Raw genomic sequence first — 105,856 nt, forward strand, 5'->3', positions numbered from 1 at the left:
CGGCGTCCGAGGCGACCTTCAGCGCCGCCCGGGCTTCGCCGAGGCGGCCCAGCAGCTCCTCTAGCGCCGCCTTGGTCTGCAGGGCCCGCAGGCCCGGCGTATTGGGCGAGGAGATGTTGGCGGTGAAGTAGTCCGACAGGCCCCACAGACGGGTCAGGCCGTCGACATAATCCTGGATGCGGTCGCCCGCGTCCTTGTTGGCCCCGATATTGGCGCCGACGACGCCCGGCTTGCCCTGGCGGGCCGACAGGCGGCGAGCGAAGGGATCCAGACCGCCATTGTTGAAGCCCATGCGGTTGATCACCGCCTGGTCTTCGCTGAGGCGGAACAGGCGCGGGCGCGGATTGCCGGACTGGGCCAGGGGCGTGACCGTGCCCGCCTCCACGAAGCCGAAACCGGCGGCCAGCATGGCGTCCGGCGCCTCGGCGTTCTTGTCGAAGCCGGCGGCCAGGCCCACGCAGTTGGGCAGCTCCAGGCCCGCGATCCTCACCGCCAGGATCGGGTCGTCCGGCCCGCTATCGCGCGGCCCCAGGCCCAGCTTCAGACCCTGGATCGCGAAGCCGTGCGCGTCCTCCGGATCAAAGACGTGCAAGGCGCGGGCGGCGAGATCATGAAAACTCATGGGGTAAGGTCGCCCAGCTGCGGCACGCCGTCGGCGTCCAGTTCGAGCTCGGCCTGGCTCAGGACTTCGCTGACCAGCAGCGGCCGGTAGAGGTGCGGGAACAACGCCCCGCCGCGCGAAGCCTCCCACTTGAGGTCCTCGCCCAGCGCTTCGGTCTCGACGCCCAGAAGGACGAGATCCGCCTGGCCCTTGAACCACTTGGCCGCGGTTTCCTGGGCCTGGTCGGCGGCCGACAGGTGGATGAAGCCATCGGCGAGATCGACGGCCGAGCCCTCGAACTGACCAGCGGCTTGGGCGGCCTCCCACTCGGCGCGGGGCAGGATCTTGTAGATCAGGGTCATTCGCCGCCGGCTCCGCCGTTCTCGTTCGCGTACAACAGATGCTCCAGCACCGGCGGCCCGTCGCCGGTCCCCATGGGGGGCATCTTGAAGACCACGATCGTCGAGGTCGGGAAGCGGCCGCGCAGCTTGTTGGTCTGGATCGGCGAGGCGCCGCCCTGCAGGGCCAGGCGCAAGGCCAGTTCGTGCATGCCGGGATTGTGACCGACCACCATCACGGTGGCGGCCGTGTCGCCGTCGTCCTCGATCGCCTGGACGATCTCCTCGGGATCGGCGTGATAGAGGTCGCGGAGGTGCTCGACCCGGGCCTTGGGGAAACTGGCGGCCACCTGCTCGGCCGTCTCCCGCGTGCGGCGCGCCGAGGAAACCAGCAGGACATCGGGCGAAAAACCCAGCGCCGCCAGGGCCTTGCCCATGACGGCGGCGTCGGCCCGGCCGCTCGGCGCCAAGGCGCGTTCGAAGTCGCCGCCGGTCGCGGCGTGCCGTTCGGCCTTGCCGTGGCGCATCAGGATCAGTCGCTCCATGGCGTCCTCCATAGCGGTCCGTCGCCTTGTCAGGAAGCGGGCGGTTGACACCTTCTTCGCCAAGCGCTCCAAGGCGCACATGGCTGCGCTCGATCTGGTCACGCTCGCCGATGGGGGAACCTGGCGATTTCCCGCCAACGAACCCCTGCGGCTCGATTCCGGCGGGGTGATCGAGGGGCTGGAGATCGGCTACCAGACCTACGGGACGCTGAACGCCGACAAGTCCAATGCCGTCCTGATCTGCCACGCCCTGACCGGCGACCAGTTCGTCGCCTCGCCGCATCCGACCACGGGCAAGCCCGGCTGGTGGCTGCGGCTGATCGGCCCCGGCAGGCCGCTGGACCCGGAACGCCACTTCATCATCTGCTCGAACGTCATCGGCGGCTGCATGGGCTCGACCGGCCCGGCCTCGATCAATCCGGCCACCGGCAAGCCCTACGGCCTGTCGTTCCCGGTGATCACCATCCCCGACATGGTCCGCGCCCAGGCGATGCTGGTGAAGGCGCTTGGGATCGAGACCCTGTTCGCCGTCATCGGCGGCTCGATGGGCGGCATGCAGGCCCAGCAGTGGGCGGTCGACTATCCCGAGCGGCTGTTCAGCGCCGTGGTCCTGGCCTCGGCCTCGCGCCACTCGGCCCAGAACATCGCGTTCCACGAGGTGGGCCGCCAAGCGATCATGGCCGATCCGGACTGGCGTGGCGGCGCCTATGCCGACCATGGCGTGCAGCCCGGCAAGGGCCTGGCCGTGGCGCGGATGGCCGCGCACATCACCTATCTGTCCGAGCCCGCCCTGCAGCGGAAGTTCGGCCGCGAGCTGAAGCGCGACGGCCTGTCGTGGGGCTTCGACGCCGATTTCCAGGTCGAGAGCTATCTGCGCCACCAGGGAGCCAGCTTCGTCGATCGGTTCGACGCCAACAGCTACCTCTACATCACCCGGGCGACCGACTATTTCGACATCGCCGCCGGCCATGGCGGGGTGTTGGCCAAGGCCTTCACCCGGGCCCGTGACGTGCGGTTCTGCGTGCTCAGCTTCACCAGCGACTGGCTGTATCCGACGGCCGAGAGCCGCCACCTCGTGCGCGCCCTGACGGCCGCCGGGGCTCGCGCCGCCTTCGTCGAGATCGAGAGCGACAAGGGCCACGACGCCTTCCTGCTGGACGAGCCGGTGATGGACGCGGCCCTGGCGGGCTTCCTGAGCTCGGCCGAGCGCGACCGGGGGCTGACGTGACCCAAGCCGCCATCCGCGAGGACTTCCGCGAGATCCTGCGCCTGGTGCGCCCCGGCTCGCGCGTGCTGGACGTCGGCTGCGGCGAGGGCGCGCTGCTGGACCTGTTGACCCACGAGAAGCAGGTCGATGGGCGCGGCCTTGAGCTCAGCGCCAGCGGCGTCGCCGCCTGCATGGCCCGCGGCCTGTCGGTGGTGCAGGGCGACGCCGACCAGGACCTCGATCACTTTCCCGACCGCAGTTTCGACTACGCGGTGCTGTCCCAGACCCTGCAGGCGACGCGCAATCCGCGCCATGTGCTGGACGAGCTGCTCCGCATCGCCGACCGGGCCATCGTCTCGTTCCCGAACTTCGGCCACTGGCGCGTGCGCTGGTCGCTGCTCAGCCGGGGCCGGATGCCCGAGACCAAGGCCCTGCCGCTGCCCTGGTGGTCGACGCCGAACATCCACCTCTGCACCCTGGCCGATTTCATGGCCCTGACGGCGGACCTCAATCTGCGGGTCGACGCCAGCGCCGCCTTCGCCGGCAAGGGCGCCGCGCGGTCGATGGACCCCGCGAGCGCCTTGGAAAATTGGCGGTCCGAGACCTGCCTCTTCATGCTCAGCCGCAACAGCGCGCCGCCAACAAGGGAACTTCCGCCCGGTTCGGGCGATCTCTTCGACGGATGAATAAGCTTCGTCTGATGACCTATAACGTCCACCGCTGCGTGGGCACGGACCGCGCCCTCGATGTCGAGCGCGTGGCGGAGGTCATCGCGTCCCAGAGGCCGGACGTCGTGGCCCTGCAGGAACTGGACGTCCGCCGGGCCCGCACCAAGGGCGTCGACCAGGCCCACCGTCTCGCCGAACTGCTGAAGATGAGCTTCCACTTCCATCCGGCCATGACCGTGGAAGAGGAACTCTACGGCGACGCCATCCTGACCGCCCTGCCCGAGCGTCGGATCAAGGCCAAGGGCCTGCCGCTCTATCGCCGGGTGCCCGGCCTGGAACCGCGCGGGGCGCTGTGGGTCGAGGTCGAGGTCGGCGGGACCAAGGTCCAGATCATCAACACCCACCTTGGCTTGGTGCCCCAGGAACAGAAACGCCAGGCGGCGGCCCTGCTAGGGCCCGACTGGATGGGCGCCGACGGCTGGGTCGCACCCGGCGTGGTGCTGGGCGACTTCAACGCCACGCCCTATTCGGCGACCTATCGGATGTTGAGGACGGCCCTGCGCGACGCCCAGGCCCCGACCCCGGCCTGGCCCAGGCCCGCGACCGCCACCTTCCCGTCCAGCTTCCCGTTCATGCGCATCGACCACGTCTTCCTGACCAAGGGTCTGGAGACGCGCGGCGTCAGCTCGCCCTACGACGCGACGGCGAGGGTCGCCTCGGATCACCTGCCGCTGGTGGTCGAGCTGGAGATCATGGCTGAAGGCGCTCCGGCGGCTCCGGCGGAGGCTCGGTAAGCCGGGCGATGTCCTGGCGCAGACGCTTGCGACGCCCCCACGGGCGCCAGGCGTCGTCGGGCGCGATGGCGTCGCCCAGGCTCCAGTCGGCGATGAATTTCTGCACCGGGCTGAGATAGCGCACCGGCACGGGCTGAAGCCGGCGCGGCGGGCCGCCCCTGACGTCCAGGGCATGGATCGCCGCCGCGAGGCCGCCCTCGTGCTCCATGGCGTCCAGCACATCGGTGGTCGAGCGGTCGATGAAGTGACCGACCAGACGCGCCAGGAATACGCGGATCGTCTCGCGTTCCCGATCCTCGCGCGCCTCGAAGGCCAGGTCGCACTCACTGTCCAGGCCGATCGAGCGGTTGTTGAGGTTGGCAGAACCGATCCGCAGCAGCCAGTCGTCCATGATCGCCACCTTGGAGTGGACGATGATCGGCGCGCCCTTGGGCGTGTGGGCCGAGAAGGCCGAGAAGCGCTTGTGGACGTCGACCTCGCGCAGCCGGTTGATCGCCGCCGTGCGGGCGCTGTCCATGGTCATCTGGTCGAAATAGCTGGGACTGCGGGCCGGGCCGATCGTCACCACCTCGGGGCCGTCGGGCTCGGCCAATCGCTCGGCCAGGGCTTCGACGATGATCGGCGAGGTCAGGTATTGGTTCTCCAGATAGATCAGACGCCGGGCCCGCCGAATGGCCGAGAGGTGCAGCAGCAGGCACTCGGTGATCTCGGGACGCCCCTGCCACTCGGCCGAGGTGCGGGCCACGGCGATCGGCATCCGCCGCAGGTCGGGCGTCAGGGTCTCGGGCCAGGGCGTTTCGTCGGGGCGTTCGGGGCGCTCGATGGGATCGCCGCCCGAAGCCTTCCAGCGATCCATGAAAAGATCGGCCATCGCCTCGCCCGCCCGGCCGTCGACCAGCATCGAGACCTCGTGGCGGGGCGGATAGTGGCGGCCGGTCGGCAGGCGGCGCAGCGGGTTGTTGTCCAGATGCCGGGTGTCATCCCAGCGGTCGACCCCGATATCGCCACCGCTGACGAAGGCGCTGACGCCGTCGACGATCACCGCCTTCTGGTGATGGCAGGCGCTGGCCGGCAGGGTCGCGTCCAGCCGGTACTTGACGCGCGAGCCCGCGAAGAAGGCCGCGCCGCGATGCGGGCCGAACAGCTGCGAGGCGGCGATCGGGAACGGCATGTCCCAGGTCAGCACCCGGACGTCCAAGGCCGGGTTCAGCGCCGCCTGCCGCCGCAGGATCAGACCGATGCGGTCGGCGTGGGTCGGGTCGCGGCTCCTGCGCACCCGGTCGGGATCGAGGCGGGTCAGGGGGTCGAACACCCAGGCCAGAATCCAGATCGACTTCTTGGCCGACAGAATCAGCGGCTTGAGGGCGTCGAACGCCTCGTCGTTGTCGATGAACAGGGCCACCCGGTCGGCGGGCTCGACCCGCCAGCAGTTGTATCCGGGTTGAAAGACGGAACCGCGCTCGACCATGTCCACCCTAACGCCGCGAGTCATCGAACAACGCGCGGAGTCGTTTTATGGCTCCGCTTGAGCGTGGCGTCTCGTGAACTTCAGGGAAAAGCGGACTAGCCCGCGATCGCCGCGGCGTCGCGTTCGCCGGTGCGGATCCGCAGGGCCTGTTCCAGGTCCATGACGAAGACCTTGCCGTCGCCGATCTTGCCGGTGTTGGCGGTGCGCTGCAGGGCCTCGATCACCGGCTCGAGCACGTCGGTCGGCACGGCGATCTCCAGCTTGACCTTCGGCAGCAGCTTCACCTCGTATTCGGCGCCGCGATAGACCTCGGTCTTGCCCTTCTGCCGGCCGTAGCCGCGCACCTCGGTGACGGTCAACCCGGACGCGCCCGCCTCTGTGACCGCTTCGAGCACGGCGTCGAGGCGGCTCGGCTTAATCACGGCGACGATCATCTTCATGGCGCGGCTCCCAGGAGCGAACGGTTGTTGCGATTCCAAGCTAGGCGTCCAAGCGCTTCGCTCCAAGTAAGATCAGACTTCCCGAACGCTCGGCGCCTGATGAACGGGCGCCTTTTGAACAGGAAGGGGCCGCCCGCCCGTGTGGCGTGCGGGCGTCGGCCCCGCCGGACTGGGCAGCAGAACGCCCGGCGCGAAGACCCTGGCGCGGGCGCGATGGCCGCGCGGCTTGACCGCGAAGGTCTGCTTGATGGCCTCCATCAGGATCACCCCGGCGAAGCGCGGCCATAGCCGCGCGCCCACCTGTTCGAAACCCTCGGCCCAACTGGCCATGGCCCCGAGCGGCGGGACATAGAGAGCGCGGGTCCAGCCAGCCGGTTCCAGACCCGCCTCGCGGATCAGGCTCTCCAGCTGGCTACGGCTGTACGGGCGGCCATGACCGAAGGGCGTCGTCTCCGCCCCGGTCCAGACGCCGTCGCGCGACGAGACCGCCACGATCAGCCGACCCGTCGGCGCCATCACCCGGCCGATCTCGGCCAGCAGGGCGGCCGGATCGTCGGCCTCCTCCAGGGCGTGCACGGCCAGCACCCGGTCGAACATGGCGTTGGGCAGCGGCAGGGCGGTCTCTTCGACGAGGCACGCCTGGTTCTTGCCGCCGTGCGGCCAGACCTCGACGCCCTGCTGGGCGGGCATGGCGGCCACGACACGGCGAGCCTTGGCCCGGGCGGCGTCGAGGAAAGGCGTGGCGTAGCCGACGCCGAGGACGTCCAGGTCCCGGGTGTCGCCCCAGGCCTCCTCGACCTTGCGCGTCAGCATGGTCCTCGCCGCGCGGCCCAGGGGGGCGGCGTAGAAGGCTCTCAAGTCCAGCACGTCGCGGCGCATTGAGTCTCCAGGGCGTAGAGGCCATCCTTGTATTCGCGCTGGCGTCGGCGCGATAGAGCAAGCGCCCATGGCCCTTACCGTTCACCAGTTTCCGTGCCTGTCCGACAACTACGGCTTCCTCATTCGGGACGAGGCCACGGGCAAGGTCGCCACCATCGACACGCCGGACTCTGAAGCCATCCTGGTCGAACTGGACAAGCTGGGCTGGTCGCTGGACCTGATCCTCAACACCCATTGGCACCCCGACCACGCCGGCGGCAACGACGCCCTGAAGAAGGCGACCGGCGCGACCATCACCGGTCCGGCCGAAGTGACTCGCATCGCTCCGCTGGACCGCGTGGTGCGCGGCGGCGATGTGGCGATGCTGGGCGAGACGCGGTTCGAGGTCATCGACGTCGGCGGCCACACCCTGGGCCACATCGCCTATCACGACGCCGCCGATCACATCGCCTTCGTCGGCGACACCCTGTTCGCCCTGGGCTGCGGCCGCCTGTTCGAGGGCACGCCCGAGCAGATGTGGGCTTCGCTCAGCCGCGTGACCGACCTGCCGGATGACACGACGATCTACTGCGCCCACGAATACACGGCCTCGAACGCTCGCTTCGCCCTGTCGGTTGATAGCGATCCGGCCTTGCTGGCCCGTGCGGAAGCCGTGTTCGCCGCCCGGGAGCGCGGCGAGGCCACGGTGCCCACCACCATCGCGGCCGAGAAGGCCACCAACCCGTTCCTGCGCGCCCCGCTGCTACGGCCGAACGCCGCCTCGCCCGCCGAGGCCTTCGCCGAGATCCGGGCCGCCAAGGACAGCTTCCGGGGATGAGCATCGGCATGACCGGCATCGCGGGCGATCTGGGCGCCAAGGAGATCGTCCGGATGCTGGAGCTGCAGCCGCATCCCGAGGGCGGCTGGTATCGCCAGACCTTCCAGGACGAACCTGGCCCGGACGGCCGCGCGGCCTCGACCTGCATCTACTACCTGCTGGAAGCCGAGCAGATGTCGGCCTGGCACCGCGTCGACGCCGTCGAGACCTGGCACTGGTACGCCGGCGCGCCGATCTCGATCACCCTGTCGCCGCCCGACGGCCAGGGCGCGACCGCCTATGTGCTGGGTCCGGACCTGCGCGCCGGCTGCCGCCCTCAGGTGATCGTGCCGACCTCGTGGTGGCAGACCGCCGTCAGCCTGGGCGCCTGGACCCTGGTCGGCTGCACCGTGGCGCCGGGATTCCGGTTCGAGGGTTTCGAGATGGCCCCGGCCGATTGGAGCCCTTCCAGGGGCTGACCCGCGTCAACCTGCCGCAGGTCCCCAATGAGGGTACCCATAGTGGGCAACTAGGTCGCATGGCGTCGTTACATGAGCCATGCAATCCTTTTCACGTCGTTTATAGCGTCGCCCTGGGAACGAAGTCACCTATGTCTGATGAGTACGCTAACGCTCGCGCGGCCACTCGCTACGCGACCGACTATATCCTTCGCTGGGTCGAGATCGCTAACGAAGTCCACGGTTCGGACCTACTCTACGCCCTGGTTTTCACCACCCTCTGGGCCGGCAACTGCTCGCACCTCCGCGGCGGCCTGTACGCCGAGATCGACGAGGTTCCGCCGGATCACGAGCGCCGTCCGCTGACCGTCCGCCAGGTCGCCGACTCGCTGGGCCTGCCCTACGAGACCGTGCGTCGCCGCTTCGTCGAGATGCTGGAAAAGGGCATGGCCCAACGCATCGGCCGCGAGGGTTTCATCGTGCCGCAGTCGGCTCTGGCTCGCCCCGAGGTGCTGCACGGCCTGAAGCGCTCGCACATCAGCCTCACCCGCTTCCTCAAGGAACTGAAGACCATCGGCGTCGAAGCGGCGTAGCGTCGCCACGCGCGACTAGACGCTGCTGCCGCGCACAACCAGCTCGACCGGGGCCAGGGTCGAGGGCGTGTCCTCGCCGGCCATGCGGCGGAACAGAAGATCGACCATCGCCCGCGCGCCGAACGCCAGGTCCTGACGGACGGTGGTCAGCGGCGGTGCGCTGTGGCGGGCCATGACGATGTCATCGAAGCCGACCACCGCCACGTCGCCGGGCACGGTCTTCCCGACCTCGCCCAGGGCGCTGACCGCCGCCAGGGCGATGACGTCCGAGAAAGCGAAGGCCGCGTCAAAGGGGACGCCCGTCGTCAGGAACGCGGCGACCGCCTGCTGCGCGTCGTCCATCGTATAGGGCGCGGCGACCACCAGGGCCGGGTCGAACGCGATCCCGACCTCGGCCAAGCCTTTCTTGTAGCCCTCGAACCGCTGGGCGGCCTCGGGCGCGTCCGTCGCCCCCAGGAAGGCGATACGCCGGCGTCCGCCGGCGACGAGATGGGCGACGGCCAGGCGGCCGCCCTCGACATTGTCGCTGCCGACCGCGCAGTAGCGCTGGCCGGGCAGCCGCGCGCCCCAGACCACCATGGGCCTGTAGGTGTCGGCGACGGTGTTCAGCGCCTGGTGCTGGTTGCTCTGGCCGATCAGGACGAGGCCGTCGGCGCGATGCGACTGGATGATCCGGTCCAGCCAGCCGGTCTCGGTGACGATCACCTTGTTCAGCAGGACCGAGTAGTTGCGGCGGGTGATCTCGTCGGCCAGCCGTCCGACCATCTCGAGGAAGAACGGGTCCGAGATCAGCTGACCAGCCTCGTGGGCCAGGGGAATGATGACACCAATAGTGTCGGTCTTGCGCAGGCGCAGGGACCGGGCCGACTGGTTGACGACATAGCCATGGGTCTGGGCGATCTCGACGATCTGGTCGCGCAGGGTCTTGGGGATCAGCGGATTGCCGGCCAGGGCGCGCGACACCGTCGAGATCGACACTCCCGCCATCCGGGCGATGTCGGCCATCTTCAGCCGCCCGCGTTCGGGGGCCTCGGCGAGCTCGGGGTTATCCATGGACGAACAATAGAACCTTGCGGACGCGCGAAAAGCCTCGCCAGCGTCGCATGACGCGAGGTTGAGCTCGCGAGATGGCGCCATCAAGGTCGTGACAGGCGGGCACTGCTATGGCGGCCGGGTAAACGGCCGCTGAGCGCTTATGGTTACGCTTGAAGGCCGCCGTTCGCTAGCGGTTGATGACCTTGATGATCCGCTTGGACGACGGGCGTCCGGCCAGGCCTTGGCCCGGCGCATAGGTGATGATCAGCGAGCCTTCCTTCATCTGCGCCCCGGGCTTGCGGCCCTCGGCCAGCAGGACCCGCGCGATCTTGGCCAGCACGGACCGATCACCCTTGCGCGCGGTGCGCTCGAAAGCCTCGGCCGTCAGGGCGGCGGAGTCGGCGATCAGCACCGAGGTCTCGGGACGGGCGTCCTGAACGGTGGCGAACACGATGTCACGCTGCGCCGCGCGGCTGGCGCGCGCGGTGGCCAGGGCTACCCGTTGGAACAGGGCGGCGATCGACAGCATGGGCGGCGGCTGGATCGACGAGGCCCGGCCGGAGAGCGCCGCCGCCGCGCCCATCGGGGCGTCGTCGGTGAACAGGATCATCCCGCCAAGCTTGGTCACCCGCAGGACGGGCTCGCCGAGGTCGTTGCGATAGATGACGTCGCCGCGCGAGGCCGGCTGGGCCGACAGCACCCAGATCTCGGCGCTGTTGTCGAATTTCATCAGCGGCTGCGGCGCGGCCTGGTCGAAAATGAAGGTGCCGCCGGTTTCGGAAGCATATCGCGCCACGGGTGGAGCTGCGACCCGGCGCGCCTCCGCCTGGCCCTTGTGACCAAGCAGGGCGTCCCGCAACGAATGCGGTAGCTGCTGGGCGTTCGCCGACGCCGCCATGACCATCAGAGCCACGATGGTCAGGGTCGAGCGCGCCCCCCAATCGCCAAGCTCCGCCTTCCAGAATTTCATGCGATCCGTACTGCCCGCCGACTGGGGCGAATCTTGGACGCCTTAACGTCCAAACCCCGAAGCCGGGCGCATGAGGCCAAACAGCAACAGTCGCCGTCAAGTCTCGGCTTCGGGGAGATCGGATCTGGTCCTGAGAGGACCTCGATCAGGCCATGTATTGGCCGCCGTTCAGGCTGAGCGTAGCGCCGGTCACGAAGCCGGCGCGCTCACCCGACAGGAACGAGACCATGTCGGCGATCTCCTCGCCCTTGCCGAGGCGGCCGACCGGGATGGCGGCGACGATCTGGGCCAGGACGTTTTCCGGCACCGCCGCCACCATCTCGGTGTCGATATAGCCGGGGCAGATCACATTGACCGTCACGCCCTTCCTGGCGTTCTCGAGCGCCAGCGCCTTGGTGAAGCCGATCAGACCGGCCTTGGCGGCGGAATAGTTGGTCTGGCCCATCTGGCCCTTCTGGCCGTTGATCGAGCTGATGTTGACGATCCGGCCCCAGCTACGCTCGCGCATGCCTTCGATCACCGGGCGGGTCATGTTGAAGGCCGAGTCCATATTGACCCGGATCACTTCGGACCACTGCTCGTAGGTCATCTTGTGCAGCATGCCGTCACGGGTGATGCCGGCGTTGTTGACCAGGATGTCGATGGGACCCAGCTCGGCCTCCACCTTCTTCACCGCCGCCGCGCAGTCCTCGAAGACCCCCACATTGCCCTTCACGACCATCACGCCCAGTTCCTTGGCGCAGGCGGCCGCGGCCTCCTCGTTGCCGGAATAGCCGGCCGCCACCTTGTGGCCGTCGGCGATCAGCCGCTCGCAGATGGCTCGACCGATCCCGCGGGTGCCGCCGGTCACGAACGCAACTCTCGTCATATGTCTCTCCCGATCGCTCTTCTTCTTGGGTCGTCTTGTTCGTCGCCCGCGATCCGCGCGCCCAAGCCAAAGGCTGGAAGCGCGCGGTCACGGCTAGGGTTGCGCCGTCTCTTGAGTTCAGACCGCTTCGACGCACATGGCAACGCCCATGCCGCCGCCGACGCACAGCGTGGCCAGGCCCTTCTTGGCGCCCGAACGCTTCATCTCGTGCAGCAGGGTGGTCAGGATCCGCGCGCCCGAGGCGCCGATCGGGTGGCCGATGGCGATGGCGCCGCCGTTCACATTGACCTTGGCCGGGTCGAGGCCCAGCTCGCGGACCACGCACAGCGACTGGGCGGCGAAGGCCTCGTTGCTCTCGACCAGGTCGAGATCGGAGACCGACCAGCCGGCCCGCTCCAGCGCCTTCTTCGAGGCCGGGACCGGACCCGTGCCCATGATCTCGGGCTCGACGCCGGCATTGGCCCACGAGGCGATGCGGGCCAGGGGCTTGAGACCGCGCTTGGCGGCCTCGTCGGCGCTCATCAGCACCAGAGCGGCGGCGCCGTCATTGAGGCCCGAAGCGTTGGCGGCGGTGACCGAGCCTTCCTTGTTGAAGACCGGCTTGAGGCCCGAAATGCCTTCCAGCGTCGCGCCGTGACGAATGAACTCGTCCTTGTCGACGATGGTGTCGCCCTTGCGGCCCTTGATGGTGACCGCGACGATTTCCTCGTCGAACTTGCCGCCCTTCTGAGCCGCCTCGGCCTTGTTCTGGCTGGCGACGGCGAACTTGTCCTGGTCCTCGCGGGTGATCTGCCAGCGGTTGGCGATGTTCTCGGCCGTCTGGCCCATGTGGTAGCCGTGGAAGGCGTCCCACAGGCCGTCCTTGATCATGGTGTCGACGAACTGCAGGTCGCCCATCTTCTGGCCGCCACGCAGGTTCTGGGCGTGAGGCGCCTGGCTCATGCTCTCCTGGCCCCCGGCCACGACAATCTTGGCCGAACCGTCGGCGATCTGCTGGGCCCCCAGCGCCACGGCGCGCAGGCCCGAGCCGCACAGCTGGTTGAGGCTCCAGGCAGGGCTCTCGACCGGGATACCGGCCTTCACCGCGGCCTGACGGGCCGGGCCCTGGCCGGCGGCGGCCTGCAGCACCTGGCCCAGGATCACTTCGTCGACCTCGGCCGGCGTGATCCCGGCGCGGGAAACCGCCGCCTCGATGGCGAGCTTGCCGAGTTCGGAGGCGGGCAAGCTGGACAGCGCCCCGTTGAACGAGCCCACCGGTGTGCGGGCGGCGGAAACGATGACGATGTCGCTCATACGATAGCTCCCGTGACGATCTGACGTGACGCCTTCGCAAGTGCGGCGTCCGTTATTTTGCAGTGCAGCATCAGCATGCACATCCGAACCGCGTTCGTCCACGGACACATTTTCATGGCTTGGCGACAGCTCCAAGTCATCTGACCACTGGCGCCATGCCTTTGCATTAGCGATAGTGCGGTGCGAGAAGCGGACGTAACCGCTATCCTAGGGAACGAAATGTCCGAGAACCCTGCAAAAGGCGAAACGGCCGCCGGAGGCGAAAAGTCCACCGGCCAGCGCGTTATCATCAAGAAATACGCCAACCGTCGCCTCTACAACACAGCGTCTTCCTCGTACGTCACCCTCGAACACCTGTCGGACATGGTGAAGGAGGGCGTGGACTTCGTCGTCTATGACGCCAAGACCAATGACGACATCACGCGTTCGGTCCTGACCCAGATCATCTTCGAAGAGGAAAATCGCGGCGGCGGCCAGAACCTGCTGCCGATCCAGTTCCTCCGCCAGTTGATCGGCTTCTACGGCAACTCGATGCAGGCCTTCCTGCCGTCGTACCTGGAGATGTCGCTGGAGAGCTTCTCCAAGCAGCAGGAGCGCCTGCGCGGCCAGCTGTCGACCTTGGCCCCGGGCAAGATGCCGGGCATGGACGTCTACGGCGAGCAGATCCGCCAGAACATGGCTCTGTTCGATCGCGCCATGAAGATGTTCTCGCCGTTCGCCTATGTGCGCCCGGAAGACGCCGCGGCCGCCGCCCAGGCCGAGCCGCCGCCGGCTCAGGCTCCAGCCGCCGCGCCGGCCGGCGACGATTCCCTGGCCGATCTGAAGCGCCAGATGGAGGCGATGCAGGAGCAACTCGCCAAGCTGGCCAACAAGCCTTAACCAAACCGGTCCAGCCGTTCTTAACCGTCTCGCTCGTAGGGTTCTTCACCATGAGCGACCCGATCGATCCCATTCGACGTCCCGGTCCCGCGCGCCGAGCCTTGCCGGCGCCGCGGAGGAACGATCCTCATGAGACCGAGGACGAGACCGTGTACGTGGTCGAGGACGACCAGCCCGCGCCGGCTCCGCCGCCGCGCCGCGACGGCTTTGCCGCCTTCGCCGCCCAGGTTCTGGGCCAGCCCGGCCAGAAGCGCGGCCTGCGCGGTGGGCAGGAAGTGCTCGACACGGCCAGATCGACCTATCTCGGCACGGAATATTCCGGCGAAGCCGACCGCCGTCCCAAGGCGGGCCTGCTGAAGAAGACCAACATCTAGCGCTTCAGGCGGGCCAGCTCGGCCTCCAGGACCGCGACCCGCGCCTCCAGCGCCGCGAGGCGCTGGCCGTCGCTGACCGGTGGCGGCCGTATCCCGGCGCGCGAGGCCGCCTCGGCGACCGGAACACCCAAAAGCTCCGCGAAAGCAGAGACTTCCTTCATCGACAGCTCACGCTGATCCTTGAAGGCTAGGGCCAGCTCGGCCTCCGTCAGACCCGCCGCGGCCGCCAGAACCTCGCGCGTCAGGCCGCGCTCGGCGAGGCGTTGGTCATACCAGGGGGCGTCGAAGAACAACGCCATCAGCGGAACCGGGCGATGTGGCGCGAGTCTTGCTTGATCGAACGTGAGTTCATCCGCGAGACCGTCATGTCCGTCGTCATCCGCTTCTTCGACATCGCCGTCGTCGCCCTGATCTTCACGGCCCTGACCTGATTCCAGGGCCTTACGCGCTCTCCAGCAGCATCATCGTGCCCTGACCGCCGTCGGCGCAGATGCTGACGACGGCCCGCTCGCCCTTCGGACGGGCAGCCAGCGCCTTCACCGCCTGGCTGAGGATCCGCGCGCCGGTCGCCCCGAACGGGTGGCCGAGGGCCAGGCTGCCGCCGTGCGGGTTCATGCGATCGCGCGGGAATTCTCCGAGCGACGCCGAAACCCCGGCTTTCTCCGCCAGGAACTTGGCGCTTTCCCAGGCGGCGATATGCGACAGCACCTGGGCCGCGAAGGCCTCGTGAATCTCCCATAGCGACACATCGGCATAGGTCATGCCGTTGCGAGCCAGCAGACGCGGCACGCCATAGGCCGGAGCCATCAGCAGACCCTCGTGCTTCAGGTCGATCGAGGTGACCTCGTGGTCGACGATCCGCACTCTCGGGACCTCGGACGGCAGGCGGCCCATGCCCGCCTCGGACCCGACCCAGATCGCCGCCGCCCCGTCGGTCAGGGGCGAGGAATTGCCGGCCGTCAGCGTGCCCTTGCCGCTGGTCTTGTCGAAGGCCGGACCCAGCTTGGCCAGCTTCTCCAGCGTCGAATCCTTGCGCGGAATGGTGTCGCGCTTGGCGCCGCCGATCGGAATGACCAGGTCGTCGAAGAAGCCGCTCTCCCAGCCCCTCACCGCGCCCTGGTGGCTGGCGAAGGCGATGGCGTCCTGGTCGGCGCGCGACAGGTTCCAGTCCTTGGCGGTGATCTCGGTGTGCTCGCCCATCGACAGGCCCGTGACCCGGTTGGCGACCTTGGGAATGAAGAGCCTGACGTCCTTCAGGTTCAGCGCGCTCAGCGTGTCGAGCCGCTGGCCCGCCGTTTTCGCGCCCTGGAACTTGCGGATCCAGTCCGAGAGGGCGACCGACAGGCCGATCTGCACCCGGCTCATGCTCTCGACCCCGCCGACCAGGGCGAGGTCGCGGCCCCGCCCGTCGATCATTCCGGCCGCCTGGATCGCGCCGATCATGCTGGTCGAGCAGGCCATCACCGTCGAGAAGGCCGGAATGGTCGGGTCGGCGCCGGCGTCCAACAGCACCTCGCGGGCGATGTTGCTCCAGGTCAGGTTCGGGATGACCGTCCCCCAGACCGCGAAGTCCGGCCGAGCTCCCTTTTCCAGCATCGCCTTGACCACCGGAACCGATAGCTCGATCGCGTCATACGAGGCCAACGGCCCATCGACCTTGGCGAACGGCGTGCGGACCCCGGCGGCCAACCACACCGACGAGGACGGGGCGGAAGCCTTGGAAACGGTCGATTTGGCGGCGGGCATGGACGTGAACTCCGAAGACACGGCAAGCTCGGCCTATATGGGGTTTCACCAGGCTTCTTGTCGAATATCACCATGACCTGGCGCAACTTCGCCCTCCGGTCCGCTCCTTAGGCGCGCGACCCTATTTGCACGCGGGCGCGCGGGGGATTAATCGGCAGGCATGAGCACCGATCAAGACCTCGACACCCAAGCGCTCGACACCAAGAAGGCCCGCGCCCGGACCTGGTTCGAAAGCCTGCGCGACCAGATCTGCGCCGCGTTCGAGCGCCTGGAGGACGAGGCCCCGGCCGACCTCTATCCGGGCCAGCCCGGCCGCTTCGAGAGGAAGCCCTGGGACCGTCCGGCCGGCGGCGGCGGCGTCATGGGCATGATGCACGGCCGGCTGTTCGAGAAGGTCGGCGTCCATGTCTCGACGGTGCACGGGACCTTCACGCCAGAAATGGCCAAGACCGTGCCCGGCGCGGCCGAGGATCCCCGGTTCTTCGCCACGGGCGTCAGCCTGATCGCGCACATGACCAATCCGCGCGTGCCGGCCGTGCACATGAACACCCGCTTCATCGCCACGACCAAGAGCTGGTTCGGCGGCGGCGGCGACCTGACGCCCCTGCTCGGCTACCAGCGCAGCCAGGACTTCCCGGACGCGATCGACTTCCACGCCGCCTACCAGCGCGCCTGCGACAAGTACGATCCGGCCTGGCACGCCAAGTACAAGGCCTGGTGCGACGAGTACTTCTTCCTGCCCCACAGGAACGAGCCGCGCGGCGTCGGCGGCATCTTCTACGACCATCACGACAGCGGTGACTGGGAGCGGGACTTCGCCTTCACCCAGGACGTCGGCCGGGCGTTCCTGGAGGTCTATCCCGACCTCGTCCGCCGCCGCATGGGCGAGGCCTGGACGGCCGACGAACGCGAGCAGCAGCTGGTTCAGCGCGGCCGCTACGTCGAGTTCAACCTGCTCTACGACCGCGGCACGATGTTCGGCCTGAAGACCGGCGGCAATGTCGAGTCGATCCTCAGCTCGATGCCGCCGACGGTGAAGTGGCCCTAGGGATCAGCTAGGCCTTCGGGCACTTGGCTCCGGTGTCGATCCACGCCTTGATCAGCTCGCCGAACTGAGCCTGCGTGCCGGGCGCGGCGGCGCGGCCCGCGCCGGGGTTCCAGGCCCAGCCGACCAAGTGATCCTGGGCCATGTGGTGGTGCAGCTCGGCCATCGACTTGCCGCCATTGGTCGCCGGGTTCTTGATCTGGCCGCAGATCGCGCCCAGCGACTTGCCCTGCCAGGCCATCTCGGCCGGGGCCAGGGCCCATTTCGGATCGCCGGGGATGCTCTTGATGTCCTGACCCCAGGTCGGGACGTTGGCCGGGCCATGGCACGAGAAGCACGGCATGCCGGCCGGACCGTGGCCGCTGTCGCCGGCCACCATCGGCGGATTGTGCGGGCGCAGGCCGTTCCCCTGCGTCGGGGCGCGCTGAACCGGGTGGCAGTTCATGCAGCGCGGGCTCTGGATCACCTTGCCCGCTTCCTGGAACAGGGCGACCGAGCGCGCGGCCGGATCCGCGATCGACTGGAAGCTGGCGGCGGTTTTCAGCGCGACCGGCGCCGACTTGGCGGTCTCAGGGGCGGCCTGGACGCTGGCGACGACCGCGCCGGCGGCGGCCAAGGTTCCGGCCAGGATCACGCCAGTCACGAAACGGGTTGGGGCGATACGCATGGGCGTTCCTCGGGAAAGTCCCGACAGGAACGCTTCAGCTTGATCCTAGGTTTCCTGGCCCGTCTCCTGAGCCAGGAACCGGCCGATCCATTGCGCCATCCGCGCGCGGTCGTTCTCGGCGCTCAGGCTGGCGATCGCCGCATCGGCCTGTTCGTCGGTGAAGCGGGTTCCGCGCCGCGCCTCGATCAGCGCCTTGGCATAGGCCGGGGTGAATTCCGGGTGGAACTGCATCGAGATGGCCTTGGCGTCGTCATAGGCCAGGACGCCATAGGGCGTGAACGCGCTGCCCGCCAGGACCCGCGCCCCGGAGGGCAGCTCCACCACCTGGTCCTGGTGCGAGCCCGGCACGGCCACATGGCCGGCGTCGTCCATCCAGGGCTCGCGCTCGGAAACCGCATAGGCCTGCAGGCCCACGCCCCAGCCCTTGTCGGACTTGATGACCTTGCCGCCGAACGCCTCGGCCATGATCTGGTGGCCGAAACACACCCCGACCAGCGGCGTCTCGCCCTTGGCCTGGCGCAGGAAGGCCTTCAGCGGCTCGATCCACGGCAGCGGGTCATAGACCCCGGCCGCGGATCCCGTGATGAGATAGGCGTCGTTCTCGTCCGGATCGGCCGGCAGCTCGCCCTTCTGGACGTCGTAGACGCGGTAGCTGTGTTCGGGTCCCAGCAGATCCTCGAACATCGCGGCATAGCTGCCGTATGTCTCCGCGAGGTCGCCCGGCGGATTGCCGGTCTCGAGCAGGCCGATCTTCAAGACACGCCTCCGAACAACAGCAGCACGGGCACCTAGTAGACCATCCCCTGGGCGACGGCCTTCAGGCGTTCGATAGCGCTGAACTTGTCCTCGATGAAGTCCTGGTCAATCCACCAGAGCTCGACCTCGCGCCTCACCTCTCCGACCAGCGGCCCCTTGGGCACGCCCGCCTTCATGATCTCCTCGCCCGACAGCGGGAAGGCCGGCGGCGTCCAGGTTTCGGCCAGGGCCAGCAGGGCCCGCCACTGCGGCGCGGTCGAGGCGCGGCCCGAGCCGGCCCAGGCCAGCTTGATCCGGTCGCAGAAGGCGCTGACGCCCAGGCCGTAGACGGCGCGGCGGGCCTCGCGCGGGCTCATCCACGAGACGACACGCGGATTCTTGCCGACCGCCTCGACGATCCGGTCACGGTGGTTGTTCGGCAGGCGCAGGCGTTCGGCCACCTGCTCGGCGACCTTGGTGTCGTCCGGGATCAGGGCGGCCAGGCGCAGGACCGGGTCGTTCTCGAACAATTGCTCGGTCTCGATGGCGACCAGGGACTCGAAGCGGGCCAGCGACTTCACCGACGGCAGGATCGAGGACAGCACGCTGGTGGCGGCCATCAGGCGGAAGGCCGGGCGCGGATCGTCCGCGGCCAGCATCTTCATCAGCTCCTTCTGGGTGCGCTCGGCGGCGCGGCCCGAGACCATGCCCTTCAGCGCCTTGCAGGCGGCCAGGGCCTTCTGGTCGGCCTCGCCCTTGCCGTACCAGGCCTGGAACCGGAAGAAGCGCAGGATGCGCAGATAGTCCTCGCGGATGCGGGTCATCGGATCGCCGACGAACACCACCTTGCCGTCGCGGGCGTCTTTGACGCCGTGACCCGTCGGATCGTAGAGCCGGCCCTCGATGTCGGCATAGAGGGCGTTGAAGCGGAAGTCGCGACGCTCGGCGTCCTGGACCCAGTCCTGGGTGAAGGCCACCACCGCCCGGCGGCCGTCGGTCGAGACGTCCTTGCGCAGGGTGGTGATCTCATAGGGCTTGCCGCCCGACAGCGCCGTGATGGTGCCGTGGTCGACGCCGGTCGGGATGGCGCGCAGGCCGGCCTGCTCCAGGGCCTCGATGATCAGGTCGGGCGTCAGGGTGGTGGCGATGTCGATGTCGTCGATCGGCTTGCCCATCAGGGTGTTGCGCACGCAGCCGCCGACGAAGCGGGCGCAGCCTTCGCGGCCACGCGCTTCCAAGGCGGCGATCACCGCCTTGGTCTCCGGAAGCGTCATCCACGGCGCGGGGCCGATCGATCCAGTGCTCAAAACGCCCGACTCCAGAACCCAACTCATCAAGGGGCGACATAGTTAGGATAGATGACGCCCGCGTCACCAGTCACGAAACACCCTATTCGGAGGGTTGCGAGCCGACTTCGTCGTAAAGCGCCTCGTAAAGCGACCGCAGCATCCCCGCCGTCGCGCCCCAGATGAAGCGGTCGTTCCAGGGCATGGCGTAGAAATGCCGACGCTCCCCGGCCGGGGTCTCGCGATGCTGACGCTGGTGATTGACCGGATCCATCAGGAACTCGAACGGCGTCTCGAAGACGTCGGCCACTTCCTCGGGGCTGGCCACGAAGGTCGCCTTCGGGTCGATGAAGCCGACCACCGGCGTGACGTGGAAGCCCGTCACCGTCTGGTAGCCGTGCAGCAGGCCCGCGACCGTGACCAAGGCCGGATCCAGCGCCACCTCTTCCTGGGCCTCGCGCAAGGCCGTGCCCCAGGGCGTCTCGCCCGGATCGCAGCGGCCGCCGGGGAAGGCGATCTGGCCCGTATGGCTGCGCAGGGTGTCGGAGCGGCGGGTCAGGAGCACTGTCAGGCCGTCCTCGTGCTCGACCAGCCCGACCAGCACGGCGGCCGGACGCAGGGCGTGCGGATTGTCAGCCCTCAGGCCCGGATTGAGGTCGAAGTCCGACTTCTTGGGATTGGCCAGGCTGGGATCGTAGTCCGAGATCGGATGCAGGCGGCTGGTGATCCAGGCGCGGCGCTCTTCGCGCTTCAAGTCCGTGGGCGTCATGCCAAGGTCGCCCCGGGCGGAGCGATCGGGAAGAAGGCGCCGTTCGAGGTCACGCCCCAGACGCCATCCGCCTCCGTCGCCATCTCGGCCAGTTCGTAGAACACAGGGCGCGCGATCAACGCCTCCAGGCCCCGACGGACATGGACATAGGGGCGCGGCTCACCGGTTTCCGGATCGATCTCGACACGGATCCTGTTCTCCGGACCCGCCGCGACCGTGTCGCCGACATTAGTCTGGAAGATCAGCGCCTCACCCTCACGGTCGACGCGGGTGGCGATGAAGGGCGCGTCCTCGACGGTGATCTTCATCTTCTCGACCGGCGTGACCAGGTGATAGCCGTCCGGATCGAGGCGCAGCACGGTCGAGAACAGGCGCACCAGGGCCTCACGGCCGATCGGCGTACCCTCGTGGAACCAGACTCCGTCCTTGCGGATGCGGATGTCGATCTCGCCGCAGTGGGCCGGGTTCCACAGATGCACCGGCGGCAGGCCGCGCTCGCCCGCCACCTTGGCGGCCTGGGCTACGCCTTCCAGTCCGGGTTTGGGCGCGTCGGTCATCATTGATCAGTTAGGCCGTTGGGCCCGCTGGCTCAAGCGAGAGCCGGCTCAAGCGCGCGGATCGATCGCCACGAGACCCGACAGGCCCTCGTCCCCAGCCGCCTTCAACGGCAGCAGCAGCACGCGGCGCTGATCCACCGGACCCGGCATGACGACGCCAGCCGTATGGGCGTTGGTGAAGCCGACCCGTCCGAAATAGGGGCCATCGCCGACCAGCAGCACCGCGCGCCAGCCGGCGGCGCGAGCGGCTTCGCAGGCGGCCTCGACCAGGGCCTGGCCCAGGCCCGCGCTGCGCTCGTTGGAATCCACCGCCAGCGGCCCCAGGAACGCCACCGGCTCGCCGCCGATCGTCACTGGCCACATGCGCACGCAGCCGACCGGCGCGCCGGCGCGCATGGAGACGAACGAGCAGTCATGCAGCAGGGTGTTGCCCTCGCGCAGGCGCTCGGACGACTTGGCGAAGCGGCCCGGGCCGAACGCCCGGTCGATCAGGGCGGTGACAGCGGCCTCCATCGCCGGGGTCTCGTGGACCAGCGGCGGATAGGCGGGCTCGGGAAGGGTCTTGGGAACAGAGGTCATCGGCCTTCGGGAAATGCGAAAGAACGTCGGGGGCTCCCGACGCGAAGGCGCGGGAGGGCGTCAGATCGTGGCGCGTTCGCGCGTCATTCGTCGCAGGCGTCGCATCGCCCAAACCTCCAAAGGATGGGCGCGCTGTAGGGCCAAGCCTTTCTCAGGTCAATAACGTTGCGGTGCGGCAGGAGCGCCCTATGTTGCGACCCAATGTCCGAGCCCGCCGAAGACCCCGCCCCCGACACCTCTACCCGCGCCCTGTTGCGGGAACGTGACTTCCTCCTCTTCTGGGCGGCGCGGTTCGTCTCCACCCTGGGCGTGCAGATCCAGTCGGTGGCCCTGGGCTGGCAGGTCTACGCCATCGCCCGCCTGACCCGCTCGGTCGGGGAATCGGCCTTCCTGGTCAGCATGATCGGCCTGGCGCAGTTCCTGCCGCTGTTCCTGCTGACCCTGATCGCCGGCGAGACGGCCGACCGCCGGACCCGCAAGCTGATCGTCGCCACCACCCTGGCCCTCGACGCGGTCAGCGCCGCCGTCCTGCTGACCCTGGCCCTGATGGGTTCGCATCAGCTGTGGCCGATCTTCGCGATCTCGGTGCTGTTCGGCGCCAGCCGCGCCTTCCTCTCGCCCGCCAGCAGCGCCATGGGGCCGATGCTGGTGCCGCGCCCGCTGCTGCCGCGCGCCATCGCCTGGCAGTCGCTGTCCTGGCAGGCCGGTTCGATCGTCGGCCCGGCCATCGGCGGCCTGCTGCTGATCCATTCCCCCGGCCTGGCCTTCGGCGCCGCGTTTGTCCTCTACCTCTCGGCGGCCCTCTTGGCCCTGTCGATCCGCAAGCCGACCAGGCCCGAAACCCAGCCCGGTTCACGCGTCGAGCTGATCAAGGAGGGCCTGTCCTACGTCTGGAACAACAAGATCGTCTTCGGCTCGATCTCGCTCGACCTGTTCGCCGTGATCCTGGGCGGCGCCACGGCGCTGCTGCCGGTGTTCGCCAAGGATGTGCTGCACATCGGGCCCGGAGGCTTTGGCCTGCTGCGCGCCGCGCCGGCGATCGGGGCGACCGTGGTCGGGATCTACCTGGCCAGCAGCCCGATCCGCCGCCACGCCGGCCGCATCATGTTCGCGGGTGTCGCGGTATTCGGCCTGGCCACGGTGGTGTTCGGCCTGTCGAAGCTGGTCTGGCTGTCGGTCGTGGCCTTGGCCGTCCTCGGCGGCGCCGACATGCTGTCGGTCTATGTCCGCCAGACCCTGGTCCAGATCGTCACGCCCGACGCGATGCGCGGCCGCGTCGCCGCGGTCTCGGGCGTGTTCATCAGCGCCTCCAACGAGCTGGGCGAGGTCGAGAGCGGCGCGGCGGCCTGGCTGCTGGGACCCATCGGCGCGGCGGTGTTCGGCGGGGTCGGGGCCATGGCCGTGACGGCGCTCTGGGCCTTCCTGTTCCCGGACCTGCGCAAGGCCGACCGGCTGGAGTAGTGCGTCCTTCGAGGCTCGGCTTCGCCTCGCACCTCAGGATGAGGAACGCTGTACTGAATTCCTCATCCTGAGGCGCCCGCTCCTAAGCGGGCCTCGAAGGACGCAGGGCCTCAAGAACCCGCCAGCTTGCGGATCCCATCACCCGTCAGCCGGCGGATCAGCCACTGGTCCATCGAGGCCGCCCCCAGGCTGTCATAGAAGGCGATCGACGGCGCGTTCCAGTCCAGGACCGACCACTCCAGGCGGCCGAGGTTCTCGTCGACGCAGCGCTTGGCCAGATTGGCCAGCAGCGCCTTGCCCGCCCCCGAGCCGCGCGCCGACGGCCGGACGAACAGGTCCTCCAGCCAGATCCCGTGCCGGCCGACGAAGGTCGAGTAGTTGTAGAACCACAGGGAGAAGCCCACCGGTTCGCCGTTGACCTCGGCGATATCGGCGAAGGCGCGCGGATTGTCGCCAAACAAGGCGGCGGCCGTGTCGGCCTCCGTTGCCTGGACCGTATCCAGCAGCTTCTCATAGTCGGCCAGATCGAGGATGAACTGGTGGATCAGCCCCGCGTCGGCGGGCGTGGCGGAGCGGATGGAAACGGGCATGGCGGTCTCTGCGGACTATCGGGACTTCGTTCTGGAACAGCTGGCGCCCCTGGGCCAGGTCAGCGCGCGCCGGATGTTCGGCGGAGTCGGCCTCTATGCGAATGGCCTGTTCTTCGCCCTGATCGACGACGACGTTCTCTACCTGAAGGGTGATGACGCGTTGAGGCCGGAGTTCGAGGCCGCCGGCTCGCACGCCTTCGACCCGTTCGGCGAAGGCAAGCCGATGGCCTACTGGTCCGCGCCGGCCGAGGCCCTGGACGACCAGGACATCCTGCTAGAGTGGTCGCGGAAATCGCTGGAGGTGGCGGCCCGCAAGGGGGCGGCGAAGAAGAAGCGGTAGCCCCGTGCGTCCTTCGAGGCTCGGCTTCGCCTCACACCTCAGGATGAGGGACGCAGTACAGCCTTCCTCATCCTGAGGTGCGCGCTCGTGAGCGCGCCTCGAAGGACGCAGGGCGTCACCCGATCTTCACCCCCGGCGGCGGCTGGCTGCTCTCGGGCACGAAGAAGTCCGGCATCAGGGTCGCGGCCGGATCGACCCTGTACCGGTCGAAGTCGCGGACGCCCTCGCCGTAGAGGAACGTATCGTCGATCAGGAAATTGCCGCTGAATTCCCGCGACGGCTTGTTGAAGATCGCATGGGCCGCGTCGGCCATGATCTCGACCGTACGGCATTGGCGCAGGCCCTCCTCGCCGGTCAGGGCGAACTGGATGGCGGCGGTGGCGATGCCGGTACGCGGCCAAAGGGCGTTGAAGGCGATCCCGTCGGACTTGAACTCCTCGGCCATGCCGAGCACGCACATCGACATGCCGAACTTGGCCATGGTGTAGGCCACGTGCGAGCCGAACCAGCGCGGCGACATGTCCAGCGGCGGCGACAGCATCAGGACGTGCGGGTTCTCGGCCCTCTTCAGGTGCGGGATGCAGGCCTTCGAGGTCAGGAACGTGCCGCGTGTGTTCACCTGATGCATCAGGTCGTAGCGCTTCATGTCGGTGGACAGGGTTCCGGTCAGCGAGATGGCTGAGGCGTTGTTCACGCAGATGTCGATGCCGCCGAACTGGGCCACCGCCTTGTCGACCGCCTCCTGGACACTGGCCCCCTCCCGCACGTCGACGACCAGCGGCAGGGCCTGGCCTCCCGCCGCTTCGATCTCGGCTGCGGCGCTGAAGATGGTGCCGGGCAGCTTGGGATGGGCCTCGGCCGTCTTGGCGGCGATGACGATATTGGCCCCGTCGCGCGCGGCGCGCAGGGCGATGGCCAGGCCGATGCCGCGCGAGGCGCCGGTGACGAATAGCGTTTTACCCTTGAGGCTCATGCCGGTTCTCCACGCGCTTTGATCAGGCCAATGCCGGCGCAGACAAAGGCGGCGATGAAGCTCATCTTCGCCACGTGCGCGACGGGACCGTGATCCTTCAGTGCGACGCCGACAAGGCCGATCACGAGCGCCGCGATCCAGAGGCCGGCGGAGATCCGGAAAACCTTGGCCCGTAGCAGGTCCAGGCTCCAGATCACCATGCCGATCGACCAGACGCTGGAGGCGATCATGTACGAGGCCTCGCCGAAGATCTGGGCTGACGAAGTCCGGACCAGCATCACGCCCAGCACGGCCAGGGCGAAGCCGACAAGCCCCAGTACGCCAGCCGTGCGACGGCTCGCCGACCAGACGCCCAGCATGCCGAACAGCAACAGCAGGTCGATGATCACGTAAACGAGGTGCGGCCACGGCTGGACGAGGCGCGGATAGATCAGGAACGGAGCGACGATGTCGATGGCCGCGCCGATGATCGTGGCGAGCCCCGCGAGACGCAGGACGGAACGACCCCGCATCAGGCGCCGGCTCCGGTCGTCTTCACCGACAGCTCCCACAGACGGTCGGCCGCCTCGGGGTCGAGCGCGTGGGGCATGACGCCGTTCCAGGGACGCTCCTGGCTCCACGGGACGGCCTGGTTGCAGTCCTCCAGATAGAGCCCGCCCACGCCCTCCAGCTCATCGCCGACGGCGGCCCAGACGCTGGTGGCCGCGCCCTGCTCGGTGGTCTTGAAGCCCTCGCGCGGCTTGTCGTTCTCGTCCAGCCAGCCCATGGCCCGCTGCTCGTCCAGGCTCATGTGTCGCTGCAGCGGGGTCATGATGCCGCCGGGCATGACGGCGTTGGCGCGCACGCCCTGGTCTTTGAAGCGCTTGTCGAAGCCGACCGCGAACAGGCTGTTGGCGGTCTTGGCCTGACCGTAGCTCTCCCACTTGTCGTAGGGCCGCTCGTTGTAGTTCGGGTCGTCGAAATTCACGCCCGAACGGCGGTGGCCGATCGAGGACAGCGACACCAGCCGCGAGATCTTGCCGGAAGCCTTGGCGCCGGCGACCAGGTTGGGAGCCAGCAGCGCCGACAGCAGGAAATGACCGAAGTGGTTGGTGCCGATCTGCATCTCGAGACCATCGGCCGTGCGGGCCAGCGGACAGGCCATGACGCCGGCGTTGTTGATCAGAAGATTGATCGGCCGGTCGCCCCAGACGTGGGCGAAGTGGCGGATCGAATCGAAGCTGGAGAGGTCGAGCATGGCGAAGCTGACCCGCTTCATTCCGACGCCGAGATTGATCTCGTTGGCGATCTCCTCGCCGAGCTCCGGCTTGCGGGCGGCGATGATCACCTCCGCGCCGGCCTCGGCCAAGGCGCGCGCCGTCTCGACGCCGATGCCGGTGGCCGCGCCCGTGACGATGGCGACCTTGCCCGACAGGTCATGGCCGGCGACGACCTCGCGCGCCGTCGACTTCGCCCCGAAGGGCGAGGTTATGCGATCGCTCATGATGTTCCTCCCTCGTAGTCTTCTTGTCCGGAACGCTACAGCTGGATGGCGAGAATTCCCAAGGCGATGGCCAGGCACAGCGGGCCGTAGGCGCGGCGATTGAGCCGCCAGAACGGCGTGCCCTCGGCATAGCGGAAGGCGGCGGGGACATAGGTCGCCACGCCTCGCCCGGCGAAGACCGCGAACAGGGCCCAACGCGCGACCCTCAGCCAGGGCTCGAACGGCGTCGGCGGAAAGATCGTCGCCAGGACGAGACCGCCGCCGACCGCCAGGGCCAGGGCGACCGCGGCGCTGGCCGCCAGGCTCGGCGCCTTCATGCCGCGCGTGCGGCCCACGACGCGCTCGACCATCGAGGTCTCGTCATGCCCCGGCCAACGTCCGCCGAAACCCCAATAGAGGTGGACGGCCGCCAGGACGAACAGGACCCCGGCGATCAGCAGAGCCGCCAGCACGGCTTAGCCGACCTTGCTGAAGTCGGGCGCGCGACGCTCGGCGAAGGCCATGAAGGCCTCGCGGGCCTCGGCGGTCTGCAGACGGGCGGCGAACTCGGCGCCCTCGGTGTCCATCAGGGCGGCGATCTTCTCGGCGTCGCGCATCAGGCGCTTGGTGACGGTCAGGGCGCCCAGGGGGCGCGTGGCCAACTGGTCGGCGGCGGCGCGGGCGCGGGCGCGCAGGTCGCCGAGCTCGACCGAGCCGTTGGCGATGCCCCAGGCCACCGCCGTGCCGCCGTCAATGGCTTCGCCCAGGGCGAACATGGCGTAGGCGCGGGCGTGGCCGATACGGGCCGGCAACAGCCAGCTGGAGGCGGCCTCCGGCACCAGGGCCAGATTGACGAAAGGGACGGTCAGGCGCGCGTCCGGCGTCACGAACACCAGATCGCAGTGCAGCAGCATGGTCGTGCCCACGCCCACGGCCTGGCCCTGAACGGCCGCGACCAGCGGCCGGGTCGCGTTGGCCAGGGCCTTGAGGAACCGGCCCACGTGGCGTTCGCCCGTGAAGGCGCCGGTGGCCTGGGCGGCGAAATCCTGCAGGTCGTTGCCGGCCGTGAAGCTGTCGCCGTCGGCCTGGAAGACCACGACGCGGATCGCCGGGTCGTTCTCGGCCGCTTCCAGGCTGTCGGCCAGCACGCCGTACATGGCGTTGGACAGGGCGTTCTTCTTCTCCGGTCGCGCCATGGTGAGGGTCATCACGCCGGCGTCGATCTCGACCTTGATGTGGTCGGTCATTGGGGATCTCCCTTGGGCAACTTGGTCTGCAGGCTGGAGAGCCAGCGCGCGACCACGCAAATCTCGTCGTCCGTGAAACCCTCGGTCAGGTGGGCGTTGATGCCGTCGAGGCCCGCCTTCGCGTGCTCGCGGGCGGCGCGGCCCTTGTCGGTCAGGTGCAGGCGCATGGCCCGGCCATCCTTGGGGTCGGCGCGACGCTCGACCAGCTCGGTCTTGGTCATGCGGTCGATCAGGCCGGTCATGGCCGAGGGCGCCAGGTCCAGGGCGTCGGCGGCCTCGCCGATCAGCGCCCCGTCCTTGTCGCCGAGATAGAACAGCACGCCCGACTGGGCTGCGGTCAGCCCGCCCTTGGCGGCCATCTTGCCTTCGATCCAGCGCTGGACGCGCCGATGGCCGGCGTTGAGCAGGAAGATGAGGCGGCGGTCGGCGGGCACGGACATGTTAGCCAGCCTATATTTCACATGCGAAATGTCAAACGGCCGTTTTTAGGCTTGGCTAAAATTAATCGGCGCTGGAAATCGCCGCGTACCAGGCCACGCCCTCGCCATCGAGTTCACGCCGCACGCGACCCCGGCCGATCAGGCAATTGAGGTGCGCCAACGCCTCGCCCGTGGCCATGCCCAGAAGGTCAGCGCCGATCTGCCGGGCGAACAAGGCCCCGAAAGTGTCGACCACCCGCTTGGGCTCGGCCAGCTTCTTTTCCAGGCGCGCGAGCCCTCGCTCGTGCCCAGAGATCAGGCCGTCGATCCGGGTGTGCAGCCCCTCGAACGGATCGTTGTGGGCCGGCAGCACGATCACCTCGTCGGGCACGGTCGCCTTCACCTTGGCCAACGACCGCAGCCAGTCGCTCAACGGATCGGCGTCCGGCTCGGTCGGGAACACCGAGACGTTCGACGAGATGCGCGGCAGCACCTGATCGCCGGAGATCAGCAGGTTCAGTTCCGGGCACCACAGGCAGGCATGGTCCGGCGAGTGCCCCTGCCCCGTCACCACCCGCCAGGTCTTGCCGCCGATCTCGAAATCCTCGCCGTCCGACAGCCGGCGATAGCTGTCTGGCAGGGCGTAGATCGCCTTGCCGAAGCCCCCGAAGCGGGCCTTGTAGTTCTCGATGGCGTCCTCGTCCCAGCCGGCGGCGTGGAAGAACTTCACCCCGTCCTCGGGCGCCTCGCGGCCGGTGTCGGCCACCAGCATGCGGCACTGGAAGTATTCCAGCCGGGTCATCCAGAGCCGGCAGTCGAACTTGCGCGTCATCCAGCCAGCCAGGCCGACATGGTCGGGATGAAGGTGCGTGCAGATCACCCGGGTGATCGGCTTGCCGCCGAGGGCGCCGGCGAAGGCGTTGCGCCACGCCTGGCTGGTCTCGCGGGTCTGAACGCCCGTGTCGACCACGGCCCAGCCCTCGCCGTCGGCGATCGCCCAGACATTGATGAACTGCAGCGAGCCGCCCAGCGGCATCCGCAGCCAGAGGACGCCCGGCGCGACCTCGACCGCCTCGCCCGAGCCCGGCTCCGGCGCGGTCTCGAACGGGTAGACCAGCCGTCCCTTTTTCGGCTCGCCCACCGCTTCGTCTTCGAATCCGTCGCGCATTCCGTTTCCCTCAGGCCCCGTTCAACCGGCGCTCGCCCTTGATTTGACCCATTTTTTGCGTCCAGACCCAGTCATCATCGCGCCCAGGTCGGACGGTATCTTGACCCCTGATGCAAGCACGCGCTTATGTCCGCGCGAGGAAATCCACCCAGGAGATATGACCCATGAGGCCTTTTGCGATCGGACTGACGGCCGCACTCGCGCTCGCCATTCTGACCCCTGCCGCTGTCATTTCGGCGCAGAAGGAAGAGAAGGGCAAGCCCGCCGTCGACGCCAAGGCGCGCGAAACGGGTATGAAGGAAGCCCCGGCGCTCATCCAAGCCAGCGGCGCGGGCTGCACGGTTTCGGACGCTCGCTTCATCGGCGAGGACAAGAAGGCCGCCGCTCGCTACTACGAAGTCGCCTGTAACGAGGGCATGGGCTTCGCGCTCATCGCCAAGAAGGACGTGGCGCCGCAGGTCTTCACCTGCCTCGAGTCGAGCACGCCGCTGGCCGACGGCAAGAAGGGCGGCCTCGCCTGCGTCCTGCCGGGCAACGCCAATTCGAACGCGGCCCTGGTCCCGTTCGTCAAAAAGGGCGGCGTGACCTGCGACGTCGAGAACGCGCGCGCCATCGGCTCCGGCGCCAAGAACTCGTACTTCGAAGTCGCCTGTAAGGGCGGCGCCGGCTACGTGGTCCAGACCGTCGCCCCGATGAACCTCAACGGCGACGTCACCGTGAACAGCTGCCTGCTGTACGAAGAAGGCGGCAATGTCAGCTGCAAGCTGACCAACCGCGAAACCCAGCTGCAGGTGGTCAACACGCTGAACGTCGCGGCCGCCGCGGCGGGCACCAAGTGCGACATCAAGGACAAGCGCTACGTCCTCAGCACCAAGAACGACAACTACTACGAAGTCGCGTGCCAGGACGGTAAGGGCTACGTCTACCAGCAGACGGCGGCCACCAGCGCCTTCGCCCGCGTCATCCCCTGCGCCCAGGCCGGCTTCGTCGGCGGCGGCTGCACCCTGACCGACGCCGTGGCCGCTCTGACCGAGCAGGCCGGCTTCTACACCAAGCTCGCCGCCAAGGCCGGCTTCCCCTGCGACGTCGAGAAGTACGGCATGCTGCCGACCAACGACCCGAAGAAGGAAATCGTCGAGCTGAAGTGCAAGAACAGCGACGTCGGCGCCATCGCCGTATTCACCGCCACCGGCGGCACGGTCTATGACTGCCTCACGTCCGAGATGAACGGCTTCCGCTGCAGCTTCACCAAGAAGGACACGCAGTACGCCCGCCTGACCAAGGATCTGGTCGGCTTCAACAAGGCCTCGTGCCAGGTTTCGGACGCCCGCATCATCGGCTCGACCGACACCGAGGGCTTCGTCGAAGTCGCCTGCTCGGACGGCCTGCCGGGTTGGGTCCTGGGCTATCCGGTTGGCGTCGCCAAGCCGGCCGCCAAGGAGTTCCTGTCCTGCGCCCAGGCCAAGGGCATCGGCGGCGGCTGCAAGCTGGCGACCAACAAGGTCAAGGGCTGATCCAGCCTGACACCTGAATGAAGAAGCCCGCCGGGAGCGATCCCGGCGGGCTTTTTTATTACCCCATCGCCGCTTCGATCAGGCGTGGGCCGGGCGCCGCCATGGCCCGGGCGAAGGCGTCGTCGAACGACTCCGCGGTTTCGACGCGCTCGGCGGCCATGCCCATGCCTTGCGCCACCTGAACCCAATCGATGCGCGGGTCGCCGAGGTCCAACAGCCTCGAGGCCGCCGGACCCGGATTGCCGGCGCCCGTGCGCCCCAGCTCGATGCCGAGGATCCGATAGGCGTGGTTGGCGAAGACCACGACGGTGACGTCCAGCTTCTCGCGGACGATCGTCCAGAGCCCCTGCACCGTGTACATGCCCGCGCCGTCGCCGGTCAGGGCCAGGACCTTGCGGTCAGGACACGCCACGGCCGCGCCGATGGCCAGCGGGATGCCCTGGCCGATCGCGCCGCCGGTCAGGGAGAGCCACTCGTGGGCCCGCGCCGCGCGGGTCTGGGTGAAGATCGGCAGGCCGGCGGTCACCGCGTCATCCGAGATGACGGTGTCGGCCGGCATGTGTCGCGCCACCGCGGCGCCGATGGCCCAGGCGTCGAGGCGACCGGCCGGAGCGTCGGGCGCGGCATACGCTTCGACCGCACCCGCCGCCGGCGCGCCCAAGGCGTCGGCCAGGGCGTTCAGCGCCGCCGCGGCGTCGACCTCGCGTCCGCACAGGCTCTCGACCGAGCAGCCTTCGGGGACCAGCACGCTGGGTCGATCGGGATAGGCGAAGAAGGCGACCGGGCGCTGGGTCGAGACCAGCACCATCAGGTCGACGCCCTCCAGGTCCTTCAGGGCCAGTTCGCCGAAATAGGGCAGCTTGTCGGGACGGAACCGGCCCTCGCCCCGCGACTGGCGGGCGGTGAAGGTGTCGGTCAGCACGCGGACGCCATGGGCGGCCAGACGCCCGGCGGCGGCCAGGGCGGCCTCGCCACAGGCGCCGGCACCCAGCAGCAGCACGGGCTTCCTGGCGAAGCCCAGGGCCTTGGCCACGGTGTCGATCGCGGTCTTGTCGGGCTGGGCGAAAGGCGGTGGCGTCACGACGGGCCCCTTCACGGTCGCCTCGTTCCAGGCGGCGTCGGCGGGCAGGATGAGACAGGCGTTGCCGCCGGGCGTTCCGTAGCTGGCGACGATGGCCTCGGCGGCCAGCGGCCCGACACTGTCGGCGCACTCGGCCGACTTGACCCACAGCGCGTTGGGCGCGGCCATGGCGGCGATGTCGCTGTTCAGCGGCGCGTCGAAGCCGCGGTGATAGGTGGCGTGGTCGCCGACGACATTTACGATGGGGGTGTACGCCCTCCGGGCGTTGTGCAGATTGGCGGCCCCGTTGGCGTAGCCGGGCCCCAGGTGCAGCAGGGTGCAGGCGGGCTTGCCGGTCATGCGGCCATAGCCGTCGGCCGCGCCGGTCGCGACGCCCTCGAACAGGCAGAGCACCGAGCGCATGCGTGGCTCGCGGTCCAGGGCCGAGACGAACTGCATCTCGCTGGTGCCCGGATTGGCGAAGCAGGCGGTGACGCCGTTGTCGGCCAAGGTGGTGATCAGGGCGTCCGCGCCGTTCATGGTCTTCTCCGTACCGCTATGCCCTTTCCTACCGACATTTCGGGAGAGCCCTCAACACGATTGCGTCGAAGCGGGTCGCTGTCGCAGTCTGTCCGGCAAAATCGGGGGAAAACGTTCCATGCAGGGAATGAGCGCGGCCGCGCGGTGGACACTGATCGCGTCGGTGATCGCCGGCGTTAGCTATGTGGCGACCTGGAAGCTCGACTTGCCGCCCGGGATCGAGACGGTCTGGAAAGGCGCCGGCGTCGTGCTGCTGGCGGTCCACGCGGCGCTGCGAGCTCGGAGCCTCGACGGCTGGCTGCTGGTCGCGGTGATGGCGCTCGGCGCGGGCGGCGATGTTCTGCTTGAGACCCACGGCCTGATGATCGGCGCGGTGTCGTTCATCCTGGGCCACATGGTCGCCACCGCGCTTTATCTGAACCATCGCAAGCCGGGCTCCCTCGTCCCGCTGGCGCTGATCCCGGTCGTGGTCGGGATCTCCTACTTGCTGCCGCACGACCGTGGCGGCGCCCCGGGGGTCGCGCTCTACAGTCTGTTCCTCGCCGTCATGGCCGCCACGGCGCTGATGAGCCGCTTCCCGCTGAAGACGGTCGGCGTAGGAGCGCTGATGTTCGTGGTCTCGGACCTCCTGATCTTCGGCCGCCTGGGGCCGCTGCCCGACAACCTGATCGTCGGTCTGGGCGTCTGGGGGCTCTACTATTTCGGCCAGATGCTGATCTGTCTGGGGGTAGCCAAGGCGCTCGAACCTAAAACCGCATGACCCCTTCGTCCGGCGCCTCGGCGAACAGGCGCTCCAGCTCCCGGGGCCGTCGGTCGCGGGCCATGGCCTGGTTGATATAGCCCTTGTCGGTCAGCTCGCCGCTGGCCGCGTCGGGCGCGCCGTCCAGGATCAGGGCGCGGGCGATCCGGCCGCCGCCTTTGGCCGTCGCATTCAGGCGCGTCAGCCCCTCGACGACCGCCGCCTTTACCGCCTCGGCGTCGCCCAGCCGTTCCGCGGCCTTGGCGTCGAGGAACAGCATCAGGCCGACACCCGCCTGCCCCTCGCCGCAGACCACCGCGTCGGAGACCACCCCGCCGATCGCCGACACCGCCGCCACCCGCAGGGCCCCGGCCGCCACGAAGGTGCCGCTGGCCAGCTTGAAGTTCTCGACCAGGCGACCGTCGAACACGAGGCCCGCCGCCGGGTCCTCCGGGTCGGCCAGCCGGGCGGCGTCGCCCAGCCGGTAGAAGCCCTCCTCGTCAAAGGCCTGCTCGGTGGCTTCAGGCTGGTCCAGATAGCCGGGCGAGACCTGGGGTCCCTTCACCCGGATCTCGAACTTGCCGCCATCGCCCGCCGGCACGAGCTTCACCGAAGTGCCCGGCGTCGGCAGGCCGACCATGCCCGAGCGGGCGTTCAGCCAGTGGATGTTGCAGGCGGTCGGGCCGGTCTCGGTCGCGCCATAGCCGGCCGCGAAGGTGATCCGCTGGCCGATCGTCCGCACCGCCACGGCCTGGACCCGATCCAGGATCGACTGGGCCATTGAGGCGCCGCCGTACTGCAGCACCCGGACCTTCTCGAAGAACTTCGCCGCCAGGGCCTCGTCGCGCTCCAGCTCGCCGACGAACATCGCCCAGCCCGCCGGGACCATGTTGTGATAGGTCGGGGCCACTTCGCGCAGGTTGCGAACGGTCTCGGCGAAACGGCCAGCCACCGGCTGGCCAGCGTCAATGAACAATGTCCCGCCCCGGTGCAGCACCATGTGCAGTATGGCGTTGGCGCCCAGGCTGTGGCTCCAAGGCGCGGAATTGACCAGCACCGGCGGCTCGGGATCGGCGTAGCAGGCTTCGATCTGGGCAGCGTTCAGCGCGATGTTGGCATGGGTGCAGACCACCGCCTTGGGCCGTCCCGTCGAGCCCGAGGTCAGCAGCAGCTTGGCGACGTCATCGGGCCGGGCGAGCGGCGCGAGCGGCGCGCTCTTCAGAAGCTCTTCGAAGGCGATATCGCCCGGCCGGGCATTGCGGCTCGCCACGACCGGCAGCCCCACCAGGAACGGCGCGGCCAGGGCGTCGGCGAAGGCCTCGGCGTCATCGGCATAGACGACGGCGGGCTTCAGGCGCTCGACTGCGTGCTGCAGGCGCGTCAGGTCCGCGCCCTTCAGGCCGTACTGCGGCGAGACCGGCGCGGCCGGCGCGCCCAGGCTCATGGCGGCATAGGCGATCAGGGCGTGGTCGATACCGTTGCGGGCCAGGATCAGCAGCGGCTGGCCGCGCGCGAGACCCAGGCCCGCGAGCCCGCCGGCCAGCGCCTCGACCCGCGTCTTGGCCTCGGCGTAGCTCACCGTCCGCCAATCGTCGCCCTGCTCCCCATTGGTCCGCTCCGCCAGCCAGACCCGATCCGGCGCCTCGACAGCCCACCGCGCCAGCGGCTCGGTCGTGGTCCGCACGGCGTCCGAATAGGGCATGGGATTGCGCAGGATCAGCGTGTCGCCGCGCCGCTCGACCTCCAGCGCGCGGGGCGCGTAGCGGGCGTCGCGAAAGGGGGCGGTGTTGGGGGTCGATCCGTCCATCGCCCCTTATCCCGCGCCGCCAACGCTTGTTCAATCCGTCGCGAGCGCCGCGCGACGACGTTGCAGCCACATCCGCTCGGCCGGGCCGGGATCGAGGGCCAAGGCCAGATCGTAGGCCTCGCCCGCTTCGCCCGCCCTGCCCAGCCGCGCCAGGAAATCGGCCCGCGCGGCGTGATAGGGCCCGAAGTCCTTGAAGGTCGTCGGATCGAGCCGCTCGATCTCGGCCAGGGCGGCGGCCGGTCCCGCGACCTCGGCCAGGGCGACGGCGCGGTTCAACCGCACCACCGCGTCGCCGCGATAGGTCAGTAGGGCGTCGTACAGCGCCAGGACCTCTGGCCACGGCGCGGGTTCGTCCAGGCCGCGCCGCGCGCACCAGACGGCGTGGATCGCCGCCTGCACTTGCCGGGGGCCGGGCCGCCCCAGCTTGGCGGCCCGATGCAGCAGGATCTCGGCTTCGTCGATCAGCGACCGCCGCCAGAGGCTGGGATCCTGTTCCGACAGCGGAACCATCGCCCCACCCTCGTCCAGGCGTCCCGGCCGTCGGGCCTCGGCGTAACGGACCAGGGCCGCCAGCCCCAGACACTCGGGCTCGCGCGGCAGCAGCTCGACCAGGGTCGCGGTCAAATCCAGCATCTCGCGGGCATAGCCGGCATGGGCCCCGGCCCCAGCCGCGTCCTCATGGGCCTTGGCGTAGGCGACTTCGAGCGTCGAGAGCACCGCGCCCAGGCGCTCCGGCCAGGCTTCGGGGCCTGGGACCTCGAAGCCCACCCCGGCCTCGGCGATCTTGCGTTTGGCCCGCACCAGGCGCTGGGCCAGGGTCGGCTCGCTGACCAGGAAGGCGCGGGCGATCTCGGGGGTGGTCAGGCCGCAGACCAGGCGCAGGGTCAGGGCGGCGCGGACCTCGGGCGCCACGGCGGGGTGACAGCACACGAAGATCAGCCGCAGCCGCTCGTCGGGGATCAGGCGATCGTCGCTGGCCATCAGCTCCTCCGCCGAGGGTTCGGGCGCGGGCGGGTCGGGGACCAGACGCTGGCGGGTGCGGCGACGTCGGACAGCGTCCAGGGCCGACCGACGAGCCACGGCGTAAAGCCAGGCGGCCGGATCGCGAGGGGCGCCGTCCTTGGGCCAAACCGCCGCCGCCCGCGCGCAGGCCTCGGCGAAGGCGTCCTCGGCCAGGTCCAGGTCGCGGAACTGGGCGGCCAGGGCGGCGATCACTCGCCCCCCAGCCTCCCGCGCCGCCCGGTCGAGGAGCGCGTCCGTCACCCCTGGTCAGCCCTCATCGATCATCGGCCGGACCTCGATCGAGCCGTCGCCGGCCAGCGGCAGCTTGCGGGCCCAGGCCAGGGCCGCGTCGAGATCCTCGGCCTCGATCAGGTAGAAGCCGCCCAACTGCTCCTTGGACTCGGCGAATGGACCGTCGTGCAGGCCGTACTGGCCGCGGCTCTTGCGCACCGTGGTGGCGGTGTCGGCGGTCTTCAGGCCGGCCCCGCCCCGCAGGACGCCCTTGGTCGCCAACTCGCCGGCGAAGGCCTGGTGGGCCTCGATGATGGCCTTCCAGGCGCGGCCGTCCTCGTCGCGATACTGGGCTTCGTCCTCATAGATCAGCAGAGCGTATTGCATGGCTTCGATCCTCTTTCGGTCACGCCAGGGCGAGGTCGCCCTGGCTTCCGGACGAGAGACGCGCCGGCCGGACCGGGTTCGACAAAGTCCGTCGCGATTTTTTACATCGCCGGCCGCACCTCGACCTTGCCGCCGGGGGTCAGGGGGACCTTGCGCGCCCAGTCGAGCGCCGCGTCGATGTCAGCGACATCGATCAGGTAGTAACCGCCCAGCTGTTCCTTGGTCTCGGCGAACGGGCCGTCGTGGACGCTGTGGCCGTCATCTTCCTTGAAGAGGGTCCTGGCGGTCGCCACAGGCTGCAGCCGCGCGGCGCTCCAGGTCACGTTCTGGGCGCCGAATTCGGCCTGAAGCTGGGCATGGCCGGCCATGATCTCCGGGATCTTCCCGGCCGCCGCGGCCTTCGCGAATTCGGCTTCGACGCCATAGATCAGCAGCAGGTACTTCATCGCCATCTCCTCGAAACACGGCGCCCATCGCGCCGTCTGGCGGAGAGACGCGCGACCTTGGCCGGAATCGACAGGGGCTGGCAAAAAGTTTTCGGCGGCCAGATCAGCCCGCCAGGGTCTCCAGGAACCGCACCGGCTCGCCGCGCCCTTCGGCGACGATCTCGTCGTCCCGCATGACCACGATCCCGCGCACGATGGTCGCCATCGGCCAGGCCTTGGCTTCGAAACCGTCGAACGGAGTCCAGCCCGAGCGGGTGGCCATCCAGTCGTGGGTGATGGTCCGCTTGGCCTTCATGTCGACGATGGTGAAGTCGGCGTCGAAGCCCTCGGCGATGCGGCCCTTGTCGGCCAGGCCGAACACGCGGTTCACGCCATGGCTGGTCAGGTCGACGAAGCGCTCCAGGGAAAGCCTGCCATCGACCACGTGGGTCAGCATGATCGGCACCAGGGTCTGGACGCCGGGCATGCCCGAGGGCGAGGCCGGATAGGGCCGGGCCTTCTCCTCGCGGGTGTGGGGGGCGTGGTCGCTGCCCAGCACGTCGGCGATGCCGGCCTCGATGCCGCGCCAGACGCCAGCCACGTGGTCGGCCGAGCGGATCGGCGGGTTCATCTGGGCGAAGCCCTTCAGGCGCTCATAGGCCTCGGGCGCGACCAGGGTCAGGTGCTGGGGCGTGACCTCGACCGAGGCGACGTCCTTGTTCTGGGCCAGGAAGTCGATCTCTTCCTTGGTCGTCACGTGCAGGACGTGGATGCGCTTGCCGAGGTTCTTGGCGATGCGGACCAGGCGGTGGGTCGACTGCAGGGCGGCCTGGGCGTCGCGCACCTCGGGGTGGCTGGTCCAGTCGCCGGGACGGGCGAGGTGGCGGCGCTCGGCCAGGCGGTATTCGTCCTCGGAGTGGAAGGCCGCGCGGCGGTTGACGTGGCGCAGCACGTTCTCGACGCCCTCGTCGTCCTGCACCAGCAGCGAGCCGGTCGAGGCGCCCATGAACACCTTGATGCCGCAGCAGCCGGGCAGGCGCTCCAGCTCGCCCAGAAAGGTCGCGTTCTCGTGGGTGCCACCGACATAGAAGGCGTGGTCGGTGTGCATCCGGTTCTTGGCGCGCGACAGCTTGTCGGCCAGGGCGTCGGGGTCGGTGGTGGTCGGCTCGGTGTTGGGCATCTCGAACACGGCGACCACGCCGCCCAGGGCCGCGCCGCGCGAGCCGCTTTCGAGGTCCTCTTTCCACTCCAGGCCCGGCTCACGGAAGTGGACCTGGCTGTCGATCACGCCCGGCAGGACGGTAAGGCCCGTGGCGTCGAACACCTCGCCCGCCGAAGCCTGGGAGAGATCGCCGATCGCGACGATCTTGCCGTTGCGCACACCGATGTCGGCGAAGCCGCGTCCCGCGTGATTGACCACTTCGCCGCCGCGCACGATCAGGTCGAAGGTCTGGGTCATGGCGCGGCTCCTGCGTGGGTTTGAGGCGGTCTAGGAGCCCTGATCCAACCCCGCAACAACTATCCGCTCATCCCGGCGAAAGCCGGGGTCCCCCGGGGGCTCGGGCCGATCAGCCGTGCGAACCGGTTCCGCTCAGCTTCGGTCCCCGCTTTCGCGGCGAGGGGCGGCGGAGGGGGACGGCGTCTTCGAGTTCGCGGTCTTCAGCGAGAACCATCTCGACCGCGTCTTCCTGAGGCGAGACCTCCACCACCGCTTCGGCGGCGGGCTCGGGCGTGGCCTCTTCGGTCGGCGGCGCGGCCTCGGCGGCGGCGGCTTCATCGGCGAGGATCGCCTCGACCACGACTTCCTGCGGCGAGACCTCGGCCTCCGCCACGGTGCGGGCCAGCAAGGCCTTGGCGGCGCGCAGGACCGTCGCCACCGGCAGGTCGCTCATGTGGCGGATAGCCTGGGAAAGATCCGGGTCGATGGCCAGGAACTGGTCGAAGGTGCGCGGCCCCCGCACGGCCACGGTCTTGTCGCCCCAGGGGCCATAGCGACGCTCGTCGGAGGGACCGAACAGGCCGATCGTCGGCGTCCCGGCGGCGGCGGCGATGTGCATCAGGCCGGAGTCGTTGCCGATGAACAGCCGCGCCCGCTTCAGGCAGGCATAGGCGGTGAGAAGGTCGACCTTGCCGGTCAGGTCGATGCAGCGGCCTCGCGCCGAGGCCATGCGCAGCTCTTCGACCATCCGGGTGTCGTCGGGACCGCCCAGGATCAGCAGCCGCCCGCCGGCCATCGGGCCGTCCTTGTCCAGCAGCTGAGCCGCCGTCTGGGCGAAGCGCTCGATCGGCCAGACCTTGCCCACCCAATTCGAGGCCGGGCCCATGGCCAGGATCGGCCCGCCCTCACCCAGCAGCTCGTCGGCCAGCGCCTGGACGTCCGGGGTGATGTAGAGATGCGGCGCGGGCGGATCGCCCTCGAGCTTCAGGGTCCGGGCGGCGTCGACAACCTTGTGGATCACCTCGCCCGTCGATTTCTTCCAGATCGCCCGCTTGTCGCGGCGCAGGAAGAGGGCCGTGGCCGAGCCCCGCAGGTCGACGACCAGGCTCCACTTCTTGTGACGCACCTGGCGCCAGAGCTTGAACCAGTGGCCCTTCCCCTTGCCCTTGTCCTTCTCCATCACGATCACGCGGTCCAGGCCCGGCACATGGGCGAACAGCGGCGCGGCCAGGGGGCCGGCGACGATGGTGAAGCGTGCGTTGGGGATCTGGTCGGCCAGCATTTTGATCAGGCCGGACGACAGCACCGCATCACCGATGCGTGTGGCCGTGATGAAGAGAATCGGGAAGGCCCGCTGTGTCATCGGTGCATGTATAGGACGGTCAGTGAGTCGGCGCATCCCACGTTAACGGTTGAGCTTTCGCCTTTTCGGGTACTGGCGCCCGCGACGCCTCGGCGCCACATCTGCAGGCATGAGTTCGCCCAAAACCGCCCGCCTGTCTTCCCGCGCCGTGATCGCCGTCTCCGATCCGGACTGGCGGAACTTCCTGCAGGGCCTGCTGACCCAGGACGTCGAGACGTTGGCGCCGGGCGAGCTGCGCTTTTCGGGCCTGCTGAACCCGCAAGGCAAGCTGCTCTACGATCTGTTTGTCGCGGGAACACAGGATGGCGCCCTGCTGGACGTGGCCGCCGAGCATCGCGCCGCGATCCTCACGCGCCTGACCATGTATCGCCTGCGGGCCAAGGTGGAGCTGACCGCCAGCGACCTGCCGGTCTTCGCCGTGTTCGGCGGCGAGGCGGCTGGTGACGGTCTCTACGTCGACCCGCGCCTGCCAGGCCTGGGCGCGCGGGCCTATGGCGAGCGCGAGGCCTCCGCCGATGAGGAGGCCTACGAGGGCCATCGCCTGGCCCTCGGCGTGCCCGGCCCAGACGACTGGGGCAGCGAGGCGAACTATCCGATCGAGGCCGACTTCGACCTGATGGCCGGCATCGACTTCAAGAAGGGCTGCTTCGTCGGCCAGGAAACGACCAGCCGCATGAAGCGGCGCGGCGTGATCAAGAACCGCATGCTGCCGATCGCCTTCGACGGTCCGCCGCCCGCCTTCGGAACCGAGGTGCTGGCCGGAACCCTGCGCGCCGGTGAAGTGCTGAGCGGCCGCGATGGCCGGGCCATGGCCCTCCTGCGCCTCGATCGTATCGAGGGCGCCGACCTGACCGTGAATGACCGTCCGGTGCGCGTCGAGCGACCGGACTGGCTGCCGCGAACCTGAGATTGCGGCGCGCCCCGAACCGGGGCACATCCTTCGGCAAACGTCGGTCTTCGAAAGTGGGAGCCGATCCAGAGTTTAGGGGCAATTCAAATGAACCGTCGTGAGATCCTGGGCGCGAGCGCCGCACTGGCCGCCACCGCCTTCGCCGGACCCGTGCTGGCCGCCGACGCCGACCGCTTCACCGTCGAGGTGCGCGGCAAGGGGCCGGACGTGATCCTAATCCCTGGCCTGTCGTCGTCGCGCGAGATCTGGGAAGGGACCGCCAAGGCGCTGGAAGGCCGCTATCGCGTCCACCTCGTCCAGGTCGCGGGCTTCGCCGGCGCGCCGACGGCCGGTAACGCCGAGGGCAAGGTCGCCGCGGGCGTGGCCGAGGGCCTAGCGGGCTACATCCAGGCCAAGGGCCTGAAGAAGCCCGCGGTGATCGGCCACTCAATGGGCGGCACCATGGGCATGATGCTGGCGGCCCGGCATCCCGACCTGGTCGGCAAGCTGATGGTCGTCGACATGTTCCCGAACCTGGCCACGGCCTTCTTCGGCCCGAGCGCGACGCCCGACGCCATCGCCAAGAACGCCGCCATGTTCCGCCAGACGATCGAGAGCGCGCCGCAGGAGCAGTTCGTCGCCCAGCAGACCCAGACCATCAACGGCATGGTGCTGACCGAGGGCGCGCGGAAGGCCATCGTCGACCACTCGCTGACCAGCGACCGCAAGGTGGCCGGCCGCTCGATGGAGGAGTTGCTGACCACCGACCTGTCGCCGGAGCTTTCGAAGATCACCGCCCCGACGACGGTTCTGTGGGCCTGGAACAAGGCCAGCCCGGCACCGGCCGCCATGTTCGGCAGCTGGTACCAGGCCGCCTATGCGCCGCTGAAGGGCGCCAAGGTCGTCCGTATCGACGACAGCGCCCACTTCATCATGATCGATCAGCCGACCAGGTTCATGGCCGAGGTCGACACCTTCCTGGCCGGCTGAGGTTAGGCTCTAACTAGCGGCAGCTGCCGTAGCGGTCCGGGGACGCGCCCGGGCCGCCGCGCCAGCCGGGAGGATTCTCCCAGTTGGTGCCGGGGCCGCCGCGCGGGCCGGGCGGGTTGTTGTCGTTGTCGAACCAGCACTTGGCGCGCGGATTCCACCAGCCGAAGCGCGGATGGTAGTAGCCGTAGGCGCGGTTGTAATAGTAGCCGTCGCGATAGCGGAACTCGACGCGCTTGCCGTGCCAGCGGTAGTAGCGCCGATCGGGCGAAGCGCCCGGACCGCCCCGCCAGCCTGGCGGGTTCTCCCAATTTGTGCCGGGCCCGCCGCGCCGACCGGGCGGGTTGTCGTCGCGGTCGTGGCGCTGGGCCAGGGCTGGCGTGACGGCCATGGCGGTCGTCGCCAGGGCCAGCATGGCCAGGTTCTTGAGGCGCTTCATTCGGCGTCTCCTTCCGTGGTTTCGATCCCTCTGGCGTCTTGAACGCATAAGCGGCCGATCGGGTGTCCACCCCGTCGATGTTCCTGGAAAGTTCTGGCCAGCTCGCGATCTTCTGCTAGCTTCGCCGCATGACCGAGATCACCCGCTGCACCTGGAAAGGCATGAACGGCGACCCGTTCTACGAGGCCTATCATGACCACGAATGGGGCGTGCCCGAGTGGGAGTCCCGCGCCCTCTGGGAGAAGCTCGTCCTGGACGGCTTCCAGGCCGGGCTGTCGTGGATCACCATCCTCCGCAAGCGCGAGGCCTTCCGCGCCGCCTTCGCCGACTTCGACCCCGAAAAGGTCGCCCGCTTCGACGAGAACGATAGAGCGCGGCTGATGGCCGACGCCGGCATCATCCGCTCCAACGGCAAGATCGACGCGGCCATCTCGGGCGCGCGGATCTATCTGGACATGCGCGAACGCGGCGAGGACTTCGGCAAATTCCTCTGGGACATGGTCGGCGGCGCGCCGATCCAGAACCAGTGGCGGGCGGGCGAGGTCCCGGCCCAGACGCCCTTGGCGGTCGACATGGCCAAGGCCCTGAAGGCCAAGGGCTTCAAGTTCTGCGGCCCGGTGATCGTCTATGCCTTCATGCAGGCGACCGGACTGGTCAACGATCACCTGGTGACGTGCTTTCGGCACGAGGAATGTAAGGCGATGGGGGAACGGGCTTGAGGGTGAAGCATGGCTTCGAAACGACCCCGCCCATAACGGGCGCGCGCCAATCTGCGCTTTTGCGCTCCGCTGGGCGTTGATTGGAGATGACCCTGACCGACGCCCAACGAAACGCTCTCGAAAACCTGGAACGCAAACGCCAGGGCAACGAGGTTCCCTACATCAACATCTCCAGCGCCCGCGCCCTGACCGATCTTGGCCTGGCGGAGCGAAAGGCTCAGGGCTGGGAAATTACATCCTCAGGGTCGGCGCTGCTGCGTATGGATGTAAAATCCAAATCATAAGGAGGCGAGTTTCAGATTATTTCGCCAAGTTCATTTCTAGTTTTATCTTATATTTTCACCATCGCCCGTCTCTACAATTTCATTTTTCAAAAATTACTTTTTGCCATCTATTGAATATTTGGAACTTCGTAGCCACCTAGGGCTTCTGGGAAGAGTACGCCTCTCCCCTAGGAACCCCACAAAATGCGAATTCAAACCCTGGTCGCCGGCGTCTGCGCCGCGGCCTTCATCCCCACCTTCGCGCTCGCCCAGCAGACCTGCGAGCAGCGGCAGAGCACCCGCGTCGTCGGAACGCTCGCCGGAGCCGGCATCGGCGCCCTCGCGGGCAGCGCGGTGGCGGGCCACGGCAACCGCAATGAAGGCGCCGTGATCGGCGGCCTCGCGGGCGCGCTGATCGGCAATCAAGCGACCAAGGGCCAGGCCAGCTGCGCCCGCGCCTACGGCTTCTACGACAACCAAGGCGCCTGGCACCCCGCGACCGTCGCCCGAGCCGACGCCACCGGCTATTTCGACCGTAACGGCGACTGGGTCGACGGCGCGCCGCGCGGCTACTACGGCGGTGACGGGCGCTGGGTCCAGGCGAGCACGGACGCCTCGACCAGCGGCTACTACGCCAACAACCTCTGGGTCCCGGCCTCGGCTGGCGGCTACTACACCCAGGACGGCCGGTGGATGACCGCCGCCTCGGGCTATTATGATCAGTCCGGTCGCTGGGTCGCGGGTCCCGCGACGGGCCGCTACAACGCCGATGGCCGCTGGATGGCCGGTCAGGCGAGCGGTCGACGGGACGCCAACGGCGCCTGGGTCTCCGATCCCCAACCGGGCTATTATGACAACGGCCGCTGGATCCGTGGCGAGGCCGTCGGCTACTACGACGCCCGCGGCCAATGGATCGCCACGGACGGACGCTCGCGGCAGGTCAACACCCCGGACACGAACCGCAGGCAGGGGCAAGGCGCGCTCAGCATCGACGAGCGCCAGGCCCAACTGGCCGCGCGGATCCAACGCGGCGCGGACAATGGCCGGCTGACCCGAACCGAAGCCAGCCAGGCCCGCCGGACCCTCGTCGCGATCGAGCGCCAGGAACGATCGCTGCGCACGCGTCAGGGCTATCTCGGCCCCCGTGGCCAGGCGATCATCACGGCCAGGCTCGACGGGCTGAGCGAAACGCTCCGTGCGGACTTGCGCGACAACTACTGAGTCTATCGATCGTGAGCCTGCGGCCGACCGCCGTGGGCTCACGATCCGCGCTTCACTTGAAACGTCCGCGCCTGCCGCCCTTTAGGAAACCCTATGATCTGGCTCTTCGAACTTTCCGTCGCCCTGCTCGTGGTGGCGGTCTTGATGACGCCGCTTTGCAAGCTGTTCGCGCCCGCCTGGGCCGGAATGGAGCCCCAGCGCGCCAAACGGCCGCCGGTCGCCCACGAGCGCCACGAAGCTCAAGACTGACGCCGCCGGGCCTAAGGCCCGCGCTGGCTGACCCGCACCCAGTCGACCTCCATCGTCACTGGCGGCGCCGCCTCGTCCACGCCCTTGGCGTTCGCGCCCTCGGGCCAGCGGCCGCCGAAGGCCAGGTTGAGGATCAGGTGGAACGGCTTGTCGAACGGCGCGGCGCCCACGGCCCTGTCGGCGCGCTTCCAGTCCGTTGACTTGGCGCTGGCATAGGGTCGGCCGTCGACGGACCAGGTGATCGCCTCCGACGTCCACTCCACCGCATAGACATGGAAGCCGTCCGGCGAAGCTGGCATCGGGATGCTGTTGCTGACCTGCTTGTGCGCGCCGGTCGCGTCGCCGGCGAAGTGGATGGTGCCGAACACCCGGTTCTCGCGCCCTCCCACGCAGCCCTCACACGGCGCGCCCAGGTTCACCGTCTCCAGGATGTCGATCTCACCCGACTTGGGCCAGCCGCCATAGGCGTCGGTCTCGGGCATCATCCAGATCGCCGGCCAGACGCCTTGCCCCCCGGGAACCCGAGCCCGCGCCTCGATCCGGCCATAGCGCCAGCTGGCCTTGCCCTTGGTCAGGATCTTGCCCGACGCATAGTCGCCGGTCTTCATCGGCCCGACCGGCCCGGCCCAGGGATTGGCCAGGCCCGTGGTCTTGCGCTTGATCGTCGTCAGCCGCAGCACGCCATCCTTCACCGAGACGACGTCGGGGCTGTCGCTGTAGCACTGCCGCTCGTCATTGCCCCCGCCGCCACAGTCGACTGCGTAGCGCCACTTGGAGAGATCCAGGCGCTCGCCGTCGAACTCGTCGGACCACACCAGTTTCCACGAATCTTCAGCATGGCTCGGCGCGCCGAACGACAAGGCAGCGGCAAGGGTCAGGGCGGCGAACGGATGAAATGAAGCCATGCGCGCGAGCCTAGATCGGGCCGCGCCACATTCCCATCCTCCGCGAACCGGCCTAAACACCGACCCATGCCGCCCGGACCCGACATGATGCTGGAGCTGGCCTGCGGACCGGGACCGGTCTGCGGGGTGGACGAGGCTGGGCGCGGGCCGTGGGCTGGGCCGGTCAGCGCCGGGGCGGTGATCCTGGATCCCGACCGCGTGCCCAAGGGCCTGAACGACTCCAAGAAGCTCTCCGCCAAGGCCCGCGCGGCCCTCGAGGAAGAGATTAAGGCGGTCGCGATCTCGTGGTGCGTCGGCATGGCCTCGATCGAGGAAATCGCCGAGCTCAACATCCTGCACGCCGCGGGCCTGGCCATGTGCCGGGCGATCGAGGGCCTGTCGGTGACGCCGGCCATCGCGCTGGTCGACGGCAACTACCGCTTCAAGCTGCCCTGCCCGATCAAGACCGTGGTCAAGGGCGACAGCCTGTCCTGCTCGATCGCCGCCGCCTCGATCCTGGCCAAGGAAGCCCGCGACCGGATCATGGTCGAGATGGACACGGTCTATCCCGGCTACGGCTTCGCGGGACACAAGGGTTATCACGCCCGGGTGCACGTCGAGGGGCTGATCAAGCTGGGCCCTTCGCCCATTCATCGCCTGGGCTGGGCCCCGGTGAAGGCGGCCCTGGCGGGCGAACTGAACCTCGAACTGCCCTTCGAGGACGCGGCCGAATAGCGTTTACGTCTCGCTAACCATCTCTCTACACACGGCATTTACCAGCAAGACTCATGATTCCGTTCTCTTTCTTAGGGACGCGGGATCATGAAGTTCGGGCCGGAAACCATCATCCTGGGTGATTGCATCGAGCAGATGAACGCCCTGCCGGAGAAGTCGGTCGATCTGATCTTCGCCGATCCGCCCTATAATCTGCAGCTGGGCGGCGACCTGCTGCGCCCGGACAATTCCAAGGTCGACGCGGTCGACGACCACTGGGACCAGTTCGAGAGCTTCGCCGCCTACGACAAATTCACTCGCGAGTGGCTGAAGGCCGCCCGCCGCGTCCTGAAGGACGACGGCGCGATCTGGGTGATCGGCAGCTATCACAACATCTTCCGCGTCGGCGTGGCCGTGCAGGACCTGGGCTTCTGGATCCTCAACGACATCGTCTGGCGCAAGTCCAACCCGATGCCCAACTTCAAGGGCACCCGCTTCGCCAACGCTCACGAGACCCTGATCTGGGCCTCCAAGAGCCAGAACGCCAAGCGCTACACCTTCAACTACGACGCCCTGAAGATGGCCAATGACGAAGTGCAGATGCGCTCGGACTGGACCATTCCGCTGTGCACCGGCGAGGAGCGCATCAAGGGCGCCGACGGTAACAAGGCCCACCCGACCCAGAAGCCGGAAGCCCTGCTCTATCGGGTGATCCTGTCGACGACCAAGCCGGGCGACGTGATCCTGGATCCGTTCTTCGGCGTCGGCACCACCGGCGCGGCCGCCAAGCGCCTGGGCCGCAGCTTCATCGGCATCGAGCGCGAGGCTGAATATCTCGAACACGCCAAGGCCCGGATCGCCAAGGTCGTGCCGATCGCGCCCGAGGACCTCGACGTCATGGGCTCCAAGCGTTCCGAGCCGCGCGTGCCGTTCGGCACCATCGTCGAGTCGGGCCTGCTGAGCCCCGGCGACACGCTTTACTGCTCGAAGGGCGCTCACGCCGCCAAGGTCCGCCCCGACGGCTCGATCACGGTCGGCGATCTCTCGGGCTCGATCCACAAGATCGGCGCCCTGGTGCAATCGGCCCCGGCCTGCAACGGCTGGACCTATTGGCACTTCAAGACCGACGCGGGCCTGGCCCCCATCGACGTGCTCCGCGCACAAGTCCGCGCGGGGATGAACTAGGAAACACCGCCTGTGGGGTGAGGCGTCGGCGTAGATCGACGGCCGGGGAAGCGTTGTGGGACGCGTCGCTCGGTTGATCCGCTTAGGACGGATCGCCTTCCCGCTGGGGTTTCCTAGCGATACTGAGCGACGTATTCCTCGTGCATGCAGAGCGCCATTCGATCAAAAAGGTCGTAAAAATACTCCCTTAGAGACTCGACCTCCATACGAAGTCTAACAAGACCAATATTGCCTATATCCACTTGGATAGAAGAACCATCTATATTCTTCGAGTATCGAAAAGCTACCGCCCGCGGATCTATCTGACCAATCTCAGCAGCGCGATCCAGATCGCAGCCATTGGTATATGAAATTTCCTCAGGGAGATGAGCTCCCGTCTCGCGAAAAATTTCGACAAGTAGATTTATGTTATGCCCCACGCCCTTGGGGAGAACACGCCCGGCGCATTCAATGTGATACTTAAGCGCGACCTCAATTCCGTGTCGTAGGTTAAATAGGGCTGGCAGTATCAAGCGCGATGCACTCCGATCTGAAGCGACACACTCTCGAAGCAGTATTGCGCTTGCCTCTAGATATCCGTCCCACACCAAATCATCTCTAGACACGCTCGCCGGTGGAAACTGCGTGGATGGCTCCCCATCCATTGGCGGAGCAATCATCCGCCACTCATGGCTCCGAAGAAGGAGCGCCTGAAACGCCTCCTCATCCTCTTCCGTCAGGCTCATTGAAGTGCTCGCATCTGGGAGGAGTCCTACTCGCGAACTCTACCCAATCGTATCACTACAGTAGACGCTTCGCAGCCAGCGCGGCCTTGAGGAAGACGCTGGGCAGAGCGCCCAGGCCTTCGCGTGGCGTCCAGACGAAGTCGCCGTCGTTGGCCCCCTCCGCCGCGAACACCCGCAGAGTCAGCGAGAAGTGCGTGAAGACGTGCTCGACCGCGCCCAGGTCGCGCCAGGCGGCGGACACGGGCGCGGCCACGACCGCCTCGGCGTCGCTGAACGGCGTTGACCGCCAGTCGCTGGTCGGCAGGCCCAGCATCCCGCCCAGCAGGCCCTTCGGCGGCCGGCGGACCAGGGCGATGTCGTTTCCGCGCGTCAGGACATAGGCCACGCCATGGCGGCGCGGGCGGTCGGCCTTCTTGGTCTTCCTGGGATAGGTCTCCGGCGCGCCCGTCTTGAACGCCGCGCACCATTTTGAAATCGGACAGCGGTCGCACAGGGGCGACTTCGGCTTGCAGACCGTCGCGCCCAGATCCATCAGCGCCTGGGCCCAGTCGCCGGGGCGATCCTCGGTGACCAGCTCGCCGGCCAGGGCCTTTAGCGCCGGCTTGGCGTCCGGAAGCGGCGTCTCGACGGCGAACAGCCGCGCCATCACGCGCTCGACATTGCCGTCGACGACATTGGCCGCCCGATCGAAGGCGATCGCGGCGACGGCGGCGGCGGTATAGGCCCCGACCCCCGGCAGGGCGCGTAGACCTTCCTCGGTGTCCGGAAAGACGCCGCCGTGTCCGCCGGCCACCGCCCGCGCGCAGGCCAGGAGGTTGCGGGCGCGGGCGTAGTAGCCGAGCCCCGCCCAGGCGGCCATCAGGTCGCCGTCCTCGACGGCGGCGAGGTCCGACACGGTCGGCCAACGCTGGGTGAAGCTCAGGAAATAGGGCGTGGCGTGCGGCACGGTGGTCTGCTGCAGCATCACCTCCGACAGCCAGACCCTGTAGGGATCGCCGCGCACGCCAGCGCGGCGGTCGGCGGGTCCCACGCGCCAGGCGAGGTCGCGAGCCTGGCGGTCGTACCAGGACAGCAGGGCCGACCGGAGCGCGTCCCGGAAATGAGAAGGGCTGGCTTTCATCGTCCCTCGCCTACCGCGAACGACGGGCGCCGTGCTAGCCTTGCCGCATGATCCGCCGCCCCTTGCCCACGCCGGAAGAAGCCCTCGCGATCCTGCGCAGCAAGCGCACGCGGCCCCAGCGCCGCCCGCCGCCGCCTGCCGGCAAGAACCTGGCGCCGCTGCTCAAGGAGCTGGAAGAGCGCTTTGGCAAGGGCCCCGCCGTCCTGCAGTCCCGCTGGCGCGAGATCGTCGGCGACACCCTGGCGCGCCGCACCGAGCCGGTCCGGATCATCAAGGGGCGCAACGGCGAAGGCGGAGCGCTGGAGCTGCGCGTCGACGGGCCGGTGGCGTCGCTGATCCAGCATCAGGCGCCGCAGATCACCGCCCGCCTCGACATGCTGCTGGGCAAGGGCGTGGTGACCCGCCTGCGCATCGTCCAGGGCCCGGTGAAGGCGGCGGCCGCGCCGATCGCCCAACGCCCGCGCCGCAAGCCGCCGCTGGACGCGGCGCTGGAGAAGCAGCTGGCCGACAGCTTGGCCGAACAGCCCGACGGCGGCCTGAAGGACGCCCTGATGAAACTGGGCCGCGGCGTCCTGCGGGAACAGCGCTAGCACGCGATCTCCGCCATGATCCGATTGACAACCCCACCCTGATCGCGCTGTTGCAAAGGCCTTATCCGCGCCCTTTTCGCGCGGCCTAAGAATCGCGCTTAACTCCACTGTTCTGGCATCAAGGAAGATCGTCCATGCGTCCGCTGTCCCGCCGGCTCCTGACCGCCGTCGCCCTCACCGCTTCGCTGGGCGCGCTGGCCGCCTGCGGTCCCTCGGGGACCAAGGTCACGGCCGACGACATGACCATGGGCAACCCCGCCGCCAAGATCACGGTGATCGAGTACGCCTCGGTCGCCTGCCCGCACTGCGCCGTGTGGAACGAAGAGGTCTTCCCGGCTTTCAAGGCCAAGTACATCGACACCGGCAAGGTCAACTATGTCTCGCGCGAGGCCCTGACGGGCGAGCCGCGCCTGGCCAACGCCGGCGCCATGCTGGCCCGCTGCGCCGGCAAGGATAAGTACTTCCAGGTGACCGACGCCATCTACCAGGCCCAGGCGCGCATCTTCCAGACCGGCGACATTCGCGGCGAGCTGCTGACCATCGCCCAGGCGGCCGGCATGAGCGAAGAGCAGTTCAACACCTGCCTCAGCGATGAGAACGCCGCCAAGTCGGCCGAACGCATCCAGAAGCTGATGGAGGCCGACAAGATCCAGGGCACCCCGACCTTCATCGTCAACGGCAAGAAGGTCGGCAACGAGGAAGGCGGCGAGCGCAGCCTGGCCGAGCTGGACGCCGCCATCGCGGAAGCTTCGAAGTAATGACGCTGGATCGGCGCGCGCTGATCGCTTCGGGCCTCGCTCTGGCGGCGTGCCCCGCTGTCGCGCGCGCCAAGCCGATGCCGGCCCTGCCCGGCGACATGGTGCTGGGCTCGCCCAAGGCGCCGGTGCAGTTCGTGGTCTATGCCTCGGCCAGCTGTCCGCACTGCGCCCATTGGTGGACGACGGACCTGCCGCAGATCCGCAAGGCCTATATCGACACCGGCAAGGTGCGGCTGGTCTTCCGCGAATTCCTGACCCCGCCCGACGAGTTCGCCGCCGCCGGCTTCCTGCTAGCGCGCCGGGTTCCCGGCAAGTACTTCGAAGTGCTGACCACCATCTTCCAGCGCCAGGAAGCCATCTATCAGAGTGAAGCGCTCTTCGAGGGCCTGCAGGCGGTCGGCAAGCAGTACGGCCTGACCGACGCCCAGTTCAGCGCCGCGCTTTCCGACAAGGCGGCGCTGGAGGCCGTCAATGCCCGCCACCGCCGAGCGGTCTACGAGGAACAAGTCGAGAGCACCCCAACCTTCTTCGTCAACGGCGCGCCCTATGAAGGCGAGACGGATGTCGCTCGTCTCTCCAAGGCCTTCGCCGCCGCGGCGAAGGGCTGAGGACGAGGGGGACCGCCTCGTGCAGTTCCAGCGCCTCCGCCTCACGGGCTTCAAGTCCTTCGTCGAGCCGACCGAATTCCGGATCGAGCCGGGGCTGACGGGCATTGTCGGGCCGAACGGCTGCGGCAAGTCCAACCTGCTGGAAGCCCTGCGCTGGGTCATGGGCGCCAATTCCGCCAAGGCCATGCGGGCCGGCGGCATGGACGACGTGATCTTCGCCGGCAGCGGCGCCCGCCCGCCGCGCAACCACGCCGACGTCACCCTGACCATCGACAATTCCGACCGCACGGCGCCGGCCCAGTTCAATGACGACCCCGTACTGGAGGTCGTCCGCCGCATCGATCGGGGCGAGGGCTCGACCTACAAGATCAACGGCCGCGAGGTGCGGGCCCGCGATGTCCAGTTGCTGTTCGCCGACGCCTCGACCGGCGCCAACTCGCCGGCCCTGGTCCGCCAGGGCCAGATCAGCGAGCTGATCGGCGCCAAGCCGCAGAACCGCCGCCGCATCCTTGAAGAGGCCGCCGGGGTCTCGGGCCTGCACACCCGCCGGCACGAGGCCGAGCTGCGCCTGCGCGCGGCCGAGAGCAACCTCGCCCGCCTGGAAGACGTGGCCCGCGAGCTGGAGACGGCCCTGAACAGGCTGCGTCGCGAGGCTCGCCAGGCCGAAAAGTACAAGCGGTTGTCGTCCGAGATCCGCGCCGTGCAAGGCGCCGTGCTCTACACCCGCTGGACCGAGGCGCGCGACACCTTGGAGCGCACCCAGAAGGACGCCACCGAGTCGGCGCGCCTGGTCGAGGACACCGCCCGCGCCAGCGCCGCGGCCCAGGTCGCGATCACCGAGGCCGAGACCGCCATGCCGCCACTGCGCGAGGAGGCGACCATCGCCCAGGCGGTCCTGGGTCAGCTGGCCATCCAGAAGGACCGGGCCGAGCGCGAGGCCGAGGCCGCCGCCGCCGAGTTCGAGCGCCTGGCCAACGATCTCGCCCGCATCGACGACGATCGCGCCCGCGAGGACCAGGCCAGGGACGACGCCGCCGCCGCGCTTGGCCGGATCGACGCCGAGCTGGAGGAGGTCCGCGCCCTGGTCGCCGCCGCACCGGAGCGGGGTCCGGAGCTGGCCGCCGCCGCCAAGACCGCCGAGGAAGCCCGCGCCGCCGCCGAGGCCGCCGTCGAGCAACTGGCCGCTCGCGTCGCCGCCGAGGAGGCCCAGTCGCGCGCCGCCGCCGCTCGCCTCTCGGAAGCCGACGCCCGCGCCAGCCGCACCAACCGCGCCCTCGACCAGGCCAGGACCGAACGGGCCGCCGTGGGACCGGAGATCGACCCGGCCGCCGCCGACGCCCGCCAGCGCTTCGCCAATGCCGAAGCCGCCCTGGCCGCGGCCCGCGCCGCGCTGGAGGACGCCGAGGCCGAGCGCGCCAAGGCCGCCGAGCAGGAAGCCCAGGCCCGCCAGCTGGCCCGAAATGTCGAGGACCAGCTGGGTCGCCTGCGCACGGAAGCTCGAGGTCTGGCCCAACTGACCGCGCCCCGCACCAAGAGCGGCCATGCCCCCGCCCTAGACAGCGTCGCGCCCGACAAGGGCTATGGCGCGGCCCTGGCGGCGGCGCTGGGCGACGATCTCGATGCGGCGCTCGATTCCAAGGCCCTCTCCTACTGGGGCGGCGCCGAGGCCCCCGCCCCCGCGTGGCCCGAGGGCGCCGAGCCCCTGGCTCCGCTGGTCAAGGCTCCGCCGGCCCTGGCCGCTCGCCTCTCACACGTGGCCGTCGTGGCCCGCGCCGATGGCGACCGCCTGCAGAAGGACCTGAAGCCCGGCGCGCGCCTGGTTTCGAAGGAAGGCGACCTCTGGCGCTGGGACGGCTTCGTCGCTCGCGCCGACGCGCCCAAGCCCGCCGCCGTCCGGCTGGAGCAGCGCACCCGCCTGTCCGAGGTCGAGGCCGAGATCGACATCATGGCGCCCCGCGCCGAGGCCACGACCGCCGCCCTGAAGACCGCCGCCGATCGCCTGCGCGCCGCCGAAGACCTCCTGCGCGACAAGCGTCGCGGCCCGCCCGACGCCGAGCGCCTGTTGACCGGCGCGCGCGACGCCGTCGCCAAGTTCGAACGCGAGCAGGCGCTCCGGGCCGCTCGCGCCCAGTCCCTGGATGACACCATCGCCCGCTTCGAGGCCGAGAAGGCCGAGGCCGACGAGGCCCTGGCGGTCGCGCGCGAGGCCCACGCCGCCGCCCAGACCTCGGGCGACCTGCAGCCGCAACTCGCCGAGGCCCGTCAGGCCTCCGCACAGGCGCGCGAGGCGGCCAGCGCCGCCCGCACCGCCCTGGATGTCGAGACCCGCGAACGCGCCGGCCGCCAGCGTCGCCTGGAGAGCCTGGAGCGCGACCGCGCCGACTGGGCCAAGCGCGCCGAGACCGCCGGCAAGCGCACCCAATCGCTGGAAGCCGACCGGGTAAAGGCCGCCGCCGCCCTGGAGGCCGCCCGCGAGGCGCCGGCCGCGCTGAAGGAAAAGCTGCTCGTCCTGCTGGACGAGTTCGCCGCCGCCGAGGCGCGCCGGGCCAAGGCCAGCGACGCTCTGGAGACCGCCGAGACCACCCGCATCAACGCCGATCGCGCCGCCCGGGCCGCCGAGCAGGCCGCCGGCGAGGCCCGCGAGAAGCGCGCCGCCCTGGTCGCCCACCTGGACGGCGCTCGCCAGCGCTTCGCAGAGGTCGCCTCGGCCGTCCGCGAACAGGCCCGCATGGAGCCCGAGGAGCTGGGCCGCCACGTCGCCGGCGAGGCCGTGGCCGTCCCGAAAGACGCCGCCGGGGTCGAGGCCCACCTGTTCGCCCTGGAACGCGAGCGCGACGCGATCGGCCCGGTCAACCTGCGCGCCGAGGAAGAGGCCCAGGAGTATGCCGGGCGCCTGGAGACCATGCGCACCGAACGCGCCGACCTGTCGGGCGCGGTGACCAAGCTGCGGGCGGGCATCGAGGAGTTGAACGCCGAGGGGCGCGAACGGCTCTTGGCCGCCTTCGACGTGATCAACGCCAACTTCCAGACGCTCTTCCAGGCCCTGTTCGGCGGCGGTCAGGCCGAGCTGAAGCTGATCGAGAGCGACGACCCGCTGGAAGCCGGCCTCGAGATCTTCGCCTGCCCGCCCGGCAAGCGGATGGCCAGCATGAGCCTGATGAGCGGCGGCGAGCAGGCCCTGACCGCCAGCGCCCTGATCTTCGGCGTCTTCCTGGCCAATCCGGCCCCGATCTGCGTGCTGGACGAAGTCGACGCGCCCTTGGACGACGCCAATGTCGACCGCTACTGCAACATGCTGGACGAGATGCGCCGACGAACCCAGACCCGCTTCATCGCCATCACCCACAACCCGGTGACCATGAGCCGGATGGACCGCCTGTTCGGCGTGACCATGGCCGAGCGGGGCGTGAGCCAGTTGGTCAGCGTGGACCTGAGCACGGCCGAGAAGCTGGTGGCGGCCTAGCCTAGAACCCGATCGCCTGCCGCAGCGGGTTCGCGGGGTCCGCCAGCAGCTTCACCGCCATGGCGCACGAGATCACCACCAGCAGCGGCCGGATCAGCCTGGGCCCGAAGCGCATGGCCAGGCGCGATCCGACCTGGGCGCCCAGGAAGGCCCCGAGCGCCATGGCCAGGCCGATCGGCCAGACGACGGCGCCCTTCAGGATGAACAGGAAGAGACTGCCGACGTTGCTGGCGGCGTTGGCCAGCTTGGTGTGGGCGGTGGCCTTGAGAACGCCGTAGCCCAGCAGGGTCACGATCGCGACCATGTAGAAGGCCCCCGCGCCGGGCCCGAAGATGCCGTCGTAGAAGCCGATCAGCGGCGCGACGAAACAGGCGAACGGAATCAGCGCCATGCGCGGCGTGACGTCCTCGGTCTTGAGAGCGCGGGAAAAGCCGAAATAGAGGGCGATGGCGATCAGCAGCAGCGGCACGATGGCCCGCAGCAGTTGCGGCGACAGCAGGCTGACGCAGAGGGCGCCGCAGAGACCGGCGATGGCCGCCGCGCCGGCGACCGGCAGGGCCGTCTTCCAGTCGATCAGTCCGCGTCGAGCGAAGGCGCTGGTCGAGGAAATCGCGCTGATCGCGCCCTGCAGCTTGTTGGTGCCCAGCGCCTGGACGGGCGACAGTCCCGCCAGCAACAGGGCGGGCACGGTCAGCAAGCCGCCACCGCCGGCTATGGCGTCGATGGCGCCCGCGAGGGCGGCGACCGCGAAGAGGCTGGCGATGACGTCGAGGTGAACCTGGCCCATGGGCGGCTCATCGCTCCGTTTCGCGTACAGCGCAAAGAAAAAGGGGCCCCGGAGGACCCCTTCTCAAAATCAGCCGAGGAGGCTGCCCCAGGCGTGGGCGCGCGAGGCCTTGCTGTTGCCGGTGCGAGGACCCAGGGCGCGAAGCTCGTCGCGTTCCTTAGCCTTCTCTTCCTTGCGCACGCGCTGCTCAGCGGCCTCGACCGCCTTGCGTTCCTTACGCTCGGCGCGCTTGACGGCGGCGATTTCCTCTTGGCGAGCAAGCGCCTCGAGGCGGGCCTTTTCCTTGGCTTCGGCGCGGGCGAGGCGGACGGCTTCGAGTTCGGCGGCGCGTTGTTCATCGCGCTTGTCGAAATCGGGGTCCTGGACGGCGGGCTTGGCCTTGAACTTGGCCAGCATCGCCTTCTTGGCGTCTTGCTGGGCGGAGATACGATCGGCGAATCCGGTGTTCTTCAGGTGCGACATGAATCTTCGTATTGTTTGGAGGCGGCGGCTCTAAACCCCAGATCGGCGCAAAAATCAATGCGTCATCAGGTCCGTCACCTCTTGCCTGGACGAGGTGACGCATGAAAAGCACGCCCTAGATAGGAACGGTTCCGCGATCCGAAAGACCCAAGGGCCCGCCTGACCCTGCCGGAAAAGGGATGGATTTGCCCCTCGCCAGAGCGGAGGGCCAAATCCTTAAGTATTCCGGCCACTTGAGCCGCGCGCCGCTCGCCTTGACGCACCGCAGCGAGGTCTATAGGTTCCGCGCCGATCAAGCCGGCCGGAAAAGCGCCTTGTTTTGGCGCGTCCGCGGCGTTTTCGGACCTGCCGCTTCCCATGCCCAAGGCCGACGAACCGAACGACAAGGCCTTCAACAGCCTCGACGCTCGGCTAGACGCATTTGAGGCGAAGAAAGCGGCGGACGCGCCCGTCAAGGCGGCGTCCGAAAAGGCTTCGCAGGATGGCTACCGCCTCCTGGCGGATTTGATCGGGGGCGTACTGGTGGGTCTCGGCTTCGGCTGGCTGCTCGACCGTTACGTCCACACGGCGCCCTGGGGCATGATCGGCGGTCTGCTGATCGGCATGGGAGTCGCGATTTTCTCCGTCGTCCGCAAGGCGGCGAACATGAGCGCGCAGGCGTCGGCGGCTTCCCCGCAAGGGACCGACGACGAAGACACGGGAGGCGGGTCTACCGTCCCCAAGCAGAAGAGAGACTAGGGCCGATGGCCGATCCGATGCACCAGTTCCAGATCCAGAAGATCCTGGAACTGCCGACCGTGACCGTCTTCGGCATGCCGATCGACCTGTCGATCACCAATTCCGTGGCCGCCATGCTGCTGGCCGCGACGCTGCTGACGGTGTTCTACAGCTTCGCCTCGGCCAAGCGCGCCGTGGTCCCGGGCCGCATGCAGGCCGTCGGCGAACTGCTCTACAATCTGGTGGACGGTCTCGCGGACTCGATCATGGGTCACGAGGGCAAGAAGTTCATGCCCTTCGTCTTCACCCTGTTCGCCTTCGTGCTGTTCATGAACCTGCAGGGCATGTTCCTGGTGTTCACGGCCACCTCGCAGCTGGCCGTCACCCTGACCCTGGGCTTCCTGGTCATCCTGACGGTCGTCGCCGTCGGCGTGATCAAGAACGGCTTCAAGTTCTTCAAGCTCTTCGCCCCGTCGGGCGTGCCGTGGCCGTTGTACTTCCTGCTGGTTCCGATCGAACTGCTGTCGTTCATCATCCGCCCCGTCACCCTGGCCCTTCGTCTGTTCGGCAACATGCTGGGCGGCCACGTGGTGCTGAAGATCTTCGCCGGCTTCGTGATCGCCCTGGGCGGCATGGGCCTCATCGGGTTCCCCGGCGCCGTGCTGGCGATGGGTTCTGTCGTCGCCCTGACGGCCCTCGAGTTCATGGTGGCCTTCCTGCAGGCCTTCGTGTTCGCGGTGCTCACCTGCGTCTATCTCAACGACGTCGTGCACCTCGACAGCCACTGATCAACCTCTAGTCTTTCAACCTACATACCCCTTTCAAGGAGTCTCAATCATGGACGCTTCCGCCGCTAAGTTCATCGGCGCCGGCCTGGCTATGCTCGGCATGATCGGCGCGGGCATTGGCCTGGGCGTGATGTTCGGCAACTACTTCCAAGGCGCCCTGCGCAACCCGACGGCCGCCGCTCAAGAGCGCCCGATGCTGTTCCTGGGCATGGCTCTGACGGAAGCCCTGGGCATCTTCGCCCTGGTCGTCGCCATCCTGATCCTCAACGGTAAGTAAGAGGGCTCTTCGCCCATGGCGACGGTTCATCAAGGCACGGTCGAGACGACCGGTACGCCCCACGGGCAGGAAAGCAGCGGCGGTCTTCCGCAGCTGCAATTCCAGCACTGGGGCGGCCAGATCGTTTGGCTGCTGCTCATCTTCGCCGTGCTCTACACGGTGCTGGCCAAGGGGCTGCTGCCCCGCGTCAGCGGCGCGATCGACGAGCGCGGCGCTAAGATCGCCGGCGACATCGCCGACGCCCGTCGTCTGAAGGACGAGGCCGAGGTCCAGGCCCGCGCGGCCGCGACCGAGGTCGCGGAGGCGCGCGCCAAGGCCCAGAAAACCGCGGCGGACGCCAAGGCCAAGGCTTCGGCCGAGGCCGCCGAGCGTCAGGCCAAGGAAGAGGCCATCCTGGCTGAAAAGCTGACGGCGGCCGAGGCCGGTATCCAAGCCGCGCGTGACGAGGCCATGGGCCACGTCGCCGCCGTGGCCCAGGAAACCGCCAGCGCGATCGTCGAGAAGCTGACGGGCAAGGCGGCCACGGCCGCCGAGCTCAAGTCGGCCCTGGCCTGAGGAACTGAAGATGGAACACGAATCCCTGTTCAGCCTCTCGAACCCGGAATTCTGGGTTCTGGTCGGTCTCGTGCTGTTCTTCGGCCTGCTGGTGGTGCTGAAGGTCCTGCCGGGCGCGCTGTTCGGCGCGCTCGACGGTTACGCCGCCAAGATCAAGGCCGAACTCGACGAAGCCCAGCAACTGCGTGAAGAGGCCCAGGCCCTGCTCGCGGACGTGAAGGCCCAGCGCGAGGAAGCCGAACGTCAAGCGACGGGCATGCTGGAAGCCGCCAAGGCCGACGCCAAGCGTCTGGCCGAGGAAGCCAAGGAAAAGCTCGAGGAGCAGATCAAGCGTCGCGCCGAGATGGCCGAACGCAAGATCGCCCAGGCCGAGGCGCAAGCCGCCGCCGACGTGAAGGCCGCCGCGGTGGATCTCGCCGCTCAGGCCGCCGAAAGGGTCCTGGCCGCCCGGCTCGCCGGCGCCAAGAACGATCCGCTGATCGACACGGCGATCGGCCAGATGGGCGCCAAGCTGCAATAGCAGCGCGGGTCCTTCGGACAAGATCGAGGGCGCGGATCGCAAGGTCCGCGCCCTTTTTCTTGCCGCGCCGCCTTCGAAATCGCGCGAGAGTGACCAAGACGCGATGGGCCATGTAAACCCCGGAGCGAGCTCGGCGACGCGACCCGTAGAACGAACAGACGACCATGCACCTGACGCCAGGCGATCCCGCGCCGTCCTTCAGCGCTTTCACCCGCGCCAATCCGCGCTACCCGCTCGATATGGCTGCGGGGCGCTATCTGCTGCTGGCCTTGGTCAGGGACGGCGACGAAGCCTTCGTCGGCGCGATCGAGGCCCTTCTGGCCCGGCACGCCGCCCTGTTGACCGGCGAGGCCGTCGCCTTCTTCGGCCTGCTGCGCGATCAGGACCTCTGGACCGGGCGCGCCGACCAGGTTCCCGGGATCCGCTGGATGCTCGACGAGGACGGCTCGGCGACCCTGGCCTGCGGCGTGGATGGCGATCGGGCGTGGTCGGGCTGGCTGCTGGTCGACCCCGGTTTCCGCGTCCTGGCCGCCCTGCCCGCCGAGGAAACCGGCCGGCTGGACCAGATCCTGCCCAACCTGCCCATTCCCGCCGCCCATGCCGGGGTCGAACTGTTCGCGCCGGTTCTGGTCGTGCCTCGCGTCTTCGAGCCCGGTCTCTGCCAGGCCCTGATCGACGCCTACGAGGCGGACGGCGGCCAGGCCTCCGGCTTCATGCGCGAGGTGGAGGGCAAGACCGTGGAGATCCGCGACGCCAGCCACAAGATCCGCCGCGACCTGCTGTTGGCCGCAGGCGAGCTGCGCGACGCCGTCCGCGCCCGCATCCACCGCCGGCTGGCGCCGCAGATCGCCAAGGCCTTCTGCTTCGCGGCCACCCGCATGGAACGCGACCTGGTCGCCTGCTACGACGCGGCGGACCAGGGCTTCTTCCGGGCCCACCGGGACAATACGACGGCGGGCACGGCCCATCGCCGCTTCGCCGTCACGATCAACCTGAACGCCGGGCAGTACGAGGGTGGCGATCTTCGCTTCCCCGAGTTCGGCCCCCGGACCTACCGGGCGCCGACCGGCGGTGCGGTCGTGTTCTCATGCGCGCTACTGCACGAAGCCCTGCCCGTGACCCAGGGCAAGCGCTACGCCTTTCTGCCGTTCCTCTGTGACGAGGCGGCGGCCGAGGTGCGCGAGCGAAACGCCGAGCATGTGGGGATCGAGGGCTACGGCTACACGGCCCAGCGGGCGGTCAGCGACGTCTAGCTGCTCTTGGCCATCTTCCGCGCCACATAGCGCTTCACGCGCTTGCGGGTCTTCTTCAGCAGCCGCCAGCGGGCCTTGCGCAGGACCATCTTCTCGGTACGGAGCATCTGCTGCCAGACGACCAGCAGCACCTCGGGCTCGCGACGCATCAGGCGGCGGATCGGAAAGACCAGCTTGGGATGCCGTTTCTGCCAGCGGATGAACTGCTTACGAGCCTGGAACGAGTAGCGCAGCACGATCATCAGTCCGATGACCAGCAGCGGCAGGCCCACATGCCCCGGCAGCGGCGTCAGCACCGCCCCGGCGACGATGACCAGGGTCCCGAAACCAATGGCGATCCAGCGGAACGCGCGCGCCGCGGACTCGCGCAGCAGCAGGGCCAGCCGCGCGCGGCGCCGAACCTTGTGCTTGATGTCGATGACGGCGACGGAAGGACTCACCGCCCGTTTTGCTTCAGGCGGCGGCGCTTGAGGGACTTGCGCCAGCGGATGGCGACCCGCCACTTGCGTGGCACGACTAGCCGCTCGATGCGCAAGGCTTGCTGCCAGGCCACCAGCACGACCTCGGGCTCGCGGCGCAGCAGGCGGCGCAGCGGGAAGATCAGCTTGGGATGAGCATGCTGGAACCGGACGAACTGCTTGCGCGCCTTGAACGAGTTGCGCAGCACCAGCATCAGGCCGACCACGGTCAGCGGCAGGCCCAAAGGACCCGGCAGCGGCGCGATCAGCGCCCCGGCCGCGATCAGGATCAGGCCAAGCGTCACCAGACCCACGCGCGTGAAACGCGCAATGAGCTCACGGGCGAGGTCATCAGCGGGGCGGTGAGCGCGCGGCATGGCGAGGGCGAAAGCAGTCATGGGAGGACAAAAACAAGCTTGCGCCTCGCTTGCCCTCTGGAACAGCCAGTGAACCCCGATGCGCCCCTCCGATATGTGGAGGGATGAGGACGCCGTAAAGGCGCCCTCCCTCGATCAGGGGGTATGGAAAATGCTATTCAGCCGCCAGTGGCGCCGCGGCCACAGGTTTCCACCTCAACCGGGGCTTGCGGGCCGCCAGGGTCTCGTCCAGGCGCCGGAGCGGCGCGTGGAACGGCGCGCCCTTGAAACGCTCGGCCTCGCCGGCTTTCGCGGCGCCGGCCAGGGCCCTTAGCGCGGCGATGAAGCGGTCCAGCTCCTGCTTGCTCTCGGTCTCGGTCGGCTCGATCAGCATCGCGCCGTGCACGACCAGCGGGAAGTACATGGTCATCGGGTGGAAACCCTCGTCGATCATCGCCTTGGCGAAGTCGAGCGTGGTCACGCCGGTGCCTTCCAGCCAGCTGTCGTCGAACAGGGCCTCGTGCATGCACGGACCGTTCGGGAAGGCCGGGCTCATCACGTCCGACAGCTGGGCCTTGATGTAGTTGGCGTTGAGGACGGCGTCCTCGGCCACCTGGCGCAGGCCGTCGGCGCCGTGGCTGAGCATGTAGGCATAGGCGCGGACATACATGCCCATCTGGCCGTGGAAGGCGCTCATGCGGCCGAAGGCGGTCTTGGCCCCCTCCTCGCCCGCGTGCTCGACCATCGAGAAGCCGTCGTCGCCGTGGACCAGCCAGGGCGTCGGGGCGAAGGCCGCCAGGGCTTCCGACAGCACCACCGGACCCGCGCCCGGACCACCGCCGCCGTGGGGCGTCGAGAAGGTCTTGTGCAGGTTGATGTGCATGGCGTCGACGCCCAGGTCGCCCGGGCGCACTCGGCCGACGATGGCGTTGAAGTTGGCGCCGTCGCAGTAGAAATAGGCCCCGGCCGCGTGGGTCAGTCGGGCGATCTCGACGACGTCGCGCTCGAACAGGCCGCAGGTGTTGGGGTTGGTGACCATGATCGCGGCCACGTGGTCGCCGAGCTTGGACTCCAGGTCCGCCAGGTCGACGCGGCCGTCATCGGTCTGGGCGATCTCGACGACGGTGTAGCCGACGAAGGCCGCCGTGGCCGGGTTGGTGCCGTGGGCGCTGGTGGGCGCCAGGACGGTCTTGCGGTGGCCGTTGCCGGCCGCCTCGTGGGCGGCGCGGATGGCCAGCAGGCCGCACAGCTCGCCGTGGGCGCCGGCCTTGGGCGAGAGGGCGACGGCGGGCATGCCGGTCAGGGTCTTCAGCCAGTGGGCCAGGCGGTCCATCAGCTGCAGGGCGCCCTGCACCGTCGACTGCGGCTGCAGCGGGTGGATGTCCGAGAAGCCCGGCAGGCGCGCCATCTTCTCGTTCAGGCGCGGATTGTGCTTCATCGTGCACGAGCCCAGCGGATACAGCGCCAGGTCGATGGCGTGATTCTTCTGGCTCAGGCGCACGTAGTGGCGGACGGTCTCGGGCTCGGACAGGCCGGGCAGGCCGATCGGGGCGTCGCGCAGCAGGCCGGCCAGATCGCTCGACGGGGCCGAGGCCTCCGGCAGGTCGACACCAGTCTTGTTCCAGCCGTCCAGCTCGAAGATCAGGGCTTCGTCCTGCAGCAGACCACGACCGCCCGTCAGGGTCTCGTGGCCAGCAGGGGCGTCGTTGGCGGCTTCGGGGCGCGTGGGGCGGCCGACGTTGTTCATGCTCATTGGGCCACCATCTTGGTCAGCAGCTTGGCGAAGAAAGCGATGTCGATGTCCAGCGTGGTCTCGGTGGCCGCGACCAGCAGAACGTCGTCCAGGCCCGCGCCCGCGTCGAGGCGCGAGAACGGCACGCCGGCGATGACGCCGTGGCCGGCCAGGGTCTCGACGATCTCGTCGGCCTTGCCCGGCACGCGGATGGCGAACTCGTTGAAGAAGCGCGGGGTCAGGATCTCGACGCCTGGCACGGCCTTCAGGGCGTCGCGCAGGGCGACGGCCTTCTGGTGGTTCAGGGCGGCCAGCTGGCGCAGGCCCGTTTCGCCCAGCAGGCTCATGTGGATCGAGAAGGCCAGGGCGCACAGGCCGCTGTTGGTGCAGATGTTCGACGTCGCCTTGTCGCGGCGGATGTGCTGCTCGCGGGTCGACAGGGTCAGGACGAAGCCGCGCTTGCCGTCCGCGTCGACCGTCTCGCCGCACAGGCGGCCCGGCATCTGGCGGACGAATTTTTCCTTGCAGGCGAACAGGCCGACATAGGGACCGCCAAAGTTCAGGCCGTTGCCGATCGACTGGCCCTCGGCCACGGCGATGTCCGCCCCCATCTCGCCAGGCGACTTCAACAGGCCGTACGAAACGGCTTCGGTCGTCACGACGATCAGCAGCGCGCCGGCCGCGTGGGCGGCTTCGGCGATCTTCGTCACGTCCGTGACCGTACCGAACACGTTGGGGGTCTGGACGACGACGCAGGCGGTGTCGGCGTCGATGGCGGCGATCACCGCATCCTCGGCGTCGACGGCCGGGGTCATCGCCTGGGTCGTGACGCCGGCCGCGTGGGCCAGGGTCTCGATGGTCTCGACATAGTGCGGGTGGACCCCGCCCGACATCACCGCCTTGTTCCGGCGGGTGACGCGCTGGGCCATCATCACGGCCTCGGCCGCGCCGGTCGAGCCGTCATAGAGCGAGGCGTTGGCCACTTCCATGCCGGTCAGGGCCGCGACCTGGGTCTGGAACTCGAACAGCACCTGCAGGGTGCCTTGCGCGATTTCCGGCTGGTAGGGCGTGTAGCTGGTCAGGAACTCCGACCGCTGGATGATGTGGTCGACGGTGGCCGGCACGTGGTGGCGATAGGCGCCGGCCCCGCAGAAGAACGGCCCCTCCCCCGCGGCGCGATTGCGACGGGCCAGGCCCGCCATCTCGCGCTCGACTTCGATTTCGCCGGCATGCAGCGGCAGGTCGACGGTTCCGGCGCGTTGGGCCGAAGCCGGGACGTCGACGAACAGATCGTCGATCGACTTCACGCCGATCGCGCCGAGCATCTCGACGCGGTCTTCGGGGGTCAGGGGGAGGTAACGCATGATCTGCTTTCGCGAGGAGGCGGAAGTTTAGAGGGTGGCCAGGAACGCTTCGTACGCTTCGCGGTCCATCAGGGCGTCGACCTCGGCCGGGTTCGACAGCTTGATCTTGGCGAACCAGCCGCCGCTTTCCGGCAGGGCGTTGACGGTCTCGGGGGCGTCGCCGAGCTCGGCGTTGCCCTCGACAACCTCACCCGACACCGGGGCGTAGACGTCCGAGGCGGCCTTGACGCTCTCGACCACGGCGAGGTTCTCGCCCTGCTTCACGGTCTTGCTGACTTCCGGAACCTCGACGAACACCACGTCGCCCAGTTGCTCGGCGGCGTAGGCGGTGATGCCGACGGTGGCCACGTCGCCCTGGACGATGACCCATTCATGATCTTTGGTGAAACGCATCTCTGTCGGCCCTTGATTAGAGTTTGCGGACGTAACGGTTGGCGACGAACGGGGTGGCGACGACCTCGGCGGCCGCCTGCTTTCCTCGAACGATGACCTTGAGCTTCGTACCCACGGCCGCATAGGCCGGCGGGGCGAAGCCGATGGCGATGGGGAAGCCCAAGCTCGGCGCGAAGCCGCCGCTGGTGACCTTGCCGATGACATTGCCGGCTTCATCGGCGATCTCGGCGCCTTCGCGGGCCGGGGCGCCTTCCAGCACCTTCAGATTGACGCGGACGCGCGACAGCTCGCCGGCCAGCTCCTTGGCGATGCGGGCCGCGCCCAGATAGTCGCCGGCTTCGCGACGCGCCTTGCCGACAGCGAAGTTCAGGCCGCCCTCGATCGGTGACACGGTCTCGTCCAGGTCGTGGCCATACAGCGGCAGGCCCGCTTCCAGGCGCAGGCTGTCGCGAGCGCCCAGGCCGATCGCCTTGACGCGCTCGTCGGCCAGCAGAGTGTTCCACACGCGCTCGGCGGCGTCGGCCGGCACCGAGATTTCGTAGCCGTCCTCGCCGGTATAGCCCGAGCGCGAGATGATGGCGTCGACGCCGAAGGCGGTCAGGGCCTTGGTGTCCATGAACACCATCTGCGCGACTTCCGGCACATGGGCGGCCAGGACGGCGGCGGCCTCGGGGCCTTGCAGCGCCAGCAGCGCGCGGTCCTCGAGACGCTCGACCGTGGCTTCGCCGGCCAGGGCCTCGGCGATGATCTTGTAGTCGTTGTCCTTGCAGGCGCCGTTGACCACCACGAACAGTCCGTCGTCGTCAGGACGGGCGGTCATCAGGTCGTCGATAATCCCGCCATCGGCGTTCAGCAGAACGCCGTAGCGCTGCTTGCCGGGCTTCAGGCCCTGGTAGTCGGCCGAGACGACCTTCTCGAAGCTCTTGGCCGGGTTTTCGCCGCGCAGACGCGCCTGGCCCATGTGCGAGACGTCGAACAGGCCGGCGTGCTCGCGGGTCCAGAGGTGCTCCTTCAGCACCCCGTCCTTGTACTGCACCGGCATGGAATAGCCGGCGAACGGCACCATGCGGGCGCCCAGCGCCACGTGGGCGTCGTACAGGGGGGTCTTCTTGAGGTCTTGATCAGACACTGGACGGGCTCCAAGCGGGGTCGGCGAGACGTCCGGCTTCCGCCGGTTGGTCGCGCCCCCGCTGTCCCTTGGACCTGAGAGATTCCGGCCTTCCCCCTCTGCTGTTTGGGGTCGGCCTTGCTCCTTCGGCGAGCCGCCCTTTCGGGAGGCTACTTTCCAGCGTTCCTAAACTCGCGCGGTCCGTTTGCCTGAGCGTTTCCGGGGCGGTTGCGCCTTCGGCCTCGGGATCGAATCCCGATGTCTCCCGCGAGGGTCGTCGGGGTCAATGCGGGAGGCGGCCGTGCGAGTCAAGCACGGCCTGCCGACTAGAGAGACAGATCCCCGAACCAGTCATCCTCGCCGATCGGCGGCCCCGGCGGGACGGCGACCTTGGCCTTGCCGTCAGCGACCAGGGACGACAGACGACCGCCGCTCTCGTCCGTGACGATCCCGGCCAGGGCGCGGGCCTGAGCCCGGTCGGCGACGTCACCAACCGTCACGGCCTTGAGCCCCTTGCCCCAGTCGGCCAGCCGCGCGCGGATCACGGCGGCGGCGGTGGGCGAGAGACTTTTGTCGTCCAGGGCTTGAGCGAGATTGACCACCATCCGCTGGCGCACGCGGCGGGCCAGCTCGGCCTGGCGCCCCGTCGCCTTGCCATCGAAGGCGGCGAAGGCCAGGGCCTTGTCGAGCACGCCCTCGACACCAGGCTGGGCCGGATCGCGGCGCTTGGCCTCGACGAGCCGGTTCAGGCGCGCCGGCGCGAACAGGTCGCTCCAGACGAGGTCGGCCGCGACCTCGGCGGTGGCCGGCAGGTCGAACACTGGACCTTGGTGGAAGGTCTCGATCTCGTAGGCGTGGTCGCCGCCTTGCGACTGGCCCGAGGTCAGGACGTCCAGCGTCTTGTCCGAGAGATCCAGCGCGGCCGGCGCGAGCGCGCGCAGCAGGGCGTCGATGGCGGCGGCCTGACGCGCGGCCGGGACGATCTTGCTGGCCTCATGGCCGTCGCCCTCGGCGCCGTAGCTGAAGTCGATCCCACCGACCAGCTTGGCCGTCGCGTCGACCTGGTAGCGATGGAAGATGTAGATCGGCACGATGACGCGGCGCAGGTCGGCCACCGACGCGCCCTTCGGCAGGGCGGCGAGACCGAAGCGGTCCAAGGCGATCTTGCGCACGGCCAGCACGTGGTCGAGCTCCGCGACCGGATCCGCACCGTTGTCCCACACCGCACCCACGGGATGCGGCGTATCGGACGCCCGGGCGTCCTCGTCGGCGACGTAGCGCAGGCCATCGGCCTGGCTCTTGTCGGCCTTGGTCTTCAGCCAGGCCTTCTCGTCGGTTCCGGGCGGGGCGACGCCGTACAGCCAGTCGATCGCGAACCTGTCCCAGGTGCCGACGCCACGACCATAGGCGTCGGAGAAATCCAACTTGCCGTCCTTGATGGCGATCCGGGCGGTCGGATAGTCCATCACCGAGGCGCGGTCGCCATAGGTGCTGGCCGCGAAATTGTGCTGCAGGCCGATCGAATGGCCGATCTCGTGCGGCGACAGCTGGCGGATGCGGGCCAGGGAAATCTCGATCGGATCGTTCGGACCGCCCTTGCCGGTCTTGTCGGCGCCCAGCAGCCCCTCGAAGATCAGCCGGTCCTGGCGGATCCGGTCGGAGCCCAGCAAGACGTCGCCCTTGACGATCTCGCCCGTGCGCGGATCGACCACCGCATGGCCATACGACCAGCCGCGCGTCTGGCGGTGCACCCAGTTGACGACGCTGTAGCGAGCGTCGAGCGGGCTGACGCCCTCGGGCAAAAGCTCGACCTTGAAGGCGTCGATGAAGCCGGCGGCCTCGAAGGCCTGGTTCCACCAGCGGCCGCCCTCGATCAGGGCGGAGCGCACCGGTTCGGGCGCGGCGCGGTCGACATAGAAGACGATCGGCTTCTTGACCGGCGAGCGGGCGGCGGTCGGATCGGTCTTCTCCAGGCGGAAGCGGTGGACCAGGCGATAGACCACCGGCTCGCTCAGCGGCGCGGAATAATCAGCCACGGTATGGTCGATGACGCCGACGCGCGGATCGTTGACGCGCGGCTGATAGCCGGGCTCGGGCAGGGCCACGAACGAGTGGTGCAGGGCCAGGGTGACATTGCGCGGATCGGGAACGATGCCCCGCACCTCGCCGCCCGGCTCGTCGCCGACGAAGGTCTGGACCGCCTCCAGCTCGACGTTCTGCGGGAAGACGTTCACCTCGCCGGTGTCGGCATAGGACAGGCCGTCGTTCAGGCGGAAGTCGCCCTGCTTGCTGCGCTTGAGCGTCCTGGCGATGCCCTGCGCGTCGCGGGTCAGGAAGCTGGTGACGTCGACCAGCAGCCCGCCGTCCGGCGTCTCGGCCTCGACGACGTTCGACCAGACGCTGGAGATCGGGAACGAGTCGGCCACCGCCTTCTGTTCATCGACCGAGCCGCGCGCGGCGTTGAAGCCCCAGTTTTCGAACTGGGCGATGACCTTCCCGCCCACGCGGCGGAAGGCGATGATCTGGGTGTCGCCGGGGGCCGAGCGATCCAGGCCCGTCGGGTTCGAGCCGAGGCCGGACCGGAGGTAGGTCTGGTAAAGATAGCGGCCGGCGATCCCGTCCGCGCCCGGCTTGGGCAGCAGCAGCAGGACCCGGCCGCCCTTCTTGTCCACGAACACCGGGACGAGGCCGTCCTTGCGTTCGAGACCGGCGGTGGCTTCGGAGAACTTGTCGCCGCCCTTGTCGGCGGGTTTGGCCTTCTCGGCGAAGGCGGGCGCGGCGATGGCGCTCACGCAGACGCTCGCCAACAACATGGCGACCACGGACTTCTTCATGACCCCTCCCGACGCGATACGGCCGGGACTGTCATGCGGTGTTGTGGAGATTGCAACGGTGATCTCCCCTCCCCCGTGCGGGGAGGGGCCGGGGGGTGAGGGTGTGCGCTCTGAATAGGCAAGCACCGCGCGGGCGCCCCATCCCCAACCCTTCCCCGCGAGGGGAAGGGGCTCGAGACTACATCCGTTCCGGCGCTTCGATGCCGAGCAGCTCGAGCGCGAGCTCCAGCTGGCGCAGCGTCGTTTCGGCCAGGGCCAGGCGGGAGGCTCGCAGCGCCTCGGTGTCGGCGCTCATGATCGGGCAGGCGGCGTAGAACTTCGAGAACGACTGAGCCAGCTTATAGGCGTGCTCGGCCACGAAGTTCGGAGCCTTCTTGTCATAGGCCTCGGCCAGGGCGCCCTCGAAGGCGTCCAGCAGCATGGCCAGATCCCGCTCGGCCTGTTCGCCGATGACGATCCGGCCCGCGGTCGCGCCGGCCTCGGCGGCCTTGCGAAGCACGCTCTTGATGCGCACCGACTGGTACAGCAGGTACGGACCGGTCTTGCCCTCGAAGCTGGTGAAGCGGTCGAGGTCGAAGACGTACGAGGTGCCACGGAAGTTCTGCAGGTCGGCGAACTTCAGGGCCGCGACGCCCACCTTGTGCGCGGTTTCCTCGAACTGCTCCTCGGAAAGCTCGGCGCCCAGGCCGGCTTCGCGCAGGCGCTCGCGGGCCTTTTCACGGGCCATCTCGATCAGGTCGTGCAGCTTCAGGACGCCGCCGGCGCGGGTCTTGAAGGGCTTGCCGTCCGTGCCGTTCATGGTGCCGAAGCCGATATGCTCCAGCGCCCCCTCTTCGGCGTAGCCGGCCAGATAGGCGGCGCGGAACACGGTCTCGAAGTGGAGCGCCTGACGCTGGTCCACGCAGTAGAGGATCAGGTGCGGGTCGAACGACTTGCGGCGATCCAGGATCGTGGCCAGGTCGGTCGTGCCGTACATGGCCGAGCCTTCCGACGAGACCACCAGCAGCGGCGGCACGTCCTGCTTGTCGCCCTCGCGGGCCACGCGGACGATGCGCGCGCCCTGGTCGGCGACCAGCAGGCCCTTGTCCTCCAGCTGGCGGACCATCGGCTCGATCAGGTCGTTGACGTCGCTCTCGCCCTTCCAGAGGTCGAAGTCGACGCCCAGGGCATGGAACTCGCGCTCCAGGGCCACGCGGCTGACATTGACGAAGTGACGCCACAGCAGGCGGTAGCCGAAGCGGCCGTTCTGGAGCTCGGCGGTCGCCTTGCGGGCGCGCTCCTTGAACTCCGGATCTTCCTTCTGGCGCACCGAGGCGGCCGGATAGATGCGATCGAGGTCGGCCAGGGTGATCCGGCTCGCGAACTCGGCCATCACCTTGGCCTCGTCGTCCGACGAGAAGCCGCGCGGCGCTTCCGGCAGCTTCTCCATCAGGGCGCGGATGAAGGCGTCCTCGTCGATGATGGCCGAGATGAGCAGGCCCATCTGGAAGCCCCAGTCGCCGAAGTGGGCGTCGCCCACCACGTCGTCGCCGCGGAAGCGATACAGGCGCTTGACGGACTCGCCAATGATCGAGGCGCGCAGGTGGCCCACGTGCATCGGCTTGGCGACGTTGGGACCGGCGTAGTCGATCAGCACCCGGCGCGGCGTTTCCAGCAGCTGGGCGCCGGTCCGCTCGTCGGCCGCGATCTCGCGGGCGCGGGCCGCCAGGGCCTCGTCGCTGACGCGCATGTTGATGAAGCCGACCCCAGCGATCTCGACCGAGGCCAGGCGCGGGTCGCCCTTCAGGATGTCGACGACCTGCACGGCGATCTCGCGCGGATTGCGCTTCGCGCTCTTGGCCGCCGCGAGGGCGCCATTGCACTGGAAATCGGCCAGGTCGGGTCGGTCGGAGGCGGTGACGCGTCCGAACTCGGGAGGAAGTCCGGCGGCCTGGAAAGCGGCCGCGGCCGCCTCGCTCAGGGACCGCTTCAAATCGTTCATTGCTTAGTGGTCGTCCCTGTTTGGCCTTGGCCTGCTTGGGCGGTCTGGCCGGCGTTGACCCGGAAGCGCTTGCCCTCACGGTTGAAGGCGGCCATTTCCGGCGTCACGTCGAAGCCGATCAGCACTTCGAAATTGCCGCCGCTGACCTTGCTGTCGGCGCGCGGGATGGTGATCTGCTCGATGGTCTCGGTCGCGTAGATGCGATCCTGGCCGGCGGCGAAGCTGACCGGAAGGTCGAAATATTCCTTGGCGATCACGGACTGGTTCCGCTCGGTGACGGCAACCCAGTAGCGGTAGACGTGCTTGTCGCCCTGAGCCTGCGGGCCACGGCCCAGCTGGAACAGCGCCTCGACGCGGATCTTGATCGGCTCGTCGCTCTTGTAGGCGCAACCAGAGGCGATGCTCTGGATCTCGCCGGTGAAGCCAGCCTGGGCGGCCGATTCCTTGGCGTCCTTGAACTCGACGTAGCGGCTGGCGTCGTACAGGACCTTCACATACGGACACGGGCCGGCGTTGCGCAGCTGCTGCAGCGGCGCCTTGGGCTGGTTCCACTCCTCGTCGCGCTTCTTCTTCTTGGCGGCCTGGTCTTCGTCCTGGCCGCCCTGGTCGCCGCGCGACTGGGCGTGAGCGATCGTCGCCGTGGTCGCGGCGATCGAAACAGCCATCAGGGCGCTGAGGGCGAGCGAGAAATTGCGGCGCATGAAACGTCCGGTCCGAACAGAGGAACTAGCCAAGCGGGACCATGAGGCCCCGCCAGCGTATTGCAGCCTGATAAAGGCATATGCGTGACGTCGCAACGCCGCAGACTCCTGGCGCCGGGCCACCCAAGCGACTAGTTTCCGCGTCATGAACGCCCATACGTCCGTCCGCCGCCCGATCTCCCTCGTGCTGGCCAGCCCGCGCGGCTTCTGCGCCGGCGTCGATCGCGCCATCCAGATCGTCGAGCGCGCCGTCGAGAAATTCGGCGCCCCGGTCTATGTGCGCCACGAGATCGTCCACAACCGCCACGTCGTCGATCGGCTGAAGGCCCTGGGCGCGGTGTTCATCGAGGAACTCGAGGAAGCCCCCGACGACCGGCCGGTGGTGTTCTCGGCCCACGGCGTGCCCAAGTCGGTGCCGGCCGAGGCCAAGGCGCGCGAGATGATCTTTCTCGACGCCACCTGCCCGCTGGTATCCAAGGTCCATGTCGAGGCCCAGAAGCATTTCGACGCCGGCCGGGAGATCGTGCTGATCGGCCACGCCGGTCACCCCGAGGTGATCGGCACCATGGGCCAGCTGCCGGAGGGCTCGGTCACCCTGATCGAGGACCTGAAGGACGCCGCCGCCTGGATGCCGAAGGACGCCTCCAACGTGGCCTTCCTGACCCAGACCACCCTGTCGGTCGACGACACGGCCGACATGGTCGCCCTGCTGCGCGAACGTTTCCCGGGCATCGCCGCCCCGCACAAGGAAGACATCTGCTACGCCACCACCAACCGCCAGGACGCGGTCAAGCATCTGGCCGAGCAGACCGAACTGGTCCTGGTGGTCGGTTCGAAGAACTCCTCCAACTCGGTGCGCCTGAAGGAAGTCGGCCTGAAGGCCGGCGCCAGCGCCGCGCACCTGATCGACGACGCCAGCGGCATCGACTGGGCCTGGTTCGAGGGCGTCTCGCGCGTCGGCCTCACCGCCGGCGCCTCGGCGCCGGAAGACCTGGTGCAGGGCGTCATCGACGCCATCGCCGCCCGCTTCGACACCACGGTCGAAGAGCTGGTCGAGGCGCGGGAGACCATCACCTTCAAGCTGCCGCGCCTGTTGACGGCCTAACCGCCGCTTGACCGAAGGCGTCCGGTCGAGCATCCCGGCGTCATGGCCGTCTATACCGACATCACCGACGCGGAACTCGAAGCCTTCCTAGAAGGCTATGACCTGGGCTCGCCGCTGGCGTTCAAGGGCATTGCCGAGGGCGTGGAGAACTCCAACTTCCTGCTGGAGACGGAGAACGGCCGCTATATCCTGACGGTCTATGAGCGTCGGGTGAAGGCCGAGGACCTGCCCTATTTCCTCAACATGCTGACCTGGCTGGCCGACAAGGGCTATCCCAGCGCCCGGCCGATCCCGACCCGCAACGGCGCCACGCTGTCCAGCCTGCGCGGCAAGCCGGCGGCGATCGTCGAGTTCCTGCCGGGCCTGTCGGTGCGCAAGCCGACCGCCGCCCACTGCCGTGAAGCCGGCGAAGGCCTGGCCTGGCTGCACCTGGCCGGCGAAGGCTATCCGGGCCGTCGCGCCAACGACCTCGGCCAGGCCTCTTGGTCGCCGCTGTTCGCCAAGCACCGCAAGGCGGCTGAAGACCTCAAGCCCGGCCTATCGGCCACCATCGACACCGACCTGTCGCAGCTGGCCCTGATGTGGCCGCGCAATCTGCCGACGGGCGTGATCCACGCCGACTACTTCCCGGACAACGTCTTCTTCCAGTCGAACGGCAAGTTCGCCGCCGCGATCGACTTCTACTTCGCCTGCGACGACAGCTACGCCTACGACGTGGCGGTGACCCTGAACGCGTGGTGCTTCGAGCCCGACGGCAGCTTCAACATCACCGCCGCCAAGGCCCTGCTGAACGGCTATGAGCGCCGCCGGCCGCTGAGCCCGACCGAGAAGGACGCTCTGCCGATCCTGGCGCGCGGCGCGGCCATGCGCTTCTTCCTGACCCGCCTGGCTGACTGGGGCTCGACGCCCGCCGGCGCGCTGGTCAGGCCCAAGGATCCGCTGGAGTACGAGCGCAAGCTGGCCGTCCACCGCGAAGGTCTCGTGCTGTTCTGATGACGCCCAAGGTCACGATCTACACCGACGGCGCCTGCAAGGGTAACCCGGGCCCCGGCGGCTGGGGCGCCATCCTGTTCTATGGCGACAAGAAGAAGGAAATCTGCGGCGGCGAGCCGGCGACCACCAACAACCGCATGGAGTTGATGGCCGCCATCCAGGCGCTGGAACTGCTCAATCGCCCCTGCAAGATCGAGCTGCACACCGACAGCCAGTACGTCATGAAGGGCATCCAGGAATGGATCCGGGGCTGGAAGGCGCGCGGCTGGAAGACCGCCGACAAGAGCCCGGTCAAGAACGACGACCTCTGGAAGCGGCTCGACGCCGCGCGCGACCGACACGACGTCGACTGGCGCTGGGTCAAGGGCCACGCCGGCCATCCGCTGAACGAACGGGCCGACGCCTTGGCCAATGAGGGTTTGCGCAAGGCGAACCCGCGGTTCGGTTGATCCGGCCCTCCTGAAAACCAAAAAAACCCGTGTCATCCCGGAAGCCTCGCAGAGGCTGTCCGGGACCCAGGGGCCAAGCCCCCGTGCGGCTGCCCCTGGGTCCCGGCTCTCCGCTTCGCTGCGGCCGGGATGACAAGGAAATTTCGCTTCAAATCTAGGCGGCAAGCACCCCCGGTTGTTCGCCGGTGGCGAACGGCAGGCCTTCGTCCTCCCAGCCGGTGATGCCGCCGATCATCAGCTTCACCGGGCGGCCCAGGCGCGCCAGCTTCAGCGCCGCGCGGTCGGCGCCGTTGCAGTGCGGGCCGGCGCAATAGACCACGAACAGGGTGTCGGCCGGCCACTCGGCCATCCGCTCGGCGGTCATGTCGGCATGGCGCAGGTGGATCGCGCCCGGCACGTGGCGGCGGGCATAGGCCTGGGGCTGGCCCACCACGTGCAGCAGAACGAAATCGACCTCACCGGCCCGCATGGCCGCGCCGACGTCCGAACAATCGGTCTCGAGCGACAGGCGCGCGGCGAAGTGGGCGGCGGCGTCCCGGAAGGACGCGGCGGGGATTTGGGATACGGCGCTCATGGCGGCCTCCGTTGATGACGACGGCAGACTTGCCTCACGGCCGCGCCGCGCGTTAGCTGGCGAGATAGACATTGGCCGTAAAGATCATGCCAAACTCCTCGCCGTCCCTTGGGCCCCTCGTCGTGGCCTTGGCCTATGACGGCCTCTGCACCTTCGAATATGGGGTGGCGGTCGAGCTGTTCGCCCTGCCCCGACCGGAGATGGGGCCGGACTGGTACCGCTTCGCCACGGCCGCCGTGGAGCCGGGCGACCTCAAGGGCCTGGGCGGGGTGCGGATCGTCGGCGACGGCGGGCTGGAGCTTCTGGCGCAAGCCAGCGTCATCGTCGCCCCAGGCTGGCGCGGCATGGATGCCCCTGTCCCCGCCCCGCTGATCGAGGCCCTGCGCGGGGCCCATGCCAACGGCGCGCGGCTGATGTCGATCTGCTCAGGCGTATTCGTCCTGGCCGCCACGGGGCTGTTGGACGGCCGGCAAGCCACGACGCATTGGCGCTATGCCGAGGCCCTGCGCGAGCGCCATCCGGCCATCCAGGTCCAGCCGGACGTGCTCTATGTCGACGAGGGCGACCTGCTGACCTCCGCCGGTAGCGCGGCGGGGATCGATCTTGGCCTACACCTGATCCGCCGCGACTTCGGACCGGAGGCCGCCAACACCGTGGCCCGCCGCCTGGTCGTGCCGCCGCATCGTGATGGCGGCCAGGCCCAGTTCGTCGAGCGGCCCGTGCCCAGTGTCCACGAGGCCTCGCGCCTGGGCCCGATCCTCGACCGCATGCGCGCTGATCTCTCTGGCCCCCACACCATCAAGGCCCTGGCGGGCGCCGTCGGCATGAGCGAGCGGACGTTCTTGCGACGCTTCGAGGCCGCGACCGGCGACACCCCCGCCCGCTGGCTGCTGGCCGAGCGCCTGAACCGGGCCCGCGACCTCCTGGAAACCTCGCCGGCCGGGATCGAGCAGGTCGCCGAGGCCGTGGGCCTGGGCGCTCCGGCCCTGCGCCATCACTTTCGCCGTCAGTTCTCGACCACGCCCGGCGCCTATCGGGCGCGGTTCGCGAGGGCGTAGGGAAGCGAACTGTGGACACCCGCGAAATCTCCTCGCCAGGGCCGGTCGGGTCTGCAAAGCACCGCCGCATGAAACTCGTCGGCTACTATCGCGTGCCGCCCGTGCGCGGGACCTTCTTCAGCCCCGCCCAGGAGGAGCGCCTGCTGCTGTTGGGCTGCGAGGAAGTGTTCAGCGACCGGTGCCTGGCCACCGGCGTGGTGCGGCCCGGCCTGCAGCGGGCGCTGGACGCCCTGCAGGACGGCGGCGCCCTGGCGGTTCCCAGCTTCCATGCGCTGGCCGGCACCATGGTCGATCTGCTGGACATCGTGCTGCGGCTGAAGGCGCGCGACCTGCACCTGATCGTCCAGCAGCCCGAGATCGACACCCGCAAGGATCCCGACCTGTTCGCGACCTTCCAGACGCTGGCGACCTTCAATGGCGAGCGCCCCATGGTCCGCGCGGCCGAGGCTTCACTGGTCGCCCGGGGCGGCGGCATGAAGGGGTTGAAGGGCGAAACGTCCGAGGACGTCCCGCCCGTCGCCGAGGACTAGACCTTGAGCCGGTAGCCGGTCTTGAAGATCCACCAGACCGCCGTCAGGCAGACCGCCAGGAACACCGCCGTCATGCCCAAGCTGACGCCCACGCCGACGTCCGACTGGCCATAGAAGCTCCAGCGGAAGCCGCTGATCAGATAGACCACCGGGTTGAACAGGGTGATCTTCTGCCAGATCGGCGGCAGCATCTTGATCGAGTAGAAGCTGCCGCCGAGGAACGTCAGCGGCGTGACGACCAGCAGCGGTATGATCTGCAGCTTCTGGAAGTCGTCGGCCCAGACCCCGATGATGAAGCCGAACAGGCTGAAGGTGATCGAGGTCAGCACCAGGAACAGCAGCATCACGAACGGGTGGGCGATCTCGAACGGCACGAAGATCCGCGCCGTGGCCAGGATCAGCAGGCCCAGGCAGATCGACTTGGTCGCCGCCGCCCCGACATAGCCGGCCACCGTCTCGATCCAGGCCACCGGGGCCGAGAGCAGTTCGTAGATCGTGCCGGCCCATTTGGGCATGTAGATGCCGAACGAGGCGTTGGAGATGCTCTCGCCCAGCAGCGACAGCATGATCAGGCCCGGCACGATGAAGGCGCCGTAGCTGATCCCGTCGATGGCCTGCATGCGCGAGCCGATCGCCGAGCCGAACACCACGAAATAGAGGCTGGTCGACAGGACCGGCGAGATGACGCTCTGGGCCAGGGTGCGGAACCAGCGCGCCATCTCGAAGCGGTAGATGGACTTGATGGCGTGGACGTTCATTGCGGGGCCCTCACCAGGCTGACGAAGATGTCCTCCAGCGAGCTCTGGTCGGTCTTCAGGTCCTTGAACTCGACGCCGTGCTCGCCGAGCCGCTTCAAGAGGTCGGCGATGCCGGTGTCGTCGGCCTGGGCGTCGAAGGTGTAGACGAGATCGGCGCCGTCGTTGAGGAGGCTCAGCGAGGCGTCGGCCAGGCCTGGCGGCAAGGCCGCCAACGGCTCGCGCAGGTGCACGGTCAGCTGCTTCTTGCCGAGCTTGCGCATCAGGACCGCCTTGTCCTCGACCAGGATGATCTCACCCTTGTTGATCACCCCGATCCGGTCGGCCATCTCCTCGGCCTCCTCGATATAGTGGGTGGTCAGGATGATGGTGACGCCGTTCTGCCGAAGCTGGCGGACCATCTCCCACATGTCGCGACGCAGCTCGACGTCGACGCCGGCGGTGGGCTCGTCCAGGAACAGGATGGTCGGCTCGTGGCTCAGCGCCTTGGCGATCATCACGCGGCGCTTCATGCCGCCCGACAGCGCCATGATCTTGCTGTCCTTCTTGTCCCACAGCGACAGGTCGCGAAGGATCTTCTCGATCAGCGCATCGTTCGGGGCCTTGCCGAACAGGCCGCGCGAGAAGCGCACCGTGGCCCAAACCGTCTCGAAGGCGTCGGTGTGCAGCTCCTGCGGCACCAGGCCGATCTTGGTCCGCGCGGCGCGGTAGTCGCGAACCACGTCGTGGCCGTCGGCCAGGATCGTCCCCTGGCTGGGATTGACGATCCCGCAGATGATGCTGATCAGGGTGGTCTTGCCCGCCCCGTTCGGGCCCAGCAGCGCGAAGATCTCGCCTTGCCGGATGTCGAGGTCGATCGTCTTCAGGGCCTGATGGCCGGACGCATAGGTCTTGGTCAGACCCGATACCGAAATGATGGAGGTCACGCCGTCTCCCTAAGCGCGATAGCCGAAGGCGGCCACCGCGCCTCCCCTAAAAGGTTGGCTTGCTGGCGCCTCAAATGGTGTGGTTCGCGACGGATAACAGGGGCGAGGCCACGAACTTGTCAGCAGGCCGCCGTCACGCGGGGATCTTGCGCACCTTCAGCACCGCCCCGTCGACGCCGATGACGACCACTTCCTGGCTGATGGCCGGGATCGGCTCGTCGGTCTCGGCGGCCCAGTCCTTGCCGTCGACGAAGACCCGGCCACGGCCCTGCTCGAAGGTCGACAGCACCTGGCCGCGCTGGCCGATCAGGCGTTGCAGCGGATCGTTGAGGTCGGGGCTCGTGGCCTCCAGCACCGGCCGCAGATAGCGCTTGGCCAGCAGGGTCGTGGCGATGGTCAGGGCGGCGAACAGGCCAAGCTCCGCGATCAGTCCGGGATGCAGGAACTGGGCGATGACGCCGACCGCGAAGGCGCTGGCGGCGGGCCACAGCAGCCAGCCGGTGCCGGTCGCGACCTCGATCGCCAGGAAGATCGCGGCCACGGCCAGCCACAGCCAGAACGGATGCAAGGCGTAGAACCCTCCAACGGCGTCCATGACGTCAGGCTCCGCGCTTGCCGCCGGTCGGCGTGCTGGTGGTCGGCGCGCGCTGGGTGTCGGCGCCCAGGCTCTTGATCAGTTCGCTGACGCCCGCGACCGTGCCGGTCAGACCGGCGAAGTCGGCCGGCACGATGACCGTCTTCTGCTGCGGGCTGCGGGCCAGCTCGCCGAACGCCTCGACGTACTTCTGGGCGATGAAATAGTTGATGGCGTTGACGTCGCCCTTGGCGATGGCCTCCGAGACGAAGGTGGTCGCCTTGGCCTCGGCCTCGGCTTCACGTTCGCGCGCCTCGGCGTCGCGGAAGGCGGCCTCGCGGCGGCCCTCGGCCTGCAGGATGGCCGACTGCTTCTGGCCCTCGGCGCGGGCGATCTGGGATTGCTTTTCGCCCTCGGCCTCGGTGATCACCGCCCGCTTCTCACGCTCGGCCTTCATCTGGCGCGCCATGGCGTTGGTGATGTCCGGCGGCGGGGTCAGATCCTTGATCTCGATGCGCGCGACCTTCACGCCCCAAGGACCCGTCGCATGATCGATGGTCGAGAGCAGGCGGGTGTTGATCTGGTCGCGCTGGCTCAGCACCTCGTCCAGCTCCAGCGAGCCGACCACGGTGCGCAGGTTGGTCTGGGCCAGCTGGGTGATGGCGTAGATGAGATTGTCGACCCGATAGGCGGCGGCCGCGGCGTCCATCACCTGGATGAAGACGATGGCGTCGACCTTCACCGACACGTTGTCCTTGGTGATGACCTCCTGCTGAGGCACCTCCAGCACCTGTTCCATCACGTTGACCTTGCGGCCGATGGCCTCGAAGAACGGGGTCAGGAACGAGATGCCGGGCTTCAGCGTCCGGGTGTAGCGGCCGAACCGCTCGACCGTGAACTCGCGCCCCTGCGGCACGATCTTGATCGCGCTGAACATCAGCACGAAGGCGAAACCCACGAAGATCAGTACGACGATGCCGCCCACGACGGTTGCTCCCCCAAAGGCCTGACTTCGGCCAAACCTAACTTTGGGTGGAGCTTAGCGCGCGCCCTCGCCGTCCGCCATGGAATCCGGTGGGACCGGCTGAACCTGGCGCATCGACTGCGACAGCTTGCGGGCCAGGGCCTGGCCCTTGCGCGCGGCCTGCAGTTCGGCGGCGCGGCTGGCGTCGTCGCAGACCGGATATTCGCTGCGGCGCGCGGCGAAGCCGGTGTTGAACCGCTCGCGCAGCTGGACGTCGAAAGCCTGGTCGGCTTGCTCGACCTCGGTCAGCCGCACCATCCGCGCCCGCCAGTACTGGTCGCCCTCGCCCTGGCAGGCCTGGCGCAGGGCGTGGCTCTCGCCCAGCGTATAGGCTAGGTCCAGCAGACGCTGGCGCTCACCCGCGTCCCGGTCCTGGGCCGAGGCCATGGGCGCCAGAAAAGGCGAGGCGACGAGGGCGCTCAGAGCGAGGCCGAGGAGGAACGGACGCGACATGCGACCGTTATCGCCAAAGCCGGTCCGCCTGTCACGGGCCCGCCCCCAAAGGGCGAATCCGGCCTTCCCCCGCCTGGGGACAAAATGTCCCCCGGTGTCAGAAAAGCTTGAGCAACAAAGGCCTTGCGATCGCCACGGATGAGGCGTTCCCTGTGGATACTGCAAGGAGGTCTAGCCATGACTGAGGTGCATTACGGTGTGGTGCGCGTCGGCGATCGCTGGTCGATCATCGGCGACAATCTGCGGTTCGGTGCCTACGAAACCCGCAGCCAGGCAAGCGCCGCGGCGCGTCGCCTGGCGGAGCATCCGGCCGGCCTTGGCCTGCCCGTCATGATGCACGAACAGGAAGAGGACTGGGTGCTGCCGGGCCCCACGCCCCTCAGCTGAATCCTCGGCTCCCGTAGGCCCCAAGACACCTAATCGGACGTATCCGGAAGAGTCTCGACGGAAGCGGGAAACTAAGCCGTGCGCCGCGCGCTTTTAAGGCGCCAAGTCACGGGAGGTCCGAATGACCGCCATCGCCCGCATCGCTCGCGGAACCGCCGAGAGCGACACCGCGCCGCCCCATTCCGCCAACCGGCTGCTCGCCGCCTTGCGCCCAGACGCGCTGGCGGAAGTGGCCCCCTACCTGACCCTTGTCGAGCTCGCGGCGGATGTCGTCCTGTTCGACGCCGGCGACGATGTCGAAACCACCTACCTGCCATGCGGGCCGACCCAGGTTTCGCTGCTCGTCGTCTCGGCCGATGGCCAGGAGATCGAGGCGGCCAGCATCGGACTCGAGGGCGCGATCGGCGGGGTGGTCAGCGCCGGCTTCAAGCCCGCCTACGGCCGCGCCGTGGTCCGCGTTCCTGGCCACGCCTACTGCCTGCCGACGGTCCGCCTGGAAGAGCTCAAGGTCCGCCATGCCGTCGTGGCCGACCTCTTCGATCGCGCCGCCGACGTGTTCATCGCCCAGATGATGCAGATGGTGGCCTGCAACGCCCTGCATCCGATCGAGCAGCGCGTCTGCCGCTGGCTGCTGTTCGCCCACGATCGCTCGGGCGAGGAACCCATTCGCCTCACCCAGGAGACCCTGGCCCAGATGCTGGGCGTGCAGCGCACAACGATCAGCGCCGTCGCGCGGGCCTTGCAGGACGCCGGGGTCCTTCACATCGGTCGAGGCCGGGTCGAGATCCTCGATCGCCCTGGACTGGAGAAGCGCGCCTGCGAGTGTCACGACGCGGTCGAGGCTCACTTCAGCAGGGTGCTGCCCAAGGTCGAGCTCTAGATCCTGAAGGCGTTGGCTCTCTCCAACGCCGTCTCCGCCTCGGCCATCAGTCGGGCCACGATCTCGCCGGCCGGCAGGACCTCGCGCACGCCGCCGGCGCTCTGGCCCATGGCGAAGCAGGACTTGTCGGGGTCCAGCCCCTCGACCTGACCGCCGATGCCGCCCATGGCCCCGGCCTTGATCGAGACTATGGCCTGCTGCGGGAACGGCTGGATGTCGGCCGGCCGAGTCTCCCAGTCGTCGACATAGGGGTTCTTGCGCACCCGCATCGGCTTGCCCGAATAGCAGCGCGTGCGGACGGTGTCCTCGTCGGCGGCCTCGACCACCGCCTGGCGATAGAGATCGCCGGCGTGAGCCTCGAAGCTGGCTATGAACCGGGTGCCCATCCAGACGCCTTGCGCGCCCAGGGCCAACGCCGCCGCTAACCCGCGACCGTCATGCAAGCCGCCGGCGGCGACCACCGGGATCTTCACCGCCTCCACGGCCTGGGCCACCAGCGGCAGGGTGCCGACAAGACCGGTGTGGCCGCCGCCCTCGCCGCCCTGGCAGATGACCGCGTCGCAGCCGGCCTGCTCGGCCTTGACCGCGTGCTTCACCGCCCCGCAGACGACCATGACCTTGAGACCCGCCGCCTTGAGACGCTCGATGATCGGCAGCGGCACGCCCAGGCCGGCGATGAAGGACGAGGCGCCCTCCTCGATGATGACCTCGACGCTGGCGGTCAGGGCGTCGGGCGTGGCGGCCAGCAGGTCGACCCCGAACGGCTTGTTGGTGAGACTTTTGACCTCGCGCATCTGGGCGCGGATGAAGTCCGGCGAGGTCCCGGCCATGCCCAGCACGCCGTAGCCGCCGGCGTTCGACACCGCGGCCGCCAGCGGGGCGTAGGACACCCCGCCCATGCCGGCGAGCAGGATCGGATGTTCGATATGCAGAAGATCGCAGAGCGGCGTGCGCAGCCCCATGGCCCTTCCTCCCTATGTTTCCAGGAGGATTTCGGCGCGCGGCCCGGTCCGCAAGCGTGCCGCGAGGTCAGTCGGACCTAGTTGTGTTTCGTCAGCTCGGCCTCGACATCCGACTCGCAGGTCCAGAAGCAGCTCGCCATGGCCGTCAGGACCAAAGCGACCAGCATCATGAAGCCACGCGGCGGGGCCAGGCTGACAACGTCTTGGGGCGTCATCTCTCTCGTTTCCTCGTCGGCGCCCGGATCTGATGTCCAGGCTGCCACGAGGAAAGCTTCTCACTGCGGACGATGTTCCGCAAGAGCCTGTTTTCAATGGCTTTTTATTGGACTTCAGAGTCCAAGAAACCCGCCGTTAGAAGATCGAGTATCCGCCGTCGATGACGATGGTCGTACCCGACTGATAGCTGGAGGCGTCGGAGGCCAGGTAGACGGCCATGCCGCCGAAGTCCTCGGGCTCGCCCCAGCGGCGGGCGGGAACGCGGGGGATCACCTTCTCGGCGAAGGTGGCGTTGCCTTGCGCCCCGGCGGTCATGTCGGTGGCGATCCAGCCGGGCAGGATGGCGTTGGCGCGGACGCCGTAGCGCGCGTGCTCGACGGCGACCGACTTGATCATCGAGATCACCGCGCCCTTGGTGGCGGCATAGGCCTCGTTGCGGGCCGCGCCCTCGATGGCGGCCAGCGAGGCGACGCCGACCAGCGAACCGCCCGGATCGCCCGTCTTGGCCCGCTCGACCATGTGGCGGCAGGCTTCGCGCAGGGTGAAGAAGACCCCGTCCAGATTGACCGCCAGGATCTTGCGATAGGTCTCGGTCCGCATGTCGACGAACGAGGGCGAGCCGTAGCCGATGCCGGCGTTGGCGAAGACGCTGTCGACCCGGCCCATGGCGGCCACGGCCTCCTCCATGCCCTCGCGGACCTGGGCTTCGTCGGAGACATCGACCGTCTGGGCCTTCACCCGGACGCCCAGGCCGGTCAGCTGCTGCTCGGCGGCGAGGTTGCGCTCGGGGTTGGAGCCCCAGATCACGACGTCCGCCCCGGCCTGCGCCATCGCCTTGGCCATGCCGAAGCCGATGCCGCGGTTGCCGCCGGTCACCAGCGCGACCTTGCCCGACAGATTGAACGGCGCGTAGGCCATGGCGAGCCCTCCTCATTCTTCTTGAAACAGTTGTTTGAAGAAGAAGCGGTCAGGCGCGAACGGTCAAGGGCCCCAGAAGTGGAAGGTCTCCCAGCCCGCGCCGATCGCGGGTCGCGATACGCCCAGAATGTCGGTGATCGTCAGGGCCGCCATGAAGATCAGCTTGCTGACCCCCGGGACCCAGAAGATCAGGGCGAACAGCAGCAGGAAGCCGACCCGCTCGACCTTGCGCATGGCCACGCGGATACGATCCGGCAGGAACGGCCGGATCACGCCGTAGCCGTCCAGGCCTGGAAACGGCAGCAGGTTCAGGATGAGGGCGCTGGCCTGCAGGAAGGCCAGCATGGCCAACGCGTTGCGCAAGGGCGCCGACGACACGAACGGCAAGGCCATGGCGATGACGATCAGCACGACCAGCGTCCCAAGCGGTCCGGCCAGCGAAGCCAGCGACCGCCAGCCCTTCGAGCGCATCAGGTCCTCGCGCAGATAGACCGCCCCGCCCGGAAAACCGATGCCGCCCAGCGCCAGGGCGATCAGCGGGAAGACGATGGTGGTGACGAGGTCGGTGTATTTCAGCGGGTCGAGGGTCAGGTAGCCCTTCTCGACGATGGTCGTGTCACCGGCCTTGTGAGCGACGAAGGCGTGGCTGAACTCGTGGACGCCGACGCTGAGGATCCAGGTCGCGGCGACGAAGGCGAAGGTGAACAGCCCCAGCGGCTGGATCCCGCCCGCCACGATCCAGCCCAGGACGACACAGGCGGCGATCAGGATCAGGGCGTTGGGGCTGATGGGCGCTCGCGGGGCGCGGGTCTCGATAACGGTCATGGGTGGGATGTTGCGGAGCTTGGGGACAAGCACAAGCGCTTCTCTCTCCAATGCCTCCCTAGGCCTTGTGCCTAGGGCCCAGGGTTCAGCCCGCACCATTTGTCGGAGCTTGGCGAGGCTGAACCGCAGGCGCGAACCGAGACTGTCCGTACTCGCCGACCGCATGGGTCCTGGGCACAAGGCCCAGGAAGGCGGGAATATTGTCATTCAGAGCTCAGAAAGCCGATCGTATGCCTCCGCGATCACCCGCCGCGTCTCGCCCCACTCCACCAGCGCCATGGCCTCATCGCGCGAGACGAACCGCGCCTCGGCCGCATCGTCGCCGGCCACGGGCTCTCCGCCGGTCCAGCGGGCGGCGTAGTCGATCAGGACGTAGTGGCGAGTGATCTCGCCGCCGGGACGAGCTGGAAAGACGCCGTCCACCACGTCGATCAGCCCGAGGAGCTCGGCGTCGACGCCGGTTTCTTCCTTGAGTTCGCGCAGGGCGGCGACTTCCAGCGTCTCGCCCCATTCCAGCCGGCCGCCGGGCAAACTCCACTGGTTCAGCCTCGGCGGCGTGCCGCGCCGGATCAGCAGCACCTCCGCGCCCCGCAGGCAGACGACGCCGACCGTGGGCACCGGATGGTTCATGCCAAGCCTCCTAGGGAAACCCAACCTTCAGATCGACGCTGGACTTGACCCCGATACACGTTCCGCACTCGGCCAGCCACTGCTCCGCCGCCGTCCGGCCGCGTTCCTTAAGGTCGGTCAGGAAGCTCCATTCGGTGTTGAACTTGGTCGACAGCGACAGGTCCGCCAGGGGCCTGTCGGCGGTGATGGCGTGGACCAGCATCCGGCGATAGCGCCCCCGGGCGGTGTCCTTCAGCAGGCCCTCGTCCAGCAGCTTCTGCACGAAGCCGATGGCCCGCAGCTCCGAGGCCAGGGAGGCGTTGAAGGTGATCTCGTTCAGCCGGTCCATGATCTCGCCCGGTGACTTGGGTGTCTCTTCGCGGACGAAGGGATTGAGGGTGACGATCAGGATGTCGTCCGGCGTGTCGTCGTAGAAGAGGGGCCAGAGCGGCGGATTGGCGAGAAAGCCGCCGTCCCAGTAAGGCTCGCCGTCGATCTCCACGGCCTGGAACAGCTGCGGCAGACAGGCGCTGGCCATGATGTGGCGGGCGGTCAGTTCGGTCTCGCGGAAGACCTTGGCCTTGCTGGTCCGCACCGCCGTGGCGGCGATGTAGAGCTTCAGCGGGCTCTTCTCGCGGATCTGGCTGAAGGTGATCTCGGCTTCCAGCGTGTCGTGCAGCGGGTTCAGGTTGAACGGATTGAACTCGTAGGGGCTAAACGAGAGGGCCAGGGTTTCGGCCATGCGCCAGCCAGGTGTGTTCTTCAGCCAGTCCGTTCCGCCGCCGAAGGCGTTCGTCCAGATCGAGGTGTCGCCGAAGACGTTGCGGCCGCCCTGCCGGTTCACCTGCCGCCAGAACGACTCCAGCCGTTTGCGGGCCCCTTCGCGGCCGCCCTCGATCAGGCCTTGGGCCAGGGCGACGGCGTTCATCGCGCCGGCCGAGGCGGCGGTCACCGCCCGGATTTCCAGGGCCTCGTCCTCGAGCAGGCGGTCGAGGACGCCCCACTCGAACGCCCCATGGGCGCCGCCGCCCTGCAGGGCCAGGCTCAGTCCCTTGGGACCGGACTTCTTCTTGAACGGCGGAATCGGCATGCGAACTCCCGAAGGACCAGCCCTCGATCAGTAGCGCTTCCGTCCCTTAAGTCTCGCGCTTATTGCGCGACCCAGCCGCCGTCGATCTGGAACGCCGCGCCGTTGGCCGAGGCCCCCGCGTCGGACACCAGATACAGCAGCATGCCCGACAGCTGGTCGAAGGTGACGAACTGCTTGGTCGGCTGGCTGGCCAGGATGACATCCTTCATCACGGCCTCTTCCGAGATGCCGCGCGCCTTGGCCTGGTCGGCGATCTGGGCTTCGACCAGCGGCGTCTTCACGAAGCCCGGGCAGATGGCGTTGCAGGTGACGCCGTGCTGGGCGACCTCGAGGGCGACGGTCTTGGTCAGGCCCAGAATGCCATGCTTGGCGGCGACATAGGCCGACTTGAACGGCGAAGCGACCAGACCGTGGGCCGAGGCGATGTTGACGATCCGCCCGCGCCCCTGCTCCTTCATGATCGGCGCCGCCGCCTTGATGGCGTGGAAGGCCGAGGACAGGTTGACCGCGATGATCAGGTCCCACTTGTCGTCCGGAAAATCCTCGATCGGGGCCACATGCTGGACGCCGGCGTTGTTGACCAGGATGTCCAGCTCGCCGAACTCGGCCTTGGCGGCTCGCACCATGTCGGCGATCTCGACCGGCTTGGTCATGTCGGCGCCGTGATACAGCACCTCGACGCCATGGGTTTCGGCCATTTCGGCGCGGGCGCGCTCGATGGCGTTCATCTCGCCCAGGCCGTTCATGACGATGTTGCAGCCCTGGGCGGCGAGCGCGTCGGCCAAGGCGTGACCGATGCCGCTGGTCGAGCCGGTGACGATGGCGACCTGCCCCTGCAAACCGAAATCGACGGCCATGCGGCGCGCTCCTAGATTGCTACCCTAATGTGCTGCATTGCAGCATATAGCTCGCCGTTGCGAGATGCGAGTGCTTATAAATTCATCACTAGATGAATTTAGGGCTGCGGGCGAGCGAAAACCCAGTCGGCCTCGGTCGAAAGCGACGGTTGGAAGCGATAGCCGTCGAGATTGAACCCCTTCAGCGCCTCGGCGCGGTCGACGCGGTTGTCGATGGCGTAACGCGCCATGCGGCCTCGCGCCTTCTTGGCGAAGAAGCCCAGCACGCGCAGTTCGCCGGCCTTCTCCTCCTTGAAGTGGCAGGTGACGACCGGCAGCTTCAGGGCCTTGGCGTCGACGGCGCCGAAATATTCCTGGCTGGCCAGGTTCACCAGGGTCGGGTCCGCGTGGCCCTCGGCGGCGGCGTTGAGGGTCTTGGAGATCGTCTCGCCCCAGAAATCGTAGAGGTTATGGCCGCGCTTGGTCTTCAGGCGCGTGCCCATCTCCAGGCGATAGGGCTGCAGGGCGTCGAACGGGCGCAGCACGCCGTACAGGCCCGACAGGATGCGGAGGTGCTCCTGCGTCCACTCCAGCGCCGGCCGGTCCAGCTCGCGCGCGGCGAGGCCAGCATAGACGTCGCCGTTGAAGGCGATGACGGCCTGAAGGCCGTCTTCCAGTTCTGAATCGAAAGCCTGGAACCGCTCCCGGTTCAGCTTGGCCAGGGCGTCGGAGATGTGCATCAGGCGCTTCAGGTCGGGCGCGGTCAGCTTGCGCGTCACCTTGGCCAGCTCGACGATCTGGGCCTTGAGCTCAGGCGTCGTGAGCGGCAGCACATCCTTGGGGGCGGTGAAGTCCAGCGACTTGGCGGGCGAGATGACCATCAGCATGGCCGGGGAGATAAAGGGTTAGACGAGCCTCCGCTAGCGGGCCGATGAATCCAATCCTCCCCCAAGCGGGGGAGGTGTCGGCCCGGAGGGACGACGGAGGGGGAAGTCCTGCCAGCCTGGCCCTTCCCCCTCCGGCGCCTCGCGCCACCTCCCCCGCTTGGGGAGGATCGGATGACGCGCCATCGCTTTCCATTTCGGAAAGTTTTCACTTGCCAATATGGAAAGCGATGATCTATGACTTTCCACAACGGAAAGTAAGAGTTCGACATGACCCGAGATGAAGACGCTTTGCGGATGCTGGCCGAAGTCCAGGCCGCCAATAGCGAGATGGCCGAGCGCGCCAAGGCGCCGGTCTGGTACCACCCGGCTCTGGGCCTGCTGATGGGCGGGCTGGCCGCCGTGCAAGCCGCGCCAGTCGGCTGGCAGTACGGCTACTTCGTCGTGGTCGGGCTGGGCCTGTGGCTGCTGGTCAAGGCCTATACCCGCAAGACCGGCATGTGGGTCTACGGCTATCGCGCCGGCCGGACACGGATCGTGGCGGTCGCCTTGGCGATAGTCACCGCCGGGACGATGCTGACCTCGGGCTGGCTGTTCCACTTCAAGCACGTGACGTTCGCGCCGTTCGTGGCCGGCGCCATCGTGGCGGTGGCCGCCACCGTCGCCGGCTTCCTCTGGGAAGCGGCCTTCCGGCGCGACATGCGCGAGGGCGGCTCGCTGTGAGCGGCGAACTGGACGCGGTGATCCACGCCCCCAATCGCCTGCAGATGTGCTGCATGCTGGCGGCCGTCGACACCATCGACTTCGCCACCGTCCGCGAGGCGCTGGACGTCTCGGAGTCGGTGCTCAGCAAGCACGTGAAGACCCTGGAAGAGGCCGGCTACGTCAAGGTCAGGAAGGTCGCCTCGGACGGGCGTCAGCGCACATGGCTGTCGCTGAGCACCGCCGGCCGCAAAGCGCTCAAAGGCCACCTCGCCGCCCTGAAGGCGATGATGGCCGGTGTTCCCGAGGCGTAACAACGCCTCGACCTCGGGGAGCGGCGAGGCTATCCAGCCGGGATGACTCAAGCCCTTGGCCTCGCCGCAGCCCTCCTCTGGCCGATTCCGATGATCGCCGCCCTGTTCTTCGTCCTGCGCGACGGGACGCTGAAGTACCGCATCGTGTGGGCGGTCATGTGCTTCGTCGGGGTCGGAGCGTTCTGGATGGAGCGCTCGACCGGCAAGTGGGGCTTCATCCCCATGGCGATCAATCTGCTGCCCAGCATGCAGCCCGGTTTCTATCGCGCCACGGTTCCAGCGGGCGCTTTCGCCGTCCTGGCCGTGATGTTCCTGCGCGCCCGCAAGCGCGCCGCCGCCAAGGCCAAGGCCGCCTAGAAGAGAACCCGCGGGTTCATGATCCGCTTGGGGTCCAGCGCCCCGCGGATCGCGCGCAGGGCCGCGACCTCGATCGGGTCCTTGTAGGTCAGGGCCTCGGCGGTCTTCATCGTCCCCAGGCCGTGCTCGGCGCTGATCGAGCCGGCGAAGGTGGCGGTGATGTCGTGGACGATCTTGGCCCCCGCCTCGCGCAGAGCGTCGTGGGCGTCGTCGTCGCCACCGACGGGCCTCAGCACATCGTAGTGGACGTTGCCGTCTCCGACGTGGCCGAAGGCGACGATGCGGGTTCCGGGGAAAGCCTTCTCGATGGCCGCATTGGCCTGGCCGATGAAGTCGGGGATCTTCGAGACCGGCACCGAGACGTCATGCTTCCAGACCGCGCCCTCGGGCTTCTGGCCGGCCGAGTGGCCCTCGCGGATGTGCCAGAACGCCTTCATCTGGGTTTCGGTCTGGGCGACGGCGGCGTCGGTGATCAGGCCGCGCTCCAGGGCGCCGGCCAGCAGGCGTTCCAGCGCCGCTTCAGCCGCGCCCGGTTCGCCGCTGGCGACCTCGATCAGCACGTACCAGGGATGGACCTCGGGCAGCGGGTCGCGCAGGCCGGGGACGTTGCGCACGGTCAGCTCGAAGCCTAGCCGGCCCATCAGTTCGAAGGCCTCGACCGCGCCGCCCGTCTCGTCCTTGGCGCGGGCCAGCAGCTGGATGGCGTCAGCCGGCGACGTCAGGCCGACGATCGCCACGGCCCGCGAGGCCAATAGCGCGTGCAGTTTCAGGCTGGCGGCCGTGACGACGCCCAGCGTGCCCTCGGCCCCAATCAAAAGCTGCTTGAGGTCGTAGCCGGTGTTGTCCTTGCGCAGACGCTTGAGGCCGTTCCAGATCTCGCCATTGGGCAGGACGGCCTCGATCCCGAGCACCTGCTCGCGCATCATGCCGTAGCGCAGGACGGCGGTGCCGCCGGCATTGGTCGAGATCAGCCCGCCGATGGTGCAGGAGCCTTCCGAGGCCACGCCAACGGTGAAGCGGCGACCGACCTTGGCCGCCTGCTGGTGCGCCTCCCACAGGGTGACGCCCGCTTCCAGAACCATGGCGTCATCGATCGGGTCGACGTCGCGGATCGCGGTCAGCTTCTGGGTCGACAGCAGGATCTCGCCGTGCGGGATCTGGCCGGCGACCAGGCCGGTATTGCCGCCCTGGGGCGTGATCGCCACGCCCTCGGCGGCGCAGATGCCGACCACGGCGGCGACCTCGGCGGTCGTGCGCGGGGTCACAAGCAGCGGCGTCTCGCCTTTCCACCGCCCACGCCATTCCACAAGCTTGGGCGCGATCACGTCCGGATCCTGGCTCCAGCCGCCCTCGCCGAGCAGGGCCTTAAGGCGGGAGACGACCCCCATGAGATTTGGGGCGGGTACAGGCTTGGTCATGGCGAGGGAGGATACGCTTCTGGTGGGGGCGATGTCAGTACCGTGCGCGCGGCGCCGAACTAGTCCAGGGCCGGGTCGGGAAGGCCCCGGATGTCGCGCCAATATTCCTCGCGCACGTCCTCGTCGATCACGGCCGGCTCGCCAGCGCCCTTGAAGAGCCGATCCGCCCCGTCCTTGCGCGCCCTGGCGATCCAGTACGGCTTGCCCGTGACGCTGTCCTCGAAATTGGCCTTCAGGCCCGAGTGGCGCAGCGTCTTGAACGACTGGCCGGCATAATGGAGCGTCTCGCCGCTCTTGGACGACGCGACCCGGCCGATCCGCGCCGGCCCGTTCACGCCCTTGGACTTGTCCTCGACATACATGATCCGGGATTTGGTCTTCATCGGCCTATCCTACGAAGCCGGCGGCGCGACGCAGCCGGTCATTGATCGCTTCGCCCAAACCCTCTTCGGGAATGACCGCCACGGCGATCGCCGTGGGCTGCGCCCGATCGGCGGCGCGCAGGAACGAGAAAAGGTTCGCCGCGGCCTCGCTCAAGGAGCCCGTCGGACTGAGATTGAACACGCCCTGCCCCTCCGGCCATGCACCAAAGGCCAGGAACGCCTCGCCAGCCTCCGGAGCCTTGGCGTTGATCCGAACGGGGGCGTCGGGGGCGTAGTGCAGGGCGAGACGCCCGGGCGAGCGCTTGGCGTCGTCCTCGGCCTCGGCCAGCGGGCCGACGATCTGCTGCAGCTGGACGCGGGTGACGGCCCCGGGACGCAGCAGGCGCACTTGCCCTTCGAGGACCGACACGACCGTGGACTCCAGGCCGACCGCGCAAGGACCGCCATCCAAGGCGGCGGCGGCCTTGTCGCCGGTCTCGGAGACTGCGTCGGCGAAGGTCGTGGGGCTGGGCCGGCCCGAGCGGTTGGCGGAGGGCGCGACGACCGCGCCGCCGAAGGCTTCCAGCACCGCGTGCGAGACGGGATGGCCCGGCACGCGGATGGCCACGGTGTCGAGACCGGCGCGGGCCAGGTCGCACACCGCCGATGTGTCCCTGATCGGTGCGACGATGGTCAGAGGGCCCGGCCAGAACGCCCGAGCGAGCGCATAGGCCCGATCGTCGAGATGGGCGATCCGCGCGGCGGTCTCCAGGTCGGCGACATGGGCGATCAGCGGGTTGAAGCGCGGCCGGCCCTTGGCCTCGAAGATCGCCGCCACCGCCGCCGGGTTCGAGGCGTCGGCCCCGAGCCCATAGACCGTCTCCGTCGGCAGCAGAACGAGCCCGCCGGCGCGCAGGGCTTCGGCGCCCGCCGCTACTTCCGCTTGGCGGTCAGCGAGAAGCTGACCTTCACCTTCGCCGCGATTTCGTCCGTCGACGCCCATTCACCCTGTCCAATGCCGAACGTCGTCCGGTCGAGGGTGGTTACACCGTGGGCGGTCGCCGTGTCGCCGTCGATCTTCAGGGTGAACGGCAGGCTGACCGGCTTTTTCACCCCGCGCAGGTCCAGGGTCCCATCGGCGACGTACTTGCCCTCGCCCGTCCGGCGGAAGCCGTTGGCGGTGAAGGTCGCCTTCGGATGCTCGGCGGTGTCGAAGAAGTCGCCGCTGGGCAGGCTCTGGTCGCGCTGGTCGTCGCCGGTCGTCGCCGAGGCCATGTCGATGGCGACGCTGACCTTCGAGCGATCCAGGGCGTCGGGCGAGAACAGGATGTCGGCCGTCCAGGTCCTGAACTGGCCTTCGATCGTGCTGTCCGTCCAGGTGGCGGCGAAGGTCAGGGTCGAACCCTTCTGGACGGTCCAGGCGACGGGGTCCTTGAGGGCGGGCTCGGGCGCGGGGGCCGCGGCGACCGGCGGGGCGGCTCCGGCCAGGTCGGGCGTGGACGCGGGGGTCGGGGCGGGCGCGGCCACCGGGGTCGGCGGCGCGGCGGGGCCACCTTTCAACGCGGGCATGTAGAGGAAGCCCGCGGCGATCACCGCCGCGAGGCCGGCGGCGGCCAGCCAGGCGCGCGGCTCCTTCCAGCCGGGGCGGGCGCCGGGGGCCATGTGGCTCAGCACCTCGTCGCGGTCGAGGATCTGGTGCTTGGCCACCGCGCCCAGATGGAGGACGAGGAGCACATAGGTCAGCTTGACCAGCAGGCCGTGGGCCACCTCGCCGGCCTCATGCCAGAGGTGCTTGGGGCCGGCCGCCAGCTCGGGCAGCAACGGGATGTGCGGCCACGGGAAGGTTCCGTACAGCAGGGTCGGGATGTTCACCCGGCTGGCCGACACGGCGATCCAACCGGTCAGCGGCAGGCCGATCATGATGGCGTAGAAGCCCCAGTGCACGATGTGCGAAGCCGCCCGCTCCCAGGCTGGCTGGCCTTCCGGCGGCGGCGGCGAGCGGTGGGTCAGCTTCCAGGCCAGCCGCAGCAGGCTGAGCAGCAGGATCGTGATGCCGATCGACTTGTGCAGCTGGAACAGGGCGTAGCTCGTCGGTCCCTTGGGGCCATCGTCCATCCGCCAGCCCAGGATGATCTGGAAGATGATGGCCGCGGCGATCAGCCAGTGGATGACGATCGCCACCGTCGTGTAGCGCGTACGGTTCGCGGCCATGGACATCTCCCAGACTTCCCAGTTGGACTCGGCTTACTTCTTTTCGAACTCGACTTCGATGTTCAGCGTGACCTCGTCGCCGATCAGCGGAACGTACTTGCCGACGCCGAACTCCGAACGCTTGAACGTCGTGCTGGCCGAGAAGCCCGTGCGCGTTTGTAGCGGGATCATGCCCGAACCGACGCCATTGAAAATGACGGCGAGGGTCACGGGTTTCGTCACACCGTGGATGGTGAGGTCGCCGGTCACCGCGCCATGCTGGCCATCGCCGATATCGATCGCGGTCGAGACGAAGGTGATGGTCGGATACTTGCCCGCCTCCAGCCAGCCGTCGCCGGTCAGCTCCTTGTTGAACTTCGCCCCGAATGCGTCCGCGCCCGTGGCGGTGTCCAGCGACGCCGGATCGACGGTGACGCTGAGCTTCGAAGCTTCCGGCGCCTTGGGGTCGTAGCGGAAATCGGCGTCCAGCCGGGTGAAGCGCAGGGTGTAGTTCGAATAGCCCATGTGCTTGAGCTTGGCGGTCAGCGAGGCGTGCTGCTTGTCGAGGACGTAGTGGCCGGCGGGCAGGTCGGCCGGCTTGACCGACGAGACGCCCGGCGCGGCCAGGGCGGCGGGAGCGGTCAGGAGGGCCGCGGCCAAAGCGACGTAAGCGAAGGGACGAGACATCGGGGAGAATGCTCCGGGCAAACTAAAACAGCACTAGTTACTGTTTCTCCGAATTGGGAACTCCGCCGCGCGATGAAAGGGCCTTGCGATCACGAGCCCGTGATCTCGACCGGAAAGCGGCGACCGGCTTGGCGACGTAACGTCAGCCCGCCTAAACAGGTCGCCGATAACCTGGAGTTTCCGGCCATGACCTATCGCGCGCCCGTCCGCGACCTCGCCTTCTCGCTGCGCCACGCGGCCGGGTTCGAGCGGTTGGCCGACGCGTTCCCGGAGGCTGACGCCGACACGGTGACGGCGGTGCTGGAAGCGGCCGGCGCCTTCGCGGCCGACGTGCTGGCCCCGCTGAACCGCCAGGGAGACCTGGTCGGCGCCAAACTGGAGAACGGTGTGGTCCGTTGCGCGCCGGGCTTCGCCGACGCCTACAAGCAGTTCGCCGAGGGCGGATGGGCCAGCCTCGCCGCCCCGCCCGAGCACGGCGGCCAGGGCCTGCCCAAGACCCTCGAGGTCTGCGTGCTGGAGATGGTCCAGGCGGCCAACATGGCGTTCGGCCTGTGCCCGATGCTGAGCCTGGGGGCGATCGAGGCGCTGGAGCTTTGTGGCTCCGACAGCCAGAAGCACACCTATCTGTCCAAGCTGGTTTCGGGCGAGTGGACCGGCACCATGAACCTGACCGAGCCCCAGGCGGGCTCTGACCTGGCGGCGCTGACCACGGTGGCGACCCCCGATGGGGACGGTGGCTGGTCCATCACCGGCCAGAAGATCTTCATCACCTGGGGTGACCACGACGCGGCCGACAACATCATCCATCTGGTCCTGGCCCGCACGCCCGACGCGCCTCCGGGGGTGAAGGGGATCTCGCTGTTCCTGGCCCCCAAGGTCCTGGTCAATGAGGACGGGTCGTTGGGCGAGGCCAACGGCGTCCGGGTCGGCGGGCTTGAGCACAAGCTGGGCATCCACGGCTCGCCCACCTGCGTGATGCTGTTCGAAGGCGCCAAGGCCGAACTCGTCGGGGGCCTGGGCCAAGGCTTGCCCAACATGTTCGTGATGATGAACGCCGCCCGCCTGCAGGTCGGGACACAAGGCGTGGCCATCGCCGAGCGCGCCTACCAGCAGGCCCTGAACTTCAGCCAGGAACGCACCCAAGGCCGCTCGATCTGGACCGGCGCCTATCCCTCGCGCCTATTTGACCATCCGGACATCCGCCGCGCGCTGGTCCTGATGAAGGCCCATATCGAGGCCGCCCGGGGAATCTGCCTGTCGACCGCCGTCGCCGCTGACCTGGCCCGCGCCGCGGCCGACGAGGCGACCCGCACGGCCGCCAAGCTGCGCGAGGAACTGCTGACCCCGATCGCCAAGGCCTGGTCGACCGATGTCGGCGTCTGGGTGGCTTCGCAGGGCGTACAGATCCATGGCGGCATGGGCTTCATCGAGGAGACCGGCGCGGCCCAGCACTATCGCGACGCTCGCATCGCCCCGATCTACGAAGGCACCAACGGCATCCAGGCCATCGACCTGGTCGGCCGCAAGCTGATGCTGGGCGAGGGCCAGGCGGTCGGCGACCTGATGGACGACATCCGCGACACCATCGACGTCCTGCTGGCCTCGGACCTCAAGGGCGTCGGCCTGCGCCTGGAGGCGGCGCTGAACGCCGCCGCCTCGGCCACGGCCTGGCTGATCGAGCGCCGCACGAAGTCGATGCCGGACGCCCTGTCCGGCGCCACCGCCTATCAGAAGCTCTTGGGCGACGTGGTCGGCGGCTGGATGCTCGCCAAGGGCGCCTTGGCGGCCTCGGGCGAGGCGGACGCGGCCTGGGGCGAGAGCAAGCGGGCCCTGGCCCGGGTGTTCGCGGAAGCCGTCCTGGCCCAGGTCCCCGGCGCGGCGGCGGGGGTGATGCTGGGTTCGGCGGACCTGGAGGCGATGACGCCGGAAGTGCTGGGAGCCTGATACGAAAAGGGCGACGGGAGGACCCGTCGCCCTTCGAAACCGTAGCCGGCAGCCTTACAGCTGTTCCAGCAGGTACTCGGCCGACGAGACCTTGAACTGGCCGGCGTCTTCGACGTTCAGCTGGGTCACGACGCCGTCCTTGGCGATCAGCGAATAGCGCTGCGAGCGGGCGCCCATGCCGAACTTGCTGCCGTCGAAGTCCAGGCCGATCGTGCGGGTGAACTCGCCGTTGCCGTCGGCCAGCAGCAGGACCTCGCCGTCGATGCCTTGGTCCTTGCCCCAGGCCTTCATCACGAAGACGTCGTTGACCGAGACGCAGGCGATGGTGTCGACGCCCTTGGCCTTCAGCTCGTCGGCCTTCTCCTTGAAGCCCGGCAGGTGCTTGGCCGAGCAGGTCGGGGTAAACGCGCCCGGAACGGCGAACAGGGCGACGGTCTTGCCCTTGAAGATGTCGTCGGTGCTGATCGGCGCCGGCCCTTCGGCCGTGCTGGTCATGAAAGTCGCCGCGGGCAGCGTGTCGCCAACCTTGATCGCCATGGGCCTGTTTCCTCGTGTGGGGGATGTATAGCGACGCCTCGAATATCCTTAGGCGAGGCGGCCGCCAAGCACGCTTTCATAACGCGCACGACTTGAAACCGTCACACCGAAGGCCAATGCTCTCCTGATGGCGAGTATGATCAAAGACGACGGCCCAACTGGGGACGATGGGGGCGAGTTCCTGACCGGACGGCTCCTGGTGGCCATGCCCGGCATCGACGATCCGCGCTTCGAGCGCACGGTGCTCTACCTGTGCGCCCACGACGAGGACCAGGCGATGGGCCTGGCCGTGAACCGCCCGGTCGACGGCCTGACCGTGTTCGAACTTCTGGAGCGCCTCGGCGTGAAGTCCGACATCCAGGCGCCGAGCGATCTGGTGCTGCTGGGCGGACCGATCGAGCGCGAGCGGGGCTTCGTCCTGCACACCGACGACTTCAACTCGCCGGACTCGACCGTGCCGGTGGCCGACGGCCTCGGCCTGACCGCCACACGTGACGTGCTGGACGCCATGGCCAGCCGCATGCGCCGTCCGCGCAGGGCGGTGCTGGCCCTGGGCTACGCCGGCTGGGGCCCTGGCCAGCTGGAGCAGGAGCTGCGCGACAACATCTGGCTGATCTGCGACGCCGACGAGGGCCTGCTGTTCGACGAGGACCACGAGCACAAGTGGACCCGGGCGCTGGCCAAGCTGGGTGTCACGGCCGACCACCTGTCGGCGACGGCGGGACGGGCTTAGGGATCAGCCCCGCGCCTTCACCGGCGCGGCGCCGTCCACATAGGCCTCGTTCAAATAGACCTCGGCCTCCTGCGGCGACAGGGCCGGCGCGTAGCCGAAGCCCTGGCCGTAGTCGCAGCCCAGAGACTGCAGGGCGCGGGCCATCTCGGCATTCTCAACGCCCTCGGCCACCACCTCGAGATCGAGATCCTGGCCCAGCTTGACGACCGAGCGGACGATCTTGGCCGAGCCGGCGTTCCCGCCCATGGTGCGGACGAAGTAGCGGTCGATCTTCAGCGTGTCGAACGGCAGGCGCGTCAGATAGGACAGCGACGAGAAGCCGGTGCCGAAGTCGTCCAGCGCCAGGCCGGCGCCCGCTTCGCGCAGGGTGCGCAGGATCACGGCGGCCCGCTCGGGGTCGCGCATGATGTCGCTCTCGGTGACTTCCAGCTTCAGGGCGCCGCGCGGCAGACGGTTGACGCGCAGGGTCTCGGCTACGTCGGCCACCAGGCCCGGACGATCGATCTCGCCGGTCGAGAGGTTGACGCTGACGGTCAGGGCGCCCATCGCCGGATGGGCGTCGCGCCAGGCGGCCAGCTGCTTGGCGGCGGTGTGCATCATGTGCGCACCGAGCTCGCTCATCAGCCCCATCTCTTCGATCAGCGGCAGGAATTCGTCGGGCGGCAGCATGCCCCGGCGCGGATGGATCCAGCGGGCCAGGGCCTCGAAGCCCGACAGGGCGCCCGTCGACAGGCGCACGACGGGCTGGAAGTACGGAATGATCTCGCCGCGGCCGATGGCGCCGCGCAGGTCGGCCTCCAGGGCGAGGCGCGAGAGGCCGTCGGTCTCCATCGAGCGGCCATAGGCGGCGGCGCCGCCACGACCGACGGCGGCGGCGGCCTCGACGGCCAACTCGGCGCGGCGCAGCAGCTCGGCGGCGTCGGGCGCATCGAGCCCGCCTTCGGCCGAGACGCCGCCGACCGACAGGGTCGGGTGAATATCGAAGCCGGCGATGCGCAGCGGCTGTTCCAGCGCGGTGCGCAGCATCTCGGCCGGTTCGTAGCCCTTGGGTTCGCACAGCACGGCGAACTCGTCCTCGCCGATCCGGCCCAGCAGGGCGTCAGACGGGAAGGCGGCGGCCAGGCGCGACCCCAGGGCGGCCAGCACCAGGTCGGCGCGTTCGTGGCCCAGGGCCTCGTTCAGGCGGCGCAGGCGATCCAGGTCGGCGACGACCAGTTCGTGCATGCCGTCCCGGCCCAGGCGCTCACGAGCGCGGGCGATGAAGCTGCGGCGATCCAGGAGGCCGGTGAGCTCGCAGCGCTCGGAGGCGGTGAATTTCGTTTCGGGGGCGACGACGCCGGCGGCGCGGACACCCTCTTCCAGCCAGACGCCCCGCCAGAGGCAGGTCTCGCCACCGCGCACGCGGAAGCGGGCGACGACTTCGGAGCCGGGTTCACGGGCCTTGAGCACTTCCTCGGCCTGGGCGCGGTCCTGCGGCAGGGCCAGGGCGCGGAAGGCGGCGGACGAACACTCGGGGGCCAACGGCCCCAGGCCCAGCGCGCGAGCCGCGCCGTTCAGGCGAAGACGGTCGGCTTCCGGTTCCCAAATCCACAGCGCGACGTCGGCGGCGCCCAACGCTTCCAGCGTGGCCGTCGCGTCCCAGATCCGTCGCTCACCGGTGCGAAAAGGCATGCCCGTCCTAAACTCTTCGGTTCTGGTCCTCGGCGCTACTCGGGCGCCACCAAGCCGAACAGACGATGATCTCTCCAACCGCCGTTAATTTTCAAATAAGCGGGCGCGTATCCTTCCTCTGAAAACCCGCATTTCTGTAATAATGCGGCCGATGCGTGGTTTTCCGGCATGCATGCGGCTTCTAGTCTATGGAGCTCAAGACCCTTGAAGGCGAAGCGGATCAAGGTCTCGACCGCGTCGGCCATGTGGCCTTGCCGGATGTGGGGCTGGCCGATCCAGTAGCCGATCGAGCCGGTCTGAGCGACGCCACGTCGCACGTGAAAAAGTCGGATGGCGCCGACCAGGGCGTGGTCCGCGCGGCGAAAGACGAAGAACGGATAGGCCTCGCCCAGCTCCAGTTCGCGGGCATAGGCGCCGAGACGGGCGCGAAAGGCCGCGCGCGTCAGGTCATGCTCGGGCCAGGTCGGCTCCCACGGCTCGAGAAAAGGCCGCGACTTGGCGCGCAGGGCGGCCCAGGCGCGATGGTCGTGCGGACGCGGCGGCCGGAGGTAGACGGCGCGGCCTTCCAGCTGAAGCCGGGGCCGGGTTTTCAGGAACGGCAGCAAGGCGGACACGAACGAAGCTCTGAGTCAGTCAACGCCGTCATCTTCCAATGTCAGGCCGCGGAGAACAACGCCTTGTCGAACGCCTCGCCGGCCTTCAGGGCCGACTTGGCTCCGAGCACCGCCGTGGCGGCCCTGCCGCCGGCCAGCAGGCGGCGGCCCAGGCGCGCGACATCTTCCGGCGTCACCGCGTCGACCTCGAACGCCAACTCGGCGGTGGGATAGAGGCGGTCGAAGAGCAGCACCTGCCCCGCCCCCTGCTCGGCGCGCGACAACGGCTGCTCGCGGGCCATGAACATGTGGGCCTTCAGTTGGGCCTTGGCGCGGGCCAGTTCGGCGGGCTCGATCCGCTCGGCCAGCTTGGCGATCTCGTCGGCGCAGACCTTGGCGGTCTCGACCGCGTCGCCCGCCGCGCAACCGGCATAGACCCCCAGCGCGCCATGGTCGGCATAGGTGTCGGCATAGGCGTCGATATTGTAGGCGAGGCCGCGCTTCTCGCGGGCTTCCTGGAACAGCCGCGAAGACATGCCGCCGCCCAGGCACTCGGCGAAGATCCGCAGGGCGAAATAGTCGTCCTCGCGCGAGCCGCAGGCGGGCAGCATGAAGACCAGATGCGCCTGCTCCAGCTTGCGCGCCTCGGCCTGGGCGCCGCCGACGAAGGCCGCCGGTTGCGGAACGACCGCGCCGGGCGCGGCGGGCAGGTCGCCGAAGGCGCGCTCGGCGGCGGCCATCAGCTCGGCCTCGTCGACCGCGCCCGTGGCGCTGACCACCAGACGGTCGGCGGCGTAGAGGGCCGCGCGCCAATCCGTGAGGGCCTCGATCGTGGCGGCCTCGACGGTCGCGTCGCTGCCCAGGATCGGACGGCCCACCGGGTGGTCGCCCCAGCTGGCGCGCTGGACCAGGTCGAAGACATAGTCATCGGGCGCGTCGGCGGCCTCGGCGATCTCTTGCGCGACCACCTGTTTCTCGCGGGCCAGGTCGCCGGCGTCGAGGGTCGGGCGGCGCACCAGGTCGGCGATGACGTCCATGCCCAGATCCAGCCCGCCCTTCAGCGCGCGGACCTGGAAGCTGGTGCGTTCATAGCCGGTCGCGGCGTTGATCGAGCCGCCCTCGCTCTCGATGACCTCGACGATGTCGCGGGCCGAGCGGCTGCCAGCGCCCTTGAACACCATGTGTTCCAAGAGGTGCGACCAGCCCGAGCGCGCCGGGTCCTCGTAGGCCGCTCCCCGTCCCGCCACCACGGTCAGAGCCAGGGTTTCAAGGCCTGGCATCGGGTCGCAGACGACACGGACGCCATTGGGGAGGGTGCGCAAGGAAGCTGTCATGAGCCGCGGTATCTAGGCCCTAGCGGCCCTAAACGCCAGCTTTGGCTCAAGTATTGGCCGCGAAGGTCCGCACGAAGGCCTTGATCGCCGAACCGTCGGCGGGCAGGCGCTCGAACTTTTCCGGCTTCTTGGAAAGGTCGGGCGTGGCGCGCGGGGTCGAGGGGGCGAGGCCCGTGGCCGCCAGGACAGCCTCCGGGAACTTGGCCGGATGGGCGGTCGAAAGGACCACCACCGGGATCGACGGATCGACCCGCACGCCTTGGGCGGCGGCCAGGCCGACGGCCGTGTGCGGGTCGATGACTTCGCCGGTCTCGTTCAACGTCGCCAGCATGGTCTTGGCGGTGTCGGCCTCGCTGACCGAGGCGCCGCGGAAGAGCTCGCGCATCCACGCATAGGCGCCCGGCGGAATGTCCAGCAGGCCCGTGTCGGCGAAGGCGCGGAAGGCGCGGCCGGTCTCGGTGCCGTCACGACGGACGGCCTCGAAGTAGAGGCGCTCGAAGTTGGAGGCGACCTGGATGTCCATGGCCGGGCTCTGGGTGGCGGCCACGGCGCCGCGCGCATAGCGGCCGTCCTCGAAGGCCCGGGCCAGGATGTCGTTGGAGTTGGTGGCGGCGGTCACCGAATGGATCGGCAGCCCCAGCTTCTTGGCCACGAAGGCGGCGTAGGCGTCGCCGAAATTGCCGGTCGGGACCACGAAGGCCACTTCGCGGTTCGGCGCGCCCAGGGCCACGGCGGCGGTGAAGTAGTAGACGCTCTGGGCCGCGATCCGGGCCCAGTTGATCGAGTTGACGCCCGACAGATCGACCGCATGGCGGAACTGGTCGTCCTGGAAGGCCTGCTTGACGATGGCCTGGCAGTCGTCGAACGAGCCCAGCACCGAGATGCAGGCCACGTTGCCGTCGACGGCCGTGGTCATGAACCGGCGCTGCACCTCGCTGATGCGGCCTTCCGGGAAGAGGGCGACGATACGGGCGTTCTTGCGGCCCCGGAACGCCTCGACGGCCGCGCCGCCCGTGTCGCCCGAGGTGGCGCAGATGATGGTCATCTTCCGCGACTGGCGCTCGAGCACGTAGTCGTAGAGGCGGCCCAGCAGCTGCATCGCCACGTCCTTGAACGCCAGCGTCGGGCCGTGGAACAGCTCCAGCAGGTAGCGGTTCGGACCCAGTTGCTTCAGCGGCACGACGGCCGTGTGGGCGAAGGTGGCGTAGGCCTCCTCGCACATGTGCAGCAGGTCGTCCTTGGGGATGTCGTCGCCGACGAACTTGCCGACCACGGCCGCCGCCACCTGGGCGTAAGGCTTGCCCGCGAAGCCCGCGATCTCGGCCGGCGAGAAGCTGGGCCACTCGTTGGGCACGTACAGGCCGCCGTCGGGGGCCAGGCCGGCCAGCACCGCATCCAGGAAGCCGATGGGCGCGGACTGGCCGCGGGTCGACACATAGCGCATCAGGGTCTCAATCTCCGCCAGAGCATGGCGGCATAGATAAACAGCAGGGTTACGGCAAGACCGAACCACGTCAGAGCGTATTCCAGGTGCCGATTGGAAATTTCTGCCGGCAACGGCGCGGGCGTGATTCCGGCCGGCGCCGGGCTCTCGCTTTCGGCCATCAGCACCAGCGGCGCGGCCTGGCGCTCGGGAAAACGGGTCAGCACCTTGGCGCGATCGCCGCCCAGCTGGGCGATCGGCGTCAGGACGCCGACGACATGGCGCGGCGCCTCGAAAGCCTTGGCCGGCGCGGTGACCTGGCCGGTCAGGCCGTTGACGACGCCCCGATCGACCAGGATCAAGTCGTAGGGCCCGTCCTCGATCCCGCACGGCGCCTGAGCCCGCCAGACCATGTCGCCGTCGCGGACGCCATAGACCAGCGGCAGGGGCGCGGCCTCGACCGGCGCGCAGTCGACCACGACCCGGGTCCAGGCCACGTCGTCGCCCTTTGCCTGGGCGGTGAGGACCTGCCCCAGCGGCGAGGCCGGCGCGGTCTTCAGTTTGTCGATCCGGACGAGCAGACCCTGCTTCCAGTGCAGGCGCTGCATCTGCCAGCCGCCGAGGCCGCAGAGGATGGCGAAGGAAATCCCCGTGGCGACCGTCAGGCCGATCGGAAAGCCGGGCTTCTTGGCCGGTTGCGGCGTGGGAGCGTCAGACATGGTCGCGCCCCGCCTCCGAGGCTTTCTGGGCGATCTGGGCCGCGACCATCAGACCCTTGGCCGGTCGCATCAGTCCCAGGGTGATGACCAGCACCGCCGGCAGCCAGACCACCAGCAGCAGCCAGATCGGCCAGTTCCAGGCGAACATCGAAAACAGCGCCCCAAAGGCGCAGACCGCCCCGGCGATCAGGATCACGAAGGTCGCCGCGCCGTCGCCCGTCTCGAACCTGCCCAGCTCGAAGCCGCAGGCCTCGCACGCCGGCGCCACCTTGAGGAAGCCCTCGAACAGATGGCCCTCGCCGCAGTGGGGGCACAGGCCGCGCGCGCCGGCGGCGTAGGGGTTGGTCTTCGTCATCGCAGACTAAGCCTTGAAACGAAAAAGGCCCGGAACGCTGGTCTGCGTTCCGGGCCCCTTGGATCTTTCGACCTTAGTGAGCCGAGGCCCCGAAGATCACGTAGATGAACGCGAACAGGAACAGCCAGACCACGTCGACGAAGTGCCAGTACCAGGCGGCCGCTTCGAAGCCGAAGTGCTGCTTGGGCGTGAAGGCGCCCTTCATCAGGCGGATCAGGCAGACGATCAGGAACAGGGTGCCGACGAACACGTGGAAACCGTGGAAGCCGGTGGCCAGGAAGAAGGTCGAACCGTACAGGCCCGAGTTCACGGCGGCTTCCGAGTAGAACAGCTGCTCGTGGTTGATGTGGCTGTACTCGTAGATCTGGATCGCGGTGAACAGCGCGCCCAGCGCGATGGTCAGGATCAGGCCCCACTTGGCGCCCTTGCGGTCGCCGACCTGCAGAGCATGGTGAGCCCAGGTGACGGTCGTGCCCGAGAGCAGCAGGGTCAGGGTGTTGACCAGCGGCAGGTGCCAGGCCGAGACGGTCTCGACGCCGGCGGGCGGCCAGGTGGCCCAGGCGGTGCGGACTTCCTCGATCGCCGACAGCGTGCGGTGCTCGTGGAAGAGCGCCATCTCGAAGAACATCCAGAACCACGCCACGAAGAACATGACTTCCGAGGCGATGAACAGGATCATGCCGTAGCGCAGGCCGATCGAGACGACCGGCGTGTGGTCGCCGGCCTTGGCTTCCTTGGCCACGTCCGACCACCAGCCGAACATGGTGTAGAGCACGCCCGCGAAGCCGGCGGCGAAGATCGCCCAGTTGCCCTTCTCGATCCAGAACACGCCGCCCTTGATCCAGCCGATCAGGCCGATGGCCATGACCGTCGCGGCGAGCGAGCCCACGAAGGGCCACGGGCTGGGCGGAAGGATGTGGTAGTCGTGTTTGACGGCGCCGGCCATGTTGCTGCTAACCCTTATATCCCTCTGAGCACGGCGCTGGTCCCCCGCGCCGTGGTCGTTGTGAACGCTATAGCCCTCTCGACGGTGCGCCGCCAAGGGGTTCGACGATACGAGGCGTCGTCGACGCGGTGACTTTTCCAGCTTTGCCGTCGTCGACGGCCGGGAAGAACGTGTAGCTGAGCGTGATCTCGTTCTTACCCTTGGTTTCGGGATCGTCCACGAACTGGGGATCCACGAAATAGACGACCGGGAACTCCACCGTCTGGTGGGGCTGGATCGTCTGGCTGGTGAAGCAGAAGCACTCGAGCTTCTGGAAATACGGGCCGGCTGATTCGGGCACCACGTTGTAGAGCGCGCGGCCGGTCTGCGGCTTGTCGGTCGGGTTGGTGACCTTGAAGAAGGCCAGGCCCGTGTCGCCGATGCGGATGTCCTGGCTGGCCTGCAGGGTCTGGAACTGCCAGGGCAGCTCTCGGATATTGGCGTCGAAGCGGATCTTGACCTTGCGATCCAGGATCCGGGTCGGCTTGGCCTCGGCCTTGCGCACCGTGCCGTCGAAGCCGGTGACCTGGCAGAACAGCTTGTACAGCGGCACGGCGGCATAGGCCGCCCCGACCATGCCGAAGAACGCGGCCACGCAGATCAACGCCACCCGTCCATTGCGACGGGCCATGGCCTGCTGTTCCGGGGTTCCCTTAGGCGTGGTGCGCGACACTGCCGCCAAGCCTCACGAGGGTGACCACGAACACCAGGATGACGAAGACCACCAGGCCCAGGCCGAGCGCGATATTGCGCCCGTCACGGGCCTTCTTGGCGGCCTGCTTGTCGATAGGTTGGTTCACTTCAGCAGCTCCAGGGCATGCACGCCCACCACGGCCTCGCCGAGCAAGGCGGCGAACAGGGCGAACAGATAGAGGATCGAAAAGGCGAACAGGTTGCGCGCGGCCTTGGCGCCCTGCGCCCCCTTGGCGGCTTTCTCGTCCTCGGTGACATCGTAGAGGGCGCGGTCGGCCACGCGCGGGTCGGCCGCGTCGCCAGCCTTGCTGGCGAAGACCCTCCAGGCCAGCAACAGGAACACCGCCCCGCCCAGGGCCGCCACCGCCAGATAGACCGGGCCGCCCAGGCCGGTCAGCACCGGCGTCAGGCAAATCGGCACCAGCAGCAGGCTGTAGATCAGGATCTGCTTGCGGGTTTCCTTGGCGCCCTTGACCACCGGCAGCATCGGCACGCCGGCCTTGGCGTAGTCGGTGGTGACGTACAGCGACAGGGCCCAGAAGTGCGGCGGGGTCCAGAAGAAGATGATCGCCACCATCAGCCAGGCGTTCAGCGGGGCCGAGCCCGTGGCCGCGGCCCAGCCGATGGCGGGGGGCAGGGCGCCGGCCAGGCCGCCGATGACGATGTTCTGCGCCGTCCAGCGCTTGAGCCACATCGTGTAGACGACGGCGTAGAAGATGATGGTGAAGGCCAGCAGGGCAGCCGCGAACCAGTTGATCGCGAAGCCCAGGAACATCACCGAGAGCAAGCTGAGGACCACGCCCAGCGAGGCGGCCTCCTCGCCCTTGACCTTGCCGGCCGGGACCGGACGGCCGCGCGTGCGGCGCATCTGCTGGTCGATGTCGGCGTCGTACCACATGTTCAGAGCGCCCGAGGCCCCTGCCCCGACGGCGATGCACAGCACCGCGATCGCGCCCAGCACCGGATGGATCGGCGCGCGGGCGGCCAGCAGGCCGGTCAGGCCCGTGAACACCACCAGCGACATGACGCGCGGCTTCATCAGCTGGAAATAGTCCTGCCAACGCGCGGCCTGAGACAGGTCTGGCGGCGACGTGTCGGGCGCGGTCTCCGGGGTCATGGCGAGGGTCTTCGACATCGAGAGGAATATATCGGTCTTGAATGGGCGAAGGGCGCGGCCCGGACCCTTAAGGTCCCGACCGCGCCCCCGCGTCTTGGTCCGGTTTCGGACGACAGCCTAGTGGTGGCTGTCTTCCTTGATCACCGGCGGTTCGCTGAACTGGTGGAACGGCGGCGGCGAGGACAGGGTCCATTCCAGCGTGGTGGCGCCTTCGCCCCACGGGTTGGCCTCGGCCTTGCGGCGACGGATCGCGGCTTCCAGCAGGATGATGAGGAACACGCCCACGCCGACGGCGGTGATCATGTAGCCCACCGACGAGACGTAGTTCCACTTCGCGAAGGCTTCCGGATAGTCGACGTAGCGACGCGGCATGCCCTGCAGGCCCAGGAAGTGCTGCGGGAAGAACACCAGGTTCACGCCCACGAACATGATCCAGAACTGAGCGCAGCCCAGAGCTTCGTTGTACTTCACGCCCCACATCTTCTCGAACCAGTAGAAGAAGCCGGCGAAGATCGCGAACACCGCGCCGAGCGACAGCACGTAGTGGAAGTGGGCGACGACGTAATAGGTGTCGTGCAGGCTGTAGTCGATGCCGGCGTTCGACAGGACGACGCCGGTGACGCCGCCGACCGTGAACAGGAAGATGAAGCCCATCGCCCACAGCATCGGCGTCTTGAAGTCCAGCGAGCCGCCCCACATCGTGGCGATCCAGCTGAAGATCTTCACGCCCGTCGGGACGGCGATGATCATCGTCGCGGCCACGAAGTAGGCGCGCAGGTTGATGCTCATGCCGACCGTGTACATGTGGTGCGCCCACA

Annotated in this window: 123 protein-coding genes, 2 pseudogenes and 1 riboswitch (2 of these 126 only partly in view); of the genes and pseudogenes, 45 read left to right on the plus strand and 80 right to left on the minus strand. The window is 68.5% G+C overall.

Translation table 11 applies throughout. The features are described 5' to 3' along the window. The 3 genes in view from AC1RRV_RS21755 to AC1RRV_RS21765 are tightly spaced (each overlapping or abutting the next) and all read right to left on the minus strand, a layout consistent with a single transcriptional unit that may run on beyond the window. On the minus strand, positions 1-622 hold the 5' portion of the coding sequence (locus AC1RRV_RS21755) for a quinone-dependent dihydroorotate dehydrogenase (protein WP_492861741.1). 437 nt of this gene lie to the left of the window's left edge; the window shows 622 of its 1,059 coding nt (coding positions 1-622); the start codon lies at positions 620-622; the stop codon falls past the left edge of the window. Continuing rightward, entirely contained in the window at positions 619-963 is a 345-nt protein-coding gene (locus AC1RRV_RS21760; protein WP_492861742.1) for a DUF952 domain-containing protein, read from the minus strand. Before AC1RRV_RS21760 ends, AC1RRV_RS21755 begins: the two co-directional genes overlap by 4 nt. Continuing rightward, positions 960-1,484: a SixA phosphatase family protein gene (locus tag AC1RRV_RS21765; RefSeq protein ID WP_492861743.1), complete on the minus strand. Its 525-nt coding sequence runs from the start codon at positions 1,482-1,484 to the stop codon at positions 960-962. Before AC1RRV_RS21765 ends, AC1RRV_RS21760 begins: the two co-directional genes overlap by 4 nt. Positions 1,485-1,563: 79 nt before the next feature. Between AC1RRV_RS21765 and metX the strand changes: the two genes are divergently transcribed. From metX to AC1RRV_RS21780, 3 genes are read left to right on the plus strand one after another with little or no spacing between them, the layout of a single operon-like run. Continuing rightward, a complete protein-coding gene (gene metX, locus AC1RRV_RS21770) occupies positions 1,564-2,712 on the plus strand; it encodes a homoserine O-acetyltransferase MetX (RefSeq protein ID WP_492861744.1) in 1,149 nt (382 codons plus the stop codon). Then, complete coding sequence (metW, locus tag AC1RRV_RS21775; protein ID WP_492861745.1) at positions 2,709-3,377, plus strand: methionine biosynthesis protein MetW; 669 nt, start codon at positions 2,709-2,711, stop codon at positions 3,375-3,377. The genes metX and metW overlap by 4 nt, the downstream gene beginning before the upstream one ends. Further along, positions 3,374-4,153 carry an endonuclease/exonuclease/phosphatase family protein gene (locus AC1RRV_RS21780; RefSeq protein ID WP_492861746.1) on the plus strand — a complete coding sequence of 260 codons (780 nt, stop codon included), beginning with the start codon at positions 3,374-3,376 and terminating at the stop codon, positions 4,151-4,153. The genes metW and AC1RRV_RS21780 overlap by 4 nt, the downstream gene beginning before the upstream one ends. Here the strand turns inward: AC1RRV_RS21780 and AC1RRV_RS21785 are convergent. The 3 genes from AC1RRV_RS21785 to AC1RRV_RS21795 form a co-directional block, all read right to left on the minus strand. Then, positions 4,110-5,627 (minus strand): phospholipase D-like domain-containing protein, encoded by a 1,518-nt coding sequence (locus tag AC1RRV_RS21785; RefSeq protein ID WP_492861882.1) that lies wholly within the window; start codon positions 5,625-5,627, stop codon positions 4,110-4,112. The two genes, AC1RRV_RS21780 and AC1RRV_RS21785, sit on opposite strands and share 44 nt — an antisense overlap. Before the next feature lie 89 nt (positions 5,628-5,716). After that, complete coding sequence (locus tag AC1RRV_RS21790) at positions 5,717-6,061, minus strand: P-II family nitrogen regulator (RefSeq protein WP_010918409.1); 345 nt, start codon at positions 6,059-6,061, stop codon at positions 5,717-5,719. A 72-nt stretch (positions 6,062-6,133) separates the two neighbouring features. Next, positions 6,134-6,940, minus strand: a complete 807-nt coding sequence (locus AC1RRV_RS21795) for a class I SAM-dependent methyltransferase (protein WP_492861747.1) — start codon at positions 6,938-6,940, stop codon at positions 6,134-6,136. A gap of 67 nt (positions 6,941-7,007) precedes the next feature. On the opposite strand from AC1RRV_RS21795, the gene gloB reads away from it, so the two are divergent. The 3 genes from gloB to AC1RRV_RS21810 all read left to right on the plus strand — a co-directional run bounded on the left by gloB (position 7,008) and on the right by AC1RRV_RS21810 (position 8,787). Then, positions 7,008-7,757, plus strand: a complete 750-nt coding sequence (gene gloB, locus AC1RRV_RS21800) for a hydroxyacylglutathione hydrolase (RefSeq protein WP_492861748.1) — start codon at positions 7,008-7,010, stop codon at positions 7,755-7,757. Next, entirely contained in the window at positions 7,754-8,215 is a 462-nt protein-coding gene (locus AC1RRV_RS21805; protein ID WP_492861749.1) for a cupin domain-containing protein, read from the plus strand. Before gloB ends, AC1RRV_RS21805 begins: the two co-directional genes overlap by 4 nt. A 131-nt stretch (positions 8,216-8,346) precedes the next feature. Next, positions 8,347-8,787, plus strand: coding sequence for a hypothetical protein (locus AC1RRV_RS21810; protein ID WP_492861750.1), 441 nt, complete (start codon positions 8,347-8,349; stop codon positions 8,785-8,787). A 15-nt stretch (positions 8,788-8,802) separates the two neighbouring features. On the opposite strand, the gene AC1RRV_RS21815 is transcribed toward AC1RRV_RS21810, so the two are convergent. The 4 genes from AC1RRV_RS21815 to AC1RRV_RS21830 all read right to left on the minus strand — a co-directional run bounded on the left by AC1RRV_RS21815 (position 8,803) and on the right by AC1RRV_RS21830 (position 12,953). Continuing rightward, complete coding sequence (locus AC1RRV_RS21815; RefSeq protein ID WP_492861883.1) at positions 8,803-9,792, minus strand: LacI family DNA-binding transcriptional regulator; 990 nt, start codon at positions 9,790-9,792, stop codon at positions 8,803-8,805. A 217-nt stretch (positions 9,793-10,009) separates the two neighbouring features. Then, positions 10,010-10,792, minus strand: coding sequence for a DUF4908 domain-containing protein (locus tag AC1RRV_RS21820; RefSeq protein WP_492861751.1), 783 nt, complete (start codon positions 10,790-10,792; stop codon positions 10,010-10,012). 145 nt (positions 10,793-10,937) lie between these two features. Then, positions 10,938-11,660, minus strand: a complete 723-nt coding sequence (locus AC1RRV_RS21825) for a beta-ketoacyl-ACP reductase (RefSeq protein ID WP_492861752.1) — start codon at positions 11,658-11,660, stop codon at positions 10,938-10,940. 117 nt (positions 11,661-11,777) lie between these two features. Next, on the minus strand, positions 11,778-12,953 hold the full coding sequence (locus tag AC1RRV_RS21830; protein ID WP_492861753.1) for an acetyl-CoA C-acetyltransferase: 1,176 nt from the start codon (positions 12,951-12,953) through the stop codon (positions 11,778-11,780). 219 nt (positions 12,954-13,172) lie between these two features. Here AC1RRV_RS21830 and phaR point away from each other — a divergent pair, with 219 nt between their 5' ends. Beyond that, the gene (gene phaR, locus AC1RRV_RS21835; protein ID WP_492861754.1) at positions 13,173-13,832 is read left to right on the plus strand and encodes a polyhydroxyalkanoate synthesis repressor PhaR; all 660 of its coding nucleotides are present in this window, start codon (positions 13,173-13,175) and stop codon (positions 13,830-13,832) included. A 50-nt stretch (positions 13,833-13,882) separates the two neighbouring features. Then, the gene (locus AC1RRV_RS21840; protein WP_492861755.1) at positions 13,883-14,206 is read left to right on the plus strand and encodes a hypothetical protein; all 324 of its coding nucleotides are present in this window, start codon (positions 13,883-13,885) and stop codon (positions 14,204-14,206) included. Here the strand turns inward: AC1RRV_RS21840 and AC1RRV_RS21845 are convergent. Then, positions 14,203-14,505, minus strand: coding sequence for a helix-turn-helix domain-containing protein (locus AC1RRV_RS21845; protein ID WP_492861756.1), 303 nt, complete (start codon positions 14,503-14,505; stop codon positions 14,203-14,205). The genes AC1RRV_RS21840 and AC1RRV_RS21845 overlap by 4 nt on opposite strands. 142 nt (positions 14,506-14,647) lie before the next feature. Further along, entirely contained in the window at positions 14,648-15,952 is a 1,305-nt protein-coding gene (locus tag AC1RRV_RS21850; RefSeq protein ID WP_492861757.1) for an acetyl-CoA C-acyltransferase, read from the minus strand. 160 nt (positions 15,953-16,112) lie between these two features. Between AC1RRV_RS21850 and hemF the strand changes: the two genes are divergently transcribed. Next, positions 16,113-17,000, plus strand: coding sequence for an oxygen-dependent coproporphyrinogen oxidase (hemF, locus tag AC1RRV_RS21855; RefSeq protein ID WP_492861758.1), 888 nt, complete (start codon positions 16,113-16,115; stop codon positions 16,998-17,000). A gap of 7 nt (positions 17,001-17,007) precedes the next feature. Here hemF and AC1RRV_RS21860 read toward each other — a convergent pair whose 3' ends face one another. From AC1RRV_RS21860 to AC1RRV_RS21890, 7 genes are all read right to left on the minus strand, one after another. Continuing rightward, positions 17,008-17,664, minus strand: a complete 657-nt coding sequence (locus tag AC1RRV_RS21860; RefSeq protein ID WP_492861759.1) for an Isoquinoline 1-oxidoreductase subunit — start codon at positions 17,662-17,664, stop codon at positions 17,008-17,010. A gap of 45 nt (positions 17,665-17,709) precedes the next feature. Further along, on the minus strand, positions 17,710-18,420 hold the full coding sequence (locus AC1RRV_RS21865) for a glutamine amidotransferase-related protein (RefSeq protein WP_492861760.1): 711 nt from the start codon (positions 18,418-18,420) through the stop codon (positions 17,710-17,712). 32 nt (positions 18,421-18,452) lie between these two features. Then, on the minus strand, positions 18,453-19,706 hold the full coding sequence (locus AC1RRV_RS21870; RefSeq protein ID WP_492861761.1) for a CCA tRNA nucleotidyltransferase: 1,254 nt from the start codon (positions 19,704-19,706) through the stop codon (positions 18,453-18,455). Positions 19,707-19,788: 82 nt separating this feature from the next. Continuing rightward, positions 19,789-20,439 carry a CoA pyrophosphatase gene (locus tag AC1RRV_RS21875; protein WP_492861884.1) on the minus strand — a complete coding sequence of 217 codons (651 nt, stop codon included), beginning with the start codon at positions 20,437-20,439 and terminating at the stop codon, positions 19,789-19,791. Positions 20,440-20,450: 11 nt separating this feature from the next. Further along, on the minus strand, positions 20,451-21,011 hold the full coding sequence (locus tag AC1RRV_RS21880; RefSeq protein ID WP_492861762.1) for a DUF1285 domain-containing protein: 561 nt from the start codon (positions 21,009-21,011) through the stop codon (positions 20,451-20,453). Between the two features lie 48 nt (positions 21,012-21,059). Next, entirely contained in the window at positions 21,060-21,590 is a 531-nt protein-coding gene (locus tag AC1RRV_RS21885) for a GNAT family N-acetyltransferase (RefSeq protein ID WP_492861763.1), read from the minus strand. Between the two features lie 60 nt (positions 21,591-21,650). After that, positions 21,651-21,695: a hypothetical protein gene (locus AC1RRV_RS21890; RefSeq protein ID WP_199743377.1), complete on the minus strand. Its 45-nt coding sequence runs from the start codon at positions 21,693-21,695 to the stop codon at positions 21,651-21,653. Between the two features lie 96 nt (positions 21,696-21,791). On the opposite strand from AC1RRV_RS21890, the gene AC1RRV_RS21895 reads away from it, so the two are divergent. Then, positions 21,792-23,051 carry an MFS transporter gene (locus tag AC1RRV_RS21895; RefSeq protein ID WP_492861764.1) on the plus strand — a complete coding sequence of 420 codons (1,260 nt, stop codon included), beginning with the start codon at positions 21,792-21,794 and terminating at the stop codon, positions 23,049-23,051. 1 nt (position 23,052) lies between these two features. Then, positions 23,053-23,159 (plus strand): annotated as a pseudogene (locus AC1RRV_RS21900) (hypothetical protein); the annotation flags it as partial. A 2-nt stretch (positions 23,160-23,161) separates the two neighbouring features. Here the strand turns inward: AC1RRV_RS21900 and AC1RRV_RS21905 are convergent. Then, positions 23,162-23,641 (minus strand): GNAT family N-acetyltransferase, encoded by a 480-nt coding sequence (locus AC1RRV_RS21905; protein ID WP_492861765.1) that lies wholly within the window; start codon positions 23,639-23,641, stop codon positions 23,162-23,164. Between AC1RRV_RS21905 and AC1RRV_RS21910 the strand changes: the two genes are divergently transcribed. Further along, entirely contained in the window at positions 23,628-23,981 is a 354-nt protein-coding gene (locus AC1RRV_RS21910; RefSeq protein WP_492861766.1) for a TfoX/Sxy family protein, read from the plus strand. The two genes, AC1RRV_RS21905 and AC1RRV_RS21910, sit on opposite strands and share 14 nt — an antisense overlap. A 6-nt stretch (positions 23,982-23,987) precedes the next feature. Further along, a pseudogene (locus tag AC1RRV_RS21915) lies at positions 23,988-24,103 on the plus strand (hypothetical protein); the annotation flags it as partial. Here the strand turns inward: AC1RRV_RS21915 and AC1RRV_RS21920 are convergent. The 7 genes from AC1RRV_RS21920 to AC1RRV_RS21950 all read right to left on the minus strand — a co-directional run bounded on the left by AC1RRV_RS21920 (position 24,097) and on the right by AC1RRV_RS21950 (position 29,250). Continuing rightward, on the minus strand, positions 24,097-24,954 hold the full coding sequence (locus AC1RRV_RS21920; RefSeq protein ID WP_492861767.1) for an SDR family oxidoreductase: 858 nt from the start codon (positions 24,952-24,954) through the stop codon (positions 24,097-24,099). The pseudogene AC1RRV_RS21915 and the gene AC1RRV_RS21920 sit on opposite strands and share 7 nt — an antisense overlap. Then, entirely contained in the window at positions 24,951-25,466 is a 516-nt protein-coding gene (locus AC1RRV_RS21925) for a hypothetical protein (RefSeq protein ID WP_492861768.1), read from the minus strand. Before AC1RRV_RS21925 ends, AC1RRV_RS21920 begins: the two co-directional genes overlap by 4 nt. Then, positions 25,466-26,437, minus strand: coding sequence for an SDR family NAD(P)-dependent oxidoreductase (locus tag AC1RRV_RS21930; protein WP_492861769.1), 972 nt, complete (start codon positions 26,435-26,437; stop codon positions 25,466-25,468). The genes AC1RRV_RS21925 and AC1RRV_RS21930 overlap by 1 nt, the downstream gene beginning before the upstream one ends. Before the next feature lie 35 nt (positions 26,438-26,472). Continuing rightward, positions 26,473-26,889, minus strand: coding sequence for a DUF3995 domain-containing protein (locus tag AC1RRV_RS21935; RefSeq protein WP_492861770.1), 417 nt, complete (start codon positions 26,887-26,889; stop codon positions 26,473-26,475). A 3-nt stretch (positions 26,890-26,892) separates the two neighbouring features. Continuing rightward, positions 26,893-27,663 carry an enoyl-CoA hydratase gene (locus tag AC1RRV_RS21940; RefSeq protein WP_492861771.1) on the minus strand — a complete coding sequence of 257 codons (771 nt, stop codon included), beginning with the start codon at positions 27,661-27,663 and terminating at the stop codon, positions 26,893-26,895. After that, positions 27,660-28,103, minus strand: a complete 444-nt coding sequence (locus AC1RRV_RS21945; protein ID WP_492861772.1) for a MarR family winged helix-turn-helix transcriptional regulator — start codon at positions 28,101-28,103, stop codon at positions 27,660-27,662. The genes AC1RRV_RS21940 and AC1RRV_RS21945 overlap by 4 nt, the downstream gene beginning before the upstream one ends. 61 nt (positions 28,104-28,164) lie before the next feature. Continuing rightward, entirely contained in the window at positions 28,165-29,250 is a 1,086-nt protein-coding gene (locus tag AC1RRV_RS21950; RefSeq protein WP_492861773.1) for an MBL fold metallo-hydrolase, read from the minus strand. Between the two features lie 164 nt (positions 29,251-29,414). Here AC1RRV_RS21950 and AC1RRV_RS21955 point away from each other — a divergent pair, with 164 nt between their 5' ends. Continuing rightward, entirely contained in the window at positions 29,415-30,764 is a 1,350-nt protein-coding gene (locus tag AC1RRV_RS21955) for a hypothetical protein (RefSeq protein ID WP_492861774.1), read from the plus strand. A gap of 58 nt (positions 30,765-30,822) precedes the next feature. Here AC1RRV_RS21955 and AC1RRV_RS21960 read toward each other — a convergent pair whose 3' ends face one another. After that, positions 30,823-32,364: an acetolactate synthase large subunit gene (locus AC1RRV_RS21960; RefSeq protein ID WP_492861775.1), complete on the minus strand. Its 1,542-nt coding sequence runs from the start codon at positions 32,362-32,364 to the stop codon at positions 30,823-30,825. Between the two features lie 118 nt (positions 32,365-32,482). Between AC1RRV_RS21960 and AC1RRV_RS21965 the strand changes: the two genes are divergently transcribed. Continuing rightward, positions 32,483-33,124 (plus strand): lysoplasmalogenase, encoded by a 642-nt coding sequence (locus tag AC1RRV_RS21965; protein ID WP_492861776.1) that lies wholly within the window; start codon positions 32,483-32,485, stop codon positions 33,122-33,124. Here AC1RRV_RS21965 and AC1RRV_RS21970 read toward each other — a convergent pair. The 6 genes from AC1RRV_RS21970 to AC1RRV_RS21995 form a co-directional block, all read right to left on the minus strand. Continuing rightward, positions 33,111-34,910, minus strand: a complete 1,800-nt coding sequence (locus AC1RRV_RS21970; protein ID WP_492861777.1) for a feruloyl-CoA synthase — start codon at positions 34,908-34,910, stop codon at positions 33,111-33,113. The two genes, AC1RRV_RS21965 and AC1RRV_RS21970, sit on opposite strands and share 14 nt — an antisense overlap. Before the next feature lie 30 nt (positions 34,911-34,940). Continuing rightward, positions 34,941-36,173, minus strand: a complete 1,233-nt coding sequence (locus tag AC1RRV_RS21975) for an RNA polymerase sigma factor (protein ID WP_492861778.1) — start codon at positions 36,171-36,173, stop codon at positions 34,941-34,943. Between the two features lie 6 nt (positions 36,174-36,179). Continuing rightward, positions 36,180-36,530 carry a YciI family protein gene (locus tag AC1RRV_RS21980; RefSeq protein ID WP_492861779.1) on the minus strand — a complete coding sequence of 117 codons (351 nt, stop codon included), beginning with the start codon at positions 36,528-36,530 and terminating at the stop codon, positions 36,180-36,182. 101 nt (positions 36,531-36,631) lie between these two features. After that, positions 36,632-36,976, minus strand: coding sequence for a YciI family protein (locus AC1RRV_RS21985; RefSeq protein WP_492861780.1), 345 nt, complete (start codon positions 36,974-36,976; stop codon positions 36,632-36,634). Between the two features lie 103 nt (positions 36,977-37,079). Then, a complete protein-coding gene (locus AC1RRV_RS21990) occupies positions 37,080-38,414 on the minus strand; it encodes a dihydroorotase (protein ID WP_492861781.1) in 1,335 nt (444 codons plus the stop codon). A 109-nt stretch (positions 38,415-38,523) separates the two neighbouring features. Continuing rightward, positions 38,524-39,756: a glycosyltransferase family 9 protein gene (locus AC1RRV_RS21995; RefSeq protein WP_492861782.1), complete on the minus strand. Its 1,233-nt coding sequence runs from the start codon at positions 39,754-39,756 to the stop codon at positions 38,524-38,526. 109 nt (positions 39,757-39,865) lie between these two features. On the opposite strand from AC1RRV_RS21995, the gene ygfZ reads away from it, so the two are divergent. Both ygfZ and AC1RRV_RS22005 read left to right on the plus strand, forming a co-directional pair. After that, the gene (gene ygfZ / locus AC1RRV_RS22000) at positions 39,866-40,663 is read left to right on the plus strand and encodes a CAF17-like 4Fe-4S cluster assembly/insertion protein YgfZ (protein ID WP_492861783.1); all 798 of its coding nucleotides are present in this window, start codon (positions 39,866-39,868) and stop codon (positions 40,661-40,663) included. 90 nt (positions 40,664-40,753) lie between these two features. After that, on the plus strand, positions 40,754-41,635 hold the full coding sequence (locus AC1RRV_RS22005) for an alpha/beta fold hydrolase (protein WP_492861784.1): 882 nt from the start codon (positions 40,754-40,756) through the stop codon (positions 41,633-41,635). A gap of 13 nt (positions 41,636-41,648) precedes the next feature. On the opposite strand, the gene AC1RRV_RS22010 is transcribed toward AC1RRV_RS22005, so the two are convergent. After that, positions 41,649-42,071: a hypothetical protein gene (locus AC1RRV_RS22010; protein ID WP_492861785.1), complete on the minus strand. Its 423-nt coding sequence runs from the start codon at positions 42,069-42,071 to the stop codon at positions 41,649-41,651. A 128-nt stretch (positions 42,072-42,199) separates the two neighbouring features. Between AC1RRV_RS22010 and AC1RRV_RS22015 the strand changes: the two genes are divergently transcribed. From AC1RRV_RS22015 to AC1RRV_RS22030, 4 genes are all read left to right on the plus strand, one after another. Next, positions 42,200-42,790 (plus strand): DNA-3-methyladenine glycosylase I, encoded by a 591-nt coding sequence (locus AC1RRV_RS22015; RefSeq protein WP_492861786.1) that lies wholly within the window; start codon positions 42,200-42,202, stop codon positions 42,788-42,790. A gap of 86 nt (positions 42,791-42,876) precedes the next feature. After that, positions 42,877-43,074: a hypothetical protein gene (locus AC1RRV_RS22020; protein ID WP_492861787.1), complete on the plus strand. Its 198-nt coding sequence runs from the start codon at positions 42,877-42,879 to the stop codon at positions 43,072-43,074. A 183-nt stretch (positions 43,075-43,257) separates the two neighbouring features. Then, a complete protein-coding gene (locus AC1RRV_RS22025) occupies positions 43,258-44,274 on the plus strand; it encodes a glycine zipper 2TM domain-containing protein (RefSeq protein WP_492861788.1) in 1,017 nt (338 codons plus the stop codon). Positions 44,275-44,367: 93 nt separating this feature from the next. Beyond that, positions 44,368-44,523, plus strand: a complete 156-nt coding sequence (locus tag AC1RRV_RS22030; RefSeq protein ID WP_492861789.1) for a hypothetical protein — start codon at positions 44,368-44,370, stop codon at positions 44,521-44,523. A gap of 11 nt (positions 44,524-44,534) precedes the next feature. Here AC1RRV_RS22030 and AC1RRV_RS22035 read toward each other — a convergent pair whose 3' ends face one another. Next, a complete protein-coding gene (locus AC1RRV_RS22035) occupies positions 44,535-45,428 on the minus strand; it encodes a glycoside hydrolase family 16 protein (protein WP_492861790.1) in 894 nt (297 codons plus the stop codon). A 66-nt stretch (positions 45,429-45,494) separates the two neighbouring features. Here AC1RRV_RS22035 and rnhB point away from each other — a divergent pair, with 66 nt between their 5' ends. Beyond that, the gene (gene rnhB, locus AC1RRV_RS22040; protein ID WP_492861791.1) at positions 45,495-46,142 is read left to right on the plus strand and encodes a ribonuclease HII; all 648 of its coding nucleotides are present in this window, start codon (positions 45,495-45,497) and stop codon (positions 46,140-46,142) included. A gap of 87 nt (positions 46,143-46,229) precedes the next feature. After that, positions 46,230-47,306, plus strand: coding sequence for a site-specific DNA-methyltransferase (locus AC1RRV_RS22045; RefSeq protein ID WP_492861792.1), 1,077 nt, complete (start codon positions 46,230-46,232; stop codon positions 47,304-47,306). A gap of 113 nt (positions 47,307-47,419) precedes the next feature. On the opposite strand, the gene AC1RRV_RS22050 is transcribed toward AC1RRV_RS22045, so the two are convergent. Both AC1RRV_RS22050 and mutY read right to left on the minus strand, forming a co-directional pair. After that, positions 47,420-48,031 carry a hypothetical protein gene (locus AC1RRV_RS22050; protein ID WP_492861793.1) on the minus strand — a complete coding sequence of 204 codons (612 nt, stop codon included), beginning with the start codon at positions 48,029-48,031 and terminating at the stop codon, positions 47,420-47,422. A 55-nt stretch (positions 48,032-48,086) separates the two neighbouring features. Beyond that, on the minus strand, positions 48,087-49,151 hold the full coding sequence (mutY, locus tag AC1RRV_RS22055; RefSeq protein WP_492861794.1) for an A/G-specific adenine glycosylase: 1,065 nt from the start codon (positions 49,149-49,151) through the stop codon (positions 48,087-48,089). Positions 49,152-49,201: 50 nt separating this feature from the next. Between mutY and AC1RRV_RS22060 the strand changes: the two genes are divergently transcribed. From AC1RRV_RS22060 to smc, 4 genes are all read left to right on the plus strand, one after another. Next, entirely contained in the window at positions 49,202-49,741 is a 540-nt protein-coding gene (locus tag AC1RRV_RS22060; protein ID WP_492861885.1) for a DUF721 domain-containing protein, read from the plus strand. A gap of 134 nt (positions 49,742-49,875) precedes the next feature. Then, positions 49,876-50,499, plus strand: coding sequence for a DsbA family protein (locus AC1RRV_RS22065; protein ID WP_492861795.1), 624 nt, complete (start codon positions 49,876-49,878; stop codon positions 50,497-50,499). Further along, positions 50,499-51,107 carry a thioredoxin domain-containing protein gene (locus AC1RRV_RS22070; protein ID WP_492861796.1) on the plus strand — a complete coding sequence of 203 codons (609 nt, stop codon included), beginning with the start codon at positions 50,499-50,501 and terminating at the stop codon, positions 51,105-51,107. Before AC1RRV_RS22065 ends, AC1RRV_RS22070 begins: the two co-directional genes overlap by 1 nt. Before the next feature lie 19 nt (positions 51,108-51,126). Then, positions 51,127-54,570 carry a chromosome segregation protein SMC gene (gene smc, locus AC1RRV_RS22075; RefSeq protein ID WP_492861797.1) on the plus strand — a complete coding sequence of 1,148 codons (3,444 nt, stop codon included), beginning with the start codon at positions 51,127-51,129 and terminating at the stop codon, positions 54,568-54,570. Between the two features lies 1 nt (position 54,571). Here the strand turns inward: smc and AC1RRV_RS22080 are convergent, their stop codons facing one another. Beyond that, entirely contained in the window at positions 54,572-55,357 is a 786-nt protein-coding gene (locus AC1RRV_RS22080; protein WP_492861798.1) for a TSUP family transporter, read from the minus strand. A gap of 69 nt (positions 55,358-55,426) precedes the next feature. Continuing rightward, positions 55,427-55,819, minus strand: coding sequence for a DUF6481 family protein (locus AC1RRV_RS22085; protein WP_492861799.1), 393 nt, complete (start codon positions 55,817-55,819; stop codon positions 55,427-55,429). Between the two features lie 357 nt (positions 55,820-56,176). On the opposite strand from AC1RRV_RS22085, the gene AC1RRV_RS22090 reads away from it, so the two are divergent. The 6 genes from AC1RRV_RS22090 to AC1RRV_RS22115 all read left to right on the plus strand — a co-directional run bounded on the left by AC1RRV_RS22090 (position 56,177) and on the right by AC1RRV_RS22115 (position 59,929). Further along, a complete protein-coding gene (locus AC1RRV_RS22090; RefSeq protein WP_492861800.1) occupies positions 56,177-56,557 on the plus strand; it encodes an AtpZ/AtpI family protein in 381 nt (126 codons plus the stop codon). A 5-nt stretch (positions 56,558-56,562) separates the two neighbouring features. Continuing rightward, positions 56,563-57,324: a F0F1 ATP synthase subunit A gene (locus AC1RRV_RS22095; RefSeq protein ID WP_492861801.1), complete on the plus strand. Its 762-nt coding sequence runs from the start codon at positions 56,563-56,565 to the stop codon at positions 57,322-57,324. Between the two features lie 49 nt (positions 57,325-57,373). Beyond that, positions 57,374-57,601 (plus strand): F0F1 ATP synthase subunit C, encoded by a 228-nt coding sequence (locus AC1RRV_RS22100; protein WP_028037480.1) that lies wholly within the window; start codon positions 57,374-57,376, stop codon positions 57,599-57,601. 15 nt (positions 57,602-57,616) lie between these two features. Continuing rightward, a complete protein-coding gene (locus AC1RRV_RS22105) occupies positions 57,617-58,156 on the plus strand; it encodes a F0F1 ATP synthase subunit B family protein (RefSeq protein WP_492861802.1) in 540 nt (179 codons plus the stop codon). 10 nt (positions 58,157-58,166) lie between these two features. Next, positions 58,167-58,676 carry a F0F1 ATP synthase subunit B gene (locus AC1RRV_RS22110; RefSeq protein ID WP_492861803.1) on the plus strand — a complete coding sequence of 170 codons (510 nt, stop codon included), beginning with the start codon at positions 58,167-58,169 and terminating at the stop codon, positions 58,674-58,676. A 164-nt stretch (positions 58,677-58,840) separates the two neighbouring features. Next, positions 58,841-59,929 (plus strand): 2OG-Fe(II) oxygenase family protein, encoded by a 1,089-nt coding sequence (locus tag AC1RRV_RS22115; RefSeq protein WP_492861804.1) that lies wholly within the window; start codon positions 58,841-58,843, stop codon positions 59,927-59,929. Here AC1RRV_RS22115 and AC1RRV_RS22120 read toward each other — a convergent pair. The 9 genes from AC1RRV_RS22120 to AC1RRV_RS22160 form a co-directional block, all read right to left on the minus strand. Continuing rightward, positions 59,926-60,369 carry a hypothetical protein gene (locus AC1RRV_RS22120; protein ID WP_492861805.1) on the minus strand — a complete coding sequence of 148 codons (444 nt, stop codon included), beginning with the start codon at positions 60,367-60,369 and terminating at the stop codon, positions 59,926-59,928. The genes AC1RRV_RS22115 and AC1RRV_RS22120 overlap by 4 nt on opposite strands. Next, on the minus strand, positions 60,366-60,785 hold the full coding sequence (locus AC1RRV_RS22125; protein WP_492861806.1) for a hypothetical protein: 420 nt from the start codon (positions 60,783-60,785) through the stop codon (positions 60,366-60,368). The genes AC1RRV_RS22120 and AC1RRV_RS22125 overlap by 4 nt, the downstream gene beginning before the upstream one ends. A 133-nt stretch (positions 60,786-60,918) precedes the next feature. Continuing rightward, positions 60,919-62,496, minus strand: a complete 1,578-nt coding sequence (gcvPB, locus tag AC1RRV_RS22130) for an aminomethyl-transferring glycine dehydrogenase subunit GcvPB (protein ID WP_492861807.1) — start codon at positions 62,494-62,496, stop codon at positions 60,919-60,921. After that, positions 62,493-63,839 (minus strand): aminomethyl-transferring glycine dehydrogenase subunit GcvPA, encoded by a 1,347-nt coding sequence (gene gcvPA / locus AC1RRV_RS22135; RefSeq protein WP_492861808.1) that lies wholly within the window; start codon positions 63,837-63,839, stop codon positions 62,493-62,495. Before gcvPA ends, gcvPB begins: the two co-directional genes overlap by 4 nt. Before the next feature lie 27 nt (positions 63,840-63,866). After that, the gene (gene gcvH, locus AC1RRV_RS22140) at positions 63,867-64,355 is read right to left on the minus strand and encodes a glycine cleavage system protein GcvH (RefSeq protein ID WP_492861809.1); all 489 of its coding nucleotides are present in this window, start codon (positions 64,353-64,355) and stop codon (positions 63,867-63,869) included. Beyond that, entirely contained in the window at positions 64,249-65,361 is a 1,113-nt protein-coding gene (gene gcvT / locus AC1RRV_RS22145; protein WP_492861810.1) for a glycine cleavage system aminomethyltransferase GcvT, read from the minus strand. Before gcvT ends, gcvH begins: the two co-directional genes overlap by 107 nt. A gap of 166 nt (positions 65,362-65,527) precedes the next feature. Further along, a riboswitch (glycine riboswitch) is annotated at positions 65,528-65,618 on the minus strand. 48 nt (positions 65,619-65,666) lie between these two features. Beyond that, on the minus strand, positions 65,667-68,174 hold the full coding sequence (locus tag AC1RRV_RS22150) for a zinc-dependent metalloprotease (RefSeq protein WP_492861811.1): 2,508 nt from the start codon (positions 68,172-68,174) through the stop codon (positions 65,667-65,669). A 178-nt stretch (positions 68,175-68,352) separates the two neighbouring features. Then, entirely contained in the window at positions 68,353-70,155 is a 1,803-nt protein-coding gene (locus AC1RRV_RS22155; RefSeq protein WP_492861812.1) for an arginine--tRNA ligase, read from the minus strand. After that, positions 70,152-70,856: a Tat pathway signal sequence domain protein gene (locus AC1RRV_RS22160; protein ID WP_492861813.1), complete on the minus strand. Its 705-nt coding sequence runs from the start codon at positions 70,854-70,856 to the stop codon at positions 70,152-70,154. Before AC1RRV_RS22160 ends, AC1RRV_RS22155 begins: the two co-directional genes overlap by 4 nt. Before the next feature lie 145 nt (positions 70,857-71,001). Between AC1RRV_RS22160 and ispH the strand changes: the two genes are divergently transcribed. From ispH to rnhA, 3 genes are read left to right on the plus strand one after another with little or no spacing between them, the layout of a single operon-like run. Then, positions 71,002-71,961, plus strand: a complete 960-nt coding sequence (gene ispH / locus AC1RRV_RS22165; protein ID WP_492861814.1) for a 4-hydroxy-3-methylbut-2-enyl diphosphate reductase — start codon at positions 71,002-71,004, stop codon at positions 71,959-71,961. 42 nt (positions 71,962-72,003) lie between these two features. Further along, complete coding sequence (gene thrB, locus AC1RRV_RS22170) at positions 72,004-72,954, plus strand: homoserine kinase (RefSeq protein WP_492861815.1); 951 nt, start codon at positions 72,004-72,006, stop codon at positions 72,952-72,954. Further along, positions 72,954-73,403: a ribonuclease HI gene (gene rnhA / locus AC1RRV_RS22175; RefSeq protein WP_047411834.1), complete on the plus strand. Its 450-nt coding sequence runs from the start codon at positions 72,954-72,956 to the stop codon at positions 73,401-73,403. The genes thrB and rnhA overlap by 1 nt, the downstream gene beginning before the upstream one ends. 154 nt (positions 73,404-73,557) lie before the next feature. Here rnhA and AC1RRV_RS22180 read toward each other — a convergent pair whose 3' ends face one another. Next, positions 73,558-73,977, minus strand: a complete 420-nt coding sequence (locus AC1RRV_RS22180) for a rhodanese-like domain-containing protein (RefSeq protein ID WP_492861816.1) — start codon at positions 73,975-73,977, stop codon at positions 73,558-73,560. An 86-nt stretch (positions 73,978-74,063) separates the two neighbouring features. Between AC1RRV_RS22180 and ftrA the strand changes: the two genes are divergently transcribed. Continuing rightward, positions 74,064-75,035 (plus strand): transcriptional regulator FtrA, encoded by a 972-nt coding sequence (gene ftrA, locus AC1RRV_RS22185; protein ID WP_492861817.1) that lies wholly within the window; start codon positions 74,064-74,066, stop codon positions 75,033-75,035. Positions 75,036-75,046: 11 nt separating this feature from the next. Then, positions 75,047-75,565: a recombinase family protein gene (locus AC1RRV_RS22190; RefSeq protein ID WP_492861818.1), complete on the plus strand. Its 519-nt coding sequence runs from the start codon at positions 75,047-75,049 to the stop codon at positions 75,563-75,565. Here the strand turns inward: AC1RRV_RS22190 and AC1RRV_RS22195 are convergent. The 5 genes from AC1RRV_RS22195 to AC1RRV_RS22215 form a co-directional block, all read right to left on the minus strand. Continuing rightward, positions 75,562-76,323 carry an ABC transporter permease gene (locus AC1RRV_RS22195; RefSeq protein ID WP_492861819.1) on the minus strand — a complete coding sequence of 254 codons (762 nt, stop codon included), beginning with the start codon at positions 76,321-76,323 and terminating at the stop codon, positions 75,562-75,564. The two genes, AC1RRV_RS22190 and AC1RRV_RS22195, sit on opposite strands and share 4 nt — an antisense overlap. After that, complete coding sequence (locus AC1RRV_RS22200; RefSeq protein ID WP_492861820.1) at positions 76,320-77,246, minus strand: ABC transporter ATP-binding protein; 927 nt, start codon at positions 77,244-77,246, stop codon at positions 76,320-76,322. Before AC1RRV_RS22200 ends, AC1RRV_RS22195 begins: the two co-directional genes overlap by 4 nt. A gap of 133 nt (positions 77,247-77,379) precedes the next feature. Beyond that, on the minus strand, positions 77,380-77,841 hold the full coding sequence (locus AC1RRV_RS22205) for an NfeD family protein (RefSeq protein WP_492861821.1): 462 nt from the start codon (positions 77,839-77,841) through the stop codon (positions 77,380-77,382). Between the two features lie 4 nt (positions 77,842-77,845). Further along, complete coding sequence (locus tag AC1RRV_RS22210) at positions 77,846-78,805, minus strand: SPFH domain-containing protein (protein ID WP_492861822.1); 960 nt, start codon at positions 78,803-78,805, stop codon at positions 77,846-77,848. A gap of 54 nt (positions 78,806-78,859) precedes the next feature. Then, on the minus strand, positions 78,860-79,297 hold the full coding sequence (locus tag AC1RRV_RS22215) for a TIGR02301 family protein (RefSeq protein ID WP_492861823.1): 438 nt from the start codon (positions 79,295-79,297) through the stop codon (positions 78,860-78,862). A gap of 159 nt (positions 79,298-79,456) precedes the next feature. Between AC1RRV_RS22215 and AC1RRV_RS22220 the strand changes: the two genes are divergently transcribed. Further along, entirely contained in the window at positions 79,457-79,684 is a 228-nt protein-coding gene (locus AC1RRV_RS22220) for a hypothetical protein (RefSeq protein WP_492861886.1), read from the plus strand. A gap of 121 nt (positions 79,685-79,805) precedes the next feature. After that, positions 79,806-80,564 (plus strand): Crp/Fnr family transcriptional regulator, encoded by a 759-nt coding sequence (locus AC1RRV_RS22225; RefSeq protein WP_492861824.1) that lies wholly within the window; start codon positions 79,806-79,808, stop codon positions 80,562-80,564. Here the strand turns inward: AC1RRV_RS22225 and AC1RRV_RS22230 are convergent. The 8 genes from AC1RRV_RS22230 to yaaA form a co-directional block, all read right to left on the minus strand. Beyond that, positions 80,561-81,526, minus strand: a complete 966-nt coding sequence (locus tag AC1RRV_RS22230; RefSeq protein ID WP_492861825.1) for an NAD(P)H-dependent flavin oxidoreductase — start codon at positions 81,524-81,526, stop codon at positions 80,561-80,563. The genes AC1RRV_RS22225 and AC1RRV_RS22230 overlap by 4 nt on opposite strands. Positions 81,527-81,603: 77 nt before the next feature. Further along, positions 81,604-81,741: a hypothetical protein gene (locus AC1RRV_RS22235; RefSeq protein ID WP_492861826.1), complete on the minus strand. Its 138-nt coding sequence runs from the start codon at positions 81,739-81,741 to the stop codon at positions 81,604-81,606. Between the two features lie 136 nt (positions 81,742-81,877). Continuing rightward, positions 81,878-82,660 (minus strand): SDR family NAD(P)-dependent oxidoreductase, encoded by a 783-nt coding sequence (locus tag AC1RRV_RS22240; protein WP_492861827.1) that lies wholly within the window; start codon positions 82,658-82,660, stop codon positions 81,878-81,880. A 63-nt stretch (positions 82,661-82,723) separates the two neighbouring features. Then, a complete protein-coding gene (locus AC1RRV_RS22245) occupies positions 82,724-83,485 on the minus strand; it encodes a site-2 protease family protein (RefSeq protein ID WP_492861828.1) in 762 nt (253 codons plus the stop codon). Between the two features lie 207 nt (positions 83,486-83,692). Next, on the minus strand, positions 83,693-84,115 hold the full coding sequence (locus tag AC1RRV_RS22250; protein ID WP_492861829.1) for an NUDIX hydrolase: 423 nt from the start codon (positions 84,113-84,115) through the stop codon (positions 83,693-83,695). A gap of 10 nt (positions 84,116-84,125) precedes the next feature. Then, positions 84,126-85,184 carry a patatin-like phospholipase family protein gene (locus AC1RRV_RS22255; RefSeq protein ID WP_492861830.1) on the minus strand — a complete coding sequence of 353 codons (1,059 nt, stop codon included), beginning with the start codon at positions 85,182-85,184 and terminating at the stop codon, positions 84,126-84,128. A gap of 59 nt (positions 85,185-85,243) precedes the next feature. Continuing rightward, positions 85,244-86,041, minus strand: a complete 798-nt coding sequence (locus AC1RRV_RS22260; RefSeq protein ID WP_492861831.1) for a 3-hydroxybutyrate dehydrogenase — start codon at positions 86,039-86,041, stop codon at positions 85,244-85,246. 98 nt (positions 86,042-86,139) lie between these two features. After that, a complete protein-coding gene (gene yaaA, locus AC1RRV_RS22265) occupies positions 86,140-86,907 on the minus strand; it encodes a peroxide stress protein YaaA (protein WP_492861832.1) in 768 nt (255 codons plus the stop codon). 267 nt (positions 86,908-87,174) lie between these two features. Here yaaA and AC1RRV_RS22270 point away from each other — a divergent pair, with 267 nt between their 5' ends. Genes AC1RRV_RS22270 through AC1RRV_RS22280 form a run of 3 tightly spaced genes read left to right on the plus strand, consistent with a single transcriptional unit; the run spans position 87,175 to position 88,277 of the window. After that, on the plus strand, positions 87,175-87,627 hold the full coding sequence (locus AC1RRV_RS22270) for a hypothetical protein (RefSeq protein ID WP_492861833.1): 453 nt from the start codon (positions 87,175-87,177) through the stop codon (positions 87,625-87,627). Then, entirely contained in the window at positions 87,624-87,920 is a 297-nt protein-coding gene (locus tag AC1RRV_RS22275; RefSeq protein ID WP_492861834.1) for a transcriptional regulator, read from the plus strand. The genes AC1RRV_RS22270 and AC1RRV_RS22275 overlap by 4 nt, the downstream gene beginning before the upstream one ends. A gap of 42 nt (positions 87,921-87,962) precedes the next feature. Beyond that, entirely contained in the window at positions 87,963-88,277 is a 315-nt protein-coding gene (locus AC1RRV_RS22280; RefSeq protein WP_492861835.1) for a hypothetical protein, read from the plus strand. Here AC1RRV_RS22280 and AC1RRV_RS22285 read toward each other — a convergent pair. Genes AC1RRV_RS22285 through AC1RRV_RS22305 form a run of 5 tightly spaced genes read right to left on the minus strand, consistent with a single transcriptional unit; the run spans position 88,274 to position 92,934 of the window. Continuing rightward, on the minus strand, positions 88,274-89,695 hold the full coding sequence (locus AC1RRV_RS22285) for an FAD-binding oxidoreductase (protein ID WP_492861836.1): 1,422 nt from the start codon (positions 89,693-89,695) through the stop codon (positions 88,274-88,276). The genes AC1RRV_RS22280 and AC1RRV_RS22285 overlap by 4 nt on opposite strands. 59 nt (positions 89,696-89,754) lie before the next feature. Continuing rightward, entirely contained in the window at positions 89,755-90,078 is a 324-nt protein-coding gene (locus AC1RRV_RS22290) for a 1-deoxy-D-xylulose-5-phosphate synthase (RefSeq protein ID WP_492861837.1), read from the minus strand. Positions 90,079-90,082: 4 nt separating this feature from the next. Further along, entirely contained in the window at positions 90,083-91,060 is a 978-nt protein-coding gene (locus AC1RRV_RS22295; RefSeq protein ID WP_492861838.1) for an L-threonylcarbamoyladenylate synthase, read from the minus strand. Then, positions 90,991-92,268, minus strand: coding sequence for a YceI family protein (locus AC1RRV_RS22300; protein WP_492861839.1), 1,278 nt, complete (start codon positions 92,266-92,268; stop codon positions 90,991-90,993). Before AC1RRV_RS22300 ends, AC1RRV_RS22295 begins: the two co-directional genes overlap by 70 nt. Before the next feature lie 33 nt (positions 92,269-92,301). Further along, the gene (locus tag AC1RRV_RS22305; protein WP_492861840.1) at positions 92,302-92,934 is read right to left on the minus strand and encodes a YceI family protein; all 633 of its coding nucleotides are present in this window, start codon (positions 92,932-92,934) and stop codon (positions 92,302-92,304) included. A 186-nt stretch (positions 92,935-93,120) separates the two neighbouring features. Here AC1RRV_RS22305 and AC1RRV_RS22310 point away from each other — a divergent pair, with 186 nt between their 5' ends. Beyond that, complete coding sequence (locus tag AC1RRV_RS22310) at positions 93,121-94,878, plus strand: acyl-CoA dehydrogenase family protein (RefSeq protein WP_492861841.1); 1,758 nt, start codon at positions 93,121-93,123, stop codon at positions 94,876-94,878. Positions 94,879-94,932: 54 nt separating this feature from the next. Here AC1RRV_RS22310 and AC1RRV_RS22315 read toward each other — a convergent pair whose 3' ends face one another. Continuing rightward, a complete protein-coding gene (locus AC1RRV_RS22315) occupies positions 94,933-95,415 on the minus strand; it encodes a peroxiredoxin (protein ID WP_492861842.1) in 483 nt (160 codons plus the stop codon). A gap of 136 nt (positions 95,416-95,551) precedes the next feature. Between AC1RRV_RS22315 and AC1RRV_RS22320 the strand changes: the two genes are divergently transcribed. Further along, complete coding sequence (locus AC1RRV_RS22320; protein ID WP_492861843.1) at positions 95,552-96,148, plus strand: YqgE/AlgH family protein; 597 nt, start codon at positions 95,552-95,554, stop codon at positions 96,146-96,148. Positions 96,149-96,151: 3 nt separating this feature from the next. Here the strand turns inward: AC1RRV_RS22320 and AC1RRV_RS22325 are convergent, their stop codons facing one another. The 11 genes from AC1RRV_RS22325 to ctaD all read right to left on the minus strand — a co-directional run. Next, positions 96,152-97,819 carry a putative bifunctional diguanylate cyclase/phosphodiesterase gene (locus tag AC1RRV_RS22325; RefSeq protein ID WP_492861844.1) on the minus strand — a complete coding sequence of 556 codons (1,668 nt, stop codon included), beginning with the start codon at positions 97,817-97,819 and terminating at the stop codon, positions 96,152-96,154. Between the two features lie 35 nt (positions 97,820-97,854). Next, a complete protein-coding gene (locus tag AC1RRV_RS22330) occupies positions 97,855-98,433 on the minus strand; it encodes a GNAT family N-acetyltransferase (protein WP_492861845.1) in 579 nt (192 codons plus the stop codon). Positions 98,434-98,474: 41 nt separating this feature from the next. Beyond that, the gene (locus tag AC1RRV_RS22335; RefSeq protein ID WP_492861846.1) at positions 98,475-99,746 is read right to left on the minus strand and encodes a M16 family metallopeptidase; all 1,272 of its coding nucleotides are present in this window, start codon (positions 99,744-99,746) and stop codon (positions 98,475-98,477) included. A 46-nt stretch (positions 99,747-99,792) separates the two neighbouring features. Continuing rightward, positions 99,793-101,190: a threonine synthase gene (gene thrC, locus AC1RRV_RS22340; RefSeq protein ID WP_492861847.1), complete on the minus strand. Its 1,398-nt coding sequence runs from the start codon at positions 101,188-101,190 to the stop codon at positions 99,793-99,795. Next, the gene (locus AC1RRV_RS22345) at positions 101,190-101,888 is read right to left on the minus strand and encodes an SURF1 family protein (protein ID WP_492861848.1); all 699 of its coding nucleotides are present in this window, start codon (positions 101,886-101,888) and stop codon (positions 101,190-101,192) included. Before AC1RRV_RS22345 ends, thrC begins: the two co-directional genes overlap by 1 nt. Continuing rightward, positions 101,881-102,243: a DUF983 domain-containing protein gene (locus AC1RRV_RS22350; protein ID WP_492861849.1), complete on the minus strand. Its 363-nt coding sequence runs from the start codon at positions 102,241-102,243 to the stop codon at positions 101,881-101,883. Before AC1RRV_RS22350 ends, AC1RRV_RS22345 begins: the two co-directional genes overlap by 8 nt. 73 nt (positions 102,244-102,316) lie before the next feature. Continuing rightward, the gene (locus AC1RRV_RS22355) at positions 102,317-103,189 is read right to left on the minus strand and encodes a cytochrome c oxidase subunit 3 (RefSeq protein ID WP_492861850.1); all 873 of its coding nucleotides are present in this window, start codon (positions 103,187-103,189) and stop codon (positions 102,317-102,319) included. Positions 103,190-103,256: 67 nt separating this feature from the next. After that, a complete protein-coding gene (locus AC1RRV_RS22360) occupies positions 103,257-103,859 on the minus strand; it encodes a cytochrome c oxidase assembly protein (RefSeq protein ID WP_492861851.1) in 603 nt (200 codons plus the stop codon). A 22-nt stretch (positions 103,860-103,881) separates the two neighbouring features. Beyond that, positions 103,882-104,028 (minus strand): cytochrome c oxidase system small membrane protein, encoded by a 147-nt coding sequence (locus tag AC1RRV_RS22365; protein ID WP_492861852.1) that lies wholly within the window; start codon positions 104,026-104,028, stop codon positions 103,882-103,884. Next, positions 104,025-105,056, minus strand: a complete 1,032-nt coding sequence (cyoE, locus tag AC1RRV_RS22370; protein WP_492861853.1) for a heme o synthase — start codon at positions 105,054-105,056, stop codon at positions 104,025-104,027. Before cyoE ends, AC1RRV_RS22365 begins: the two co-directional genes overlap by 4 nt. A 99-nt stretch (positions 105,057-105,155) precedes the next feature. Beyond that, positions 105,156-105,856, minus strand: partial view of a cytochrome c oxidase subunit I gene (gene ctaD / locus AC1RRV_RS22375; protein ID WP_492861854.1) — the final stretch only. 967 nt of this gene lie beyond the right edge of the window; the window shows 701 of its 1,668 coding nt (coding positions 968-1,668); its start codon lies off the right edge, out of view; it ends in the stop codon at positions 105,156-105,158.

It is taken from the genome of Caulobacter sp. GW821-FHT11E10, assembly GCF_058808375.1.

Excerpts from the sequence above, each read along its gene's own strand:
- AC1RRV_RS21760 (WP_492861742.1), bottom strand. The coding sequence starts at position 963 with ATGACCCTGATCTACAAGATCCTGCCCCGCGCCGAGTGGGAGGCCGCC.
- AC1RRV_RS21765 (WP_492861743.1), bottom strand. The coding sequence starts at position 1,484 with ATGGAGCGACTGATCCTGATGCGCCACGGCAAGGCCGAACGGCACGCC.
- metX (WP_492861744.1), top strand. The coding sequence starts at position 1,564 with ATGGCTGCGCTCGATCTGGTCACGCTCGCCGATGGGGGAACCTGGCGA.
- AC1RRV_RS21780 (WP_492861746.1), top strand. The coding sequence starts at position 3,374 with ATGAATAAGCTTCGTCTGATGACCTATAACGTCCACCGCTGCGTGGGC.
- AC1RRV_RS21790 (WP_010918409.1), bottom strand. The coding sequence starts at position 6,061 with ATGAAGATGATCGTCGCCGTGATTAAGCCGAGCCGCCTCGACGCCGTG.
- AC1RRV_RS21795 (WP_492861747.1), bottom strand. The coding sequence starts at position 6,940 with ATGCGCCGCGACGTGCTGGACTTGAGAGCCTTCTACGCCGCCCCCCTG.
- gloB (WP_492861748.1), top strand. The coding sequence starts at position 7,008 with ATGGCCCTTACCGTTCACCAGTTTCCGTGCCTGTCCGACAACTACGGC.
- AC1RRV_RS21805 (WP_492861749.1), top strand. The coding sequence starts at position 7,754 with ATGAGCATCGGCATGACCGGCATCGCGGGCGATCTGGGCGCCAAGGAG.
- AC1RRV_RS21810 (WP_492861750.1), top strand. The coding sequence starts at position 8,347 with ATGTCTGATGAGTACGCTAACGCTCGCGCGGCCACTCGCTACGCGACC.
- AC1RRV_RS21815 (WP_492861883.1), bottom strand. The coding sequence starts at position 9,792 with ATGGCCGACATCGCCCGGATGGCGGGAGTGTCGATCTCGACGGTGTCG.
- AC1RRV_RS21820 (WP_492861751.1), bottom strand. The coding sequence starts at position 10,792 with ATGAAATTCTGGAAGGCGGAGCTTGGCGATTGGGGGGCGCGCTCGACC.
- AC1RRV_RS21825 (WP_492861752.1), bottom strand. The coding sequence starts at position 11,660 with ATGACGAGAGTTGCGTTCGTGACCGGCGGCACCCGCGGGATCGGTCGA.
- AC1RRV_RS21830 (WP_492861753.1), bottom strand. The coding sequence starts at position 12,953 with ATGAGCGACATCGTCATCGTTTCCGCCGCCCGCACACCGGTGGGCTCG.
- phaR (WP_492861754.1), top strand. The coding sequence starts at position 13,173 with ATGTCCGAGAACCCTGCAAAAGGCGAAACGGCCGCCGGAGGCGAAAAG.
- AC1RRV_RS21840 (WP_492861755.1), top strand. The coding sequence starts at position 13,883 with ATGAGCGACCCGATCGATCCCATTCGACGTCCCGGTCCCGCGCGCCGA.
- AC1RRV_RS21845 (WP_492861756.1), bottom strand. The coding sequence starts at position 14,505 with ATGGCGTTGTTCTTCGACGCCCCCTGGTATGACCAACGCCTCGCCGAG.
- AC1RRV_RS21850 (WP_492861757.1), bottom strand. The coding sequence starts at position 15,952 with ATGCCCGCCGCCAAATCGACCGTTTCCAAGGCTTCCGCCCCGTCCTCG.
- hemF (WP_492861758.1), top strand. The coding sequence starts at position 16,113 with ATGAGCACCGATCAAGACCTCGACACCCAAGCGCTCGACACCAAGAAG.
- AC1RRV_RS21860 (WP_492861759.1), bottom strand. The coding sequence starts at position 17,664 with ATGCGTATCGCCCCAACCCGTTTCGTGACTGGCGTGATCCTGGCCGGA.
- AC1RRV_RS21880 (WP_492861762.1), bottom strand. The coding sequence starts at position 21,011 with ATGACCGACGCGCCCAAACCCGGACTGGAAGGCGTAGCCCAGGCCGCC.
- AC1RRV_RS21885 (WP_492861763.1), bottom strand. The coding sequence starts at position 21,590 with ATGACCTCTGTTCCCAAGACCCTTCCCGAGCCCGCCTATCCGCCGCTG.
- AC1RRV_RS21895 (WP_492861764.1), top strand. The coding sequence starts at position 21,792 with ATGTCCGAGCCCGCCGAAGACCCCGCCCCCGACACCTCTACCCGCGCC.
- AC1RRV_RS21910 (WP_492861766.1), top strand. The coding sequence starts at position 23,628 with ATGGAAACGGGCATGGCGGTCTCTGCGGACTATCGGGACTTCGTTCTG.
- AC1RRV_RS21905 (WP_492861765.1), bottom strand. The coding sequence starts at position 23,641 with ATGCCCGTTTCCATCCGCTCCGCCACGCCCGCCGACGCGGGGCTGATC.
- AC1RRV_RS21920 (WP_492861767.1), bottom strand. The coding sequence starts at position 24,954 with ATGAGCCTCAAGGGTAAAACGCTATTCGTCACCGGCGCCTCGCGCGGC.
- AC1RRV_RS21925 (WP_492861768.1), bottom strand. The coding sequence starts at position 25,466 with ATGCGGGGTCGTTCCGTCCTGCGTCTCGCGGGGCTCGCCACGATCATC.
- AC1RRV_RS21930 (WP_492861769.1), bottom strand. The coding sequence starts at position 26,437 with ATGAGCGATCGCATAACCTCGCCCTTCGGGGCGAAGTCGACGGCGCGC.
- AC1RRV_RS21940 (WP_492861771.1), bottom strand. The coding sequence starts at position 27,663 with ATGACCGACCACATCAAGGTCGAGATCGACGCCGGCGTGATGACCCTC.
- AC1RRV_RS21945 (WP_492861772.1), bottom strand. The coding sequence starts at position 28,103 with ATGTCCGTGCCCGCCGACCGCCGCCTCATCTTCCTGCTCAACGCCGGC.
- AC1RRV_RS21950 (WP_492861773.1), bottom strand. The coding sequence starts at position 29,250 with ATGCGCGACGGATTCGAAGACGAAGCGGTGGGCGAGCCGAAAAAGGGA.
- AC1RRV_RS21955 (WP_492861774.1), top strand. The coding sequence starts at position 29,415 with ATGAGGCCTTTTGCGATCGGACTGACGGCCGCACTCGCGCTCGCCATT.
- AC1RRV_RS21960 (WP_492861775.1), bottom strand. The coding sequence starts at position 32,364 with ATGAACGGCGCGGACGCCCTGATCACCACCTTGGCCGACAACGGCGTC.
- AC1RRV_RS21965 (WP_492861776.1), top strand. The coding sequence starts at position 32,483 with ATGCAGGGAATGAGCGCGGCCGCGCGGTGGACACTGATCGCGTCGGTG.
- AC1RRV_RS21970 (WP_492861777.1), bottom strand. The coding sequence starts at position 34,910 with ATGGACGGATCGACCCCCAACACCGCCCCCTTTCGCGACGCCCGCTAC.
- AC1RRV_RS21980 (WP_492861779.1), bottom strand. The coding sequence starts at position 36,530 with ATGCAATACGCTCTGCTGATCTATGAGGACGAAGCCCAGTATCGCGAC.
- AC1RRV_RS21985 (WP_492861780.1), bottom strand. The coding sequence starts at position 36,976 with ATGAAGTACCTGCTGCTGATCTATGGCGTCGAAGCCGAATTCGCGAAG.
- AC1RRV_RS21990 (WP_492861781.1), bottom strand. The coding sequence starts at position 38,414 with ATGACCCAGACCTTCGACCTGATCGTGCGCGGCGGCGAAGTGGTCAAT.
- AC1RRV_RS21995 (WP_492861782.1), bottom strand. The coding sequence starts at position 39,756 with ATGACACAGCGGGCCTTCCCGATTCTCTTCATCACGGCCACACGCATC.
- ygfZ (WP_492861783.1), top strand. The coding sequence starts at position 39,866 with ATGAGTTCGCCCAAAACCGCCCGCCTGTCTTCCCGCGCCGTGATCGCC.
- AC1RRV_RS22005 (WP_492861784.1), top strand. The coding sequence starts at position 40,754 with ATGAACCGTCGTGAGATCCTGGGCGCGAGCGCCGCACTGGCCGCCACC.
- AC1RRV_RS22010 (WP_492861785.1), bottom strand. The coding sequence starts at position 42,071 with ATGAAGCGCCTCAAGAACCTGGCCATGCTGGCCCTGGCGACGACCGCC.
- AC1RRV_RS22015 (WP_492861786.1), top strand. The coding sequence starts at position 42,200 with ATGACCGAGATCACCCGCTGCACCTGGAAAGGCATGAACGGCGACCCG.
- AC1RRV_RS22020 (WP_492861787.1), top strand. The coding sequence starts at position 42,877 with ATGACCCTGACCGACGCCCAACGAAACGCTCTCGAAAACCTGGAACGC.
- AC1RRV_RS22025 (WP_492861788.1), top strand. The coding sequence starts at position 43,258 with ATGCGAATTCAAACCCTGGTCGCCGGCGTCTGCGCCGCGGCCTTCATC.
- AC1RRV_RS22030 (WP_492861789.1), top strand. The coding sequence starts at position 44,368 with ATGATCTGGCTCTTCGAACTTTCCGTCGCCCTGCTCGTGGTGGCGGTC.
- AC1RRV_RS22035 (WP_492861790.1), bottom strand. The coding sequence starts at position 45,428 with ATGGCTTCATTTCATCCGTTCGCCGCCCTGACCCTTGCCGCTGCCTTG.
- rnhB (WP_492861791.1), top strand. The coding sequence starts at position 45,495 with ATGCCGCCCGGACCCGACATGATGCTGGAGCTGGCCTGCGGACCGGGA.
- AC1RRV_RS22045 (WP_492861792.1), top strand. The coding sequence starts at position 46,230 with ATGAAGTTCGGGCCGGAAACCATCATCCTGGGTGATTGCATCGAGCAG.
- AC1RRV_RS22050 (WP_492861793.1), bottom strand. The coding sequence starts at position 48,031 with ATGAGCCTGACGGAAGAGGATGAGGAGGCGTTTCAGGCGCTCCTTCTT.
- mutY (WP_492861794.1), bottom strand. The coding sequence starts at position 49,151 with ATGAAAGCCAGCCCTTCTCATTTCCGGGACGCGCTCCGGTCGGCCCTG.
- AC1RRV_RS22065 (WP_492861795.1), top strand. The coding sequence starts at position 49,876 with ATGCGTCCGCTGTCCCGCCGGCTCCTGACCGCCGTCGCCCTCACCGCT.
- AC1RRV_RS22070 (WP_492861796.1), top strand. The coding sequence starts at position 50,499 with ATGACGCTGGATCGGCGCGCGCTGATCGCTTCGGGCCTCGCTCTGGCG.
- AC1RRV_RS22080 (WP_492861798.1), bottom strand. The coding sequence starts at position 55,357 with ATGGGCCAGGTTCACCTCGACGTCATCGCCAGCCTCTTCGCGGTCGCC.
- AC1RRV_RS22085 (WP_492861799.1), bottom strand. The coding sequence starts at position 55,819 with ATGTCGCACCTGAAGAACACCGGATTCGCCGATCGTATCTCCGCCCAG.
- AC1RRV_RS22090 (WP_492861800.1), top strand. The coding sequence starts at position 56,177 with ATGCCCAAGGCCGACGAACCGAACGACAAGGCCTTCAACAGCCTCGAC.
- AC1RRV_RS22095 (WP_492861801.1), top strand. The coding sequence starts at position 56,563 with ATGGCCGATCCGATGCACCAGTTCCAGATCCAGAAGATCCTGGAACTG.
- AC1RRV_RS22100 (WP_028037480.1), top strand. The coding sequence starts at position 57,374 with ATGGACGCTTCCGCCGCTAAGTTCATCGGCGCCGGCCTGGCTATGCTC.
- AC1RRV_RS22105 (WP_492861802.1), top strand. The coding sequence starts at position 57,617 with ATGGCGACGGTTCATCAAGGCACGGTCGAGACGACCGGTACGCCCCAC.
- AC1RRV_RS22110 (WP_492861803.1), top strand. The coding sequence starts at position 58,167 with ATGGAACACGAATCCCTGTTCAGCCTCTCGAACCCGGAATTCTGGGTT.
- AC1RRV_RS22115 (WP_492861804.1), top strand. The coding sequence starts at position 58,841 with ATGCACCTGACGCCAGGCGATCCCGCGCCGTCCTTCAGCGCTTTCACC.
- AC1RRV_RS22125 (WP_492861806.1), bottom strand. The coding sequence starts at position 60,785 with ATGACTGCTTTCGCCCTCGCCATGCCGCGCGCTCACCGCCCCGCTGAT.
- gcvPB (WP_492861807.1), bottom strand. The coding sequence starts at position 62,496 with ATGAGCATGAACAACGTCGGCCGCCCCACGCGCCCCGAAGCCGCCAAC.
- gcvPA (WP_492861808.1), bottom strand. The coding sequence starts at position 63,839 with ATGCGTTACCTCCCCCTGACCCCCGAAGACCGCGTCGAGATGCTCGGC.
- gcvH (WP_492861809.1), bottom strand. The coding sequence starts at position 64,355 with ATGCGGCCGTGGGTACGAAGCTCAAGGTCATCGTTCGAGGAAAGCAGG.
- AC1RRV_RS22150 (WP_492861811.1), bottom strand. The coding sequence starts at position 68,174 with ATGAAGAAGTCCGTGGTCGCCATGTTGTTGGCGAGCGTCTGCGTGAGC.
- AC1RRV_RS22155 (WP_492861812.1), bottom strand. The coding sequence starts at position 70,155 with ATGAACGATTTGAAGCGGTCCCTGAGCGAGGCGGCCGCGGCCGCTTTC.
- AC1RRV_RS22160 (WP_492861813.1), bottom strand. The coding sequence starts at position 70,856 with ATGCGCCGCAATTTCTCGCTCGCCCTCAGCGCCCTGATGGCTGTTTCG.
- ispH (WP_492861814.1), top strand. The coding sequence starts at position 71,002 with ATGAACGCCCATACGTCCGTCCGCCGCCCGATCTCCCTCGTGCTGGCC.
- thrB (WP_492861815.1), top strand. The coding sequence starts at position 72,004 with ATGGCCGTCTATACCGACATCACCGACGCGGAACTCGAAGCCTTCCTA.
- rnhA (WP_047411834.1), top strand. The coding sequence starts at position 72,954 with ATGACGCCCAAGGTCACGATCTACACCGACGGCGCCTGCAAGGGTAAC.
- AC1RRV_RS22180 (WP_492861816.1), bottom strand. The coding sequence starts at position 73,977 with ATGAGCGCCGTATCCCAAATCCCCGCCGCGTCCTTCCGGGACGCCGCC.
- ftrA (WP_492861817.1), top strand. The coding sequence starts at position 74,064 with ATGCCAAACTCCTCGCCGTCCCTTGGGCCCCTCGTCGTGGCCTTGGCC.
- AC1RRV_RS22195 (WP_492861819.1), bottom strand. The coding sequence starts at position 76,323 with ATGAACGTCCACGCCATCAAGTCCATCTACCGCTTCGAGATGGCGCGC.
- AC1RRV_RS22205 (WP_492861821.1), bottom strand. The coding sequence starts at position 77,841 with ATGGACGCCGTTGGAGGGTTCTACGCCTTGCATCCGTTCTGGCTGTGG.
- AC1RRV_RS22215 (WP_492861823.1), bottom strand. The coding sequence starts at position 79,297 with ATGTCGCGTCCGTTCCTCCTCGGCCTCGCTCTGAGCGCCCTCGTCGCC.
- AC1RRV_RS22225 (WP_492861824.1), top strand. The coding sequence starts at position 79,806 with ATGACCGCCATCGCCCGCATCGCTCGCGGAACCGCCGAGAGCGACACC.
- AC1RRV_RS22230 (WP_492861825.1), bottom strand. The coding sequence starts at position 81,526 with ATGGGGCTGCGCACGCCGCTCTGCGATCTTCTGCATATCGAACATCCG.
- AC1RRV_RS22235 (WP_492861826.1), bottom strand. The coding sequence starts at position 81,741 with ATGACGCCCCAAGACGTTGTCAGCCTGGCCCCGCCGCGTGGCTTCATG.
- AC1RRV_RS22240 (WP_492861827.1), bottom strand. The coding sequence starts at position 82,660 with ATGGCCTACGCGCCGTTCAATCTGTCGGGCAAGGTCGCGCTGGTGACC.
- AC1RRV_RS22245 (WP_492861828.1), bottom strand. The coding sequence starts at position 83,485 with ATGACCGTTATCGAGACCCGCGCCCCGCGAGCGCCCATCAGCCCCAAC.
- AC1RRV_RS22250 (WP_492861829.1), bottom strand. The coding sequence starts at position 84,115 with ATGAACCATCCGGTGCCCACGGTCGGCGTCGTCTGCCTGCGGGGCGCG.
- AC1RRV_RS22255 (WP_492861830.1), bottom strand. The coding sequence starts at position 85,184 with ATGCCGATTCCGCCGTTCAAGAAGAAGTCCGGTCCCAAGGGACTGAGC.
- AC1RRV_RS22260 (WP_492861831.1), bottom strand. The coding sequence starts at position 86,041 with ATGGCCGTCGATTTCGGTTTGCAGGGGCAGGTCGCCATCGTCACCGGC.
- yaaA (WP_492861832.1), bottom strand. The coding sequence starts at position 86,907 with ATGCTGATGGTCATCTCGCCCGCCAAGTCGCTGGACTTCACCGCCCCC.
- AC1RRV_RS22270 (WP_492861833.1), top strand. The coding sequence starts at position 87,175 with ATGACCCGAGATGAAGACGCTTTGCGGATGCTGGCCGAAGTCCAGGCC.
- AC1RRV_RS22280 (WP_492861835.1), top strand. The coding sequence starts at position 87,963 with ATGACTCAAGCCCTTGGCCTCGCCGCAGCCCTCCTCTGGCCGATTCCG.
- AC1RRV_RS22285 (WP_492861836.1), bottom strand. The coding sequence starts at position 89,695 with ATGACCAAGCCTGTACCCGCCCCAAATCTCATGGGGGTCGTCTCCCGC.
- AC1RRV_RS22290 (WP_492861837.1), bottom strand. The coding sequence starts at position 90,078 with ATGAAGACCAAATCCCGGATCATGTATGTCGAGGACAAGTCCAAGGGC.
- AC1RRV_RS22295 (WP_492861838.1), bottom strand. The coding sequence starts at position 91,060 with ATGGGCGTCGACGGACGAAATCGCGGCGAAGGTGAAGGTCAGCTTCTC.
- AC1RRV_RS22300 (WP_492861839.1), bottom strand. The coding sequence starts at position 92,268 with ATGGCCGCGAACCGTACGCGCTACACGACGGTGGCGATCGTCATCCAC.
- AC1RRV_RS22305 (WP_492861840.1), bottom strand. The coding sequence starts at position 92,934 with ATGTCTCGTCCCTTCGCTTACGTCGCTTTGGCCGCGGCCCTCCTGACC.
- AC1RRV_RS22310 (WP_492861841.1), top strand. The coding sequence starts at position 93,121 with ATGACCTATCGCGCGCCCGTCCGCGACCTCGCCTTCTCGCTGCGCCAC.
- AC1RRV_RS22315 (WP_492861842.1), bottom strand. The coding sequence starts at position 95,415 with ATGGCGATCAAGGTTGGCGACACGCTGCCCGCGGCGACTTTCATGACC.
- AC1RRV_RS22320 (WP_492861843.1), top strand. The coding sequence starts at position 95,552 with ATGATCAAAGACGACGGCCCAACTGGGGACGATGGGGGCGAGTTCCTG.
- AC1RRV_RS22325 (WP_492861844.1), bottom strand. The coding sequence starts at position 97,819 with ATGCCTTTTCGCACCGGTGAGCGACGGATCTGGGACGCGACGGCCACG.
- AC1RRV_RS22335 (WP_492861846.1), bottom strand. The coding sequence starts at position 99,746 with ATGACAGCTTCCTTGCGCACCCTCCCCAATGGCGTCCGTGTCGTCTGC.
- thrC (WP_492861847.1), bottom strand. The coding sequence starts at position 101,190 with ATGCGCTATGTGTCGACCCGCGGCCAGTCCGCGCCCATCGGCTTCCTG.
- AC1RRV_RS22345 (WP_492861848.1), bottom strand. The coding sequence starts at position 101,888 with ATGTCTGACGCTCCCACGCCGCAACCGGCCAAGAAGCCCGGCTTTCCG.
- AC1RRV_RS22350 (WP_492861849.1), bottom strand. The coding sequence starts at position 102,243 with ATGACGAAGACCAACCCCTACGCCGCCGGCGCGCGCGGCCTGTGCCCC.
- AC1RRV_RS22355 (WP_492861850.1), bottom strand. The coding sequence starts at position 103,189 with ATGGCCGGCGCCGTCAAACACGACTACCACATCCTTCCGCCCAGCCCG.
- AC1RRV_RS22360 (WP_492861851.1), bottom strand. The coding sequence starts at position 103,859 with ATGGCCCGTCGCAATGGACGGGTGGCGTTGATCTGCGTGGCCGCGTTC.
- cyoE (WP_492861853.1), bottom strand. The coding sequence starts at position 105,056 with ATGTCGAAGACCCTCGCCATGACCCCGGAGACCGCGCCCGACACGTCG.